The organism is Micromonospora sp. NPDC048169 (assembly GCF_040652815.1).
In the GTDB taxonomy this organism is placed as follows: domain Bacteria; phylum Actinomycetota; class Actinomycetes; order Mycobacteriales; family Micromonosporaceae; genus Micromonospora.
The window spans coordinates 1-100,097 of sequence record NZ_JBEZMS010000023.1 but is presented as its reverse complement, the minus strand read 5'-3'; the positions used below and the strand labels follow the sequence as shown (position 1 = coordinate 100,097).

Genomic DNA, 100,097 nt, shown 5'->3' with positions numbered 1-100,097 from the left:
CGCGCTCGCCGCCGCCGCGCTGCTCGCCGCCGACCTGGCCGCGCTCGCCACCGGCCGGGTGCCCGGCGGCGGGCCCGCGCTCGCGCTCACCACCGTCGCGGTGGCGGCCCTGCTCGGGTACGCGGGCCTGGTCGCCGTCGCGGTCGGGCGCACCGGCGGCCGGGGCTGGCGGACCGCCGCCCGCCGGGTGGCGCGTTCCTGCCCGGAGCGCCCCGGCGTGTGGGCCGCCGCCTCCGGCGTCTGCGCCCTCGCCCTGGTGCTGGCCGTGCTGGTCACGCCGGTCGCGGTGCCGATCCTCGGCGGCTACGCCCTCGCCGCGCTGCACGCGCTGGATGCCCGCCGCCCGGTGGTGCCGTCGTGACCGTCGAACCCCGGCTGGTCGTGGGCGGTGCCGAGGTGGCCCGGTACGTGCTCCGGCCCGACCTGGACCCGCGCCACGGGCCCCGGCCCTACCTGCATCCGGTACGGACCCGGGCCGGCACCCCGGTGACCGACGCGCTCCCGGCCGACCACGTCTGGCACCTCGGCGCGTCGCTGGCCGTGCAGGACGTGGACGGCGTCAACCTGTGGGGCGGCCGGACGTACGTGCGCGGCAGCGGCTACACCTGGCGCGACGACCACGGCGTCATCGCGCACACCGGCTGGCGGGAGCGCGCCGCCGACCGGCTCGACCACGACCTGGAATGGCGGGACCGGCACGGCCGGGTGCTGCTGCGCGAACACCGGCGGATCACCGCCACCCCCGCCGGGGAGGACGCCTGGTGGCTGCACCTGTCCGCCACGCTCACCGCCGCCACCGGCGCCGGCGTGCACCTGGGCAGCCCGGCCACGAACGGCCGGCCGGGCGGTGCCGGGTACGGCGGCTTCTTCTGGCGGGCGGTGGCCGACGGGGAACCGCTGGTGCGGACCGCCGACGCGGCAGGCGAGGAGGCGGTGAACGGCTCGGCCGCGCCCTGGCTGGCGCTGACCGCCACGGCACCGGGTGGCGGCGCGTACACGCTGGTGTTCACCGGTCTGGGGCCGGGCGACAGGTGGTTCGCGCGCAGCGCCATGTACCCGGGAGTCTGCGTCGCGTACGCGTTCGACACCCCGGCCGTGGTCGCCGCCGGGCAGCCCCGGCACAACCGGCACCGGGTGCTGGTCGCCGACGGCCACCTCGACCCGGCCGACGTGGCGGCCCGGCTGGACGCGACGGTCCTCCGGTGAGCGAGCCGCCTGCCCCCGGTGCCGCTGTGGCGGGCCGAGGCGCTACCGCTGCCGAGGGCCGAGGCGGCGCCGGGAGCGGGCCGGAGGTGGTCTGCGTGGGCGAGACGATGGTGGTGCTCGCCCCTGATGACGGCGGGCGGCTGGAGCACGCCGCGCGGCTGGCGGTCGGCGTGGGCGGCGCGGAGTCCAACGTGGCGGCCGGGCTGGCCCGGCTCGGGCACCGCGCGGCGTGGGTCAGCCGGGTCGGTGACGACCCGTTCGGCCGGCGGGTGGTGGCCGAGGTCGCAGCCGCGGGCGTGGACGTCTCACTGGTCACCGTCGATCAGGACGCGCCGACCGGGGTCTACCTGAAGGATCCGGGGCCGGACCGCACCCTCGTGCACTACCACCGGGCCGGGTCGGCCGCGAGCCGCCTCGGCCCGGCCGACCTGGCGCATCCCGGGCTCGCCGGGGCGCGGCTGCTGCACCTGTCCGGGATCACCGCAGCGCTCTCCGGCACCTGCCGTGACCTGCTGACATCGGCGCTGGCCGGGCGCGTGCTGCCGGGAGCCCGGGTCAGCTTCGACGTGAACCACCGGCCGGCGCTCTGGCCCGCCGACCGGGCCGGCCCGGTCCTGCGTGGCCTGGCCGACCGCGCCGACGTGGTGCTGGTCGGGCTGGACGAGGCGGCAGTGCTCTGGTCGGTGGACGATCCGGTGGCGGTCCGCGCGCTGCTGCCCGGCCCGGAGCTGGTGGTGGTCAAGGACGGGCCGGTCGGCGCGACGGCGTTGCCGCGTACCGGGCCGGCGGTGGTCGTGCCGGCGTTGCCGGTGGACGTGGTGGAGCCGGTCGGCGCCGGGGACGCGTTCGCCGCCGGGTTCCTCTCCGGGCTGCTGCGCGGTCTCGACCTGCGAGCCTGCCTGCGGCTGGGTCACCTGACCGCCGCGCCGGTGCTTGCCGTTGCGGGCGACACCGCGCCACCGCCGGACCGGGAGACGATCGCGCGGGCGCTGGCGCTGCCGGACGAGGCGTGGACCGAGCGGTGACGGAAGGGAGCGGAAGATGAGCGGGCACGCCTTCGAGGCCCTGTTCGGCGACGCGCGGGTGATGGTGATCCTGCGTGACCTGCCGCCGGAGGAGACGGTCCGGCTGGCGGAACTGGCCTGGGATCTCGGCATCGCTGTGGTGGAGGTGCCCATCCGTACCCCGGAGGCGGTGCCGGCGCTGCGCGCCGCCGTGACGGCCGGGCGGCGGCGGGACCGGATCGTCGGCGCGGGCACCGTGCGTACCCCGGCGCAGGTCCACGACGCGGTGGCCGCCGGGGCGGCGTTCACGGTGGCGCCGGGCCTGGACCTGGCGGTGGCCGACGCGGCGGCCGGTCTCGGCGTGCCGCACCTGCCCGGCGTGGCCACCCCGACCGAGGCGCAGCGGGCGCTCGACCACGGCCTGGTGTGGCTCAAGGCGTTCCCGGCGGTCAGCCTCGGCCCGGCGTGGTTCCGGGCGGTGGCCGGGCCGCTGCCGGAGGCCCGGTTCGTGGCCACCGGCGGTGTCGACGCCGGCAACGCGGGTGACTTCCTCGCCGCCGGGGCGCGCGTGGTGGCGGTCGGGTCGGCGCTCACCGATCCGGCGCAACTGCCGCGCCTGGCCACGCTCGCCGCAGGCGGGGCGGCCACCTGACCGCCGTGTGGTGGATCCGGTGGCGCGACGACCGTATCTTCGTAGCCGACACGGGGACCCGGCGGCCGAGGAGGATCTGATCCGCGCTCTTGCCAGGCACGCCGACGGCGTGTCGCTGTCCAGTCCTCTGTCCCGGCGGCTGCTGCTGCGTGGCCTGCTGGCCGGCGCGGCCGCAGCGCCGATGACGGGCGCCGCGGCCTGCGGCGACGACGAGGACGCGCCCGTCGACCCGGACGCCCCGGTCGAGCTCTCCGTCTTCTGGTCGGGCACCGAAGCGCGGGCCAGGCTGACCGAGGAGGTGCTGGCCCTCTACACCAGGAAGCACCCGAACGTGACCTTCACGAAGACCTGGCAGACCGACCAGGGCTACTTCGACAGGCTGGCCGAGCTCACCGCCGGCGACAAGGCGCCGGACATCTTCCAGATCGACGACGACCACCTGGCCGAGTACGCGGCGCGGCGGACGCTCGCCGGGCTGCTCTACTACCAGGGGGCGCGCAAGCTGGAGACCCGCCCGATGCACGACAGCCTCTGGCGGTACGGCTACGTGGACGGGGAATTCGTCGGCGTGCCCGCCGGGGAGAACACCCAGGGCCTGGTCTACAACAGGACGCTGCTGACCCGCCACGGGCTGCCCGAGCCGACCACCGGCATGACGTGGGAGCAGCACATCGCCTGGGCCGAGCAGGTGACGAGGAAGGCCGAGGTCCCGGGTACCCAGGATCCGAGCGCCGACGACAAGGCGCTCTGGGTGTGGCTGCGCCAGCAGGGCAAGGATCTGTACCAGGACAAGGGCCTCGGCTTCACCGTCGAGGACGTGACGCGGTGGTTCGAGCTGTGGTCCGGCGCCCGCGACCGGGGGGCGACGCCGACGCCGGACGTCATCCGCCAGGGAAACACCAGCGACGTCACCAGGCAGCTGGTGGTCACCGGCAGGGCGGCCACGTCCTGGGTCTGGGCCGGCCAGATGCCGGACCTGCAGAAGAGCACCACTGACGAGCTGGGCGTGGTGGCGTACCCGGGTGACCCGAGCGCACAGTGGGCCCGCGCCGAGACGTACTGGTCGGTGCACAGGCGCAGCGGGAAGAAGGACGCCGCGGTCGACGTCATCAACTTCATGCTCAACGATCCCGAAGCAGTAGTGCTGCTCGGCACCGACCGTGGCCTGCCGCCCAACATCGACCTGCGCGCCAAGCTCGGCGAGACGGTCACCGACCCGGCCGTGAAGCGGTCCATCCGGTTCGGATCCGAGCTGGCGAAGACGTTCGGCGACGGCCCGCGGCCACCGCTCAAGGGACACCGCGCGGTGAGGTCCGAGCTGGTCAAGGCCGCCGAGAACGCCCAGTCCGGCCGGGCCACCCCGGCTCGGGCGGCGGAACAGTTCGTCGCCGCCGCCTCGGCCGCGATCGCCTGACCGGCCGCGCGGTCACGTGACCGTACGGCCGGACGTGGTGGCGGTGGTCCGGACCGCCTTGACGATCGCCGGGATCGACCCGATCAGCAGCACCAGCGCCCAGATCAGCGCCACCACGGCGAACACCACGGCGCCCAGGTCGTCCAGGATGCTGACCAGGATCACCGGCACCAGGCCGTGCAGGAACTGCAGCACCACTGTGCACAGCAGCGTGGTCAGCGCCAGCGCGACGAGGCCCTTGTTGCGCAGGAACCGGGGCTGGGCGGCGAGCAGCAGCCCGGCCCAGACCAGTTTGAGCAGCAGCGCCAGCCCGAGCAGCGCCGCCGCGTCGTCGACCGGGAAGAACCCCCAGACCGCCAGGTAGGCCAGCGTGCCGAACGGCGGCGCCAGGAACAGCGACACCATCACCGTCAGCTCGACGAACGCGACGACCAGCAGGACCAGCGACACCAGCAGCAGCACGATCGAGAAGACGAGCGTGGCCACGCCCTGCACCCGGCCCTGCACGCGGTCCGGCAGCACCAGGCTCAGGCAGAACAGACCGGTCGTCCAGAGCGCCACCACGTCGATCAGCGCCAGGTAGCCGATGCCGCGCCCGGACGGCTCGGACACCGCGCCGACGTCGCCCAGCTCGACGCCGAGCTGCCCGGCGCTGCCCCGCAGCGCGCCGCTGGCGTCGCCGCCGCCGGTCAGCGCCGCCGCGCCCAGCTCCACGCCCACCACGAGCGCCACCGCGAGCAGGGCCAGCAGCAGGAACGGCTTGCGCAACTCACCCATGCCGCGTCTCCGTACCGGTCAGGACCGGGCCAGCGTGACAGCGCATCCGCCACCTCCCGGACAGCGCAGGAGCACCTCGGTCTCCCGGTCCACAGCCACCTTCGTCACCGCCGGGCCGTCCGCGTCCGGCGCGACCTCGTCGGTGACTGTGACGTCCGCGTCGCCGGGCGCGGGGGCGGTCACCTGGAACGGCGTCGTGCCGCGCAGCACGAGCGTGCGCAGCGCGCCCGGGTCGGCGACCCGCAGCCGGCACACCGTCCCGAAGGTGAGCGCCACCCCGTCGGCGGTGGTGACCGGTTCGGCGGCCGGCGGCAGGCACGTCACCGCCACCGTCGCCGGGTCGACCGTCCCGGATCCGCGCCCGAGCCGGGCCAGCGCGCCCGGCCCGGCCGCCGGGTCGCCCGGGTCGTCGCGGCGACCGGCCACCGCCGTCACGTACAGCGCCACCAGCAGCACAGCAACCGCCACCAGCAGCAGCTTCTGCCGCCCACTCATGGCCGGACGACGGGCGTGAAGCGGATCTCGTCGACCCCGGCGAAGTACCTGTCGGTGCCCTGGGTCTTGCTCACCGCCACCAGCGTCAGCGTGTGCGGGCCGCGGGCCAGCTCCACTGTGCCCACGTCCACCTCGCCGGTGCGGACCACCGTCGGGCTGAACCCGAAGAACGTGTCGCCGACCTGCCGGCCGTCTACCAGCCAGATCGTGTTCGCGTAGTCGAACGAGGTGGTGCGGACGGTGGAGAACCGCCAGGTGCCGTCGGACGGCACGTCCACCCGCACCGTCACCCGGTCACCGACCGCCCGGCCCAGGAAGAACAGTTGCGCGTCGCCGGACCACTCCACGTCGCAGCAGTTCTCCTGCGCCACCACCTCCGCCTTCACGGCACCGGTGGACTGCACCGCAGCGCCGGCGACGAGCGTCTCCGCCTCCACCGCCACCGCATTCGCCTGCGGCGGTGCCGGGGCGTCCGGCCCGCGGGTCACCAGCCAGGCCACCACCCCGGCCACGACCAGCACCAGCGCCGCGGCGGCCGCGATCCACGGCCACGGCGCGCGCTTCGGGGGTACGACGGCCCGCACGTCGTACGTGACCCGGCCGCTGGAGCGGGAACTCTCCTCCGGCGCGGTGTTCGCCGAGTACGCGAACCCGGTCATGTCGTAGCGCCGGGGCGGCGTGCCGGGCGGCACGGCGAGCCGGACCAGGAACGACACCGACCCCTGCCCGGGTACCACCCGCTGCGGTTCGGCGATCGTGAACCAGGCCCGCTGGCTGCCCTCGCCGGGCGCGACGTCGAAGACGACGGTGTCCGGCGCGGTGCCCGGGTTGGACACGGTGAACGTCAGCTCACCGGCGTTGCGGGCATCAAGTGTGAACTGCTCGGCGGCGGCGACGACTGTCCATTCGGTGGTCATGACGGCTCCTCGGGCGGATCGTGGGGCAGGGGTGCGGGCACGTGCGCCCGGCCGACCGCGCGCACCGCAGCCACCCCGGCGGCGGGCTCGGCGTCGTCCGGCCCGGGCGTGGGCGGAGGGCCCGGTTCCGGCGGTCCCGCTGCGGGCGGGCCGGGGTCGGGCGGCGTCGGCTCGGAGGGCGGGCCGTCCGGGCCGGTGACGACCTCGACGGTGACCGCGGCCGGCTTCTCGGCCTCGACGATGCGGGTGACCAGCGCGAGCCGGCCGGCGGCGGCCGGTGGCACCCGCACCACCAGGTGGAACGGCCGATCGGGCGGCTCGTCCAGCACGAACCCGGTCACGCCGGTGGCCAGTTCCAGCGCGGTCCGCATCCCGTACGGGGTGCCGCGCCAGCGGGCCAGCAGCGCGCCGTGCGCCACCAGGTCCCGCAGGCGGCCTGCCGGCAACGGCAGTGGCGCGTCGGCGCGGAGCGCGGCGACCACGTGGTCCATCGCCACCCAGCGGGTCAGGTACGCCACGAACCCGTCCGGCGTCCGGTACGGCGCGAACAACGCGTCGACGTCGGCGAGCACCGCCTCGTCCGGGGCGTGCAGCGCCTCCATCACGTCCAGCAGCGCGCCCAGCACGCTGCCCGGGCCGGCGGCCCGCTGGTACGCGGCCGGAAGCAGCCGCTCAATCGCCGCTCGGCGCATCCTGCCGCACCACCTCGATGTCGTGCTCGCCGGAGCAGAGCAGCCAGGTGCCGGGGACGGTGACCACGTCGGCGGTGGCCTGGTTGGCGCTGGCGGTCCAGTCCGCGCCGTCGCCGCTGCGGAACACGCCGCGCTCGCCGCCGGCCAGCACCAGCCGCCCGGCGCCGGACGTGCCGGTGGGCGCGGTGGCGGCGATGGCGTCGACCGGGACGAACCGGGTCCGGTCCCGCAACGGCAGCCCGCAGTTGACCATCACCGGCGACCACTGAGGCTGCCCGGCCAGGGTGTCGAGCCGGACCACGCCGCCGCTCTGCGTCGCGGCGAGCGCGAGCGGGCCGCTGAAGGCGAGGTCGCGGCAGGTGCCGCCGATCCAGCCGGACGCCATCGACTGCCACTTCACGTCCGACTCGAACAGCCGGGTGCGATGGCAGCCCTGGCCGGGCTTCTTCGGGTCCGGTTCGCCCGCGCCGCACCACAGCAGCGTGGCCGGGCCGTCGTACTGCACGGCGAGCACCCGGTTGTCCACGTTGGCGAGGCCGACGTGGGCGAACGTGCCGGGCCGTCCGGCAGCCGTGGACAGGTAGACGCCGAATCCGGCCTGCGCGGCGACCGCCACGCCGGGTGCGCCGCGCTCGGAGACGAACGCGCGCACCGCGTAGAAGCCCCGGTCCGCGTCGGCCGGGTCGACGAGGATCTGCAACGGCACCGCGTTCGGCAGCAGCGGCACCTCGTACAGGCCGGTGTCGGTGGCCAGCAGCAGCGCGCCGGTGCCGTCCCGGTCGATCCAGGCCAGGTCGCGGACACCGGAGTCGAGGTCGGTCAGCAGGGTCCACGTCTCACCCAGGTCGGTGCTCAGCCGCACCCGGGAGCCACCGGCGTCGCGGCTGGTCACCACCGCCACCGAACCGGCCCGGGGGACCACACCGGGGCGTACCGGGGCGGGCGCGGGCACCACCCGCACCACCGTCTCGCCGTCGAACCGGCCGGCCGGTTCCCAGCCGGCACCGGCGTTCGTGGAGCGGAACAGCACCGGGCCGCCGCCTGCGTACCAGGTGTCGGCCTGGTACTGGTCGACCGCCACGGTGCGCACCCGCGCGTCGGGGGCCTCGTCGACCACGAACCGCACCGACTCGACGTAGCGCACGCCCGGCTCGGCGTGCTCCAGCATCCGGTACACGTTCGAGGCGCGCAGCGGCTCGCCGAAGGCCCACCCGGCCGGGTTGAGCGGCGTGGGCAGCGGGCTGAGCGTCTGGTGCAGCCGGTCGTGGATGCGGCGGCGCACCGCGTCCACCTCCTCCTCGCGGCGCACCACCACCCGCGCCTGGATGGACACCGCCTTGTAGCGGGCCCAGCCCGCGCGCACCGCCGTACCCAGGGCCCGGCGGCGTTCCAGGTCGGCCTCGACCCGGCGGCGGGCCTCCTCCACCTCGTGCTCGCGCAGCACCGCCACCGGCAGCCGCCCGCCGGGGCGGGCCGCGTCCGGCACGTACGGCACCAGCACCACCTCGACCTCGCCGGGCCGGGCGAAGCTGTAGACGGCCGCCCTGGTGAACGCCCGCGCCCGCGCCACCGCCCCGGAGCCGGTGGCCAGGATCTCGAAGTCCCGGGCGGTGACCGCGCGCTGCTGGGCGAAGAACTCGTACGGCCCGCGCGCCAGCACCGACTCCAGCGACTCCAGCTCCCGCCCGCCGGTGGCCGGCTCCGGGTTGTCCACGCTCACCCCGGGCAGCGGGTCGCGCAGGCTTGTGAGCACGCCCGCCGCCACGTTGCCGGCGGGCCCGCCGCCGCAGCGGTACCAGAGCCGCACCTGCCGCCCGGCCGGCGGCACCGCAGCCACCGTGGTCGCCCCGGCCGCCCCCTCGACGGCCGGGGCGCCCACGTCCGGGCGCAGGTCCAGCGCCGGGGCGAACGTGACCACCCCGGAGGCCCGGTCCACCAGGTAGACCTTCGCCTGCGGCCCGACCCCGGCGAAGCTGTCCACCGGCCGCCAGATCTCGTACGTGCGCCCCTCGTGCTCGCGGGCCGCCGCGCCCAGCTCCACCGAACCCGCCGGCACCTCCACCCCGAGCAGCAGGTCAATCGCCTCGGTGGTCCGCGTCAGCGGCGCGCGGGCGGCCCGGAGGACCTGACCGGGCTGTCCGGTGCCGGTGCCCAGCAGTTCCGCCTCGACCGGCTCGCAGTGGTGCACGCGTACCGTCGCCGTGGTCTCCCCGGCGGGCAGCACCGCCGGTTCGGTGGTCACGAAGACGACCGGCCGGGGGTCCGCGCCGCGGGCCGCGGCGATCCGGGTGCCGGCCGGCACCCGCACCGGGCCGCGGTCCGGGCCGGTCCGGGTCAGGCGCACGTCCGCCCAGGCCGCCGCCGGTGGGTGCCGGGTGACGCCGAGCAGGTTCAGGAACGCCACGTACGCCTTCTCCGGCAACTGGTTCAGCCGGTAGATCATCACCTCGGTCAGGTAGGCGAACGCCTCCAGCAGCGCCATGCCGGGATCGTGCGCGGACAGGTCGGTCCAGTCCGGGCAGGACCGGGCGATGCGTTCCCGCGCCTCGGTGACCAGGTCGAGGAAGGCGCGGTCGTCCAGGTGCGGCACCGGCAGCGTCATGGCGTGCCCTCCTCGTCTCCGGTCTCCTCGTCGGCGGGCAGCAGGTCGACGGAGAACACCAGGTGGCCGGGGGAGAGGCTGGCCCGCACCCGGTAGTCCAGCCGGATCACCAGGCGCCACGGGTCGTCCGGGTCTCCACCGGCGTCCACGTCCAGCACCTCGACCCGCGGCTCCCAGCGCCGGATCGCCTGCCGCACGTAGTGGATCGCCAGCCCGGCGGTGGTGTCGTCGTTGGGCGCGAAGACGAGCCGGTGCAGCCGCGACCCGTACCCGGGGCGCATCAGCCGTTCCCCGGGCGTGGTGGACAGCAGCAGGTACAGCGCCTGGCGTACCGTCTCGTCGCCGTCGGTCATGGCGAGCCCGCCGGCGGCGGTGAGCGCGAGACCACCGGCGCGGCCGGCGTCGAAACCGGCGCCGACGAAGCGGAAGGCCCTCATGCGTCCGCCCCCAGGAATCCCTGCCGCACGTCGCGGACCTGGTGGTGCACGGTGCCCGGCGGGGTGCCGTCGGTCAGCCCGTCCAGGTGGGACAGCACCACCGGCTGCCGGTCCACCCGCACCCACGTGCTGTAACCCACTGTCACGGTCAGCGTGTGCAGGCACGGCTTGATCGTCGGGCCGTAGTTGGGGCAGGCGGTGATGTCGCGCCCCTCCGGGTCGGGACGGATCAGCACCGGCACGGCCTGGACGGTGACCCAGTCCTGGGACGGGCGGTTGCGCACCCGCCCGTCGTGCCCGCAGGTGATCAGCGAGTCGCGGTGGATCCAGCGCATCAGCCACCTCCGGCGGAACGGGCGAGCGTACGGGCCTGCGCGGCGGCGGTCTCGGCGTCCTCGGCCGCCGGTGCGTGCAGGAAGTCGACTGTGCGGCCGCGCACCACGACGGCCCGGCCGGGCGCGGAGAGCACCAGGTCACCGGCGGCGTGCACGGTGGTCAGCTCGGGACGCAGCTCGACGAAGCTGCCCGCGTCGGTGGCCAGCCGCAGCGTGCGGCCGTCGTCGTCGATCACGATCGACTGCCCGGTGCCGGTCCGCATCGACCAGCGGCGCGACCGCCCGGAGACGATCCCGGTGTCGTACGGCTCCACCGCGCCGAACAGCGAACCGAGCACCACGCCCGAGGCGGGTTCGCCGCCGGGCAGCGCCACCAGCACGGTGTCGTCCGGGTCGGGCAGCGCGACGATCCCCTTGCCCCGGCCCGCGCCCGGGCAGAGCACCGCGAGCCAGCCGGCGTCCAGATCGCCGTACGCCGGGAGCGTCACCCGGGCCCGGCCCAGCCCCTCCGGGTCGTCGATGTCCGTGACGGTGCCGAGCGTGACTGTCGCCGCCGGGGGCGCGGCCGACGGCGGCTGGCCGGGCGGCGCGGTGGAGAACCGGGTCAGGTGCCCGTCCGCGTCCACCGTGTGCACCACCTCGGTGAGCACGTACACCCCGGCGACCGGCTCCGGGACGCCCGCGAGGACGATCCGCCGGCCGGGCCGCAGCGCCGGGTCGCCCTCCGCGGTGCCCTCGGCGGTGACGAGCGCCGCCACCCGGGCGTCCAGCCCGGCCTGGGCCAGCGCCGCCAGCTCGTCGTCGCTGCGGCCCGGCTGGTCGACAGCGGTGCGGACGCGGCCCGCGCCGACGTCGCCCGGGTCGGGGCGCAGCGGGATGCGCCGCCCGCTGCGTGCCTCGTCCGCGCGCTGGCTCAGCGCCTCGGCGCGTTGCGGATGCCACCCGAGTACGGCGCACTCCGCGCCGGCCCGGTCCAGGTTCTCGGTGACCCGCAGCGCGTGCACCGTCTCGCCGAGCGTCAACGGCAGCGGCTCCCCGTACCCGTCCAGTGTGAACATCCGCAGCCGGTCGCCGTCGGCGCTCAGGTGCAGCCCGGCCCGGCCGGCCACCTCGCACAGCAGGTCGAGGTCGGTGTGCCGGTGCTGGAGCAGCCGGTCCAGGCGCGGCCCGTCGTCCTCCGCCGCCACGCCCAACCCCAGCCCGGCGCACAGCTCGGCGGCCAGCTCGGCGGCGGTCACCGACTCGAACACCCGCAGTTCCTGCCGTTTGCGCAGCCGGTGCAGCGGGTCGTACGCCCGGATCCGCGCCAGTGCGACGCCGTCACCGGCGTACTCCCGCTCGACCGCTGTCACCTCGCCGGTGAACAGCGCCTCCGCCTGGCCGTCGAGGCGTACGCCGACTGTGGCGCCGGGGCGTACCGGCGGGTCGAGCGGGCCCGCGCCGGGAGCGGCGGTGAGCGTCAGCTCGCACTGCGCCGGCCGGTCGAGGCGGGCGGCGACGCGGATGCCGCGCAGCCGGGACGGGTCGGCCAGCGGCCGGCCGTCGACTGTGACCAGGGCGGCTCGGCTCACGGGGCACCCCCGGCGGACGCGGCCACCGTCGCGCACCACACCGGCACCAAGGTCGCTCGCCGCGCGGCGCCGGTGGTGTGGCCCGTCACGGGGTGCCGCCCGTGGTGACCGCGTCGGGCGGGGCCGTGGCGGCGCCGACCGGGGGGACGGCGAGCGCGGTGCCGGCGGGCACGGTGAGCGGGTCGGTGATGCGGTTGTGCTCGGCGAGCAGCCGCCAGCGCAGCGGCGAGCCCAGCGCGTCGTGGGCGAGCAGGTCGAAGCGCACCCCGGACCAGCCCGGCTCGGCCGCCCCGTCGGCGGCGGCGACCACCGCCGACCCGGGCGCGACAGCCGGCGTGCTCGTGGCGGCCAGCTCCTCCTCGAACCCGGAGCGCGCCGCCTCCGCGCCCTCAGCGACGCGGACCAGCTTCAGCCGCAGCCACGACCGCCGGGGCGTGCCGGTGAGCGTGAACGCGTCGAAGCGTTCCGCGATCGCGGTGATCACGCCCGGGACGTTCCAGGTCTTGCCCCAGACCAGGCGGACCAGCGGCGGGCGCAGCCAGCCGTGCTCGACAGCCGAGTTCTCGGCCAGCATCCACAGCGGCCGGGTCAGCGCGCGCACGTCCTCGGGGCGGGCCGGCGACTCCACGAAGTCCACGTCGAAGAGCAGGTCGAGGACCAGTTCGGTACGCCCACCGCCGGTGAAGACCAGCGGGTCGTCGGCCAGCCCGGCGCCGGTGAGCGTCCCGTCGGGCCCGCCACGCGGGCGTACCCCGGCCAGCCGGGTCACCCGGACGGTCTCCGGGTTGAGCAGGCAGTCGACCCGGGTGCCGGACTCGTCCACGAGGAAGGCGACACGCTCCATCAGTCACCCGCCTGTTCCCGGTCCAGCCGGGCCGTGTCGCTCCACGGCGTGGCCCGCTCGGGAAGCCATGCCGGTTCGGCCGGGAGCACCGGCCACGGGTCCGCGTGCGGCGGGCCGCCCTCGGCAGTTTGGTGCGCGGAGACCGCGGTCCGGGTCCGGCCGGAGTCGTCCGGCAGGGCCGGCCACGGGCCGGAAGGCGTGGACTCGGGCCGGTGCCGATATCGCGCCGGACGCTCGCCGTCGGTCGCCGGTCCGGGCCCTTCGGGGTGCGGCTCGGCGGCGCGTCCTCGCTGGTGGGTGGCCGCCTCGGGGAGCCCGAACCGGTCGCCTCCGGCGGGCATGATCGGCCCCGGTCGTGCGTCCAGTGGGGCGGCCGGTCGTGCGGCCTGTCCTGTGGCCTGTCGTGCGGCGGCGAGGAGGAGTGGGAGGACGTCGTCCCGGCTGGGCGACGGGCTCGTCCCGGCGACCACATTCCGGTCCCGTCCGGCCGGCACCGGGTTCCGGAGTACGTCCCCCCGATCCGCGCGCAGGTCGGGTCGCCGCTCGGGCGGTGGCGGCCGGTTCGATTCGCGGGACGTCACGCCGACGGTGTCCCAGCTTTCGGCGAGATGAGCGGGCCCGCCAGTGTCGGTGGGCGGATCCGGCTCGGTGGGCCGACCGGTGCCGCCGTTCTCGCCAGCGCCGCCGCTCGCGCCGATCACGCGCCGCGCGCCGTTCGCGTTGATCGCACCGGTCATGCTGCTCGCGCCGATCACGCGCCGCGCGCCGTTCGCGCCGTTCCCGCCGCGTCCACCCGTGGTGGTGGGCCTGGGGGCGCGGGTCACCGTCGGCCTGCGGGTCGAGGACGCGCCGCTGGCGTCAGTCGTGCGTGTGGTGACGGTCGTGCCGGTGGCGCTCGGTGATCCAGTCCTGTCGGAGATGCTCGCCGTTCCCGTCAGCTCCGGCGCCCCTTCCGGACCGCCCGACTCGGTCACGTCCCGGCCTGCACGCCCGCCCGCGAGCGATCCGGTATCCCACGCCCGCGCCGCACTGTCCGAGCAGGACCCGGTGTCCGCCGCCGCTGCGGAGGTCACCGCCCCGCCCGCTTCCCGCCCCGCACCCGCCCACGTTGACGCCGCTCCACGCCAGGGCGGTTCCGCGCCGCGCCCTCGCTCCGCTCTCCCACTTCCCGAGACCTCTGTCCCACCTTCCAGGACCTCCGGAAGATCTTGGCAGGAAACGGCCCCTATAGGGGCCCTTTCGTACCAAGATCTCGACGGTCCGTTGCGGGAGGCGGTGAGTCGGTTGATCAGCCGTGTCGTCCAAGCCGGCCAACGGCGTGCCTGAACCCGCCCGTCGGCGGGCGGGGGAGGGGCGTCGGGCGGAGGTAGGTCGCGCAGGAGGCCGGGGGCGTGCGCTGCCACGAGGCGCCGCCAGTGCTCGGGCGGCTGGCCGGGAGGACGTGGCGCGTCGTCCGTCGACGACGGCGAGTCGGGACCGGACAGGCGATCGGCGGTGGCCCGCAGCGCGCGGGCCAGCCGGTCACGCGGACGCCGGGGCGGCGGCACCGCCGGCCTCCAGCTCCAGGCCCTCGTACGCCAGGGTCAGCGCCTCGATGGCGATCTCCTGCGACAGCGTGTTCAGGTGCGCACCCCGCCACCGGGTCGGCCACGCGTTGATCATGTTCCAGCGCAGCACCTCGGCGGTGCCGGCCGGGTCCAGCAGCACCACCGACACGTTGCGCCGGTTGACGGTGCCCTTCGCCGCCGCGTTCACCCAGTCCCACAGCTCGCGTGAGCTGGTCAGGCCGAAGTGGAGGGTGACCGGGGCGTACTCGACCTGGCCGGGCACGGCGCGGATGCGCTCGTTGCCCGCCTCCCGGTACGACAGCGCCGGTATCGCCACCTCGAAGCCGCTGACCTCGGTGAAGTGCCCGTTGGTGATGCCGTTGATGAGCAGCTTGAAGTGGTACGCCCGGTACGGGTCGACCGGTGCGCCCGGCTGCGGCGTGGCAGTGGTGGGCATGTCAGCCTCCGATCGTCTCGGTCTCGGTGCCGCCGGCCCACTGGCTCAGCTTGAACACCACGAACTCCGCGGGCTTGACCACGGCGATGCCGATGTGGGCCACCACCATGCCGGCGTCGCGGACGTCGGCCGGGTTGGTCTCCTCGTCGCACTTGACGAAGAACGCCTCCTCGGGAGTACGGCCGAGCAGTGCGCCGTCGCGCCACACCCGGGTGAGGAACGCGCCGATGTCGCGGCGGATCGAGCGCCACAGCGTGAAGTCGTTCGGCTCGAACACCATCCACCGGGTGCCGCCCGCGATGGCCTGCTCGATGGAGATGGACAGCCGCCGCACGTTCAGGTAGCGCCACTCGCTCGCTTCGGCGGCGAGCGTCCGGGCGCCCCACAGCCGGATGCCCTCACCGGCGAAGAACCGGATCACGTTGACGCCCTTGGGGTTGAGGACGTCGTGCTCCGGCCGGGTCACCCGGTACGCGAGGTCGACGGCCCCGCGTACCGGCTCGTTCGCCGGCGCCTTGTGCACGCCGCGCAGCGCGTCGGTGCGGGCCCAGATGCCCGCCACGTGCCCGCTCGGCGGGGTGAGCACCAGGTCGCCGCTGAGCGGGTCGCGGACCCGGATCCACGGGAAGTAGAAGGTGGCGAAGTCCGACTGCCGGGGGCGGTCGCCACCGGTGCCGGGCGGTTCGGCGTCGGTGGCGCCCGGCGTACCCTCGGCGGGTTTGTCGGCCGACGCGGGCGACGCGGGCTTGGGCGGCTTGCCCGGCGTGGCGACCCGGGTGAGCCGGGAGACGTCGGTGACCTCCGGCGGCGGGTCGCAGATCGCCACCATGGTGCGCAGCCGCTCGGCCATGCTGATCAGGGCCTCGTGCGAGACCGCATCGTGGTAGCCGGGCGCAGCCAGTATGGAGATCTCGTCGATGGCCTCCAGCAGTTGCAGGCCGCCGCGCCGCCCGCCGGTGCCGGTGAGCTGCCCGCCCTCGCCGACGTTCACCACCCAGCAGCGGGTGCCGCCGTTGTCCAGGAAGCCGAACACGGCGCGGGCCAGCGGGGTGCTCTCCAGGTGCTCGCCGTCGGCGTAGAGCCGCAGGAACTCGGTCCAGCTGTTCACCGCCAGCGCCTCGCCGACGTGGGCGCCGGGATCGGGCGCGACCCCGACGAACGCGGCGGTGCTCATGCCGACCGGCCCGATCGGGCGGGCCCCGCTGGGCACCTCCTCGACGTAGATGCCGGGGGAGAAGTAGGTGGGCATCGGTCCTCCTCGGACGTCAGTCGGGGGCGCGGACGACGATCAGGCCGTCGCCGGCCGGGTCGAGCTCGGCGGTGTGGACGCGCCCCGCGCCGATGAGCCGGATCCGCACCGGGGCGTCCGGCGCGTCGGGGTCGTGCGGCACGCCGGCCAGCCGGAACCGGCCGGCGGTGTCGGTCTCGGTGGCCTGGGCGGCGCCCACCAGTTCCACCCGGACGGCGGCGAGCGGCTGGTCCCGCGGACCGACCACCCGTCCGTGCAGCGTGCGCATGCCGAGCTGCCGCAGCCGCAGCGGCTGGCGTACCGGCGGCGCGACCGGAACCGGCCGCTCCACCCGGGCCGGCGCGTCCAGCAGCAGCGCGGGCCGGGGTGCCACGCCCAGCGCGCGCCACAGCGCCGGGTCGCCGGCGGCGAGCACCAGCTCCGGCCGGCCCGCCGTGGTGGCGGCGGCGAGCACCCGGTCCAGCGCGGCCAGCGCCGCCGGCCCGCCGCCCGCCACCAGCAGGCGGACCACGAACCGGTACGGCTCGCGCGTCGCGCCGCCGGTCGCGGTCTGCCGGGCCGGCCGCAGCTCCAGCGGCCAGAGGGTGAGGCCGCCGCCGGGGTCGTCACGTGGCGGACCGACGGGTACGGGTTCGCCCACCGCCCCGGCCAGCCACTGCGCGACGTCCGCGACGGCCGCCTCGATCGCGCCGGTCATCGCGGTGGCGTCCCCTGGATCCGGTACGCGATGGCCTCGTTCCACACGTGCGGGTAGACGCCGATCTCGAAGTAGCGGGTGAACCTGTTTATCGGCGCGTTGGTGTGGTCGTGCCAGAGCAGCCACACCGGGGCGATGGTGAACAGCGCGTAGTTGAGCGCCACCAGCGGCAGGTAGAACGGGCCGAGCAGCCGGGCCTGGAACACGTGCACGTCCTCGTGCCGCTGGATGCCGGGGCTGGACCCGGCGCACACGGTGCCGATCGTGGTCGCGTACCGGGGGGAGACGCCCTCGACCACGTTTACCCGGCCGCTGCCGGCCGAGACGATCCGGTCGAGCTGGTGGCCGAAGACCAGGTGCAGCGCCAGGTAGAGCGCCCCGGCGAACGTGTTGAGCAGGCTCCAGGTGTGGTCGACCACGAAGAGGAAGATCCCCTTCGGATCGGCGGCGTACGTGCCGGCGGAGGCCGACGCCCAGCCGAACGGTGCGCCGACGAGCAGGCCGACGACCGCGCCGGCCAGCAGGCCGACGGTACCGGCGGCGAGTTGCCCGAGTACGGCGCCGAAGACGACCTGGACGGCCGCGCTGAGGATGCCGAAGATCATGGGGTCACCTCTCTCAGACCCAGGAGCGGACGAAGCGGGGCTCGCGGCCCTGGGCGAGCTGGGTCGGCGACGCCTGCGTCGCCTGCCGGTTGCCAGGGGGGAGCTGGTTGACGCCGAGCGCGGCCGAGAAGATCACCAGACCGTTGAAGAAGGCGATGATCCACTTCTCCGGGCCGGCGTCGTCGGCGAACGCGGCGGTCAGGTAGGACAGCAGGAGCGCGAAGCCCAGCGCGATCCACTTGCGCGCCTTGTCGCCGCTCGGCCCGATCAGCCCGCCGATGACGTTCGTGGCGAGCAGGGTGGCGGCGCTGGCGCCGGTGAGGCTGCCCAGGGCGGCCCAGGTGAAGAGATCGTTCACGGCGATCCCCCTCTTTCCGATGGTGCGGTGGTGCGGCCGGGGTGGAGTGGTGCGGCGGCGTTCCGGGTCACGTGATCCAGGGTCCGCCCGGTGTGGTGGTGGGCCGCCGGCGCGGGCGCCGTCGGTGGTGGTGCGGGCTCAGGCCGGTGGGCCGGCGGGTCGAGTCGGTGCGTCGGGCGCGGCCGGGGTGCCGGTGGTGGCCGGGGCGGGGCCGACGGGCGCGTCCGGGCCGGTGGAGGCACCCGGGCCGGGAGCGGCGCCGGGGGTGTGGGCCGGGCCGGTGGCGCCCGGGTCGGTGGTGGCCGTCGCGTCCGGCCCGCCGTGGGAGCGCCGTCGCCGCATCAGCAGCACGAGCGCCACGCCGACGACCAGCAGCAGGACGATCACGGCGCCGGCGACCGCCAGCCACGGGAAGGAGCCGTTCCCGGTCACCACGGCGGCCGGGCTGGTGGCGGGCGGCGGGGGCGCCTGGGCGACGGCGCGCAACTCGGCCGGCTTGGGCTGGTTGGCGACCACCTTCCAGGTGACCGAGCGTCCGGTGACCGTGCCGTTCGTGTCGAGCACCCGGCCGGGGAACGTCACCGAGATCTCGAACTCCATCAAGGTCATGAACGCCTGTTGCTGACGCGGATCCTGCTGCCCGACCTTCCCGCCGTATTTCTTCGGGTCCAGGGGGAGCGAGAAGCGATACAGATCGTCGTCCCGAACAAGATTCACGCTTTCGCTCGTGAATTGCGCCAGTGGCGTTTTCCGGTACGCGATCTGAATGCCGTACGAGGTGGCGTCCTCGTACCGGGTCTCCGCTCCGGGCGGAAGTGAGGGAATGTTCGGCCGCAGTTCGGCGAACGCCACCGCCGGATCCGGGTTGCGCTGCTTGAGCACGGACTTCGGCGCGGTGAGCAGGAGCTGGCCGGAGACCGTGTCGTCGTTGTTCACGGTCAGCCCGAGGTTGAGCTGCATGCAACCGCTCAATATCGCCACGAGGGCGAGACACGCCGCGAGACCGAATGTGCGGCGGCGGAGTCTCGTATTCATGCGCTCAGTGTGAGCCGGTGCGGGCCGCCGGGCAGTCCGTGATCGGTCGCCGTTCTGTCGCCGATCTTACCGGCTCCCTCTCCCATTCGGACGACCCCGGAAACGCGAGCGATCGATATTCTGAAAGATTGTGGCGCCGTCGATTCGCCGGGGGTCACCGCGCCGGGGGCTGCTCCGGGACGATCCGGAACACCGGGATGCCGGCGGCGACCCGGGCGAAGTCGGCGAGCGGGGCGTGCCGGTCCACCGGCGCGTGCGCCCGGGCGCCGGGGGCGAGCGCGAGGTGCCGGCGCAGGATCTCCGGCCGCTGCGCCACCGGCACCTCGACCAGCCGGACCGGCTCGCGGCGGCGACGGCGCAGCACCACCCGCCCGTGCGCGGCGCGTGCGTTCGCCACCCAGTTGGCCCGCTCGCCGAGCATCGACACGACGTACCGCTCGCCGTCGTGATCGGCGACCACTATCGGCACCGACACGGTCCGGCCGGTGCGTCGGCCCGGCACCTCCATGGTCACCCAGTGCCGCGGCGCGAGCCCGGCGCCGTACTGCCACGCCGACAGCGCGTTGAGCATCCGGGCCAGCCGGTTCGGCCGGCGACCCCGGTACATCCACGTCATGAGTCCGCCCACCGGAACCCCTCCTTCTCCCGTATCCATTGACCGGCGGCCGCGCGGCGACGGCCAGGGCCGACCGGCCCGAACGCGTCCACCGCAGCGTGAACCACCGCGTGCCCGGCCACCGGCGGGCACCGCCCGGCCGCAGGATGGGTTACGCAGACCGGAGGGAAGGAATGACACCGACCGCGAGCCGGGCCGCGACGGCGCTCCGGCAGGCGGCCGGGCGGCTACGGCACGGCTGGCGGCCCGTACTCCAGGACACGCTGGCGGCGACGGTCGCCTGGATCATCGCCACCCGGCTCGCCGGGCACCCGCTGCCGTTCTTCGCGCCCGCCGCCGCCCGGAACGTGCTGACCCAGGCCCGGGGCCGGCACGCCGACGCCGCCGGGCACTGACCGGCGCTCAGGCGCTCTCCCGGGTGACGAGCGTCGACGGGAACGCGGTGCTCGGCGCGACCGGCGCCCGGGTCAGCACGGCAGTGGCCGCCGCCGCGGCGATCCGGTCGACCGGGTGGGTGGCGGTGGTCAGCGGCGGACTGCTCATCGCCGCGTACGGCAGGTCGTCGAACCCGGCCACCGCCACGTCGTGCGGCACCCGCACACCGCGCCCGCGCAACGCGGCGATCACGCCGAACGCGGTGGCGTCACTGGCCGCGTAGACCGCGTCGGCGTCCGGCCACCGGCGCAGCGCCGCAAGCGCCGCCCAGCCGCCCCGCGCCGCGGTGAAGTCGCCGGTGACCAGCCGCTCCGGAGACCCGGACTCCCGCATCAGCTCCCGGTACGTGGTGACCGAGCGCTCGGCGCAGACCAGCCAGCGCGGCCCGGTGACCATGACGATGCGGCGCCGGCCGGTGGCGTACAGGTGGCGCAGCACCTCGCCCGCGCCACCGGCGTTGTCGACGTCGAACGAGGGCACCGTCGCCGAGCCCTGGCCGATCGAGACGACCCGGCCGCGCAGTCTCGGCGGCACCGCGTCCAGCGCCGCCTGGACGGTGTTGACCAGGATCACGCCGCACACGCCCCGGTCGGCGCCGAGCCGGACCAGCCCGGACGGGTCGGCCAGCGGCAGCCACTCCAACGCCACTCCGACGCCGTGCGGCGCGCACTCCCGCGACGCCGCGCCCACCACCCGGTGCACGTACGGGTCGTCCAGCACCGTCTCGTCGCGGCCCACCACCGCCACCACGAGGCGTACCCCGGCGCCGCGCACCAGCGCCCGGGCCGCGAGGTCCGGCACGTAGCCGAGGCGTTCGGCGGCGGCGTGCACCCGGGCGCGGGCCCGGGCCGAGGTGAACCCGTAGCCACCGAGCACCCGGGAGGCGGTGGCCCGGGACACCCCGGAGTCGCGGGCCACGTCGTCGAGCGTGGCGGGACGTGTGGACGGCGTACCCATGTCCGCATCATGCCTGCTCTGGCATGGATGGGCGAAGCCTTAACGGCGCTTGTGGTGGAAGCGCTCTCAGGTGTGCGATTGTCGGCGGGAACAGACGGGGGAAGGGACCAGCGCACCGTGAGCAGCACCATCGACGCACCGGCCGGAAAGCGACCACCGGCGCCCCGGGCGGTGCTGAGCGCCCGCAACGGCGTGGCGGTCGTCTTCGCCCTCAACGGGCTCGCGGTGGCGAGCTGGTTCTCCCGGGTCCCGGCGGCCCAGGACGCGCTCGACCTCAATCCGGGCCGGCTCGGCCTGCTGCTGCTCTGCGCGTCGGCGGGCTCGCTGCTGGCCATGCCGACCGCCGGCCTGGTCACCCAGCGGCTCGGGCCGGCGCGCACGGTGGCCGTCTCGGTGGTGCTCGTCGCGCTCGGCCTGACCGGGGCCGGTCTCGCCGCCAGCCTGGCCGGATCGGTCGTCGGCGTCGGGTTCGGGCTCGCCGCGTTCGGTTTCGGCTCCGGCCTGTGCGACGTGGCCATGAACGTCGAGGGCGCCGCCGTGGAGAAGCGCCTCGGCTACACCATCCTGCCCCGGTTCCACGCCGCCTGGAGCCTCGGCTCGGTGGCCGGGGCCGGGCTCGGCGCCGGCGCCGCGCACTTCGGCGTGCCCGTCGGGGTGCACCTGCCGGTCCTGTCCGTGCTGATCCTGGGCGGCACGCTGCTCGGTGCCCGGGCCTTCCTCGCGGCCACGGCCGAGGCGGCCGGGGCCGGGGCGCCGGCGGCCCGGCGGCAGGCGCTGCTGGCCGCCTGGCGCGAGCCCCGCACCCTGCTGATCGGGCTGCTCGTGCTGGTCATGGCGTTCACCGAGGGCAGCGCCAACGACTGGCTCGCGGTGGCGTTCGTCGACGGGTACGGGGTCGACGAGGCGGTCGGCGCCGCGGTGTTCGGCGTGTTCGTGGTGGGCATGACGCTCGGCCGCACCGTCGGCACCGTCGCCATCGACAGGTGGGGACGGGTGCCGGTGCTGTTCACCACCATCGCGATGGCGTCCGCCGGAGCGGCGCTCGCCGTGCTGGCCGGGAACGGCCCCCTCGCCGTGGCCGGCGTGGCGCTGTGGGGTCTCGGTGCGTCGCTCGGCTTCCCGGTCGGGATGAGCGCCGTCGCCGACGACGAGGACAGGGCCCCGGCCCGGGTGAGCGTGGTCGCGGTGATCGGCTACACGGCCTTCCTGGCCGGCCCGCCGCTGCTCGGCTTCCTCGGCGACCACTTCGGCGTGCTGTCCGCGCTCGGCGTGGTGCCGCTGCTCCTGCTGCCCACGCTCGCGCTGGTGCCGGTGCTGCGGGAGCGTCCCGCCGCGCCGGACGCGGCGGCCGGCACGCCGGGAGTCGGCACGCCGGGCGTGAAGGCGGGCTGAGCCGGCCCAGCCGACTCCCACCGCGCTCCCAGCCGCCTGCCAGGCGGGCGTGCTGCACTGGAGCGAACGCCGAGGAGAGGAGGCGGGCATGCGCTGGTTCAGCCGCCGAGCCGCCGACCCGACGACGCCCACGAAACTCGACCGCGAGGCGAACAAGGAGGACCTCGCGCAGTTGGAGGCGTTCGTCACCAGCCGCAGCGGGGTCGAGTTCTATCTGGAACCGGAGACCACGGCCACCGACACGACAGTGGTCGCCATCGCGCACGACGGCGAGTGGATCCGCCGCCGTACCGGCTCGCCCCGGGTCGCCGGCAGGATCGCCCAGAAGCACGCGCTGCCGCTCTACGAGGCGGCCCGTACCGGCTATCCGGAGCGCATGCGGGCGTGGAACCGGGCGCACCCGGAGCGCCGGGCCCGCTGACGCGCGGGCTCAACCGCCCAGCGCGGTGACGACCGAGTAGCCGAGGAACGCCGCGCCCAGGCCCGCGGCCACACTGAGCGCCACATTCGCGTACGCGAGACGGCGTTTCCCCGTGCGGGCCAGGCGCAGCGTCTCGTAGCTGAGCGTGGACCAGGTGGTCAGCGCGCCGCAGAAGCCGGTGCCGACGAGCGCCGTCACGCCCGGGTCGACGGGCGCCGCGAGCAGGCCGCCGAGCAGCAGCGACCCGGCGACGTTGACGGTCAGCGTGCCCCACGGGAACGGCGAGCCGTGCCGGGCCTGCACCGCCCGGTCGGTGAGGTAGCGCAGCGGGGCGCCGATCGCCGCGCCGAGCGCGATCAGCAGGACGGTCACCCTGCCCTCCCGTGCCGGGCGGCCAGGAGCCGGGCGGTCACCGCGTCCCCGGCCGCGACCGCCGCCAGCGCGCCGAGCACAGTCGCGGCCAGGTAGGCGCCCGCCGTACCGGCCGCGCCGCCGGTCAGCAGCCGCTGCGCGTCGACCGCGTACGCGGAGAACGTGGTGAACCCGCCGAGCACGCCGACGCCGAGGAACGGCCGGGTCAGCGGATGGGCCGGGCGGGCGGCGAGCACCGCCATCAGCACGCCGATGAGCAGGCAGCCGGTGACGTTGACGGCGAACGTGGCCCACGGGAAGCCGCCGGGCGGGTGCGGCACGGCGGCTTGGGCGCCGGCCCGGGCCAGCGCGCCGAGCACGCCACCGGCGGCGATCACGCCGAGCGCCACCGCCGGGTGCGCGGACAGTTCCGCGCGGTCCGCCGGTACGCGCAGGTCGACGTCCGGATCGACCCGGGGATCCGACACAACACCTCCCACCAGCACCCGAGAGCATAACCCCGCCTCTCGCCCCCGGCCCTCGCCCGGCCCCCGCCCGGCCCTCCGCGATCTTGCACTTTGTGCCCCGGCACATTGCGCGAAAAGGACACCCGAGGGGCGGCAAGTGCAAGATCGCGGGGGAGAGGGACGGGGCAGGGGTGGCGGGCGTACGGTGGGCGCAGCGCCCGGCGCGCGGCGTCCGGGGCCCGTCGTGCCAGGAGGTCACCGTGGAGGAGCGCACGCCCCGTCCGGAGGAGCTGGATCCCGTCGAGCGGATCGGCGTCGACGAGCTGCGCGCGCTGCAACTGGACCGGCTGCGGCACTCGCTGCGCCACGCGTACGACAACGTGCCGCACTACCGGCGCGCGTTCGACGCGCTCGGCGCGCACCCGGACGACCTGCGTGAGCTGGCCGACCTGGCCCGCTTCCCGTTCACCGCGAAGGCGGAGCTGCGGGAGAACTACCCGTACGGCATGTTCGCGGTGCCCCGCGAGCGGATCGCCCGGCTGCACGCCTCCTCCGGCACCACCGGCCGTCCCACAGTGGTCGGCTACACCCGCGCCGACCTGGACACCTGGGCGAAGCTGATGGCCCGCTCGATCCGTGCCGCCGGGGGCCGCCGCGGCGACCGGGTGCACGTCGCGTACGGCTACGGGCTGTTCACCGGCGGGCTCGGCGCGCACTACGGCGCCGAGGAGCTGGGCTGCACCGTCGTCCCGGTCTCCGGCGGCATGACCGAGCGCCAGGTCATGCTGATCCGTGACCTCGAACCGGAGGTCGTCATGGTGACCCCGAGCTACATGCTCGCCATCGTCGACGAGATGGAACGCCAGGGCGTCGACCCGCGCGCCACCTCGCTGCGGGTGGGGATCCTCGGCGCCGAGCCGTGGACCGAGGACATGCGCCGGGAGCTGGAGACCCGCCTGGACATGCACGCGCTGGACATCTACGGCCTGTCCGAGGTGATGGGTCCGGGCGTGGCGGTCGAGTGCGTGGAGACCAAGGACGGTCTGCACCTGTGGGAGGACCACTTCTACCCGGAGATCATCGACCCGGTCACCGGCCGGGTGCTGCCCGACGGGGAACGGGGTGAGCTGGTGCTGACCTCGCTGACGAAGGAGGCGATGCCGGTGGTCCGCTACCGCACCCGCGACCTGACCCGCCTGCTGCCCGGCACCGCCCGCCCGATGCGGCGGATCGAGAGGATCACCGGGCGGACCGACGACATGATGATCGTCCGGGGGGTGAACGTCTTCCCGACCCAGATCGAGGAGCTGATCCTGCGTACCCCTGCGCTGTCGCCGCACTTCCAGTGCGTGCTCGACCGGCGGGGGCGGCTCGACACGCTCACCGTCCACGTGGAGCGGCGCGCGGGCGCCGCCGCCGACGAGGCCGAGCGGGCCGGCGCGATGCTGGTCGAGCAGGTCAAGAACACCATCGGGGTGTCGGTGGCGGTACGGGTGATCGAACCGGACGGGGTGGAACGCTCGATGGGCAAGATGCGCCGCATCGTCGACCAGCGACGGGAGTCCTGAGATGGCCGGCCGTACCGCGGCGCACGACATGTTCGACGCCGACGTGGCGTCCAAGGGGCTCGGCATCGAACTCGTGTCGGCCGGCGACGGCGCGGCGGTGGCCCGGATGCGGGTCACCGCGACGATGCTCAACGGGCACGCGATCGGGCACGGCGGCTTCGTGTTCCTGCTCGCCGACACCGCGTTCGCGCTGGCCTGCAACAGCCACGGCCCGGCGACCGTGGCGGCCGGCGGCGAGATCAGCTTCCTGCGCCCGGTGCGCGAGGGCGACCTGCTGGAGGCGTACGCCACCGAACGCGTCCGGCACGGCCGCAGCGGCATCTACGACGTGACGGTACGGCGCGGCGACGAGGTGGTGGCCGAGTTCCGGGGACGCAGCCGCACCATCGCCCGCGACTGACCCGGACCGGCCGGCCGCCCGGTGACGTCCGGGCCGGAGTGGCCCCGTGCCCGCTCCGAACCGGACGTCACGCTCATGCGGCCAGCCCGAGCGGGCGCCCGCCGGGCTCGTTCCCTCGCCGGTTCCCGCCCGGCCGTCCGGGTGGTCCGGTCCGCTGCTCCGGCCACGCCGTGACCGCCGGGCCGGGCCACCGACCGGGCGTGACCTCGGATCGCGGGACGTCGCGCCACCCCTGCCGCTCCGCGGCACCCGGGACGGTCCCCGTGACGGGCCCGGCGCGCACCGGCTGCGCGGGCACCGCCCGGAGCGCGTCGGCCTGATCCAGCCGGTTCGGCGGGACGGGCGCCGGTCGGGCCCCTCCACCCGACCGGCGCGACCGTCCCGCCCCGAGCGGGCAGACGCCCCGCTCGTCGGCGTCCCGGGACGGGACGCCGGTTACCGCTCCCGGCCCGCGGCCGGCAGCGGAGTCCTCAGTGGCGCGCAGGCGGCGGGCGAAGTCCGCCCGTACCGCACGGGACAGCCGCAGCGCGGCCACCCGCGCCACCAGCGCGTCGACCGCCCAGCCGCCCGCCGGGACCGGGCGGACCAGTCCGGCCGCGGCCAGCGCCCGCAGCACCGGCTCGGCCCGGCCGGCGGGCCAGCCGAGCATCGCCTCCACCGCGTCGGCCCCGACCGGGCCGCCGCGGGCGGTCCCGGCCAGCAGCACCGCCCGGTGTGTGCCGTCGAGCCGGTCCAGCCGGGCGTCCACCAGGCGGCGCGCGGCGGCGGGCACGCCGCCGGGCTCGCCCGCCGGATCCGTGCCCGCGTACGCGGACGCGACCGCCGGGTTGCCGCCGACCAGCGGAATCAGGCGTGCGGCGAGCGCGGCCGGCCGCCCGGCCCGGTCGAGCAGGTGCCGCAGCAGCCGACCGGTGTCCAGCGGCCCGAGCGGCTCCAGCGGGATCCGCCGCGCCGGGGCGGGCAGCGGGTCGGCCGAGCCGGCGCCGCTGGTGGTGACGACCGCCAGTGGCAGCCCGCGTTCACCCGCCGCCACGTGGAGCTGGTGCAGGAACCGGCGCAGCGCCGGTGCGGCCCGGTCCAGGTCGTCCAGCGCGACCAGCACCGGCGCGTCGGCGGCCAGGCCGAGCAGCGTCTCGCGGCAGGCCACCACGGCGCGGGCCGCCACCGCGTCGTCGTCCGGCGCGGCCAGGAACGCGGCGAGCACACCGCCCGGCCCGTCCGCGACAGTGCCGTCCGGCCGGGGACGGACCAGGTCGGCCAGGGGCGCCAGTTCCCCGCACGGGTACGGCGGGCAGGACGTCACCCGCCGGAGCACCGGCACGCCGTCCACGCTCGACACGGCACCGGTCACCTCGTGCAGCAGCCGGCTGCGGCCGCTGCCCGGCGGTCCGACCAGGGAGATCCACCGGGGACGCCGGTCACGTAGCGCCCGGGTGACCTCGTCGACCGCGCTCGCCAGCTCGCGGCGGCGGCCCACGAGCGGGTCGCGGTGCCGGGGCGGCCTGCTACCGGCAGTCCCGGTCACCCGCCACACGTCCAGCGGAAGCGCCTTGCCGGCGAGTGTCAGCGTGGCCAGTGGACGCTGCTCGACCAGGCCGGCCACCGCGTTCCGGGTGACCGGGCAGAGCACGACCCCGCCCGGCGGCGCGTGCTCCTGCAGGCGGGCCGCCGTGGTGATCACCGCGCCGCTCGCCGCACCGTGGCCGCCGTCGCGGACCTCGGCCAGGTCCAGCAGCACCTCGCCGGTCGCCACGCCGACCCGCACGCGCAGCCGGACGCCGGCCGGGCTCCGCCGCGCCAGCGCGGCCTGGATGTCCAGCCCGGCCCGCACCGCCCGGTACGCGTCGAGACCGTCCGAACCGGACGCGCCGAACAACGCCATCACCGCGTCGCCGACGTACTTCTCCACCACGCCCCGCCAGCGGCGCAGCACCGAGGCCACGGTGCCGAAGTAGGCGCGCTGCAACGCCCGTACGTCCTCCGGGTCGAGCCGCTCGACCAGCCGCGTCGAGCCCACGATGTCGACGAAGAGGACGGTCACGACACGTCGTTCCTCGGGCACCGGCCGGCACGCCGCGATGACGGCTTTCCGACTCCACACGGGCGTGGTGATCGACATCGCACCCACCCTTTCCCCGGACTCCGGTACCTGACGACCACCGCAGACTTCCACCACCGGGTTCTCGGGGGATCTGTAGGACGACGTATGTCGGGCACGCGCAACCATTAGTCGTGTAGTCGACGCGAGAGGTACCAGTCCGGGCCCACGGCCGTAGAACCGCGCGGGAGCGGTGACTAGGCTGCGTCCCATGGCCGGCGACCTGGACACCGCACCGCTCGTCGGCCGTACCGGCACCATGGCGACGCTGCGGTCGGCGCTGCACGACGACCTGCGGCCCGGGCAGACCGGCGCGGTGTTCCTCACCGGAGAGAGCGGGGTGGGCAAGACCCGCCTGCTGACCGAGGTCGGCGAGCAGCTCCGGCAGGCCGGGGCGGTGGTGCTCACCGGCGCCTGCCTCGACATCGGAGACGCCTCGCCGCTGCACCCGGTACGCCAGGCGCTGCGCCGGCTCGACGCCGAGCAGGCCGAGGCGCGCACCACCGCGGCGATCCGCGGGGTGTTGCAGGTCTTCGACGAGGAGACCCCCGGCCCGGACGGCGCCGGGGCGCTGCTGGAACGCGTCGCCCAGGGCCTGCACCTGGTGGCCGGCGGACGGCCGCTGGTGCTCGTCCTCGACGATCTGCAGTGGGTCGACCGCAGCACCCGGCAGCTCATCCTCTACTTGCTGGCCGGGCTGGGCGACCTGCAGCTGTCGGTGCTGGCCGCGATCCGGGCCGAGTCGCTGCGCGGCGCGCATCCGCTGCGCCGGGTGCTCACCGAGCTGCGCCGGCTGCGGTCGGTGCGGGTGATCGACCTGCTGCCGCTGGACCGGCCCGCCACCGAGGAGCTGGCCGCCGCAGTCGTCGGCGCGCCGCTGCCGCCGGAGGCCGCCGACCAGCTCTGGCAGCGCAGCGGCGGCAATCCGTTCGTGGCGGAGGAGCTGGCCCGCGACCGGCGCGACGGCCGCGACGGTCTCTCCGACACCCTGCGCGAGGTCTTCCTCGACCGGGTCGACGCGCTGCCCCAGCCCGCGCACGCGGTGGTGCACGCGGTGGCGGTGGGCGTCGAGCCGGTCGAGCACTGGCTGCTGGCCCAGGTGGTGCGGCTGCCCGAGGAGGAGCTGCTCGACGCGGTCCGGGAGGCGGTCGCGCACCGCCTGCTGGTCGGCGCCGACGACGGCTACCGGCTGCGGCACCGGCTGGTCGCCGAGGTCCTGGCCCACGAGCTGCTGCCCGCCGAGCGGGCCGCGCTGCACCGCCGCTACGCCGAGGCCCTCACCGCCGTGCCGGCCGAGCTGCACCAGGCCCGGCTGGCGCACCACTGGCGGCACGCCGGCGAGCCGGCCCGGGCGCTGCCCGCCGCGATGGCCGCGGCCCGCGAGGCGGAACGGCTGCACGGGTACGCCGAGGCGCACCGCCACTGGTCGGCCGCGCTGACCCTGGCCACCGAGCCGCCCGCGGTCACGCCCGACGGGGCCCTGCCGGAGCCGGTCGAGGTGGACCGGGCTGAGCTGCTCAGCCACGCCGCCGAGGCCGCGCACCACAGCGGGGAGCACGCCCGCGCCCTGATGCTGCTGGAGGAGCTGGCCGACGACCCGTCCGGGCCACCGGTCTGCGCGCTGCGCATCCGCCGGGCCCGTTACCTGGCCGCGGCCGGCCGGTCGGCCCCGGCCGAGCAGGAGTACCGGCTGGTGCTGGCCTCGCCCGACTGCACGCCGCAGGAGCGGTGCACCGCCGCCGCCCGGCTGGCCGAGCTGCTGCTGCACCTGGGCCGCTACGCCGAGGCCGGCGACCGGGCCCGGGAGGCGCTGGCGCTCGCCGCCGACGTGCCCGGCACCACCTCCGAGGTGGTGATGGCCAGCGCCGCACTCGGGTTCAGCGAGGCGTTCCTGGAGGATCCGGCGGCCGGGCTGGCGGTGATGCGCCAGGCGCTGGAGACCGCCGAGTCCGCCGGCCGTCCGGAGGACGTGGCCTGCGCGTACCTGCACCTGGCCGAGCTGCTCACCGGGCCGCTGAACATCCTCGAGGAGGGGGTGGTGGTGGCCCGCCGGGGCGCCGACCGGGTCGCCGAGCTGGGGCTCGGCCGCACCTGGGAGACCCGGCTGCTGGCGGTGGCGACGAACGGGCTGTTCCGGGTGGGGCAGTGGGCGGAGGCGGAGAAGGTGGTCGCCGCCGCGCTGCGGCACCGTCCCTCCGGGGCGGACGCGGTCGAGCTGCTGCTGGCCCGGTGCCGGCTCTCCGTCGGGTACGGCGACGTCGAGGCGTCCGACCGCGACCTGGAGGCGGTCGCCACGGTGCTGGCCGGTGGCGGCGCCCGGCACGTGCTGCCGATGCTCATCCTGCGTGCCGGCCTGGCCATGTGGCAGGGCCGGCACGACCTGGCCCGGCAGGCGGTGCAGCGGGGCCTGACCGAGAGCCGGTCCGACGACGTGATCGTGCTGGCCACGCTGGCCTGGCACGGGCTGCGCGCGGAGGCCGAGGCGGCGGCCGGCCGCACGATCGAGGTGGACCCGAACGCGGTACGCCGGCTACGCGCCGCGGTCGACCGGGTGACAGGCAAGAGCGCCGAGGCGGGTGCGCCGGTGCGGTACGTGGCCGAGGGGTTCCTGGCGCTCTGCCACGCCGAGCTGAGCCGGCTCGACGACGGGCGCGGCGATCCCGCGCTGTGGGAGCGCTCCGCCGCCGAGTGGGACCGGCGCAACCACCCATATCCGGCCGCGTACTCCCGGTTGCGGCAGGCCGAGGCGCTGCTGGCCCGACGCAGCCGCCTGGCCACCGCCGGCAACCTGCTGCGTGAGGCGTACGCGACGGCCCAGTCGCTCGGCGCGGTGCCGCTGACCGCGGAGATCCGTACCATCGCCTCGCGGGCCCGGGTGGCGGTGGACGCCGCGCCGGAGGCGGCGCCGGTGCCCCGGCAGCGGGCGGCGGCGCCCGCCGGGCCGGCGGTGGACGAGCTGGCGACGCTCACCCCGCGGGAGCGGGAGGTGCTCGCCGCGGTGGCCGAGGGGCTGACCAACCGGGAGATCGGCCAGCGGCTGTTCATCAGCGAGCGGACCATCGGCGTCCACGTCTCGCACATCTTCGACAAGCTCCAGGTACGCACGCGGGTGCAGGCCAGCGCCATCTTCCTGCGCAACGGCGCGGAATAGGCGTACGCCGGCAATACGTCGTTCGACGGATCCCCCTGTGGACGGTGGCTGGCAGGCTGTCCGGCGGAACAGGGGTGGTGGCGTCGTGGGGGCGTCGGCCGTTGTGGAGGAGAGATGACCGAACCGGTCTGGGGTCCTGTGCACCAGGACATCGTCGGCCTGCTCGCCGACCATCCCGCCGACGTGCCCGCGGTCGTGGACCATCTGACCAAGTTGCAGGATCTGCTGGTCCGGCTGCCGCCGTTGCAGGAGAGCTGCCCGCTCGCCGACTTCAACAAGCTCTACCTGGTGATCACCAGTACGGTGCTCGACGGCCTGTACGACGACCGGTTCCGCGACCCGGCCTTCCTGGCGCGGCTGGACGTGGAGTTCGCGGCCCGCTACTTCGAGGCGCTGCGGTTCTGGACCGACTCCAGCCCGAGCACCCCGAAGGCGTGGTCCTGCCTGTTCCGGCGGATGCGGGGCCCGGACGCCCGGCCGTTGCCGTCGGCCGCCGCGGGCGTCAACGCGCACATCAACTACGACCTGCCGTTCGCGCTGGTGACCACGTTCGACAGCCTGGAGTCCGAGCCGATCGACGCCAGCGACCAGCACCGCGACTACCTGGAGATCAACAAGATCTTCGCCGAGCGGATCCCGGAGCTGCGCCGCGGTTATCTGGACAACTGGCAGCTCATGATCGACATGGTGAACGGCGACATCGACGACTGGTACCAGGGTGAACTGGTGGAGTACACCCGGAACGTGGCCTGGCGCAACGCGCAGAAGATCTGGCGCTGCCGGCACGACCCGGAGGCCCGCGAGTGTGAGCGGACGCGGCTGGACGACAACGCCGCGCTGCTCGGCCGGCTGCTGCTGTCGCCCCTCGGGGCGTTCCTGCAGTAGCCGGGACGGGGGGTTCCCGCGTCCCGCCGTCCGGGCGCGGGGCGCGGGAACGCCGTCCGCGGGTGTCGGGGCCGCCGCACCGGGTACGTCGCCGCCGTGCCACCAGACGAACAGGCCGGCCCCGCTGCGGTCCCGCCGGGCCCGGCCCGCCGCTTCCCGTTCCGCTTCGACCCGGCGTTCCGGCTGCCGCTGGCGCTGCTCGGTGTCCGGCCCGCCACGGCCTGGCTCGACTGGGGCCCGGACGCGCTCGTCGTCCGGTTCGGCCCGTGGCTGCTGCGCACCACACCGGGCAACGTGACCGGGGCCGAGCTGACCGGGCCGTACCGCTGGTGGCGGGCGATCGGCCCGCACCTGTCGCTGGCCGACGGCGGGGTGACCTTCGGCGCCAGCCTGGCCGGCGGGCTCTGCCTGCGCTTCGCCGAGCCGGTGCCGGCGTTGGCCCCCGGCCCCTGGCCGCGGCACCCGGCGGTCACCGTGACGGTGGCCGACCCGGCGGCGGTGCGCGACGCCCTGGCCGGCGGACCGGATCTTTGACCGGTTCGGCCGGGCCGCGCCCGGGACACCCCCTACCGTCTTCATAGGGACGAAGGGGAGCAGATGGGGCAGGCGGGGGAGCCGGAACAGCCCCGGCGTACGCGGAACCGGCGCCGGGAGGCGCACGCGGCCGCGGCGGCCCGGGCCGGGCGACACGGCGACCACGCCGGCCGCACCGTGCCGGAACTGCCGGAACGGGTGGCGGCCCCGGCGCGGCCAGCGGCCCCGGCGGGACGGCTGCACAGGTGGTTGTTCGCGCACCGCGTCGAGCCGGTCGGCCCGGAGGTCGGCGAGCACCAGACCCGGTCCCACCCGTGGTGGCAGGTGATGTGCCTGACCGGCGTCGACTACTTCTCCACGCTGTCCTACCTGCCCGGCATCGCCGCCGTGGCGGCCGGCGCGCTCAGCCCGCTGGCCACGCTGCTGATCGTGGCGCTGACCCTGCTCGGGATGCTGCCGATGTACCGCCGGGTGGCCCGGGAGAGCCCGCACGGGCAGGGCTCGGTGGCCATGCTGGAGCGGCTGCTGCCGTTCTGGCGCGGCAAGGTCTTCGTGCTGGTGCTGCTCGGCTTCGTCGCCACCTCGTGGATCATCACGATCACCCTCTCCGCCGCCGACGCCAGCGTGCACCTGCTGGAGAACCCGGTCCTGCCCGCGTCGTTCCCGCACGGCGGCGCGGCGGCGGTGCTGGTCACGGTGGTGCTGCTGCTCGTGCTCGGCGGCGTGTTCCTGCTCGGGTTCAGCGAGGCCGTGCAGGTCGCCATCCCGCTCGTGGTGGCGTTCCTGACGCTGAACGCGGTGGTGGTGGTCGCCGGGGTGGCCGAGGTGGTCGCCGACCCGGGCCTGCTCGGCGACTGGACCGGCCGGCTGGCGCACACCGGCGGGCCCGGCGACGTCCTGGTCACGAGCGTGCTCGCGTTCCCGCTGCTGGTGCTCGGCCTGTCCGGCTTCGAGACCGGGGTGAGCATGATGCCGCTGGTGCGCGGCGAGGGCGACGACCCGCGGCGGCGGCTGGACGCCCGGATCCGCAACACCCGAAGGCTGCTCACCGCCGCCGCGCTGATCATGTCGGTCTACCTGATCGCCACCACGTTCGTCACCACGGTGCTGATCCCGCCCGGGGCGTTCGCCCCCGGCGGGCCGGCGAACGGGCGGGCGCTGGCGTTCCTCGCCCACGAGCACCTCGGCGAGGCGTTCGGCACCGTGTACGACATCAGCAGCGTGCTCATCCTCTGGTTCGCCGGGGCGTCGGCGATGGCCGGGCTGATCAACATCGTGCCCCGCTACCTGCCGTCGTACGGCATGGCGCCGGAGTGGGGACGGGCGGTGCGCCCGGTGGTGCTGGTCTACACCGCGATCAGCGTCGCCATCACGATCGCCTTCTCCGCCGACGTGAACGCCCAGGCCGGCGCGTACGCCACCGGCATCCTCGCGATGATGGTCTCCGGCGCGATAGCGGTCACCATCGCGGCGTGGCGGGCTCGCGGCCGCGCGGCCGCTGCCGGGTTCGCGCTGCTCACCGCCGTGCTGCTGTACGCGCTTGTGGAGAACGTGGTGGAGAAGCCGGACGGGATCACCATCTCCGGTTTCTTCATCGCCGGGATCATCGCGGTGTCGCTCATCTCCCGGGTCACCCGTACCACCGAGCTGCGCGCCGAGCGGATCGAGTTCGACGAGGCGGCCCGCCGCTTCGTCGACGAGTCGGTCGCCCGGGACGGGCGGCTGCACCTGATCGCCCACAAGCGGCAGAGCGGGTCGGTCAAGGAGTACCGGGTCAAGGAACGGGCGCAGCGGTCGATGAACCCGGTGCCCGGCGCCGCCGACGTGCTGTTCCTGGAGATCGACGTGAGCGACCCGTCCCAGTTCAGCCAGGTGCTGCGGGTGCGCGGGGTGGAATCCGGCGGCTACCGGATCCTGCGCGCCAGCAGCCCGGCCGCGCCGAACGCGATAGCCGCGATCCTGCTGGCCCTGCGCGACGCCACCGGCGTACGCCCGCACTGTCACTTCGAGTGGTCGGAGGGCAATCCGATCGCGCATCTGCTGCGTTATCTCATCCTCGGCCGGGGCGACACCCCGCCGGTGGTGCGGGAGATCATCCGCAAGTCCGAGCCGGACCCGACCCGCCGCCCCGGCATCCACGTCGGCGGCTGAGGCGCGGGGGACCGGCCCGGCGGCGGGACTAGCCGAGCGCGCGGACCCGGGCGAGCAGGTCGCCGGCGCAGAAGTCCAGGAAGCCGTCCGGGTCCGGCCCGGCGTTCTGCAGCACGATGTGGTCGAAGCCGGCCTCGACGTACGTCCGTGCCTTCGCCACGTGCGGCTCGGCGTCCGGGCCGACGGAGAACTGCTGCCGGATGTGGTGGTCCTCGACCCAGGTGGTGGCGGCGTCGAAGTTCACCGGGTTGGGCAGCTCGCTCATCACCTTCCAGCCGGTGACCGCCCAGCGGCTGGTCTCCCGGGCCGCGCGCACCGCCGACTCCTCGTCGGCGGCCCAGGCCATCGGCACCTCGGCGTAGCGCGGACCCTGGCCGCCCGCGTTGCGGTACTGGTCGACGATCGACGACTTCGGCTCGGTGGCGAACAGGCCGGTGCCCAGTTCGGCCGCGAGACCGGCGGATTCCCGGCCGCTGGCCGCCACCGCGATCACCGGCGGCTGCTCGGGCAGGTCCCAGATCCGGGCGTCCTCCAGGTGCAGGTGCCGGCCGTCGTACGAGCGGTAGCCACCCTGCCAGAGCAGCCGGATGATCTCCAACGCCTCGCGCAGCCGCTCGTGCCGCCCCCGGACGCTGGGGAACCCCTGCCCGACGACGTGCTCGTTGAGCCGCTCCCCGGCGCCCACCCCGAGCGTGAACCGCCCGTCGGAGATCAGCGCCATGGTGGCGGCGGCCTGCGCGACGATCGCCGGGTGGTAGCGCACCGACGGGCAGGTGACGCCGGTCGCCAAGCCGAGGGTGGTGGTGCGGGCGGCGATCGCGCCGAGCGCGCTCCAGGTGAAACAGGAGTGCCCCTGCGCCTCCAGCCAGGGGTGGTAGTGGTCGCTCATCTCGACGAAGTCGAAGCCGGCCTCCTCGGCCCGGACCGCCTGCCGGATGAGTTCCCGCGGCCCGAACGCCTCCGAGGCGAGCTTGTAGCCGATCCGCATGCCCGGTCTCCGTTCCGTCGTCGGCGAACCGCTGCCGTTCCTACCGAACCGCTGCCGTTCCCACCCGACCGGCGGGCAAACCAGGCGAGACCCAGCCTCCTAGGACGGTCTAGGGGTGGTGACCGACCGCGCGGCGGGCACGGAACGGCCCGCGCTCGCCGGGCGGGCGCGGGCCGAGGGGAAGTACGGGGCGACGGCCTACTTCGACGGCTCCGGCAGCTTGCAGTCCACCTTCGGGTTGGCGCCGATGTAGTTCAGCGGGCCGGCCACGATGGTGACCAGGATCGTGCCCGCCTCCGCACAGTTGGTTTCGTCGTTGCCGTAGTAGCCGCGCTGACCGGCGGCGATGGCGCCGATGATGAGCCAGATGACGACCAGGACGCCGACTATCGAGGTGCCGCGCATCAGTTGCCTCCACTGGGGTCGTGGTGGATTTCGAGGTGGAGGCCATGTACCCCGTGCGGGTGATCCGCCAAACGGCGCACCGGTGCCGGCGCGGCCGATTCCGATTACCTCAGTGTGGCGGCATCGGCTCCTCGGGCGGTCGGCCCCGGCTGCGGAGGTAGTCGGCGAACGCCACCCCGGCCAGCACCAGCATCGCCCCGGCCGAGGCGTAGACCGGCGCCAGGTACAACCCGGCCGGGGCGATCGTCAGCAACGCCAGCACGCCGCCCGGCCGGGACGACGACACCCGGCTGAACACCTCGTACTCGAAGGCGGCCCGCCCGGCCAGGAACATCGCCGGCCCGCCGAGGATCACCGCCAGCCAGGCCGGCGGCGTGTGGCCGGTCGGCTCCAGCAGGACCAGGTCGAAGCCCGCCGCGGTGGTCACCACCCCGGCCACCATCAGCAGATGCGTGTACGGCGCGGTGTTGAGGAACCGGTTCGGCCGGTCGGCCCGGGCGATGGCGTGCGGCAGCAGCTCGCCGGACTTGTGCACGTAGATGCGCCAGAGCAGCAGCGTGGTGGTGAACGCGACGGTGAAGGCGACCAGGTTCTCCACCTCGGAGTGGTGCGTGCTGAACACCGTGCCGGCGACCAGCACGGCGTCGCCGAGCGCGATGATGAAGAACTGCTGGTACCGCTCGGACAGGTGCTCGGCCGTCACGTTGCGCTGGGCGTCCGGCACCGCACCCAGGACCGGCACCGGATACGCCAGCCGGAATCCCAGGTAGTCGATGGCCAGCGCGCCGAACCAGAGCAGGAGCCGGGCGGTGCCGTGCGCGGCCAGCGCGCCGATCAACCAGGGCACCGCCGACACGGCGAACCAGACGAAGATGCGCACGGCCCGTTTGTTGCTCTGCGCGTCCCACCGCACGGCGGGCATGAGGAAGAGCCCGCGTCCGAGATGGATCGCCACGTACGTCCCGGCGAACACCAGCCCGCGGGAGCTGAACGCCTCCGGGATGGCGGTGGTCATCAGCAGCGCGCCGAACATCACCGCCACGATCAGCAGCTTGATCTCGGTGCGCTGCGGATCGTAGATGTCGGTGACCAGCGTGGTGATCGCCCAGGTCCACCAGATCGCCATCAGCATGACCAGGGACTCGGCGGCCCGTTCCCAGGTCACCGACCCGATCAGGTGACGTGAGATCAACGCGAGCGCGGCCACGTAGACCAGGTCGAAGAAGAGTTCGAGCAGGGTCACCCGGCGCGGCGCCTCCGGGTCGCGGACCGGCGGTCGCCGGCCGGCGGGCTCCGGCGCTGCGGTGGGCACGACATGCTCCTGCGGAAGGCGGTACGCGCGGCGGGCCGTCCGGGCCCCTCACCGACGGTAGCGACGCCCGTACCCCCGTGGTCGGCTTTCCGGCATACCGGTCCGGTGCCCGCCGGCCGGGAGGTGGCGGGGCCGGAAACGCGCCGGGCCGGTGGCGACAACTCGTCACCACCGGCCCGGAACGCGGACGGCTGTCTACTCCGCGGCGGCCGGGAGCACCCGGTCGGCGTCGGCGGGGGCACCCGCCAGCACCTTCGCCTGCTGCGGCCAGGTGGCCAGGCCGGGCGCGGTGCGCAGCCCGGCGGCCTTCACGGTCTGCCGCAGCGTGACCTCGTCCAGTTCGGCGAGCTGCCGGTAGGTACGGATCCCGGCGTCCTGGAGCGCGGTGGCCAGCTTCGGCCCGATGCCCTGGATCCGCCGGAAGTCGTCCGGCGCGGTGTCGGCCGCGTCGGCCGGAGCATCGTTCTCGGCAGACGCGCGCGGCGCGGGCACGACGGCCGGCTCGGCAGCGACCGGCTCGGCAGCGACCGGCTCGGCAGCGACCGGCTCGATCGGCTCGACGGGCTCCGTGGTCTCGGCGGGCTCCGTGGCCGCGACGGGTGACGGCGCGGCATCAGCGGTGGGCTCCGTGGCCGGGCCGGCCGGCGACGCCGTGGCGTCCGGCTCGTCGGCCAGTGTCGACTGTGCCGGCACGGCGACGGGGGCGCGCTCCGGCTCCGCCGCGAAGGGCTCCGACTCGGCGACGAGCGCCGGGGACCCGGCCGGCTCGTCCACATCGGTGCCGGTCGCGGACTGGTCCGCACCGGCCACCGTGGCGGCCGGCTCCTCGACCGGACGATCGGTGGCGACGGCGACCGGCCCGGCCTCGGCGACCGGCTCGGGCTCGGCGGCGGCCTCGGCGGCGGTCGCCACGGCCGGCTCGGCGGTCGCGGTCTCGGTGGGCGCGGGCTGCTCGGCCACCGTGGCGGTCGCCGGGGGCTCGTCGACCACCGCGACCGGGCGCGGCTCGTCGACGGTGGCGGTGACCTCGGGGGCGGTCTCCGCCGAGGGCGTCGCCGGGGCGCCGGACCGGCGGCCGACGACGAACCAGCCGGCGCCGAATCCGATGAGCAGGGCCAGTATCACGAACAGCCACTGCCCGAAGCTCGACGGCATGGCCAACCTCCTTCTCTGTACGTGCACGACGGGGGCGAAAGACTCGGGGCAGCTTCGCACACGCGCGTGACGTACGACAGGCAGGCCAGGGCCGGGCCGCGGCGGTGGGACCGAAGGTGTCGGCCGGTGGCCGGCGGGTGACCGAGTGTGCGCCGCGGGCGGCCGGGCGGCGGCGGGGAGACGCCCCGGAACCCGGGTGCCGTGCGTGGTTCCGGGGCGCCCCGTCCGTCGCCCGTGGCCGGTCAGTGGATCCGGCCCGGCGCGGGCGCGTCGGCGGCGTCCCAGCTGTAGAAGCAGCCGGCCACGGCGTCGCGGGGGGAGTGCCAGGTCGGCAGGTACGGCGAGGTGTGCGCGGAGAGCCGCTTGTTCACCTGCTCGTACAGCGGGTTGTCGCGCAGTTCCCCGGCCAGGCCGGGGGCGACGTCGACGGTCTCCATCAGATGGACGCACAGGTCGTGTAGGTAATACAGGGAACGGTGCCGGACGCCGGTGAGGTGGGGGAGTTCGGTGGCGTCGGCCTCGGCGAAGATCTGCGCCACCCGTCCCTGTGCGCCCGGCACGATCCGGCTGACCACCAACAGTCGACTCATCGTGACCCCTCTCGCCGCCGTGGTGCTGCGCTCACCGTGCCGGTCGCGCTGTCACCTCGACGTCACCGCGTACCCCGGGGCATTGATGGTGGGGCCGCCTTGGCGGGCCGGTCCGTGCGGCGCGGCGCCGGCGGTTCCGGACGGCTGGCCCGGCGGATCGGCGCGAGGGTGTCGTCGAGCAGCGCTGTCATCGCCGGAGACGGTTCCAGGCGCAGTTCGCGCAGGAGCAGGTCCCGGTAGACGTAGAAGGAGTGGACCGCCTCGAACGCGTTGCCCTCGGCCAGGTGGATGCGCACCACCAGGCGGTGCGGGGTCTCCCGCAGCGGCTCGGCGGCCATCGCCTCCAGCGCGGCCTCCAGCGCCTCGCCGTGCCGGCCGGCGGTGAGGTGGTTGCCGGCCAGCTCCTCCAGCATGTGCAGGCGCAACTGGCGCAGCCGTTCGCGTTCCAGCAGCACCCAGTCGTCGTACCAGCCGGGGAGCAGGTCGTGGCGTCCGGCGCCGGTCGCGCCGCGCGGGACGGCGCCCTCGCGGACCAGCGTCGCGGCCTCCACCAGGTCGTCCACGTCGAGGCGGACGGTGGGCCCGAGGCGGACGGTGTCGCCGTCGGTGCGCAGCGGGCAGCACGGGTCCTGCCGCAACCGCCACAGCGCGGTACGCAGCGACGACAGCGCCCGATCCTCCGGCGTCTCCGGCCACAGCAGCCCGGCGAGGTGGCTGCGGGTCGCGGCCGGACGCAGGCCGATCAGGGCGATGACGCGCTGCAACCCCCGGGGTACGACGACCGGCGCGTCGTCGTGCAGGAGCTGGAAACCGCCGAGCAGGTGCAGTGACACCCGGGGCGCGGGTACGCCGGCCGTCGGCATTCTCGACCCACCCGACACGGCGCACCCCCCAGCACCGGAACCCTCGTTCCGACCGTCTCCCGTTGCCCGGACGCCGCCCGCGACGCCGGTGTCGGAACGCCTCCGCCGCGGCCGGGAATCTCCACCGTGGCCGGGCTGACCGAGACGGAGAATATCAACGCCTGTTACTCTCAGTCAACGCTAGGTCGGTCACCCGACTGTCCATAGCGGGCTCGGTAATACGGCCGTGATCTGCGAAGAAGTGTCGTCACCCGGAGAGCGGAAGGCGATCTTCGCATAGCTCACGCACAGCTTGCGTCAACGCAGCGTCACCACGTTTGTGCCGCGATGGGTCCCGGTTGACGCCCGGTAGACGCCCCTGGCGCGACCGTGTGGCGATCCGTGCGGCGCGACTGGTTCGCCGCGCACCGGGACGTGCAGGAGGCGCGAATGGACCGTTCGCTCATCGTCGCCAAGGTGGTGCCGACGGCCGAGGACCGGGTGGCCGAGATCTTCGCCGAGTCCGACGCGACAGAGCTGCCCGGCCTGGTCGGCGTCCGGCACCGTTCGCTGTACCGGCTGCACGACCTCTACGTCCACCTGCTGGAGACGGAGACGCCGGCGCGGGGCGCGGTCGAGGACAACCGGGGGCATCCGGAGTTCGTCCGGATCAGCGAGCGGCTGCGGCCGTACATCTCGCCGTACCTGCCGACCTGGCGCTCACCCCGCGACGCGATGGCGCACTGCTTCTACCGGTACGACGCGCCGGCTCACCTGCGCGACGCCGCCGGGCGGCCGCAGTGACCACGACCGCCCCGCGCGACGAGCAGCTCTGGTCGAGGTGTGACGGATGCGCGTCGCTGCTCTACCGCAAGCGGCTGCGCCGCAACCTGGACGTCTGCCCGGAGTGCGGCGCGCACGCCCGGCTGGACGCGCCCGACCGGGTGGCGCAACTGGCCGACCCGGACTCGTTCGTGCCGCTGCCCGACCCGGCGGTACGCGTCGACCCGATCGAGTTCGTCGACGAGCTGCCGTACCCGCACCGGCTCGGGGCCGCCCGCGCGGCGACCGGCCTGGACGAGGCGGTGCTGTGCGGCACCGCCCGGCTGGGCGGGCACCCGGTCGCGCTGGCGGTGATGGACTTCCGCTTCCTCGGCGGCAGCCTCGGCTGCGCGGTCGGTGAGCTGATCACCCGCACCGCCGAGCGGGCGCTCGCCGACGGCATCCCGCTGGTGCTGGTGACCGCGTCCGGCGGCGCGCGGATGCAGGAGGGCGCGCTGTCGCTGATGCAGATGGCCACCGTCAGCCAGGCCCTCGCGGGGATGCGGGAGGCCGGCCTGCTCACGGTCAGCGTGGTCACCGATCCCACGTACGGCGGGGTGGCCGCCTCCTTCGCCACGAACACCGACCTGGTGCTGGCCGAGAGCGGCGCCCGGCTGGGTTTCGCCGGCCCCCGGGTGATCCGCCAGGTCACCGGCGCGAAGCTGCCGGAGGGCTTCCAGACCGCGGAGTACCTGCTGCGGCACGGCCAGGTGGACATGGTGGTGCCCCGGCACGCGCTGCGGGGCCGGCTCGCCGCGCTGCTCGCCGCCGCCGACTCCGGCCGCCGTGCGCCGGAGGCCCCGACCGCGCCGCGCCCGGCGCCCGCCGTCTCCGCCACGCCGGCCGGCCCGGACCGCGACCCCTGGGAGACGGTACGCACGGCGCGGCACCCCGGTCGCCCGACCACGCTGGACTACCTGGAGACGGCGTTCGACGGGTTCGTGGAGCTGCACGGCGACCGGCTCGGCGCGGACTGCCAGGCAGTCGTCGGCGGCATCGCCCGCCTCGACGGCCGGCCGGTGATGGTGCTCGGCCACCAGAAGGGGCACACCACAGCCGAGCTGGTGACCCGCAACTTCGGCATGGCCAGCCCGGCCGGGCACCGCAAGGCGCTGCGGCTGATGCGGCTCGCGGCGCGGCTGCGGCTTCCGGTGGTGACGCTTGTGGACACGCCCGGCGCGGACCCGGGGGTGAGCGCCGAGCAGCAGGGTCAGGCGGCGGCGATCGCGGAGAACATCCTGGCGCTCACCGTGCTGCCCACGCCGGTGGTGGCGGTGGTCACCGGGGAGGGCGGCAGCGGCGGCGCGCTCGCGCTCGCGGTCGCCGACCGGGTGCTCATGCTGGAACACGCGGTCTACTCGGTGATCAGCCCGGAGGGCTGCGCGGCGATCCTCTGGCCGGACAGCTCGGCCGCCCCGCAGGCGGCCCGCGCGCTGCGGCTCACCGGCGCCGACCTGTGCCGCCTCGGCGTGGTCGACCAGCTGGTGCCGGAGCCACGCCCGGCCGCGCACGCCGACCCGGGGGGCGCGGCCGAGCTGCTGCGCCGGGCGGTCGCGGCGAACCTCGCCCCGCTGCTCACCGTCCCGCCGGCCACCCTGGTGCGCCGCCGGAGGCAGCGCTTCCGCCGCTTCGGCGCGGCCCGGTCGGCCGGACCGTCCCCTGCCGCCTCCCCGGCCGGTGGCCGGGCGGAGGTGGCGTGATGGCCGACGCCGAGGCCGAGCAGGTGCTCGACGGGCTGCGCCGGCAGGCCCGCAAGCTCGTCGCCGACCTGGCCGGGCCGGTACGCCGGGTGCGGCTGCGTAGCGGCGAGTCGGTGCTGGAGGTCGAGTGGCACGACCCGGCGGCACCGGCGCAGCGCGCCGCCGAACCGGTCGAGGCGACACCCGCGCGAGCCGCCGAACCGGCCGCGCGCGCCGCGCCCGTGATCGACCGGCCGGCCGTGCGCTCACCGGTGGTCGGCACGTTCTACCGGGCCCCCGAGCCGGGGGCGATGCCGTTCGTGGCGGTCGGCGACATGGTCCGCCCGGGCCAGGTGGTCGGCATCGTCGAGGCCATGAAGCTGATGAACGAGGTGACCGCCGGCCAGGCCGGACGGGTGGTCGAGGTGCTCGTCGACGACGGCAAGCCCGTCGAGTACGACCAGCCGCTGATCGCCCTGGAACCGGTCACCGGACAGGACTGGTGATGTTCGACAAGGTGCTGATCGCCAACCGGGGCGAGATCGCGCTGCGGGTGCTGCGCGCCTGCCGGGAACTCGGCGTACGCACCGTGGTGGTGCACTCCAGCGCCGACGCCGACTCGCTGCCGGTGCGGCTCGCCGACGAGGCGGTACGGATCGGACCGGCGGCCAGCCGCCGCAGCTACCTCAACGCGGCGGCGATCGTGGAGGCCGCCCGGCAGACCGGCGCGCAGGCGGTGCACCCCGGCTACGGCTTCCTGTCCGAGGACGCCGACTTCGCCGAGATCTGCGCCGAGAACGGGCTGGTCTTCGTCGGCCCGCCGCCGCAGGTGATGTCCGCGCTCGCGGACAAGTCGACGGCGCGGGCGCTGATGAGCCGGGCCGGGCTGCCGCTGCCGCCGGGCAGCGTTCGGACGCTGCCCACCGTCGGCGAGGCGCAGGAGGTGGCCGCCGATGTGGGCTACCCGGTCATCGTGAAGGCCGCGGCGGGCGGGGGCGGGCGCGGCATGACAGTGGTGCGTTCCGCCGCCGAGCTGCCCCGCGCGTACGCCAGGACCCGCGCCGCCGCGCAGGTCGCCTTCGGTGACGACCGGGTGTACGTCGAGCGGTTCCTCGCCGACGCCCGCCACGTCGAGGTGCAGGTGCTCTGCGACGGCCACGGCAACGGTGTACACCTGGGCACCCGGGACTGCTCGGTGCAGCGGCGGCACCAGAAGCTGATCGAGGAGGCGCCCGCCCCCGCGCTGCGGCAGGCCACGGTGGACACCGTCGCCGAGGTGGCGCTGCGCGGCGCGCTGTCGGTCGGCTTCACCGGCGCCGGAACCGTGGAGTTCCTGGTCGACGAAGCCGAACGTTGCCACTTCCTGGAGATCAACTGCCGGATCCAGGTCGAACACCCGGTCACCGAGATGGTTACCGGCATCGACCTCGTGCAGGAACAGCTGCACGTCGCGTACGGCACCCCGCTGCGGCTGCGCCAGTCCGACGTCCGCCTGCACGGCGTGGCGATCGAGTGCCGGGTCAACGTGGAGGACCCGGACCGCGACTTCGCGCCCGCCCCCGGCCGGCTGGACCGGTTCCGGCCGCCGGGCGGCCCGTTCACCCGGGTCGACACCCACGGCCACGCCGGCTACCTGGTCAGCCCGCACTACGACTCGCTGCTGGCGAAGGTGGCGGTGTGGGCGCCGGACCGGGACGCCGCGCTGGACCGGCTCGACCGGGCGCTGGCCGAGTTCGACGTGGCCGGCCCCGGCGTGCGTACCACCATCCCGTTCGCCCGGCGGGTGCTGCGCGACCCGGCGTTCCGTGCCGCCCGGCACACCACCGCGCTTGTGGAACGCCTGCTCACCCCGCCCACCGACGGCGCCCCACCGAACGGCGACGCCCCGCCCGGCGACGGCGTCCCCGGGGCGTCCCCGGCGCGGGGCGTCGTACCCGACCCGCGCGGCGCGACCGGACCGGACGGCCGTACCCCCGTCAGCGCCGTGCCCGCCGCCGGCCCGACCACCTGGAGGAACCGATGACAGTCGCACCCGACCGCCCGCTCGCCCGCGAGATCACCGACATCCTGGTCACGCACTGCGGCCTGGACCCGGACGCCGCCGCCGGCGCGCCCGCGGCGAGCCTGGAGGAGCTGGGCATGGACTCGCTGGCGCTGCTCGAACTGTCGGCGGTCGTGGCCGACAGGTGGCGGGTGAAGATCCCCGAACAGGCCGGGCAGCTCAGCATCGCCGGCGTCGCCGACCTGGTGGCCCGCAAGTCGGACCCACCCGGGCACACCGAGAACGCCGTGGAGATCGACGCGCCGCTGCCGCTGGTCTGGGAGATCACCAACGACGTGGCCGGGTGGCCGGACCTGTTCACCGAGTACGCGGTGGCGGAGATCCTGCACCGCGACGGCGACACCGTGCGGTTCCGGCTCACCATGCACCCGGATGAGAACGGCGTGGCGTGGAGCTGGGTCAGCGAGCGCACCGCCGACCCGGCCACCCGCGAGGTGCAGGCGCGGCGCGTCGAGACCGGCCCGTTCGAGTACATGCGCATCCACTGGCGCTACGACGAGACGCCCGGCGGCACCCGGATGACCTGGACGCAGGACTTCGCGATGAAGCCGGACGCGCCCGTCGACAACGCCGGCATGACCGACCGGATCAACACCAACAGCGCGATCCAGCTCGCCGTGATCAAGGAGAAGATCGAGCGGGCGTACGCGGGAGGCGCGCGATGACCGACATCACCACCGCCCGGGTCTCCGTCCACGACGTACCCGCCGACCGCCGTCGCGGCGGCGAGCTGCGGGTGCTGCTCGGCCCGAAGACGGTCGGCAGCACCTCCGGTTTCATGGGCGTCGCCACGCTCGCGCCGGGGGAGCGGATCGCCGAGCACTACCACCCGTACAGCGAGGAGTTCCTCTACGTCGCCCGGGGCGCGATCACCGTCGACCTGGACGACGCGCCGGTGCCGCTCGCCGCCGGGGAGGCGCTCTATGTGCCGAAGGACGTCCGGCACCGGCTGCGCAACACCGGCGACGAGCCCGCCGAGGTGGTGTTCCACCTCGGACCGCTCGCCCCCCGCCCGGAACTGGGCCACGTCGACACCGAGAGCGCGGCACCGCCGCCACGGGAGCCGTCGTGACCGGCCGGCGCACCGTGGTCACCGGCATCGGTGTGGTCGCACCCGGTGGCGCCACCCGGGACCGCTTCTGGAAGACGATCACCGAGGGCCGTACCGCGACGCGGCGGATCAGTTTCTTCGACCCGTCGCCGTTCCGGTCCCAGATCGCCGCCGAGTGCGACTTCGACCCGGACGCCGCCGGGATCACGCTCGCCGAGCGGCAGCGCGCCGACAGGTACACGCAGTTCGCGCTCGCCTGCTCCGCCGAGGCGCTCGCGGACAGCGGCCTGGCCCTCACCGACGCGCAGCGCGAACGCGCCGGGGTGGTGCTCGGCACCGCCGTCGGCGGCACCATGGCGCTGGAACAGGAGTACGTGCGGGTCAGCGACTCCGGCCGGCACTGGCTGGTCGACCACGCGCTCGGCGGGCCGTACCTCTACCAGGCGCTGGTGCCCAGCAGCCTGGCCGCCGACGTGGCCTGCCGGCACGGCCTGCACGGCCCCGCGCAGGTCATCTCCACCGGCTGCACCTCCGGCATCGACGCCATCGGGTACGCCCACCAGCTCGTCGCCGACGGCGAGGCCGACGTGGTGCTGGCCGGCGCCGCCGACTCGCCGATCTCCCCGGTCACCGTCGCCTCGTTCGACGCGATCGGCGCGACCAGCCCGGACAACGACGACCCGGCGCACGCCTCCCGGCCGTTCGACGCCGACCGGCACGGTTTCGTCCTCGCCGAGGGCGCGGCGGTGCTGGTGCTGGAGGAGGCCGAGCACGCCCGCCGCCGGGGCGCGCACGTCTACTGCGAGGTCGCCGGGTACGCCGGCCGCAGCAACGGCTTCCACATGACCGGGCTGCGCCCGGACGGCGCGGAGATGGCGGTGGCGATCAGCGACGCGCTGCGGCAGGCGCGGCTCGCCCCGTCGGCCGTGTCGTACGTCAGCGCGCACGGCTCCGGCACCCGGCAGAACGACAGGCACGAGACGGCGGCGTTCAAGCGGGCGCTGGGGGAGACGGCGTACCGGGTGCCGATCAGCTCGATCAAGTCGATGGTCGGCCACTCGCTCGGCGCCATCGGCTCGATCGAGATGGCCGCCTGCGCGCTCGCCATCGAGTACGGCGTGGTCCCGCCCACCGCGAACTGGACCACCCGCGACCCGGAGTGCGACCTGGACTACGTGCCGAACGAGGCCCGGGAGGTGCCGGTGGACGTGGCGTTGTCGGTGGGCAGCGGCTTCGGCGGCTTCCAGTCGGCCATGGTGTTCCGCCGGCTGGCGGTGACGGCACCATGACCGCGCGCGCGGTGGTGACAGGCATCGGCGTGGTCGCACCCAGCGGCATCGGGGCCGAGGCGCACTGGAACACGGTGGTCGCCGGCACCCGGCGCACCGGGCCGATCACGCTGTTCGACCCGGAGCGGTATCCAACGCGCGTGGCCGGGGAGGTGACCGGCTTCGACCCGGCCGGATTCAGCGACACCCGGCAGCGGGTGCAGACCGACAGGTGGACCCACCTCGGCTTCGCCGCCACCAGACTGGCGCTGGCCGACGCCGGGCTGCCCGAGGTGTCGCCCGACCCGTACAAGTGGGCGGTCACGCTCGCCAGTTCCTCCGGCGGCAACCTGTTCGGGCAGCGGGAACTGCAACGGCTGTGGGGCGGGCCGAGCCGCACCGTCGGGGCGTACCAGTCGATCGCGTGGTTCTACGCCGCGAGCGTCGGCCAGCTGTCGATCCGCCACCAGTTCAAGGGACCGTCCGGGGTGACAGTGTCCGAGTCGGCCGGCGGGCTGGACAGCCTGGCGCACGCGGTGCGCACCGTCCGCCGGGGCACCCCGGTGGTGATCGCCGGGGCGACCGAGTGCCCGCTGAGCCCGTACGCGCTGGCCTGCCAACTGCGTTCCGGCCTGCTCAGCGACGTGGCCGACCCGCAGCGCGCGTACCGGCCGTTCGACGTCGCGGCCAGCGGGTACGTGCCGGCCGAGGGCGGCGCGGTGTTCGTGGTCGAGGACCTGGGGCACGCGCTGGCCCGGGGCGCCCGCGTCTACGGGGAGATCACCGGCTGGGCGGCCACCCACGACGCCGCGCCCACCGACCCGGCCACCGGCCCCGACCCGGCCCACTACGCCCGCGCGATGCGGCTCGCGCTGGAGCGCGCCGGGGTACGCCCGCACGACGTGGACGTGATCTGGCCGGACGCGCTCGGCGTGCCCACGTACGACCGGGCCGAGGCAACGGCGCTGCGTACCGTGTTCGGCGTCCGGACCCCGCCGGTGACCACGCAGAAACCGCTGACCGGCCGGGCGCACCAGGGCGGGTCCGCGCTGGACGCGGCCACCGCGCTGCTGGCGTTCCGCCGTGGCATGCTGCCCGCCTCGGCCGGCCCGGACGAGCCCGCGCCCGGCTGCGAGCTGACGTTCCTGCGTGAGCCCCGCCCGCCGCGCAGCCGGATCGCGCTGGTCGGGGCGCGCGGTTTCGACGGGTTCAACAGCGCGCTGGTGCTGCGCGGCGCCGCGCCCCCACCGGCGGGCGAGCGCTGACCGTCACGACGGCCGGGCCAGGTACGCCGTCTTGGCGTCCCCGGAGCACCCGCAGGCACCGTCCACCCCCAGCACGAACAGGTGCGGCCCCTCGGTGGCCAGGATCCGCGCGAAGGCCCGTTCGTCTGAGCCGTCGGTCAGGTGCGGGTCGTCCGGGTTGAGCTGCCGGTAGAGGCGGACGACCTGCGGGAAGTCGTCGGGCCGGGCCGCGCGGAACATGCCGTGAGCCTCGCCGCCCGCTGCCCGGGCAGGATTTTCGAGTGCGCACAGCATCGGCCGGCGGGCTACCTTGCCGGCGTGTGCCCGATCCTGCCTGTCCGATCGAGCCTGGGCAATCCACCCAGCCGCCGTTTTTGATCTAGCCATTTGCATCTGGCGATGCAAAATGGGCCGCCGTAGGGTTCCGTCCGTACCCGAACGACGTACCGCTGGGCGGATCCGCCCAGTTCCTCAGTGGAACGGTGGCCGGTCGTGACTGCACATCCCGTGGCGGAGGATCCCGCCCCGACGACGGTGGACTGGGTGGACGACATCCTGTTCACCGGACACGACAGCGACGTCTGCCTGCGCCTGCCCGAACCGGTCGACAAGGGCACCCTGCGCCGGCTCGTCGGCGAGGCGCAGACGGCGCTCGCCGAGGCCGGGCTGCGCGCCGGAGGCGCCGCCGCGCTGCGCCTGCCGCCCTCGCTGACGTACGTGGCGTACCTGCTCGCCACCTGGCGCACCGGCGCCCAGGCCGTGCTGCTCGACCACCGGCTCACCGGCCACGAGGTCGACCAGGCGCTGCGCCGGCTCAGCCCGCAGGTGGTGGTCGCCCCGGTCCGCTCCGGCGGCGGCGCGCTGAAGATCTTCGTCGACGTCACCGCCGGGGTCAGCGCGTACTCCGACCACCCGGCGGGCAGCCCGCACGCGGTCATCCAGCTCAGCTCCGGCTCCACCGGACCGTCCAAGGTGATCGGCCGCACCGCCGCCGACCTGGTCGCCGAGGTGCACCGCTACACCCGCATCGACGGCGTCGCGCTGCCCGGCGAGCGGATCATCCTGCTGCCCAGCATGGTGCACGTGCTCGGCCTGGTCGGCGGCCTGCTCTACGGTCTGCACGCCGGTGTCGAGCTGTGCCCGCCGGAACGGCTCAGCGGCGACGCGATCCTCGCCGCCGTCGCCGCGCAGGACACCCCGGCCACAGTGCTCGGCGTGCCGTTCCACATCGGGCTGCTCGCCTCCACCACGACCGCCGGGCCGCTGCCGCAGCTCAAGCGCATGACCACCGGCGGTGAGCTGGTGTCCGCCGCCGTGGCGAACGCGTTCACCGACCGGTACGGCGTACCGCTGGGCAACATGTACGGGATGACCGAGGTCGGCGTCATCGGCACCGACCTGTACGGGCGGCACCGCCCCGCCATCGCGCCCGCCCCCGGCATCGAGGTACGCGAGCGCGACGGCGAGCTCTGGGTGTCCTGCCCGGACAACCCGTACGTCGGGCCGGCCGACCCGACCCGCTGGGCCGACGGCTGGCTGCACACCCGCGACGCCGGCGTGGTCGATCCGGACACCGGCCTGGTCACCATCAAGGGCCGGCTGGACTCGCAGGTGTCGGTGGGCGGCCTGAAGGTCGACCTGACCGAGGTGGAGGCGACAGTCGCCGGGCTGCCCGGTGTCATCGCCGCGGTGGTGGTCTGGGACGACGGCATCACCGCGTACGCGCAGACCGACGGCTCGCTGACCGAGGAGACGCTGGACAAGCTGATCGCCGAACGGCTGGCCGGCTTCAAGCGTCCCCGCACCCTGCGCCTGCTCGACCAGATGCCCCGCACCACCACCGGAAAGCTGGTCCGGTCCGTCCCGGCGCTGCGGGACGCGGCGTCGTGACCGGCCCCCTGTACGAACCGCACGCCCGCCGTACGCCCGCCGGTCGTCCGGTCCACCCCGATTCCCGACCCGGACCGGCCGAGGAACGCGCCACCCGCGCGTCCGATGCGGCCGGTTCCCACGCACACGGTGTCCCGACCGGGCACCGTCAGCCGGTACACGGAGAAGAGGTCTGAACCCATGCGAGACGAGGTCCGCACCTTCGTCATCGAACAGCTCGCCGACATGAACTACGACGTGGAGGAACTCGACGACGACACCACCCTCGGCCCCTCCGGCGTCGACCTGGAGTCGCTGGCCCTGGCCGACCTCGCGGTCCGCGTCGAGGACCGGTACGGCCTGAAGTTCGCCGACGACGAGTCGGAGAAGCTGGCGCTGATGACCGTCGGCGAGTTCATCACGATGGTCGCCGACCGGGTGGCCGCGAACAGCGACGAGTCCTGATGTCCGGTCAGCCCGACCTGGGGCGAGCTGACCTGGTGAGCATGCTCGCCGAACTGACCGCGAGCCCCGCCGACCAGGTGCCGGACCGGCTCGGCTCGATGGAGCTGGCCTGGCTGGTGCACATGGTCGAGCAGCGCTACGACCGGCGGCTGGACGTGACTGACGACCAGCTCGCCGGCATCCGCACCGTCGACGACGCGCTCGCGGTGTTCCGTGGCTCCCTGACCGCTCCCGCAGATGGCTGAGCGGGAGACCGTACGGATCACCGGCACGTACGCGCTCAGCGCCCTCGGCAGGGGCGCGGACGCGCTGCTGGCCGGGGTGCTCACCGGCACCCCGGCGTTCGCGCCGGTGCGCCGTTTCGACACCACCGGCCGCCGGGTGACGGTGGCGGCCACAGTGCCGGACGCCGGCACGCTCGCCGACGAGCTGGCGGACGGAATCGACGCCGCCGCCCGGGCCGCCGGGCTGGACCGGGCCGGGCGCGCGGAGTCGGCGCTGTTCCTGGCCACCCACGGTGGGCCGCACTCGCTGCCCGTACCGCAGGGGCGGGACGAACCGGCGGTGCCGGCGCTCGCCGGTCACCTGGCCGCGCGGTGCGGCCTGGGCGGGCGTACCCGGATCTACACCACCGCGTGCGTGTCGGCGAGCAGCGCGGTCGCCGACGCGGCGGCGCTGATCCGCCGGGGCGACCTGGAGCGGGTCGTGGTCGCGGCCGGCTACCTGGTCGAACCGGACCAGTTCGCGTTGTTCGACGCCGGGCGGGCGCTCGCCGCCGACGGGGCGGTGCGCCCGTTCAGCGCCGGCCGCAAGGGCCTGCTGCTCGGTGACGGGGTGGCCGCCGTGGTGCTGGAGTCGGCGGGCGCCGCCGCCCGGCGGGGCGCCGAGACGATGGCGAGCGTGGCCGGGTGGGGCCGGGCGGGGGACGCGTACCACCCGTGCCAGCCGCACCCGGACGGGCTCGGGCTGGCCCGGGCGGCCGAGGCGGCGCTGCGCCGCGGCGGGCTGCCCCCGGACGCGGTCGGATACGTCAACGCCAACGCCACCGGCACCCCGTTCAGCGACGCCTCCGAGGCGGCGGCGCTGACCCGGGTGTTCGGCAAGGACACCGGGCGGTTGCCGGTCAGCTCCACCAAGTCGGTGCACGGGCACGCGCTGGAGGCGTCCGGCCTGCTGGAGCTGGTGGTGACGGTGCTGGCCCTGCGGCACGGCAAGCTGCCGGTAACCGCCGGCTGGCTCGGTCCGGACCCGCAGTGCCCGCTGGACGTCATCCGCGACGCCCCCCGCCCCGCGCGAACCGAGCACGCCCTGACCCTCAACGCCGCCTTCGGCGGCGCCGACACGGCCCTCCTGGTGAGCACCTCATGACCGGCTCCACCCACCCCGACCTCCCGCGATCTTGCACTTCCGGCCCCGGAGAAACGGGCACAACGCCCGCCGAGGGGGCACCAACCGCAAGATCGCGCAACGGGGTCGTGGTGCTCGCGGAGGCGCGGTGGCCCGAGCCCGGGGATGAGGGGGCGGGAGTGCCGGGGGTGCCGGGGTTCGTGCACTCGCCGTTCCACCCGCTGGTGGCGGCGGTGGCGGAACGGTGCCTCGCTCGGCGGTACGGCACCGGGCCGCTGCCGCCCGGCAACCGCACCGCTGTGGTGCTGGTCAGCGCCGGTGGGGACACCGCCGGGGCGGCGCACGTGCGCGCCACTGTGGCCGAGGGCGGGCGGATCGGGCCGCTGTTCTTCTTCCAGTCGGTGCCGAACAGCGTGGCCGGGCACGTCGCGGCGCGCTGGGGACTGGACGGGCCGGTGGTGTGCCTGAGCCCGACCGGCGACGCGCGGGCCGAGGGGGAGGCCGAGGCGGACCTGCTGCTGTACGACGGCGACGCCGCACAGGCGTTGCTGATCCTGATCGAACTGGCACCGGACGGTACGCCGGGCGAGGCGACGGCGGTGCTGCTGGGGGAGGGGACACGTCAATGAGGACGAAGGGACTGCGCGGCGCGCTGGCGGCCGACGCGGAACTGGGCGCGGGCAACATGCTCGCCCGGGTGCTGGCCCACGGCGCCGACCCGGAGGGGCCCGGGCTCACGTTCGACACCGAGGTCGACGGCCACCCGGCCGAGACACCGCTGGCCCTGGGCCGGCTCGACCGGATGGTCGCCGCGCGGGCGGCCTGGCTGCACGAGCGCGGGGTGAAGCCACGCGACCCGGTCGCGGTCTGGGCCGGCACCGCCGCCGACATGGTGCTGTCGTTCCTCGCGCTGACCCGCCTCGGCGCCATCCCGGCGCTGATGAACGGCAGGCTGCGCCCCGAGATCGCCGCCGAGTACATCCGCCGGCTGCGCGCCGCCGGGGTGCTCGCCGACGCCGCGCACGCCGAGGCGCTGGCCGGACACGACCTGGGCGCCCCGATGCTCGGCGAGCCCGCGCAGGCCGGCACCGGTGACCCGGACGCCGCACCGGCGCACTACCGGCACCACCCGGACGACCCGATCGTGATCACCCACACCTCCGGCACCACAGGTGTGCCGAAGGCGGTGCTGCACTCGCACGCCAGCCTGTTCGCCGCCACCCGCCACCTGCTGTCCATGCCGCAGGCGCAGGGCACCACGCGCATCCTCAACGCGCTGCCCGCCCCGCACACCGCCACCGTGCTCATGGTCAACCAGGCGCTGGGCAACCGGGCGGAGATGTTCCTGCTCTCCGAGCAGGGCGGCGAGCGGGTGCTCGACGCGATCCAGCGGTGGCGTCCGGACGGCGTGTTCGGCTTCTCCGTCACCTGGGCCGAACTGGCCCGCTTCGACCTGTCCGGCTACGACCTGGACTCGGTGCGGCTGTGGTTCAACACCGGTGACTGCTCGCACGAGCCGCACGTACGGCGGCTGGTCGCGGTCGGCTCCCGGGACGTGGTGACGCGCGGCGGCGTGACCCGGGTACCCGGGTCGGTGTTCATCGACGGCCTGGGTTCCAGCGAGATGGGCCACTCGATGTTCCACATCACGCACACCAGCGACACCGACAGGTACGGCCGCTGCGTCGGCCGCCCGTACCGGTTCGCCGGGGTCGCCGTGCTCGACGCCGACGGCAACGAGCTGCCGCCCGGGCAGGTGGGCTGGCTCGGCATCGACTCGCCGTCGCTGTTCCGCGGCTACTGGAACGACTCGGTCACCACGTACCGGTTCCGGCTGCGCGGCTGGTACCTCACCGGCGACCTGGTGTACGCCGACGAGGACGGCCGCTACTACCACCTGGACCGGGCGGTCGACTCGGTCGAGGCCGGCGACGGGAAACGGTTCTTCACCGCGCTGTCCGAGGAGCGCATCCTCGCCGCCTGCCCCGACGTCACCGACTGCACAGTCGTGATCGTCAAGGCGGACGACGGCACCGTCACCACCGACGTGCTGCTGGAGCTGGCCGCCGGGGCCGACCCGGAGGCGGACCGCACCGAGCGGATCCGTACCGCGCTCGGCCCGGACGTGGCAGCCACACTGCGCCGGATCGTCCCGGTGCGCGCCGACGACATCCCGGTCACCGTCACCGGCAAGGTGCGCAAGGTGGCGCTGCGCGAGCGCTACCTGACCGAGGCGCCGTCGTGACCGCCGTCATCACCGGCATGGGCCTGTTCACCCCGGCCGGACGCGGCGTCGCTGACACGTTCGACGCGCTGCTGACCGGCCGCTCCGGGCTGCGCCGCCCGCCCGAGGGGCACCCGGCGGCGGGCTGCCTGGAGGTGGCCGGGCTGCTGCCGGACATCGACCCGCGCAGCGTCGCCTCCGGCCCGGAGACGAAGGTGCTCGACCGCGTGGTGCTGCTCGCCCTGATCACCGCCGCCGAGGCGCTCGCCGACGCCGGCATCGAGGTGGGCCGCGACGTCGACCCGGAGCGGATCGCGGTGATCGTCGGCGGTGTCGGCGGCATGGCCACGCTGGAGGGCCAGGTGCTGGCGAGGGCCGCCCGGGGCCGGGCGGCGGTCAGCCCGTACCTGCTCACCGGCATCCTGCCGAACATGCCCTCGGCGCGGATCGCCATCGCGCACGGCATCCGCGGCTACAGCTCGTCGGTCGGCACGGCCTGCGCCTCCGGCGCGCAGGCCGTCGCCGACGGGGTACGCCTCATCCGCGCCGGCGAGGCCGACGTGGTGGTGTGCGGGGCGAGCGAGGCGCCGCTGTTCCCGACGTTCGCCGACACGTTCGGCAACGCCCGGGCGCTGGCCCGCGGCTGGGACGAGCCCACCGAGGCGAGCCGCCCGTTCGACAAGCGGCGCAACGGTTTCGTGCTCGCCGAGGGCGCGGCGCTGCTGGTGCTGGAGCGCGCCGGTCACGCCGGCGGACGGGGTGTGCGCGGCTACGCCGAGGTCGCCGGGTTCGGGGCGAACACCGACGCGTACCACCCGACCGCGCCACGGCCGGACGGGGCGGGCGCGGCGGCGTGCATGCGCCGGGCGCTGGCGGCCGGCGGGGTCGAGCCCGCCGACGTCGGGTACGTCAACGCGCACGGCACCGGCACCAAGCTCGGTGACGTCGCCGAGACGACCGCGCTGGCCGAGGTCTTCGGTGCCGGCGCCGTGCCGGTCAGCTCCACCAAGGCGCTCACCGGGCACCTGCTCGGCGCGTCAGGGGCGCTGGAGGCCGCCGCCACCGCGCTGGCGCTCGACGGTGGCCTGCTGCCACCCACCTACCACCTGGACGACCCGGACCCGGAGTGCGAGGCGGACCACGTTCGCGCCGTGCCCCGGCCGACCCGGGCCGGCCACGCGCTGACGAACTCGTTCGGGTTCGGCGGCCAGAACGTCAGCCTGCTCCTGCGCCGGCTCTCCGGGCCGGCCCGCCGGGCCGCCACCCCGGCCGCGGGCTGACCGGACTCCAGTCCCGGGCGTCCGTCCGGGTCGCGATCACGGGGGGAACAGGGGAAGCCCATGACCATCAACGGGATAGATCATCTTGAGCTCTACGTGGGGGACGCCCGGCAGGCGGCCTTCTACTTCGACAACGCCGTCGGTTTCCGGCTGTGCGGGCAGGGCGGTCCGGAGACCGGGCTGGACGGGCAGCGGTCGCTGCTGCTGGCCCAGGCCGGCATCCGGCTGCTGCTGACCACCGGACTGTCCGCCGAACACCCGGCGGCCACGTACGTGCACCGGCACGGCGACGGCATCGCGGTGGTGGCGCTCGCCGTCGACGACGCCGCCGGGGCGTACGCGGAACTGGTGGACCGGGGCGCGACGGCGCTGAGCCCGCCGCGCACCTTCACCGGCGCGGACGCCGAGGTGGTGGTCGCCGAGGTCGGCGGCTTCGGCGACGTGGTGCACCGCCTGGTGCAGCGGCGCGGCGACCCGGGTGTGTTCCTGCCCGGCGCGATCGAGCCGGTGACCGCGCCGGACGGGACGGACACCCTGCTCGCCGAGGTCGACCACCTGGCCATCTGCGTGCCGCCGGGGCAGCTCGACGAGACCGTCGCGCACTACGAGAAGGTGTTCGGCTTCGCCGACATCTTCACCGAGCACATCGAGGTCGCCGGCCAGGCGATGAACTCCAAGGTGGTGCAGAGCCCCTCCGGGCAGGTCACGTTCGTGCTGCTGGAGCCGGACACCGGGGCCCGGCCGGGGCAGATCGAGGACTTCCTGCGCTGGCACGCCGGCGCCGGGGTGCAGCACCTGGGCCTGCGCACCGACGACATCGTCACCGCCGTCGGCGCGCTCGCCCGGCGCGGGGTGCGCTTCGCCAGCACGCCCGGCGCCTACTACGACGGCCTGGAGCAGCGGGTCGGCCGGCTGGACGCGCCGGTGGACCGGCTGCGCGAGCTGAGCATCCTGGTCGACTCCGACCACGACGGGCAACTGCTGCAGATCTTCACCGAGTCGATGCACGTGCGCCGCACCCTCTTCCTCGAACTCATCGAGCGGCGCGGGGCGCGCACCTTCGGCAGCGGCAACATCAAGGCGCTCTACGAAGCGAAGGAACGCGAGCTGGCCGCGGCGGGGGCGACCTCCGCTGTCGCGGCCGGAGGGGCTGGTACGGCATGAGTGAACGCACCGAGCGAAGCGAGGGCCGTGAGGCCATGCCCGGTCGGCTCGGCATGACCACCATCGATCCCGGACTGACCGCCGAGGAGGAGGCGCTGCTGCCCTCCGACGAGGACGTCCGGCACTACGCCGAGCACGGCTGGTACCTGTCGAAGAAGCTGCTCACCGACGACGAGGTGGACGAGCTGGTCGCCGCCACCGACAGCTACTACGCGGGGGAACGCGACAGGTTGCTGCCGGTACGGCCGCCGAAGCTGGCCTACTGGGAGCCGTCCCGGGGTGACGTGCAGCGGCACAACGACTACGTCCACCACGAGCACGACGGCATCGCCCGCATCCTGCGCAAGCCGCTGATCGGCGCGGTCGCCGCCCGGCTGGCCCGGGCCGCCGAGATCCGGATCTTCCAGTCCACGCTGATCTGGAAGCCGCCGATCGCCGGCGAGCCGTCGAACATCGTGCCGTGGCACTTCGACAAGCACTACTGGGCGTCCTCGTCGTCGGAGAACATGCTCACCGCGTTCATCCCGTTCCACGACTGCGGCGAGGAGATGGGCACCATCACCATGGTCGACGGCTCCCACCGCTGGCGGGAGATCGGCGCCGACGACACGGTGGTGCGGCACTTCGCCGACCGGGACCGCGACCAGCTCGAAGCGATGCTGGCCGAGAACGCCGCGTACAACGGCGCCCAGATCCGCAAGATCCCCATGGTGATCCCGAAGGGACACATGAGCTTCCACCACTGCCGCATCTACCACGGCAGCGGTGCGAACGTCAGCGGGCGGCCCCGCCGGGCCGTCTCGCTGCACCTGCAGGACGGCGACAACGCCTGGCGGGAGTATCCGCTCTCCGACGGCACGCTCGCCGCGTACAACCACGACGTGCTGGTCCGCCGCAACCACGAGGGCCGGCCGGACTACGCGGACCCCGATTACTGCCCGGTCATCTGGCGCGACCGCGCCCAGCAGGGAGGCTGACAATGTCACGGTACGACTGGGGTAAGACGCACCCGGGCATCGAGCGGCTGGAGCGGGCGGTGACCGAGCGCCGCGACGTGGTGGTCAAGCACCCCCTCTACGCCAACCTGGACACCCACGACGCGCTCGTCACGTTCATGGAGCACCACGTCTTCGCGGTGTGGGACTTCATGTCGTTGCTGAAGTCGTTGCAGCGGCAGCTCACCTGCGTGACGGTGCCGTGGATCCCGACCGGGCCGACCGGCAGCCGCCGCCTGATCAACGACATCGTCATGGTCGAGGAGAGCGACGAGCTGGGCGACGGCTACATCAGCCACTTCGAGCTGTACGTGCAGGGCATGGCCGAGGCCGGCGCCGACACCGCGGCCGTGAACAAGCTCGTCGACCTGCTGCGCAACGGCACGCCGGTCACCGAGGCGCTCGGCGCGGCGGGCGTCCCCGCGGCCTCGGCGGCGTTCGCCGGCACCACCTGGCGGATCATCGAGACCACCCCGGTGCACTGCCAGGCGGCGGCGTTCGCGTTCGGCCGCGAGGACCTGATCCCGGAGATGTTCACCCAGGTCGTCGCCGTCAACGAGCGCAGCAACAGGCTCAACAAGTTCGTCGACTACCTGGAGCGCCACATCGAGGTCGACGGCGAGCAGCACACCCCGATGGCCATGCAGATGCTCGCCGACCTGTGCGGCGACGACGACACCAAGTGGCAGGAGTGCGCCGACACGGTGAACGCCGCGCTGGCCGCCCGCGCCCGCCTCTGGGACGACATCCTCGCCGCCGTCAAGGAGGGCCGTCCGGCGTGACCGGCTCCGACCCGCTCCGGCTCTACCGGACGGTCCGGCTGATCCGCCGCTTCGAGGAGCGCGCGATCGAGCTGGTCCGCGCCGGGGAGATCGTCGGCGGCATCCACCCGTACCTCGGTCAGGAGGGGATCGCCGCCGGCGTCTGCGCGGCACTCGCCGCGCAGGACCTGGTCACCGGCACCCACCGCGGGCACGGGCACGTGCTCGCGAAGGGCGCCGACCCGGCCCGGATGCTGGCCGAGCTGTGCGGCCGGGTCACCGGGCTCAACCGGGGCCGGGGCGGGTCGATGCACGCCGCCGACTTCGGCGTCGGCGTCCTGGGCGCCAATGCCATCGTCGGAGCCGCCGGCGCGATCCTCACCGGAGCGGTGTGGGAGCGCCGGCGGCGCGGCGCCGACATCGTCGGCGCCACCTTCTTCGGTGACGGCGCCGTCAACGAGGGCATGCTCCTGGAGGCGTTCAACCTGGCCGCGCTCTGGCGTGTGCCGGTGCTGTTCGTCTGCGAGAACAACGGCTACGCCACCACGATGCCGGTCGAGGGGGCGGTCGCCGGCACCATCGCCGGGCGGGCCGCCGCGTTCGGCATGCCGGCGGCCGCCGTCGACGGGCAGGACCCGGAGGCGGTACGCGAGGTCACCGCCGCCGCCGTCGCGCGGATGCGCGCCGGCGGCGGCCCCGAGCTGGTCGAGGCCCGCACATACCGCTTCGACGCCCACCACACCTTCGAACATCAGGTACGCCTCGACTACCGGCCGCCGGAGGAGGTGGCCGAGGGCCGGTCCCGCGATCCGGTGGACATCGCCGGAGCGCGGCTGGACCCGGCGGTACGGGCCGAGGTGGACGCCGCGGTCGAGGCGGAGCTGGACGCCGCAGTCGACTACGCGCTCGCCGGGCCGCACCCCGACCCGGCGACCGCACTGGACCATCTGTACGCCAGCGGGCTCACCGCCCGGACCGGAGGTGGCTGATGCCCCGGCTCTCCTACCGCAGGGCGCTCACCCGGGCGCTCGCCGACGAGATGACCCGCGACGACTCGGTGGTGGTGCTCGGTGAGGACATCCGGGTGGCCGCCGCGAACGTCACCACCGGCCTGCTGAAGAAGTTCGGCCCGGAACGCGTCCGCGACACACCGCTGTCCGAGCAGGCGTTCACCAGCTTCGCCACCGGCGCGGCGCTGGCCGGGGCCCGCCCGGTGGTGGAGTTCCAGATCCCGTCGCTGCTGTTCCTGGTCTTCGAGCAGATCGTCAACCACGCGCACAAGTTCCCGCTGATGACCGGCGGCCAGTGCGCGGTGCCGGTCACCTACGTGGTGCCCGGCTCCGGTTCCCGCACCGGCTGGGCCGGGCAGCACTCCGACCACCCGTACGCGCTGTTCGCCCACGTCGGCGTGACAACAGTCGTACCGGCCACCCCGGCCGACGCGTACGGCCTGCTGGTGTCCGCGATCCGCTGCGACGACCCGGTGGTGGTCTTCGCCCCGGCGGGCGCCCTCGACCTGCGCGCCGACGTCACCGACCCGGCGCCGGTGCCGCTGGGCCGGGGGATCGTCCGCCGCGCCGGCACCGACGTGACAGTGGTGGCGGTCGGGCACCTGGTGCACGACGCGCTCGCCGTCGCCGAGGACCTGGCCGACGAGGCGTCGGTGGAGGTCTTCGACCCCCGCACGATCTACCCGTTCGACTGGGACGGGCTGGTCGAGTCGGTGAGCCGCACCGGGCGGCTGGTGGTCGTCGACGACGGCAACCGCTCCTGCGGCATCGCCGGGGAGATCATCGCCACGGTGGTCGAGCGGGTCCGGCTGGCCGCGCCACCCCGGCGGGTCACCCGCCCCGACGGCGCGGTGCTGCCGTTCGCGCCAGCCCTGGACCGGGCCGTGCAACCCGGCCGCGACCAGCTCACCGCCGCCATCCAACTGACCCTCAAGGACGGATGAACGATGGACCCGAACTACACGTGGCCGCCGCTCGGCCAGGCGTGGACCGACCTGCCCGAGTCCACCCGTACCGCGATGGTGGCCACCGGCGCCGCGGCGTGGGAGAAGGTCTTCCACGGCCGGGCCACATACAACAAGCAGTGGCGGCTGGCCCGCCCGCCCGTGTTCACCGCCGACGCGTTCCGCGAGCTGAACGAGGTCTGCGACCGCATCGCGCAGCTCATCCTGGAAGCCTGCCGGCGCCGCGCCCGTACCGCTGGTGAGCTGCGCCTGCTGCTCGACGTGCCGGACGGGGAGACCCGGCTGCTCGACCCGGACGAGGAGCTGCACGAGGGGCTGCTCGCCGCGTACCGGCCGGACGTGCTGTTCTCCGGCGGCGTGCCGTGCATCGTGGAGTACAACATCGACAGCAGCCTCGGCGGCGGCTTCGACGCCGACACAGTGATCCAGCGGTACGCCGAGCTCTACCGTACCCATGACCTGCTCGACGGCGCGCGGCCCGCGCCGTCCCTGCTGGATCAGCGGTTCGTGGCCATCCGGGACACGCTCGGCCTGCCCGACGGCGCCCGGGTGGCGCTGCTGATGGACTTCGACGCCGACTACCCGGGGCTGGACGACCCGGAGACGTTCATCCGGATCCTGTCCCCGCTGATCGACCAGGCCCGGCCGTTCGGCATCGACCTGGTCATCGCCCCGGTCGCCACCGCCACGCTGGACGCGCGGAACCGGCTGGTCGTCGGCGGTGCCCCGGTGGACGCCCTGTTCCGGCTGTTCGTGCCCAACCGGGTCACCCCCAGCGCCGGCCTGGACGCGGTGTCCGGGGCGCTCGCCGCCGGCACGCTGCCGATGTTCGTCAGCAGCGCCGCCTGGCTGCTCAGCAACAAGCTGAACTACGCCTGGCTCTGGGAAGACCTGGACCTGTTGCCGGAGGACGACCGGACGCTGATCCGCCGGTACGTGCCGCACACCGTGGCGCTCACCGCCGACCAGCTCGACCGGGCGCTCGCCGAGCAGGCCGACCTGGTCGCCAAGCCGGCCGGCGGATCGGCCGGGCACGGGGTGCTGATCGGCCGGGAGATGAACCCGGTGGCATGGGCGGACGGGGTGCGCGCCGCGATCGCCGAGGGCGGCAACATCCTGCAGCGCTACCACGAGGCGGACCGGGTGGCGATGGACTTCGTGCAGATCGAGACCGGTGAGACGGTCACCGCCGACGTCCCGTACAGCCTCGCGCCGTACCTGTTCGACCGCACCGGATCCGGCGCGCTGGCCCGGGTCGGCTACCCGGGTTGCGACGAGGTCCTCAACCTGGCCCGAGGCGTCCTCCTGACCGGCATCCTGCTCACCGACTGACCCCCGCCCCTTGGGCGCGTTGATCAAGGAGTTTGTGTCCTCACCAGGGCCTGCCGTTGACACAAACTCCTTGATCGACGGGCGGATCGTCGGGCAGGGCAGGCCCGGGGGAGGAAAGGGCGGGGCAGGGGTGCGGGGTGCGTGGCTAGTCGGCCGTGATGCGCAGGCCGCGCACCGGTGAGGTGATGACCAGGGCGAGGCTGAGCACGACGGGCACGGCCAGCATCAGGTACGCCACCCGGACCCCGACGGTGTCTGCGGCCAGCCCTCCGATCAGGGCGCCGAACGGAGTGCCGCCCCAGGCCAGCATGCGCCCGGTGGTGTTGACGCGGCCCTGCAGCGCATCTGGTGTGAGGAGTTGGCGCACGGTGATGCCGTTCGCGTTCACGGTCAGGCGCGCCACGGCCCAGATCGTCCACCACGCCAACGCCAGGGCGAACACCGACGTGCCGGCCAGGCCGATGAGGGCCGCGACGAAGATGACGAGCCCCGTGATGGACACCGTCCCCTGGCCGGCCCACCGGCTGGCCCTGGGCAGGACGACGGCGGCCACCAGTGAGCCGACCGCGGCGGCAGTGAAGAGCAGACCCAGGCGCTGGTCCTCCGGGCTCAGATCGAGCACCTCGTCGGCGTGGACGACGAGCAGGCCCAGCACGCCGCCGGCGGCGACGTTGAGCCCGAAACCGGCAGCGGTCAACGTCCGCAGGACCCGCGTCCGCCAGAGGTGGCGCAGTCCTTCGGCGATCTCGGCCCGCACCCGGCGGGCTCCCGTCGGCCCCGGGTCCAACCCGGCGCGGATCTGGGCGAGCAGCGCGGCGGACACCAGATAGGTGACGGCGTCGACGGCCAGCACCAGGGTGGGGTCGGCGACAGCGGCAAGTAGTCCCGCGGCGGCGGGCGCGGCGATCTCCAGCACGATCTCGGTGGACCAGATGAGGCTGTTCGCCCGGGTGATCCCCGCCTTGCCGACGATGCGCACGAAGGCGCCCCACGCCGCCGCGTCGAACCAGCAGAAACCGCAACCCACGCCGAACGCCACGACGAGCAGGTACCAGGGGGCGAGCACATCGAACAACGCGGCGACCGGCACGGTGGCGATCAGCAGTGCGCAGCACACGTCTGCGATGATCATCATGCGCTTACGTCGCAGGCGGTCGGCGGCGGCCCCGGCGAAGAGCCCGAACAGCAGGTACGGCAGGGCTTCGAGCCCGACCACCGCCGCGGTCAGCGTCGGGGACGCGCTCGTCCGGTAGACGAGTAGCGGCAGCGCGACGGCGCTGGCGGCGGTCCCGGCGACGGAGATCGACCGGGCGAGGTACCAGAGGGAGAAGTCACGGTGAAACAGCCGGCTCCCGTCGACGCCGGCTGTCTCTACGAGCCGCGTCACGACCTCCTTCAGGCCAGCACGGCGAGGTGGCGGTCGTCGATGCTGGTCAGCGCGAGGTGCAGGTCCGCTGCCAGATCGTCGGCGAGGCGAAGCGTCGACGCGCCTTCCTCGTCGCCGGGGTGGAAGCAGAGGGTGCCGCCACCGGGGCCGATGCCGAGATCCTGAGCCATCGGCTCTTCGACGTCGTCACCCGGGTGGAAGCAGAGGCTGCCACCACCGGGGGCGAAGCCGTTCTCCTCAGTAGACATGTGTCCTCATATCGTTTGGACTGGATGTGGTCAGGTGATGATCGCCCGGTCCGGTGACGGCCACAAGTGCCATCCCCGTCCGGTCGGGACGACGGGCACCCCGTGTCGCACCAGGCTGAAGCGTTCCAGCCCCGGGGCGATCGTGGTGGCCACCACGATCGGTGAGCCGGCCGCCGTGACCTCGCACACGTGGTGGTCGACGCCTCGACGGGCCAGAGCCCGCCGGACGTGCTCCAGCCCCCAACCCGGGCTGCCGTCGTCGGCTACGTCCGCGCGTAGCGGCACCGCGCGCACCGGCCCGGAGAGCAGCCCGTCGAGTGGCATCAGGGCACATCGTCGCAGTGCGGGCCAGGCCGCCAGACGCTGGACCGCGGGCGAGCCGGGGGCCGGTGAGGAGAGCGCACAGACTTGGATCAGCTCGCCGAGGGCACGCGACGCGGCGTCGGTGGCCCAGAGCGATGCGCCGGCCCCGAGCCGGGTCGGCTCGCCGCCGGCCGCCGGGCTGACTGCCAGGTACACCGGCACGTCCAGGTCGGTCGTGACGTCGAGCAGATGTACGGGTGCGCCGGCCGCCCGTACGGCCTGCGCGTGCAGTGCGCGCAGCTGGTCCGGCAGGTCCCCGGCCGGCACGAGGTCGACGTCCGGCACTCCGGCGACGTACCACCGGAGCAGCGCCTGCCCGAGCCCGTCGTGTTCGATCAGCTCGCAGAGGCCGTGATAGACGGCCTCCGCCACGTCGACGCCGGCCGCTGTGCCCAGGCTGGACGAGTATCGCAGGAGGCTGCGGTACGGCCGGACGTCGTCACCCGCCACCGGCCACCGGTAGTAGCGCGGGTCCGTGAGGAAGGTGGGATAACGGACCCCGCCGTACGAGGCACATGCCGCGACGGAGTCCGGAAACTCCGTCGCCCACCGCTGTACGACCAGATCCGAATCCAGGGCGGACTGTCCGGCCACGATGCTCGCCGGCAGCAGCCTCGTGGCGTCCGCCGTCCATCGGCGGTTGTCCCGGGCAGACATGAGGTGGCGTTCCAGGGCCTCGAAGTGCGCGCTCGCCGCGCCCTGGGGACCCGCTCCCTTTCCCGCACCCACGGCGACCCGTGCCCCGCCCTGGAACAGCGTGACGCGCATGGTGGGCGACTCGGCCGGGCCGAGCACCTCCGTCCGCGCCGTGAGGCCGAGCCGTTTGATCTCAGTTGACGCTGTAGCGAGAGCGCGCTCCGCGGGCACGGACCGGAACGGCACCGCGGCCTCCCGGGGACTGTTCACCGGCCCGGACCGTGTCATCGAACTGCCGTGATCTCAACGGCGGTGGCGGGATCAGACGCCACGCGCCGCGCCCCGCCCCGGCGTCTGCGCGGGGTTCCTCTCCGGGGAGCCGGACGTGCCGCGGCAGGCCAGGACACGCAGCGTCTCGGCGGTGGCGACGGCGTCGCTGCGGGCGCTGCCGTGCCGGCCGTCGCTGCTGTACAGCGACGGGTCGGCCACCAGCGGATGGTCGGTGAGGTGGACGTGCAGCGTGCCCAGCCGCTCGCCCACCGCCCTCGTGTGCCGGGCCAGCCGGCGCATCCGCTCGCCCAGGCCCGCGCGTAGCGCGTCCGGCACCGCCGGGCTGTGCGACACGTCGAACATGCCCACCGTGATCACGTCCGCCCCCGCCTCCCGTAGGGCGGTGATCATGGCGGTGAGCTCGGCGTCGACCGCGTCCGGGTCGTAGGCGGACCGGAACGCGTCGTTGCCGCCGCACACCACGAGGGCCAGGTCCGGCTCGAAGGCCAGCGCGTCGGCGAGCTGGGTCGCCCGGACCTCGTGCGCGCGCAGTCCGCGCCGGCCCAGGTTCAGGTAGGCCAGCTCCGGCCGGATCGCGCGCAGCTCGACGGCGACCCGGTCGGCCCACTGGAGATCCGGATAGCCGTCGGCCGGCTCGCACAGCCCTTCCGCGACACTGTCACCCAGCACCACGAACCGCCGCCACCGGTGCCCGCGCAGCAGCTCGGCGGCCTCTCCCGGTCGCAGGCACCACGGGTCGGTCGCCTCGGTCAACGTCGATGGCATGCCCGGCAGGCTAGCTGAGCCGGGTGAGCGGGGAAAGGGGATCAGGGCAGCAGGGCCAGCAGCTCCCCGGGCCGGCTCAGGCTGAGGTCGGCCGGCTCGGCGCTGTCGTACTGGTGGCCCCAGGCGGCGGCGACCGCGATCGCGCCACTGTGCCGGGCGGCGCGGACGTCCAGCGGTGAGTCGCCCACGTACGCGGCGCGGCCGGGTGGCACGCCGAGCCGGCGGCAGGCCACCTCCACGCCGTCGGGCGCCGGTTTGGGGCGGTCGACCTGGTCGCCGCCGAGTACGACCCCGAAGTGGCCGCGCAGGCCCGCCCGGTCGAGCAGGATCTCGGCGGCCCGGTGGCTCGCGCCGGTGAACACGCCCACCGGCACCCGGGCGGCGATCTCGGCGAGCGTGTCGGCGATGCCGGGGTAGACGCGCACCCGCCCGGCCAGCGCGGCCAGTTCGGTGTGGTAGCGGTCCAGGTCCTCGCCGGAGGCCGGCCGCCGCAGCAGGTGGGTCAGCAGGTCCGCCGGCGAGCCGAGCGAGTAGCCGGCGATGACCTCCGCGTCGGTGTACGACGGGCCGCCGCCGGCCCGCACGGCCGCCCGGTAGGCCGCGGGCACCACCGCGTGCGACTCGACGAGCGTGCCGTCCATGTCGAACACGATCGCGTCCACCGTGCGGCTCATGCGGCGCCGGCCCGGTGTGCCGTGGCGAGCCGCTTCGGGGCGCGGTCGTGCACCCGCCAGGCGGGCAGGTCGTCGTGCGAGCCGCGCTCGGTGGTCTCCGGCAGGGCCAGCGCGATGCGCCGCACGTCGTCCCAGGTCGCCATGGCCCAGACCCTACCGCCGCCCCCCGACGCCGCGACCCGCGACCGGCAGGCCCCGACCGGCGGGCTCAGACCGGCGTGGGAGTGGCCGGTTCCACTGCCGGGCGCCGGGACGCGCGGGTCAGCAGCAGCGGTCCCACCGTGAGCACCAGGCAGACCACCGACATCACCAGCAGCGCCGGGGTCAGGTCGAGCAGCGCCACCGACCAGCCGCCGAGCAGCGCGCCCACCGGCAGGCCGAGGAACGCCACCGATCCGGAGATGCCCAGCACCCGGGTCTGCAACTCGCCCGGCACCCGCTGGTAGAGCGCCGCGCCGAGCAGCGGGTTCACCGCCGCGATGCCTATGCCGGACAGGAACGTCACCACGAGCACCACGACCAGGTCGTCGCTGAGCGCCAGCGCGAGCAGCCGGGGCGCGCCGCTGAGCGTCAGCCCCAGCGCGAACGTCGTCCCGGCGGGCAGCCGCGTGCCGAGCATGGTGAACAGCAGGTTGCCCAGCAGCGCGCCGGCCGAGAAGACGCCCAGCAGCAGGCCGAACCCGGCCGGGTCGCCGAGCACCTGGCTGACCCAGAGCGGGATCCAGACCGCGACGCTGGCGTTGGCGAACATGTTCGACACCGACACCACAAGCAGCATCGTCATCAACGTCCGGTCGGTGCGCAGGTACGCGAAGCCGCCGCGCAGCGCCCGCAGGTACGGCTCCCGGGGCGCGGGCTCGGCCGGTGCGGGCGGCCGGACCAGCACGCCGATCAGCAGCGCGCAGACCGCGAACGTGGCCGCGTCGATCCAGATGGCCCGGGTCAGCCCGACCCAGTCGATGAGCAGCCCGCCGAGCACCGCGCCGAACAGCGTCATGCCCCGGGCCAGGCCGTCGTAGGCGCTGGTGAGCCGGATCAGTGGCACCCCGGCCCGCTCGGCGGCCGGTTTGAACAGCACGTGCTTGACCCGGTCGCCGATGCCGCGCAGCCCGCCGGCGACCGCCACCAGCACCAGCAACGCGCCGAACCCGAGCCAGGGCGCCAGCGCCACCACTGCCATCGCGGCGGCGCTCGCGGCGTCCACGAACACCGAGGTACGGCGTATCCCGAACCGGTCCGCCCACGGTGTCGCCAGCGCGCTGGACAGCATGTACGGCAGCGTCTCCGCCGCCGCCACCAGGCCCATCTTGGTGGGGCTGCCGGTCGTCTCCAGCACCAGCCACGGGATGGCGACCACCGAGATCCGGGTGCCGAGGTTGGACAGCAGGTCGGCGCCGACCAGGGTGTACAACTCCCGGCGCGGGTTCACGCCGGACTGCCGATCGGGTCGGCGCCGGCCGGGTGTGCGGCCGCGTACCGGGCTCGCAACGCCCGCTTGTCCACCTTCGCCGACCGGTTGAGCGGCAGCGCGTCGACGAACTCCACGGCGCCGGGCGCCCAGGTCTCGCTGAGTTCCCGGACCACGAGCGCGATCAGCTCCTCGCCGGTCACCGACGCGCCCGGCGCGGGCACCACGTACGCGTGCGGCAGCTCCCCGGCCACCGGGTCCGGTACGCCGATGACGGCGGCGGCGCGTACCTCGGGGTGGCCGGCGAGCACGTCCTCGATCGGGCGGGAGTAGATCGGCCAGCTGCGCTGCCGGGTGAGGATCCGGTCCTGTAACCGGTCGACCAGGTAGAGGTAGCCGTCGGCGTCGAGGTGCCCGATGTCGCGGGTGCGGACCCAGCCGTCGACGAGCGTGTCGGCGGTCAGCTCGGATTGTCCGTGGTAGCCGGCGAAGCTCAGCTTGGTGCGCGCCCACACCTCGCCGTCCTCGCCGGCCGGCAGCACCCGCCCGTCGGCGTCGCGGATCTGCACCGTCACGTCGCCGTACGGGCGGCCGCAGGACCGCAGCCGTTCCGGGTGCTCCGGGTCCTCGGTGAGCCCCGGTAGCGCGCAGATGACCACTGCCTCGCTGAGCCCGTACACGATGCGCAGGCACGGGCCGAAGCGGGCGATGGCCTGGCGCAGCCGGGCCGGCGCGGCGGGCCCGGCCCCCACGTTGAACATGAACATCGCCGAGAAGTCGGCGCCCGGCAGGTCGGGGTGGTCGAGCACCTCGTACAGCATCGGCGGGGTGACGAACGTGGAGGTCAGCCGCTCGGCGTCCACGGTGGCGATGAACGCGGCCGGGTCCCACTGCTCGCGCAGGAACAGCACGCCGCCGGTGAACAGGTTGAACAGCGTCGTGATCTGGCCGCTGGCGAGCCACATCGGGGAGTGCGACAGGTGCCGCAGCAGCGGGAACCCGGCGCCCCGGAAGTCGGCGGCCAGGGCGAGTACCTGCCGGTAGAAGCTCTCCCGGTGGTGTACCAGCTTCGGCGTGCCGGTGGTGCCGCTGGTCTGCAGGAACGACTCCGGCGCGGGCACGCCGGCGGGCAGCTCCGCCGCCGGCTCGCCGGTTTCGGCCCTCAGGTCCGGTCCGGCACCGCCGGGACCGAGGCAGAGCAGCGGTACGCCGGACAGCCCCGCCGCGACCTGCGCCGCCTGCGGATCGCGCGCGTCGTACACGAACGCCTCCGGCGCGGACAGCGCGACGAACTCGTCCACCTCCCGCCGCGAGGTCACCGGCGCGACCCACATGCTCCGGCAGCCGAGCAGGTGCAGGGCCAGTTGGAGTAGCGGGCCCTCAACCGTGTTGCCGAGCATCACCAGCACCGCCGCGCCGGGGCGTACCCCGTGGTGGCGCAGCGCGGCGGCCAGGCCGCGCACCTCGGCGGCGACCTGGGGGTAGCTCAGGCGGCGTCCGCCGCCGACGAGCGCCTCCCGGTCGCCGAACCCGGCGAACAGCTCCAGCGCCTCGTGCACGTAGTTCGGCCGGTCGGTCATCGGGCAGCCCCCATCATGGTCCGCGAGCGGCGTCCGGCCAGGTCAGGGCCGGGACATGACGGCAGGTGCCGGAGTCGGCGACCGCACCGCCGCCAGCCCCGAGCCTAGGCAGCGGCGGTCCACGGCGGACAGAGCCGATCGTCGTCGCGTCCCGTCCCGCGGGCATTTGATCATGTCGATCAGGTTGATTGACGCTCGTCACGGCCGGAAGCTAGTTTCCGGTCCATCGCCCGGGCCGTGTCGCCGACCGCGTCACGCCCGGGGCTGCCGACCATGGAGGATCGATGCCGACCCCGAAGAGATGGCACGTCATAGCTTCCGCCGTCACGCTCCTGATCGCCGCCACCCCGGCGGTCACCGCGAGCGCCGGCCCGACCGGGAACGAGGGCGCCGGGCACGGGCGCGCCGAGTGGGCCGGAACCTGGGCCGCGGCGGTGACCCGCGGGAACAACGTGGGCCTGACCGAGACCGGGCTGAACAACCAGAGCATCCGGATGACAGTGCAGACCTCGGTCGGCGGGCCGCGCCTGCGGGTGCGGCTGACCAACCTGTACGGCCAGCAGGCCGTCCAGGTCGGCCGCGCCACGATCGCCCGGCCGAACACCGCCACCCCCGACGACCTGTCCGACATCGTCCCGGCGAGCGTCCGCCAGCTGACGTTCTCCGGTGGCGGCTCGGCGACCATCAACAAGGGCGCGGAACTGCTCAGCGATCCGGTGGACTTCCGGGTGGCCGAGCAGGAGGACCTGGTCGTCACGCTGTACTTCCCGGTGCTCACCGGGCCGGTCACGTTCCACGGCCAGTCCAAGGTCACCAACTTCATCGGCGCCACCGACCTCACGTCGGCTGCCGACGGCGCCGGCTTCACCATCCGGCCCAACTGCTGCTGGATGTTCCTGTCCGGCATCGACGTGGAGCGCAAGGTGACGCCCGGCTCCGTGGTGGTGCTGGGTGACTCCATCGGCGACGGCAACGGCAGCACCGTCAACGCCGACCGCCGCTGGCCGGACTTCCTGGCCAAGCGGCTGATCGACGCCCGGCCCGATCCGCGTACGCCGGGCGTGCTCAACCTCAGCCTGGCCGGCAACCGGCTCAACCACGAGGGCACCGAGCCCGGCGCGGGCGGTTTCCCCGGCTACTACGAGCTGGGCCCGAACGCGCTGGCCCGGCTCAACGAGGACGTGTTCCCGCAGACCGGGGTGCGGACCGTCATCACCCACCTGGGCATCAACGACATCTGGATGAACGGCGACAGCCCCGAGGCGATCATCGCCTCGCTGCGCCAGATCAACCGGCAGGTCCAGGCGCGCGGCCTGACCAGCATCGCCGGCACGCTCATGCCGTACGAGGGCAACGGCGGGCCGGGCGTGTGGACGCCGGAGAAGGACGCCACCCGTCAGGCCGTCAACACCTGGCTGCGCGGGCCCGGCCGGGCCGAGTTCGACGGCGTCGTCGACTTCGACGCGGTGATGCGGGATCCGGCCCAGCCGACCCGGCTGCTGCCGGCGTACGACTCGGGTGACCACATCCACCCGAACGACACGGGTGCCGCGGCGATGGCGAACGCCGTGCCACTGAAGTTGCTCGGACTGTGACACCGGGCGGGGGCGGCGGTCGACACGACGCCGCCCCCGCCGCCGTTTCCTGGGGAGGAAAAGACAGTGGACGTCAGCGAGATCCTGACCGGGCTCTACAGTGAACAGGGCCGGCAGAACCCCTATCCCTTCTATACGGCCCTGCACGAGCACGGGCCGATAAGCGCCGTTCCGGCCCGGGCCGAGCACAGCACTGTCAGCGCGGTCGCGGGCGGGTACGACGTGGTCGACCAGATCCTGCGCGATCCCGGCTGGTACAAGGGTTTCCCGCCCGGCTGGGAGGAGCAGGAGATCCTGCGTACGTTCCTCACCTCGATGATGTTCGTCAACCCGCCGGACCACACCCGGATGCGCGCGGTGTTCGCCAAGACGTTCACCCCGCGCCGCCTCGGCGCGCTGGAGCCGGTGATCGAGCGGATCGTCGCCGAACGCCTGGACCACATGGCCGAGGCGGGCGCGGGCGGGCACGAGGTGGACTTCGTGGCCGACTTCGCGTACCCGGTCCCGGCCCTAGTGATGGCCGAGTTCATCGGCCTGCCCGCGGCCGACCTGGCGTGGTACCGGCAGCGGGTCGACTGGATCGACGAGTACATGGACGTCGCCGGCAAGACGCCGGAGCGGCTGGCCCGGGCCAACCAGGCCGCCGAGGAGCTGCGCGTCTACTACCGGGACCTGATCGCCCACCGGCGCCGTACGCCCGGGCACGACCTGATCAGCGGGCTGGTCGAGGTGCTCGACGCGGGTGGCGTCGACCTCACCGAGGACGAGTTGATCAGCAACCTGATCGTGCTGTTCAACGCCAGTTTCGTCACCACCGTCTACATGTTCAGCAACGGCCTGCCGCTGCTGCTTGACCACCCGGACGTGACCGCCGCCCTGCCCGGCGACGACGCGCTGGCCAGCGGCTGCGTCGAGGAGGTGCTGCGGATGGAGAGCCCGGTGCACTTCCTGGCCCGCTCCGCGCCGGCCGGCGTCGACCTCGGCGGCGTGCCGATCAGCCGCGACGACAACGTGCTGCTGCTCATCGCCGCCGCCAACCGCGACCCGGCCCGGTTCCCCGACCCGGACCGCTTCGACCCGCACCGCGACGGGCCGTCGTCGCTGGCCTTCGGCGTCGGGCTGCACTTCTGCCTCGGCTCGGCGGTGTCCCGGCTGGAGGGCCGGCTGGCGCTGCCGCGCCTGTTCGCGCGCTTCCCCCGGCTCGCCGTCACCCAGCCCTACACGTACAGCGGGAGCCTGTTCCTGCGCGGTATCGACAAACTCTTCGTCACCACCGGGGAGGCTTGATGACACTCGATCCACAGGTGGTCGCGTGGCGGGCCGCGCGGGCCGCCGCCGGCACCGTGCCGCTCTACACCCAGACCCTCGAGCAGGCCCGCGCCGCCGACCTCGCCGCGATCCGTGCCGGCTCCGGCGCGGTCGAACCGGTCGCCGAGGTACGCGACACGACGGTGCCCGGCCCGGCCGAGCCGCTGCCGGTGCGGATCCACCGGCCGGACGGTGACGGCCCGCTGCCCACGCTCGTCTACTTCTTCGGTGGTGGATGGACCCTCGGCAGCGTCGACACCGCCGACGGGATCTGCCGCCGGCTGGTCAACCTCACCGGCGCCCAGACCGTGACTGTCGGCTACCGGCTCGCCCCGGAGCACCCGTTCCCGGCGGCGGTGGAGGACTGCCACGCCGCGCTGCGGCACCTCTCGGCGCACGCGGCCGAGTTCCGGGTCGACCCGGACCGGCTGGCGGTGGGCGGCGACAGCGCGGGCGGGAACCTGGCCGCCGTGGTCACGCTGCTGGCCCGGGCCGACGGCGGCCCCCGGCTGGCCGCCCAGTTGCTCGTCTACCCGAACACCGACCAGCGGCCCGGGCGCCGGCCGGCCGGCGACGAGGACCCGCTGCTGTTCAACAAGCACTCGGTCGGCTGGTACCGCGGCCACTACCTCGCCGACCCCGGCGACGCCGCCCACCCGCTGGCGTCGCCGCTGCTCGCCGAGGACCTGTCCGGCCTGCCCCCGGCGCTCGTGATCACCGCCGGGCACGATCCGCTGCGCGACGAGGGCCTGCGGTACGCGGCTCGGCTGCGCGAGGACGGCGTGCCCACCGAGACGGTCGACTACCCGGGCATGGTGCACGGGTTCTTCGCCATGCCCGGCGTGTTCGACGCGGGCCGGGAGGCCCAGGAACGCGCCGCCGCCTTCCTGCGCCGCTCGTTCGGGCTCGACACGGCGTCCGGCCCGGACGGCGCGGTGCCCGAGCCGGCCGGACCGGTGGCGGCCGGGAGCGCTGTGGGCTCGGACGGCCATGGCTGACCCGGCCCGCGACACGCGGCCGGCCGGCGACCCGGCGGACGGGTTCGTGCCGCCGGCCAGCCTGGCCGAGTTCGCCGGGCTGGCCCGGGCCGTGCTGCCGGCCGACGTGTGGGACTTCGTCGACGGCGGCAGCGGCACCGAGACCGCCCTGGCCGCGAACCGGGCCGCGCTGGACCGGGTGGCGGTGCTGCCCCGGATGCTCGCCGGGGTCGAGGACCCGTCCACCGAGGCGACGCTGCCCGGTGGCCGGGCCGCGTTGCCGGTGGCTGTCGCGCCGATGGCGTACCAGCGGCTGCTGCACCCCGGCGGCGAGCCGGCGCTTGCGGCGGCGGCGCGCACGGCGGGCGTGCCGTACGTGATCAGCACGCTGTCCAGCACGCCGATCGAGGAGATCACGGCGACCGGCGCGACTGCCTGGTTCCAGCTGTACTGGCTGCGCGACCGGGCACTGGTGGCCGACCTGCTGGACCGGGCGGAGGCGGCCGGCTGCGCGGCGGTGATGGTGACGGTGGACGTGCCGGTGCTGGGGCGGCGGCTGCGCGACGCGCGCAACGGCTTCGCGCTGCCGCCGCACGTCACCGCCGCGAACCTGCCCGGCGGGCGGGACGACCTGGCCCACCAGGGCACCCCGGGTGTCTCGGCGGTGGCGGTGCACACGGGCGCGGTGTTCGCCCCGGCGCTGAGCTGGGCGGACCTGGAGTGGCTGCGCGCGCGTACCCGGGTGCCGTTGCTCGTGAAGGGCATCCTGGACCCGCGCGACGCGGTCCGCACGGCGGACGCCGGCGTGGACGCCGTGGTGGTCTCCAACCACGGCGGACGGCAGCTCGACGCCGCCCCGGCCAGCGTGAGCGTGCTGCCCGAGGTGGTCGGCGCGGTGGACGGGCGCTGCGCGGTGCTGCTGGACAGCGGCGTCCGCGGCGGCGTCGACGTGCTGCGGGCGCTGGCGCTCGGCGCGGACGGCGTGCTGCTCGGCCGGCCGCTGCTCTGGGCGCTCGCGGCGGGCGGCCGGGCCGGCGCCGAGGCGGCGCTCGCGCTGCTCGCGGCGGAACTGCGCGACGCGCTCATCCTCAGCGGCTGCCCCGACCCGGCCTCGGCCCGGCGGCTGCGTACCCGGATCGGAGGCTGACGTGGAACCCGTCGACCTGGCCGTCACGGCGCTGCACGGCAGCGTCGGCGACCCGGCGCTGAACTCGATGAACTTCCTCAACGAGGTGGCGCAGCACTACCCGGACGCGGTGTCGCTGGCGGCCGGGCGGCCGTACGAGGAGTTCTTCGACTCCACGCTGCTGCACGCGCACCTGGACCGTTTCCGCCGCCACCTGACCGAGGACGTCGGGCTGGACCGGGCCGGTGTGGACCGGACGCTGTTGCAGTACGGCCGCACCAAGGGCATCGTGCACCACCTGATCGCCCGGCACCTCGCCGTGGACGAGGGCCTCACCGTCGACCCGGAGTCGATGGTGGTGACGGTCGGCTGCCAGGAGGCGATGTTCCTGGTGCTGCGCGCGCTGCGGGCCGGACCGGACGACGTGCTGTTCGCGGTGGCGCCCACGTACGTCGGGCTCACCGGCGCGGCCCGCCTGGTCGACCTGCCGGTGCGCCCGGTGGCCGGCGGGCCGGACGGCGTCGACCTGGCCGACCTGCGCGCCGGGGTGCGCCGGGCCCGCGCGGAGGGGCTGCGGCCCCGGGGCTGCTACGTGATGCCCGACTTCGCCAACCCGTCCGGCGTCAGCATGGACACCGCGCAGCGGCGGCGGCTGCTGGACCTGGCCGCCGAGGAGGACCTGCTGCTGATCGAGGACAACCCGTACGGCCTGTTCCCGGCCGGCGGCACCGCGCGGCGGCCCACGCTCAAGGCGCTGGACACCGCGCGCCGGGTGGTCTACCTCGGCTCGTTCGCCAAGACGGTGCTGCCCGGCGCGCGGGTCGGCTACGTGGTGGCCGACCAGCGCGTCAGCGAGACCGACGGCACCGTGGTGCCGCTCGCCGACCACCTCGCCAAGATCAAGAGCATGGTCACCGTGAACACGTCACCGATCAGCCAGGCGGTGATCGGCGGCGCGCTGCTGGCGCACGACTGCTCGCTGGTCGCCGCGAACGTGCGGGAGCGGGCCGCGTACGCCCGGAACCTGCGGCATCTGGTCGACGGCCTGGCCCGGCGCTTCCCGGAAGGCGGTCCGGTCACCTGGACCGTCCCGGCGGGCGGGTTCTTCGTGGTGGTGAACGTGCCGTTCGCCGTCGACGACGCGCTGCTGCACCGCTCGGCGAGCGAGTACGGCGTGCTCTGGACCCCGATGGCGCACTTCTATGACGCGGGCACACCGGTGAACGCGTTGCGGCTGTCGGTGAGCGCTGTCACACCGGAGTCGATCGATCTCGGGCTGGACCGGCTCGCCGCGCTGGTCACCGACACCATCGCAGCGCAGGTGGCACCGCAGTGTCAGCCTTCCGGCACCGTCCGTGTTTCCTGAGCCCGTTCGACTGTTGATAATGGACGAATGGTTGCCTGGGAGTACGCGTTGCTCGTTCGTCGGTATCAGGGGCAGGGTCGCAATTTCCACGTCTCGTTCGTGTGGTACGGCCCGGACGGGTCACGCACCGACGTGACCGCGTACGGCGACACCGCCATCGCCCACCTCAACCGGGTCGGCCGGGAGGGCTGGGAACTGGTCTCCGCCGCCGAGGACGTGAACAACGTGCAGGGCAGCACCGAGGTCCACCGCTACCACCTCAAGCGCCCGCTGCGCTGACCACCCGTGACCCGCCGGCGCCCCGGGAGACTCGTTCTCCCGGGGCGCCGCTTCGTGTCGGTGGGGGCGCTCAGCCCAGGTCGACCGCCGGGTAGAGCGGGAACGGCGTGAGCAGGTCGGCGGCCTGCTTGCCGACGGACTCGGCGACGGCCGGGTCCAGCACGTACTTCGCCTTCGACGCCGCGCCGTCCGGCCCGGTGCCCGGCGTGGTCTGGCTGAGCACGGTGTGGATCAGCTCGGCGGTGGCGTCCATCTCGGCGGCGCCGAGCCCTCGGGTGGTCAGCGCCGGGGTGCCGATGCGGATGCCGGAGGTGTACCAGGCGCCGTTCGGGTCCTGCGGCACCGAGTTGCGGTTGGTCACGATGCCCGAGTCCAGCAGCGCCTGCTCGGCCTGCCGGCCGGTCAGGCCGTACCCGGACACGTCGATGAGCACCAGGTGGTTGTCGGTGCCGCCGGTGACCAGCGTGGCGCCGCGCCGCAGCAACCCGTCGGCGAGCGCCTGCGCGTTGTCCACGATCCGCTGGGCGTAGTCGGCGAAGTCGGGGCGGCGTGCCTCGGCCAGCGCCACGGCCTTGGCGGCCATCACGTGCGGCAGCGGCCCGCCGAGCACCATCGGGCAGCCCCGGTCGACCTGGTCGGCGAGCTCCGGGCCGCAGAGCACCATGCCGCCGCGCGGGCCGCGCAGCGACTTGTGGGTGGTGGTGGTGACGATGTGCGCGTGCGGCACCGGGTCGAAGTCGCCGGTGAAGACCTTGCCGGCGACCAGCCCGGCGAAGTGGGCCATGTCGACCATGAAGGTGGCGCCGACCGAGTCGGCGATCTCCCGCATGATCCGGAAGTTGACCTTCCGCGGGTACGCGGAGTAACCGGCGACCAGGATCAGCGGCTTGAACTCGCGGGCCGCCTCGGCCACCCGGTCGTAGTCGATCAGGCCGGTGGCCGGGTCGGTGCCGTAGCTGCGCTGGTCGAACATCTTGCCGGAGATGTTCGGCCGGAAGCCGTGGGTGAGGTGCCCGCCGGCATCAAGCGACATGCCGAGCATCCGCTGGTTGCCCAGCTCGCGGCGCAGCGCGAACCAGTCCGCCTCGGTGAGGTCGTTCACCTGCCGGGCCTGCGCCTTGCGCAGCGCGGGGGACTCGACCCGGTCGGCCAGGATCGCCCAGAAGGCGACCAGGTTGGCGTCGATGCCCGAGTGCGGCTGCACGTACGCGTGGGACGCGCCGAACAGCTCCCGGGCGTGCTCCGCGGCGAGCGCCTCGACGGTGTCGACGTTCTGGCAGCCGGCGTAGAACCGGCGCCCGACGGTGCCCTCGGCGTACTTGTCGCTGAACCAGTTGCCCATGGCCAGCAGCGTCGCGGGGGAGGCGTAGTTCTCGCTGGCGATGAGCTTGAGCGACTCGCGCTGGTCGGCCAGTTCCGCGGCGATGGCGTCGGCCACACGCGGCTCGACGCCGCGGACGACCTCGAGCGCGCTGCGGAAGGCGGTGGACTCGGCGTTGCGCGACATGCGACCTCCAGATGACGTGCGGAAGGCCCAGGCGCTCGGCATGCGTCCTCATGACGAGGCCGCTCCCCGATGGTGCTCCATCTCCACGCGCCAGTCACGGCCCGTGCCGATCCTACCGGCCCGGCCGGGAGCTGCGGGGTTGGGCCGCCCGTCGGCCCCGGCCCGGCCCGGGGAGAGGAGACACGACCATGACCACACCGAGCACCGGACGGCCGCTCGCCGTGGTGACCGGCGCGTCCGGCGGCATCGGGTACGAGCTGGCGGTCCCGCTAGCCTCGCGGTGCCGGTGTCAGGCGACCACGGCGTCCAGCGACTTCTTCAGCGCCTTGGGGGCGGTCGGCGTCTTCGGGGCCTTCGGGCGCAGGTCCAGCATCCGCTGGCCGATCTCCTGGAGCTGGTTACGGCCGAGCGCCTCGCGGACCTTCGGGAACCACTCCTGCTCCTCCTCCTCGATGTGGTGCAGGACGTTCTCGATCAGCACCGTCGTCTTGGCGTTGTACCGCTCGTCGTCGGCGTCCATGGTGAACAGCTCGAAGCAGAGCACGTCGGCGACGTGGTGCTCCTCGTACGACTCCAGGACGTCGTCCTCGACCTCGGGCACCAGCTTGCGGACCTCCGGGTACATCACCTCGTTCTCCAGGTAGGTGTGCACCGTCAGGGCTTCGAGGATCTGCTTGACGATCTTCCCGCGCTTGCTCGCCGGTCCCTCCTCGGCCTCCTGGAAAGCCTTGAACAGACGGCGGATCTCCTTGTGGTCCTCCTTGAGCAGGACGATCGCGTCGGTGGACACCGGTTACCTCCTAAGTCGGCTGACGGTGCCCCCCTACCCGGCACCCGACCAGGACAAACGGACCGGGCCCGGCGTGCTCGCCGGGCCCGGTCCACGCGGGTTCGGGTTACTTGACCGCGTTGTACGCGTCGACGACGCCGGCGCCGTAGAAACCGTTGCGGTTCCCGCCGGAGCAGGTCGCGTCGTACGCGTTCGGGCCCGCCGGGATCAGCGGCACCGGGTTGTAGACGCCCGACGGGCAGGGCTTCGCCACCGCCGTGCGCTCCAGGAAGGAGGAGAGCTGACCCGGGGTCATGCCCGGGTGCGCGGACAGCGCCAGCGCCGCGACGCCGGTGGCGTGCGGGCCGGACATCGAGGTGCCCTGCTTGTAGCCCCACCCGTTGGTGCGGGTGACGGTGTTGAAGGTGGTGGACAGGATGCCGTCGGTGGACGTCGAGCGGGCGCCCTGGGTCCGGAACCGGGTGTCGCCACCCGGCGCGGTCACGTCGATCACGCCCTGGCCGTACGAGGAGTAGTAGCTCTTCTCACCGGTCGGGCCGACGGCGGCGACGGTCACCACGCCCGGGGCCTCGGCCGGCAGGTCGAGGCAGGCGTTCGTCAGGTTCTCCCGCTCCTCCGGCGTGCCGTTGTTCGGGCTGCCGGTGTCGGTGATCTTGTGGGCCAGGTCGTAGTTCGAGTTGCCGGCCGACGCGACGTGCAGCACACCCTGGGACTGCGAGTAGCGCAGGGCCCGCTGCACGGCCTTCCACACCGGGCGCTGACGCGCGTCGTTGCGGCAGTTCAGCTCCCACGGGTCGATGTAGTAGCTGTTGTTGGTGAGCCGCATGCCGTGCTCGGCGGCCCACATGAACCCGCAGACCGCCGCCTCCGGGAAGATGTAGCCGTCGTCGTTGACCACCTTGACGGCGGCCACCTTGACGCCCGGGGCGACACCGGTGACCCCGACGCCGTTCACGGCGGCGGCGATGGTGCCGGCGACGTGGGTGCCGTGGTCGCTGGTGGTGGGGTTCCACGCGGCCTCGGCGGTGTTCGGGACGCCGCCCACGCAGGAGGCGCTCTTGTCCCTGGCGATCTGGGTCGCCAGGTCCGGGTGGCTGCTGGAGATGCCGCTGTCCAGCACACCCACGACCACCGACGGGCTGCCGCCGGTGACCGAGTGCGCCTGCGGGACGCGGATCATGTCCATGTCCCACTGCTGGCCGTAGAGCGGCTCGGCGGTCGGGTCGCCGGTGGCCGCGGCGACGGCGGCGGCCGGCACCTCGACCGTCTCGCCCTCGTTCAGGGCGGTGCCCAGGCCGGCGGTGGAGGCGACCGACTCGACGCCGGCGCCCGCCACGCGGGTGGCGAAGTCCGGGGCGGACGAGCGCACGACCAGCACGCCGATCTTGTCGTACGCGGCCACCACGGTGCCGTCGGCGGCCGCCACGCGGGCGGCGGCCTTGGCGGTGCTGTTGCCCTGCGGGGCGAGCACCAGATAAGAGGTTTCCGGGCCGACGGCCGCGGCCGGTGCCGTGCCGCCCACGAGGGCGAGCCCGGCGCCGAGCGTCACTGCCGACGCCGCGGCGAGTGTCTTGCGACGGAGGTTGTTCACACAGACTCCCAGGGGTTCGTGCGGGTGGACCGCATCCCTCGGCGGGCTGCGGTCCGGGCGGAGGCACGGCGAAGTACCGGCCTCGCCCGGACCAGCGCCGCCACCCTCCGGGGTGTTACACGCCGCGCGAGCGGGGTGAAGTGGATCGTCAGACGGTGGCGATCGTGTAGGGGATCTCGTCCAGCAGCTCCCGGGCCAGGAAGCCGATCCGCCCGTACCGGGGAACCAGCCGCTGACCGCTCACCGCGTGCGCGAACGCCGCCCAGCAGGCCGCCTGCGCCGGGTCGGCGCCCCGGGAGAGCAGGCCCGCGAGCAGGCCGGACCGCACGTCGCCGCTGCCCGAGGTGCCCAGGCCGGCGTCCCCGCTCTCCTCCCGCCAGGCCCGGCCGTCCGGGGTCGCGATGTGGCCGTACAGCGAGACGACCGCGTCGTACCGGCCGGCCAGTTCCACCGCCTCGGCGTCGAGGTCGTCGCCCGGGTCGCGGCCCAGCAGGTGCCGGGCCTCGGTGAGGTTGGGGGTGAGCACCACCTTGCGGCCGGAGCCGGCCAGCAGGTCCGGCGCGTGGCTGAGCGCGCCGAGCGCGTACGCGTCGAGCACCAGCGCGGTCTCCCGGCCGGCCGCGTCCAGGACCAGGTGCAGCAGCTCTCCGGTGGCGTCGATGTCCCTCAGCCCGGGGCCGACAGCCACCACGTCCGCCTCGGCGACCAGGCCGCCGAGGCGGTCCCCCGGGTCACCGCGCACCGCGCCGTCGTCGGTCTCCGGCAGGCCGACCACCAGTGCCTCGGGCACCTGGATGCTCAGCGACGCCGCAGTGGACTCGGCCGCGGCGAGCTGGAGCACCCCGGCCCCGGCGCGCAGCGCGGCCACCCCGGCGAGCAGCACCGCGCCGGGGGTGAACCGGGAGCCGCCGACCACCAGCACGGTGCCGCGCGCCTCCTTGCCGCCGGTGGGCACCGGCAGCGCCCAGTCCCGCAGCAGCGCGGGGGTGATCACGTCAGACCGGCTCGGCATTTACCTCGTCCTCCCTGGTGGGCTTCGCCCCCTGCCGGTGCAGGTGGTCGATGTCGTTGAACACGTCCGGCACGAGCCGTCCCGCGTCGTCGGCGTGCCAGCCGGTGACCGAGCAGTTGGCGATCACGTGCTCGCGGGTCAGCGCCATCAGCTCCGCCTCGGTGAGCCCTTCCACCAGATAGCGCAGCAGGAAGACCAGCGCGTCGTGGCCGAACAGCAGCACCCGGCCCCCGTCGTGGTCGCGGCGCAGGTCGCCGAGCAGCGCCCGCAGCCGCAGCGCCACGTCGGTCCACGACTCGCCGCCGGGCGGTCGGTAGTAGAACTTGCCCAGCCGGGTACGCCGCTGCGCCTCCTCCGGGTGGCGCCGGGTCACGCCGTGGGCGGTGAGCCCGTCGAGGATGCCCAATTCCCGGTCGCGCAGCCGCTCGTCGACGCGGGCCGGGATCCCGGTGCCGTCGAGCGCCAGCTCGGCCGTGCGCACCGCCCGCAGGTACGGCGACACCACCGCCACTTCCGGCCGCCTCGATTCCGGCAGCCCGGCCAGCCAGCGGCCGGTCGCCCGCGCCTGCTCCTCGCCGGTCGTCGACAGCGGCACGTCCGCGTCCCGGTGGGTGAGGTCGATCAGCTCGGCGCCGGACGTCTCGGCCGCCGTGGCCGCCACGTTCGCCGTGCTCTCGCCGTGCCGGATGATCCAGAGCGATGCCAACTCCGCCATGCGGCACCCGGTACCCGGGCTCGACCGGGGATAACCGTGCCGGACGGGTGGCGCCGCCCGGCCGTTCAGTCCTCCGGCGAACCGGGACTCACGAGGCCCGCGGGCCGCTGACGGCAGTGCTGGGAGCACTGCTGCCGGCCGGGTGGGCGGCCCGGACCCGGACCGCGACGCCCAGCGCGGCGAGTAGCGCGCCCGGCGGCGTCACGGGTGTCGGTGGGGCCGGTTATGGTCCCCGCACACTGCGGGCGATCAAGGAGACGGTGTGCGCAGATTCGAGTTCGTGGGCGGCGGTTCGGCCAAGTTCTGGGCGGTCGGGCAGCGCGACGCGACGGTGACGGTCCGCTATGGATCCCTCGACGCGCAGGGCCGCACACAGGTCAAGGAGCTGGGTTCGCCGGCCGAGGCCGCCGCGCACGCCGACCGGCTGATCGCGGAGAAACTGCGCAAGGGGTACGCCGAGACGAGCGCCGCGCCCGCCGCCGGGCAGACCGGAGTGCCCGCCGCCGAACCGACCGAGCCGAGCCACGACCCGGAAGCGGCCGGTGTGGGTTCGACCGGTGGCGGCCCGGCCGGGGCGTCGCCGGCCACGTCGCCCGCAGGCGGGCTGCCGGACGAGGACGTGTTCGAGGTTCCGGCCGCCTGGCGGCGGATGCTGATCCCGCGCCGGGGCGGCACGCCCGGCCCGGCCCTCCCGTCCGCCGCGAAGGGTCGCGCCGCCGGCCGGAAGGTGCTGGACTCGGTGGCCGACCCGGTCGCCGTCACCGCGCGGGACACCGACGACCCGGAGCTGGGCCCGGCGCTGCGCCGCTACCTCGACGGCGAGCCCGGTCCGCTGGGCGGGGCCGCGCTGGTGGTGGCAGTGGTCGCGCGGCTCGGCTACCACGGCCGCAGCCAGCAGGGAGTGGCCCTCGCCGACCTGCTCGTCGCCGATCTCGGCCCGGCCGGCGCGGCGGTCGCCGCGACCGAGCAGATCACCGTGAGCATGGTGACAGGCGGGTCGACGCCCTCGCTTCCGCTGCGCCGCGCGGAGAAGAAGGATCCGGAACACTTCGGCCACTGGCACCTGCGCCAGGCCGTGCTGCGCCGGGTCCGCGCGCACCTCGCGGCGGCCGGCGACGCCGACTACGCCGCGGCCCGCGCCGCGCTCGCCCCGTACCGGTCCGGCTCGTTGCCGCAACGGGTGGTCACGTCCTTCCTGCTGCCCACCGAACGGGAGTGGGTGGCCGACGACGTCGCCGCCGTGTCCCGGGCTGGCGGGCAGACGCTGGCCGGGCTGCTGGTGTGCGCCGTCGACGACGCGGACGCGATCCACGCCCTCGCCGACTCGCTGTCGGTGTACCGGTTGACGCAGGACCACGCGTTCGCGGTCACCGCCACGGAAGCGGTCGGACCGCCGATAGCGCCTGTGCTGGGCGGGTGGTTCGACCACGAGCACACCCGCTCGGACGGGCACAGGATGCTCGTGTCGCTGCTCGCCGCCCTGCCCGGCGACGAGCCGATGACGGTGCTGCTCGACCGGCTGGACCGCAGATACGTCCCGCCCGCCGTACTGGAGATGGTGCGCCGCTTCCCGGTGCGCGGCGTACGCCTGCTGGCCGCCGCCGCCGAGGGGCGCAGCCCGGCCTCGCGGGAGGCCGCCACCCTGCTGCGTGCCCACGTGCTGGCCAATCCGGCCGCCGTCGAGGCGGCGCTGCCAGCGCTGGATCCGGCGCGGCGGGAACTCCTCAAAAGGGTCCGTGACGAGGCGTCCGCGCTGCCCGTGGCCGGGCCGGACCGGCTGCCGCCGGTGCTCGTGTCCCCGCCCTGGACGGTGCGGCGTTCACGAACCACCCCGCCGGTGGTGGACGGGCTGGGCCGGCCCGCCGGGTCCGCCACGGCCTGGCTGCCGGGCGAGCGGGAGCGGTGGGCCGCTGTCGTGCCCCGCTGGTCCGGCTGGTGGCGGGGCGACGACCTGAGCGTGCTGGCCGCCGAGGTCGCCGCCGGGCGAGCCGGAGGGCACGCGATGATCCACTTCTTCGTCCGGGCCACCGAGGAGCTGGCCCGGCCGCTGCTGCCGGCCTGGCGGCCCACCGAGTCCTGGGGCGCCGACGAGTGGATGTCCCGCCTCGCCGGGCGCTACGAGCTGGACGCGCTGCCCACCGCGCTGCACCTGGCCCGTACCGCGCCGAAGAGCGTCGGCGAGGTGCTGCTGCCGTACGCCGACGGTGAGGTGGCCGACCTGATGGCCGACTGGCTCGACCGGCTCAAGACGGCCCGCCCGGTCGCCCGGGCCTGGCTGCGGCGGCACCCGGAGTACGCCACGCGGGCGCTGCTGCCGGCCGCCCTGGGCACGCCCGGGCCGCGCCGTCGGGCCGCCGAGCGGGCGTTGCGCCTGGTCGCCGCGGAGCACCGCGACATGCTCCTCGGCGTGGCCCGGGAACACGGCGAGGAGGCGCTCGCCGCCGCCACCGCGATGCTCGACGCCGACCCGCTGGTCCAGCTCCCGGCCCGGATGCCGAGCCTGCCGGCGTGGCTGGACCCGGCGGTGCTGCCGCAGGTGCTGCTGCGGGACCGCTCGGCGGCGCTGCCCGCCGAGGCGGTACGCCATCTCTGCACCATGCTCGCCATCTCCGCGCCCGGCGAGCCGTACCCGGGAGTGGAGGTCGTCCGCGCGGTGTGCGACGCCGACTCCCTGGCGGAGCTCGTCTGGGGGCTGTTCGAGAGCTGGCAGGGCGCCGGTGCGCCGTCGAAGGACGGCTGGGTGTTCACCGCGCTGGGGCTGCTCGGCGACGACTCGACAGCCCGGCGGCTCGCGCCGCTGGTGCGGGCCTGGCCGGGCGAGAGCCAGCACGCGCGGGCGGTCACCGGCCTGGAGGTGCTGGCGCAGATCGGCACCGACGTGGCGCTGATGCACCTCTACGGCATCTCGCAGAAGGTGAAGTTCCGTGGCCTGCGGGAGCAGGCGGCGCGCAAGGTCGGCGAGGTCGCCGACGGGCTGGGCCTGACGCCCGAGCAGCTCGGCGACCGGCTGGTGCCCGACCTCGGGCTGGACGCCGACGGCAGCCTGGTCCTCGACTACGGGCCGCGCCGGTTCACCGTCGGCTTCGACGAGCAGCTCAAGCCGTACGTGGTGGACGGGGCGGGCGCCCGCCGCAAGGACCTGCCCAAGCCCGGCGCCCGGGACGACGCCGAGCTGGCGCCCGCCGCGCACAAGCGTTTCGCCGGCCTGAAGAAGGACGTGCGCACGCTCGCCGCCGACCAGATCCGCCGCTTCGAGTCGGCCATGGTGACCGGGCGGCGCTGGCCCGCCGCGGACTTCCGCCGTTACTTCCTGTCCCACCCGCTGCTCTGGCACGTCGTGCGCCGGCTGGTCTGGGCCGCTGTGGACGAAACCGGTCAGGTGGTCACCGCGTTCCGGGTCGCTGAGGACCGCACGCTCGCCGACGTCGACGACGAGACGTACGCGCTGCCTGATGACGCCACCGTCACCATCGCGCACCCGCTGCGCCTCGGCGCGGCGGTGCCGGCCTGGGCGGAGGTGTTCGCCGACTACGAGATCCTCCAGCCGTTCCCGCAGCTCGGCCGCGACGTGCACCGGCTGGACGAGGCCGAGCGCGCGGAGAAGCTGCTGCGGCGGCACGCGGGCGTCACGGTCCCGGCCGGGCGGCTGCTCAGCCTGGAGCGGCGGGGCTGGCGGCGCGGCGACCCGCAGGACGCCGGCATCCAGAGCTGGCTGGAGCGCGAGGTCCCCGGCGGCGGGGCCGTGGTGATCGACCTCGACCCCGGCATCGCGGTCGGCCTGGTGGACATGTTCCCCGACCAGAAGATCGAGGCGATCTGGGTCAACGACGTGCCACGCGGCGGCTGGTTCCAGCGCGACGGCAAGGTCCGCCTCGGCGACCTGGACGACGTCACCGTCTCCGAGGTGCTGCGCGACCTGGCGGAGGTGACCCGGTGACCGCGCTCGACCCGGCCGCCGAGCGGGCCCAGCGCCCCCCGGCCGAGGTGCGGTACGCCGACGAGCTGGCCGCGCTGGCCGCCGCCGACGGCGATCCGCGCCCGCCGGGCTGGCGGCTGAGCCTGCGCGCCGCGCGCCGCTTCATCCTCGGCGACCCGGCGGCCGGGATCCGGCGCAAGTTCGTCGGCGACCCGTCGCTGATCGACCGGGCGCTGGTGGCGCTGGCGACCAGCCGCGGGCTGATGCTCGTCGGCGAGCCGGGCACCGCGAAGTCGCTGCTGTCGGAGCTGCTCGCGGCAGCGGTGAGCGGCGACTCCACGCTGACCATCCAGGGCGGCGCGGCGACCACCGAGGACCAGATCCGCTACTCGTGGAACTACGCGCTGCTGGTGGCGGACGGCCCGTCGCCGCGCGCGCTGGTGCCGGCGCCGCTGCTGCGCGGCATGGCCGAGGGGCGGGTGGTCCGCTTCGAGGAGATCACCCGCTGTCCGCTGGAGGTGCAGGACTGCCTCCTCTCCCCGTTGTCCGACCGGGTGCTCGCCATCCCGGAGCTGCCGGGCGCCGACGCCATGGTCTTCGCCCGCGAGGGGTTCAACGTGATCGCCACCGCTAACACCAGGGACCGGGGCGTCAACGAGATGAGCGCCGCGCTGAAGCGGCGGTTCAACTTCGAGACCGTCTTCCCGATCCCCGACCTCGGCACCGAGCTGGAGCTGGTCGAGGCCGAGGCGGGCGAGCTGCTGCGCCGCTCCGGCGTGACGGTGCCGCCCCGGCGGGACCTGCTGGACGTGCTGGTCACCACGTTCCGGGAGCTGCGGACCGGGGTCACCGAGCGCGGCGACGCGATGGAACGGCTGTCCGCGGTGATGAGCACCGCCGAGGCGGTGTCGGTGGCGCATGCGGTCGGGCTGCGCGGCTGGTTCCTGCGCGGCGAGCCCGGTGACGCCGCCGACCTGGTCGCCTGCCTGGCCGGCACCGCCGCGAAGGACGACGCGGAGGACCTGGCCCGGCTGCGCCGCTACCTGGAGCAGCAGGTGTCCCGCCGCTCCGGGGCGCAGTGGCGGGCGGTGCACGACGCCCGGCACCTGCTGCCCGGGTGAGCGCCGTCGAGGCGCCCGGCGGCGTCACGTTCCTCGGCGTCCGGCACCACAGTCCGGCCTGCGCCCGGCTGGTCGCCGAGACCGTGGCCCGGCTGCGGCCGGCGTACGTGCTGGTGGAGGGGCCGGCGGACCTGAACGGGCGGATGGACGAGCTGCTGGGAGACCACGAGCTGCCGATCGCCGTGTTCACCGCGTACCGCGACGGCACCCGGCGGCACGCGTCCTGGAGCCCGTTCTGCGCGTACTCGCCGGAGTGGGTGGCGCTGACCGCCGGTCGGGAGGTGGGCGCGCGGGTGCGCTTCATCGACCTGCCCGCGTGGCATCCCGCGCTGAGCGACCGCGCCAACCGGTACGCCGACGCCGACCAGCGGTACGCCGAGGCGGTGCGCCGGCTCTGCGCCACCCTGGCCGTGGACAACGTGGACGCGCTCTGGGACCACCTGTTCGAGATCGGCCCCGACGACGGGCTGGCCGAGCGGCTGGACACGTACTTCGACGTGCTGCGCGGCGAGTCGGCGGCGGGGGAGGACGACACCGCCCGCGAGGCGTACATGGCCCGCTGGGTACGCGCCGCCCGCCGCCGGGCCGCCGGCCGTCCGGTGCTGGTGGTGACCGGCGGCTTCCACCGTCCCGCCCTGGTCCGGCTGACCGCCGGCCCGGACAGCGCCGGCCCGGACAGCGCCGGCCCGAACAGCGCTGGGCCGGAGGAGGACGACTGGCCGGAGGTGCCCGCCCCGGCGCCTGACGCGGTGGCGGGCAGCTACCTCGTGCCGTACTCGTTCCGGCGGCTCGACGCGTTCGTCGGATACCAGTCCGGGATGCCGTCCCCGGCGTACTACCAGCGGGTCTGGGAGGACGGCCCGCGCCGGGCCGCCGAGGCGCTCACCGAGGTGGTGGCGGCCCGGCTGCGCGCCCGGCGGCAGCCCGTCTCCACCGCCGACCTGATCGCCGCCCGGACGATGGCCGGTGGTCTCGCCCGGCTGCGCGGCCACGCCCACCCGGGCCGCGTCGACGTGCTCGACGGGCTGGTCTCCGCGCTGGTCACCGACGCGCTCGACCAGCCGCTGCCGTGGGCGACCCGGGGCACCCTGACGCCCGGCGCGCACCCGGTGGTCGTGGAGATGGTGGCCGCGCTCAGCGGCGACCGGGTGGGCCGCCTGCATCCGGACACGCCGCTGCCGCCGCTCGTGCACGACGTCGACGCGGAACTGGAACGGCACCGTATCGATCCGCACGAGGCGGTCGAACTGGACCTGACAGTCGCCGACGACCTGGCCCGCAGCCGCCTGCTGCACCGGCTGCGGCTGCTGGACGTACCCGGCCACACGCGCGAGCACGGCCCACGCGTGGGCGCGGACGCGCTGCTCACCGAACGCTGGTCGCCCGCGCCGTCGGCGGACCGGCTGGCCCGGGTGATCGAGGCCGGCGGGTACGGGCCGACCGTCCTGGACGCCGTCACCGCCCGGATCGAGGAGCGGGTGACGCTGCTCGGCGCCGACGTCGACGCGCTCGCCACGACGCTGTTCGACACCGCGCTGGCCGGGTTGCCCGAGCACTCCACCCGGACGCTCACCGCGATCGCCCGCGCCACCGGCTCGGTCACCGACCTGCGGGCGCTGGGCCGGGCGCTGGCCGTGGCGCTGGCCCTGTGGCGGCACGACGGGCTGCTCGGCAGCGCCGGGACCGCCCCGCTGGGCGCGCTGATCACCGCCGCCGTACGCCGCGCGCTCTGGCTCGTCGAGGGCGTGCGGGCGGCTGCCGCACCGGCCGACCCGGGACGGCTGACCGCGCTCGTCGCGGTCCGCGACGCGGTCCGCCACGCCGGACCGGCGCTCGGGCTCGACCGGGACGGCGCGCTCGCAGTGGCGGGGCGGGTGGCGGCCGACGCGGCGGCCCCGCCGGACCTGCGCGGCGCGGCGCTGGGCCTGGCCTGGTCGTTGGGGGACGTGCCGGACGCGGCCCGCGCGGTCCGGGCCGTGGCCGCGCCGGACACGCTCGGGGACTGGCTGTCCGGGCTGTTCGCGCTGGCCCGGGAGGAGGTCGTGTCCGGTGACGCGGCGCTGCTGGCAGTGGTGGACGAGCTGCTCGCCGCGATGGGCGCGCACGACTTCCTGGTGGCGCTGCCCGCGTTGCGGCAGGCGTTCGGCTGGTTCCCGCCCCGGGAGCGGGCGGAGGTGGCCCGGCACGTGCAGGCGCTGCACGGCGGAGACGCGCCCTCCGGTGACCTGCTGCGGCTGGACGCCGACCCGCTGCTGGTGGCCGCCGCCCGCGCGGTGGAGGAGCGGGTCGACGCGGTGCTGACCCGGGAGGGGCTGTGGGAGGGGGACCGGACGTGACCGACCCGATGCGGGAACGCTGGCGGCTGGTGCTCGGCGACGCCGCGCAGGACAGCCTGGGCGGCCTGTCGGCCGAGGCGGCCGGCCGGGACGCCGCGCTGGACTGGCTCTACGGCCGGGACGCCGAACTCGGCCGCCGCGACGTGCGGCGCGGCGGGTCCGGCCCGTCCAGCCTGACCACAGTGGACTGGCTGGACGGCATCACCCGGCTGTTCCCGAAGGAGACGGTGCAGCGGCTGGAACGCGACGCGGTCGAGCGGTACGGCATCCACGAGGTCGTCACCGACCCGGCGGTGCTGGCCCGGGTCGAGCCGAACCCGACGCTGCTGCGCGCGGTGCTGCGCACCAAGCACCTGATGGACCCGCAGGTGCTGCGGCTGGCCCGCAAGCTGGTCGAGACGGTGGTGCGGCAACTGGTGGAGCGGCTGGCCGCCGAGGTGCGGCAGTCGTTCGCCGGGCCGCGGGCGCGACGTCCCAGCCGGTTCCGCCAGGCCCGCAACTTCGACGTACGGCGCACCATCCGGGCGAACCTGGCGCACTGGCGGCCGGACGAGCGCCGGCTGCACGTACGGCAGCCGCACTTCTTCTCCCGCACCCGCCGCCACCTGGACCGCTGGCAGGTGATCCTGCTGGTGGACCAGTCCGGTTCGATGCTCGGCTCGGTGATCCACGCCGCGGTGACCGCCGCCTGCCTGTGGGGGCTGCCGGGCGTGCGGACCCACCTGGTCGCGTTCGACACCGACGTGGTCGACCTGACCTCCGACGTGGACGACCCGGTAAAGCTGCTGATGAAGGTGCAGCTCGGAGGCGGCACCGACATCGCCCGCGCGGTCGCGTACGGGGCGCAACTGGTGGAGAACCCGCGCCGGGCCATCGTCGCGCTGGTGTCCGACTTCTACGAGGGCGGCGACGCCGGGCGTCTGGTCCGGTCGGTGCGGCAGCTCGTGGAGCAGGGCACACACGTGCTGGCCCTCGCCGCGCTGGACGAGGAGGCCGACCCGGCGTACGACAGGGCCACCGCGCAACGGCTGGCCGACGTGGGTGCGGCGGTAGGCGCCATGACGCCGGGTGAGCTGGCCGCGTTCGTGGCCGAACACGTGGGCCGGTAGGGGGACCGGATGACCCGTGACGACCTGATCGCGCTCACCCCGGACGTGCTTGCCGCGCTGAGCAATCGTGGCCTGGTGAAACGCGCCATCCGGGAGGTCGACGCCGGTGAGCGGCCGGCGCTCACCGAGGACGCCGACGGCGCGGTGCGCGCCGCGTACCCGGACGGGGTGACGCTGACGCTGCCCGTGGGCGGTGGCCTGGCGGCCGGGACCTGCTCCTGCCCCGCGCCGGGCGTGTGCCGGCACCTGCTCGCCGTCGTGCTGACCTACCAGCGCACGCACGCCGACGCCCCGGGTCGCGGGGCCGCGCCCGACCGGGACGCCGCACCGGGCCACGACGCCGCCCCGGATCGGGAGGCCCCACCGGGCCGGGAGGACGCCGGGGCCGGGGGCGAGCCGTGGCGGTGGTCGCCGGGCGACGTCACCGACGAGGAACTGGCCGCCGCGATCGGCGCCCCGGCTCTCACCGCCGCGAGACGACGGCTGCGGCGCGGCTACACCGCCGTGGTCCACCGGCCGGACGCCGCCGACCCGGTCCCGCGCGTGGAGCTGCCCGCCGGCACCGTCCGGTTCCTGGTGCCCGGCCAGATCGGGTACGCGCGCGGCGACGCGGCCGACGACGGCGGCGAGTCGATCGCGCTCGCGGTGTGGGCGTGCCGGGCGGCCGACCGGGAACACCCGGACCGTCAGGAGGCCCAGGTACGTGTCGGCGGCACCGTCACCGTGACGGAGCATCCGGCGCTGGACGCGGCTGTGGCGCTCGCCTCGGATGTGCTGCTGACCGGGGCCGCGCACCTGGGCTCCGGCGTGGACGCCCGGCTCGCTGCGGTCCGGCGTGACCTCGACGCGGCCGGTCTGCGCTGGCCGCTGCTGGCGGTGGAGGACCTCGCGGGGCAGCTGGAGGCGTACGCGGCACGCGGCGCCCGGTACCGGCCGGAGACGTTCGCCGACCTGCTTGCCGAGCTGCCCGCCCGGCGGCGCGCGGTGGTGAACGCCGGCGCCACCCCGGCGGAGCGGGTGCTGGGCACCCACGAGCCGGCGGAGACGCCGCTGCGGCGGGTACGGCTGACCGGCCTCGGCGCCCGGGTCCGGTGCGGCGGCGGCGAGGTGGGCGTGGACGTGGTGCTCGCCCACCCGGCGGCCGTCTCGGTGCTGGTGCTGCGCCGCGCCTACCCGGTCACCGAGGACGGCCCGCCCACCGGGCACGAGCTGGCCGGGCGGCGGGTCACCGGCGCCACGCTCGGCGCGCTCGCCACCGGCAACGTGGTCTCCGAGTCGGCGGTGCGCAGCGCCGCGCACCGGCTCCGGTTCGCCGCCGGCCGGCTGTCCCGCACCACAGTCACGCCCGGCGCGGGGGAGTGGTCCGGCCTGCCGCCCGGCCTGGTCGCCCGCGACCCGGACGCGCTCGCCGCCGAGCTGGCCGGGCGGCCACCCCGGCTGCTGCGCCCCCGCACCGCCGCCGAGGCGGTGCGGGTGCTCGCGCTCGGTGAGGTGCGTGCCATCGGGTACGCGGCAGGTGAGCAGCGCCTCGACGCCACGGTGACCGGGGCCGACGGTGGCACGGCGACTGTCACCGCCACCCATCACGCCGCCGCCCCTGGCGCACTCGACGCGCTCGCGGCCGCGCTGGACGGCACACACGGACCGCCGCGCTATGTCAGCGGAACTGTGCGCCGGGGCGCGGACGGCCTCGTCGTCGAGCCACTGGCGGTGGTCGCCGACGCGGTGGTCGTACCCGATCTGGCACCCGGGGTGGGCGACGGGCGGCTGGCCGGCGCGGTCGACGCCCGGCCCGACCCGGTCGCCGCCGCGCTGGGTGCGGCGTCGGCGCTGCTCGCGCAGGCCGCGCACACCGGTCTGCGGCACCTGCCGGTGGCCTTCCCGGACCGGCTGCGCGCGACGGCGGCCGGGCTCGCCGGGGTCGGTCTGGACCGCTGCGGCTCGACGCTGGCCGGGCTGGCCGGAATGCTCGGCGCCGACCCCGGCGAATCGGCGGTACGGGCCTGGGTGGACGCCTGGATCCGGCTGTCGGTGACGGCGGAGTCCCGGTGAGCCGGCCCCCATCGTCCCGCCCGGTCGCTACGGTGTGACGGTGGCGACCACGGCGGCGCAGGAGATCCAGGTGGGGGAGCGGCTGGTCCGCGTCTCCAGCCCCGACAAGCCCTACTTCCCGGAGCGCGGGCTGACCAAGCTGGACGTGGTCAACTACTTCCTGTCCGTCGGCGACGGCATCCTGCGCGCGTTGCGGGACCGGCCGACCATGCTGGAACGCTGGCCGCGCGGCGTCTTCGAGGGTGCCAAGGTGGCCACCCGGCAGACAAACAAGGGCGACGCGTTCTACCAGAAGCGGCTCCCGGCCGGTGCGCCCGACTGGGTGCGCACCGCGCACATCACGTTCCCCAGTGGCCGTACCGCCGACGAGGTGGCACCGAGCGAGCTTGCGGTGGTGATCTGGGCGGTCAACCTGGGCACGCTGCGCTTCCACCCCTGGCCGGTGTCCAGGGACGACGTGGAACACCCCGACCAGCTGCGCATCGACCTCGACCCGATGCCGGGTGTCGACTTCGCGCAGGTGGTGCCGGTGGCCCACGAGGTGCGCGCGTTCCTGACCGAGCTGGGCCTGGAGGGCTTCCCGAAGACCACCGGCGGGCGCGGCATCCACGTCTACGTCTCCATCGAGCCGCGCTGGAGCTTCGGCGAGTGCCGGCGCGCGGTGCTGGCGCTGGGCCTGGAGATGCGGCGCCGCCTGCCCGACCTGGTCACCACCACCTGGTGGCGCGACCAGCGGGACCGGCCGGTCTTCGTCGACTACAACCAGATGGCACGCGACCACACCATGACGTCGGCGTACTCGATCCGGCCCACACCTGCGGCGCTGGTCTCGGCGCCGCTGGACTGGTCCGAGCTGGACGAGGCCCGCCCGGAGGACTTCGACGTGGTCAGCATGCCCGCGCGGTTCGCTGGGCGCGGCGACCCGCACGCCGGGCTGGACGGGCGGCGGTACTCGCTGGCACCCCTGCTGGAGCGGGCCGACGCCGAAGGGCTGGAGCCGCCGCCGGAACGCTGAGGCGGTCAGTCCCAGGGGCTCTGCGTGCCGTCGAACTCCTCGAACACGAGCCAGGTGCGGGTGGACAGCACCCCGGCGATGCTCTGCACCCGGTCCAGCACCACGTCCCGCAGCGTCGCGTTGTCCGGCGCGCGGACCAGCGCGAGGACGTCGTGTTCGCCGCTGAGCAGCGCCGCGTGCTCGATGTAGCGCACCCGGGCCAGCTCGGCGGAGACCTCCCGCCAGGTGTTCTGCTCGATGGTCAGCGCGATGTACGCCGAGGTGCCCAGCCCGGCCGGCTCCGGCGCGACCCGCGCGGTGAACCCGGTCAGCACCCCGTCGCGCAGCAGCCGCTCCACCCGGGCGTACGCGTTTGTGCGCGAGACGTGCACCCGTTCGGCGAGCGTACGGATGGAGGTGCGGGCGTCGCGGACCAGCTCGCGCAGGATCCGCCGATCCACCTCGTCCAGCGGCCCGGCCGAACGTCCCGTTCCGCCCGCCGCGCCCGGTGTGGCGCCGGTCTCCTGGCTCACCTCGGCCACCCTCCCATGCCATTCGTCCCGCGTTCATCCCGCTTGTTGAGTCAATCATCCACGACCGGGAGCATAGGGCCACCACACGTCCAGGAGGTCCCCGCCGTGACGACCACACCCCAGGCGGTCCGCAGGGCATCCCCGCGCACCCGCCGGAAGTCCACCCCGGCCGCACCCGACCCGTCGGCGGGCTTCATGCCGCAGCGGGAGCCGGTCCGGCTGCTCGAACCCGACGGGACCCCGCTGCCGGCCCGCGACGACTACCCGGAGCCGCCGGTCGAGACGCTGCGCGAGATGTACCGGCGGATGGTCGTCGGCCGCCGCTTCGACGTGCAGGCCACCGCGCTCACCAAGCAGGGCCGCCTCGCCGTCTACCCGTCCGCGCGTGGCCAGGAGGCGTGCCAGATCGGCGGCGTCCTCGCGCTGCGCGACAGCGACTGGGTGTTCCCCACCTACCGCGAGTCGATGGCGCTCACCGCGCGCGGCCTCGACCCGGTCGAGGTGCTCACGCTGCTGCGCGGCGACTGGCACTGCGGGTACGACCCGGCTGCCACCCGTACCGCGCCGCAGTGCACGCCGCTTGCCACCCAGTGCGTGCACGCCGCCGGGCTGGCCTACGGCGAGTCGTACCAGGGCCGCGACACAGTGGCGCTGGCGTTCATCGGCGACGGCGCCACCAGCGAGGGCGACTTCCACGAGGGCATCAACTTCGCCGCCGTGTTCAAGGCGCCGGTGGTCTACCTGGTGCAGAACAACAAGTACGCGATCAGCGTGCCGCTGTCGCGGCAGACCGCCGCGCCGAGCCTCGCCTACAAGGGCGTCGGCTACGGCGTACCCAGCGAGCAGGTCGACGGCAACGACCCGGTGGCCGTCCTGGCCGTGCTGGAACGCGCCGTCGCGCACGCCCGCGCCGGCAAGGGCCCCTACCTGGTCGAGGCGCACACGTACCGGATGGAGCCGCACACAAACGCCGACGACCAGACCCGCTACCGCGACGCCGACGAGGTCGAGGCGTGGCGCGACCGCGACCCGATCGCCCGGCTCGAGGCGTACCTGCGGGCCAAGGGCGCGCTCGACGACGCCGCCGTCGCGGCCGTCGCGGCGGAGGCCGAGGAGTACGCCGCCGCGCTGCGCCGCCGGATGGACGACCAGCCCACAGTCGACCCGCTGAGCCTGTTCGACCACGTGTACGCCGAGCCGACGCCGCAACTCGTCGAGCAGCGCGAGATGGTCCGGGCCGAGCTGGCCGCCGACGCGGAGGGGGACGCCTGATGGCCACCATGACCATGGCGAAGGCGCTCAACGCGGCGCTCGCCGACGCGATGCTCGACGACGAGCGGGTCGTCGTGTTCGGCGAGGACGTCGGCCAGCTCGGCGGCGTCTTCCGGATCACCGACGGGCTGCAGGCCCGCTTCGGCGACAAGCGCTGCTTCGACACCCCGCTCGCCGAGGCCGGCATCGTCGGGTTCGCCGTCGGCCTGGCCATGTCCGGGCTGCGGCCGGTGGTGGAGATGCAGTTCGACGCGTTCGCGTACCCGGCGTTCGAGCAGATCGCCTCACACGTGGCGAAGCTGCGCAACCGCACCCGTGGCGCGCTCAGCGTGCCGATCGTCATCCGGGTGCCGTACGCCGGTGGCATCGGCGGCGTGGAGCACCACTGCGACTCGTCCGAGGCGTACTACGCGCACACCCCCGGCCTGAAGGTGGTCACGCCGGCCACCGTGGACGACGCGTACTCGCTGCTGCGCGCCGCCATCGACGACCCCGACCCGGTGGTGTTCCTGGAGCCCAAGAAGCTCTACTTCACCAGCGCCGAGGCGGAGCTGCCGGCCCGTACCGCGCCGCTCGGCACCGCCGTGGTGCGCCGCCCCGGAACCGACGCCACGCTCGTCGCGTACGGGCCGGCGGTGCCTGTCGCGCTCGCTGCCGCCGAGGCCGCCCGCGAGGAGGGCTGGGACCTGGAGGTCGTCGACGTCCGCAGCATCGTGCCGTTCGACGACGCGACAGTCACCGCCTCGGTACGCCGTACCGGCCGGTGCGTGGTGATCCAGGAGGCGCAGGGCTTCGCCGGGGTCGGCGCGGAGATCGCCGCCCGGGTGCAGGAACGCTGCTTCCACGCGCTGCACGCCCCGGTGCTGCGGGTGTCCGGGCTGGACATCCCGTACCCGGCGCCGATGCTGGAGCACACCCACCTGCCCTCGGTCGACCGGGTGCTGGACACCGTGGCCCGGCTCCAGTGGGACGACCAGCCCGACACGCGGTGGGTGGCGGCATGACCGAACGCACCGAGCGGAGCGAGGGCCGTGAGGGCATGCCCGGCCGGCTCAGCATGACCGAACGCACCGAGCGGAGCGAGGGCCGTGAGGGCATGCCCGGTCAGCACGGCATGACCACGGCTGTGGGGAACCGGGACTTCCTCCTGCCCGACCTCGGGGAAGGGCTGAGTGAGGCGGAGATCGTCGAGTGGCGGGTCGCCGTCGGCGACGTGGTGACGGTGGACCAGAGCGTGGTCGAGGTGGAGACCGCCAAGGCCGTCGTCGACGTGCCGTGCCCGTACGCCGGCCGGGTCGTGGCCCTGCACGGCGCGGCCGGTGAGGTGCGCCCGGTGGGCCAGCCGCTGATCACCATCGCCCCGCTCGACGACGCGCCCGACCCGCACGCCACCTACCGCGAGGAGGAGCGGGCCGGCTCCGGCAACGTCCTGATCGGCTACGGCACCGGCCACGGCGGCACGGGTCGGCGGCGGCGCCGTCCGCGCCTGGCGCTGGCCCCCGAGGCCGGCACGGTCGCCTCGGCGGACCGCGCGGCTGAGTCGCCGCAGACCGGCGGACCGGCGGTGGCGCCGCTCGTCATCTCGCCGATCGTGCGGCGGCTGGCCAAGGAGCACGGCATCGACCTGGCGTCGCTGCGCGGCACCGGGCCGGGCGGTGTGATCCGCCGGGCCGACCTGGACGCCGCCGTGGCCGCCCCCGCTCCGGCTGCCCGGCTGGCCGCGGTGCCGGACGCCCCGGCCGCCCACGTCGGGCTCGCCCCGGCCGGTGACGGCGACACGGTCATCCCGCTCACCGGCATCCGCAAGGTGATCGCTGACAAGCTCTCCCGCAGCCGGCGGGAGATCCCCGAGGTGACCATCTGGGTCGACGTGGACGCCACCGGCCTGTTGGAGACGCGCGCCGCGATCAACGCGGCCACGCCTGACACGCCGGTGAGCATCCTGGCGCTGCTGGCCCGGATCTGCCTCAGCGGCCTGCGGAAGTACCCGCAGCTCAACGCGCACGTCGACACCGAGGGCCAGCGGATCATCCAGTCCGCCGGTGTGCACCTGGGCATCGCCGCGCAGACCGACAGGGGCCTGGTCGTGCCGGTGCTGCGTGACGCGCAGCGGCTCACCACCCGGGAGCTGGCCGCCGCGCTCGCCGAGACCACCGCGGCGGCCCGGGCCGGCACGCTGCCGCCGGCCCGGCTGACCGGGGGGACGTTCACGCTCAACAACTACGGCGTGTTCGGCGTGGACGGCTCGACGCCGATCATCAACCACCCGGAGGCGGCGCTGCTCGGCGTCGGCCGGATCGTGGACAAGCCGTGGGTGGTGGACGGGCAGCTCGCCGTCCGCAAGGTGACCCAGATCAGCCTCACCTTCGACCACCGCGTCTGCGACGGCGGTGTGGCCGGCGGCTTCCTGCGCCACGTAGCCGACTGCGTCGAGCAGCCCGCCCTCCTGGTAGCCAACGTCTGACCGTCCGCCCCCCGGCCCCGGCCCCCTGAGGGCCGGGGCCGCGCGCGTCCCCCGCCCCGCCCTCGGCCCGCGATCGTGCACTTGCTGCCCACGATGTGCCCGACTCGCACCCTTCTCGAGGGCCGCAACTGCGAGATCGCAGTGGGGCGGGTCGGATCTTGGTAGGAAAGTGCCCCTATGGGGACCGTCTCGTACCAAGATCTCTCCGGCCCTCCCGCCCTCGCTCCGTCGATCATGAGGTTGACGGGGAGGAACCGGACACCGTGCGCCGGTAACTTCATGATCGACCGTCGGCGGCCGGACCGGGGCGGAGAGCGCGTGGGGCGCAACCGGGGACGGGTATCGCCTGTCCGGCATGATTCGCGCAGCCGTTTCCGAGCAATTCCGCCGAAGGTGCCACGGCGCGATCCCGGGCCTACAGAATGTGGGCGAGAGGGTTCGGAAATGGGGGGCGAAATATGTTTGCGAGGCGCCGACTGACGCTTTTCGCGATGACCGTCGCAGCCGCACCGCTGGCGGTCGGCGCGTGCACCGCCGGCCCGAAGTCGATGGCGAAGCGGGCCGAGGCGGCCCCGCCGCCGTCGGTCGCCGTGACGCCGGCCGATCGCACCCGGGACGTGCCGATCAGCGCGGAGGTGGGTGCCAGGGTGAGCAACGGCAAGGTGACAGCCGTCAAGCTGACCGACGACAAGGGCAACGCCGTGCCGGCTCAGCCCCGCGAGGACGGCTCCGGCTGGGTGCCGGACCGGCCGCTCGCCAATTCCCGGACGTACACGGCCGAGGTGACCGCGACCGGCGATTCCGGCAGGACCGCCACGCAGAAGACGACGTTCACGACGATGGCCAAATCCACCAAACCGGCAGTCACCAGTGAATTGTATTTCCGGCCGAATCAGACGTACGGGACGGCGATGCCCGTGGTGCTCGGATTCGACCCGCCGATTCCCAAGGAGGCCCGCGCGGATGTGCAGCGCCGGCTGTTCGTGAAGACCGACCCGCCGCAGCCCGGCACCTGGTCCTGGGTGGCCGACGGCAAGCAGGCCGAGTACCGGGCGCCGGACCGCTGGAAACCGGGCACCAAGATCAGTGTGCGCAGCGCACTGGAGGGGCTGCCCATCGGCAAGGAGACGGTCGGCGACGCCGACCGGGTCGCGAGCGCCAAGGTCGGCCGGCAGGTGACGCTCGACATCGACAACGGGACCAAGCAGATGACCGTCTACGAGGACGGCAAGGCGGTCAAGAAGATCCCGGTCAGTCTCGGCAAGGAGAGCACGCCGACGTCCAGCGGCACCATGGTGATCATGGAGAAGCACGAGCACACCACGTTCGACACGCGGGGCGAACCAAACGGCGGCTACGTGGTCGACGTGGACGACGCCCAGCGGCTGACCTGGGGTGGCGAGTTCATCCACTCGGCGCCGTGGTCGGAGGGGGAGCAGGGCTCCACGAACACCTCACACGGCTGCACGAACGTCTCGGCCACCGCCGCGGACTGGCTGATGGGTTTCACGCAGGTCGGTGACCTGGTGACGGTCAAGGGCACCGAGGTGAAGCTCGACCAGGGCAACGGCTTCACCGCCTGGAACGTCGGCTGGGACGAGTTCGCCAAGGGCAGCGCGCTGCCCGTACCGGCGGGGCTGAAGCCCACGCAGAGCCCGACGCCGCACCCGGGCGCGGTGGCCGGCGGGTCGTCACCGGCCCCGTCCCCCTCGCGGAGCAACAGCGGCGGCTGAACCTGGGGAGGAACGGCCCCGGGGCCGGCCCGCGTCCGCGCGGGCCGGTCCCGCGCCGCGCTCAGTCCAGGTCGACGCGGGCCACGCCGGTCGCGGTCAGGCTGCCCAGCCAGAGGTGGCGGCCGTGTTGCCGCACGCCGGTGACCATCGGGTACGCCCCGCTCGGGCCGTGCAGCGTACGCAGCACCCGGCCGGTGCCGTCGACAAGCGCGACCAGCCCGTAGCGGCGCGGCTGCGGCTGGACCGCGCCGGGCAGCAGGGCCACGATCTGCCGGACCCGGGGATGCGGCAGCAGCCGCTCCATGGCCCGCAGCCGAGGGCTGGGCAACGCGACCCAGTAGGTGCCGTCGCCGACGCCGGAGACGTTGTCCGGATACGCGGGCAGGTCGGTGAGCACTGTGGCCCGCCCGCCGGGCAGGTCCACCCGCAGCAGCCGGTGGGTGGCGGTCTCGGCGAGCATCAGCGCCGACTCGTCGGGGGTGAGCGCGAGCCCGTTGGGGAAGTAGAGCCCGTCCGCGACCACGTCGGTGCGGCCGGTGCGCCTGTCGTACGCGAGCACCCGCCCGTTGGGCCGGTGTTCCAGCAGGTCGCGCTTCCAGTGCGAGAGCGGGAACCGGTCGGAGGAGTCGGTGAAGTAAACGGTGCCGTCGCGGGCCACCGCCGCGTTGTCGGCCAGGTGCACCGGCGGCGCGGCCCCGGTCAGCTCGTGCACCCGGCCGGCCGGGTCGACCCGCAGCAGCCCCCGGTACGCGTCGCAGACCAGCAACCCGCCGTCGACCGGATCCCGTTCGATGCCCAGCGGTCGTCCGCCGGTCTCGGCCAGCAGGGTGGGCGGCGTGCCGGGCGGGGAGTCGGCCGGCCACCACCAGAGCCGGCCGTCCTCGTCGCCGCTGACCACCCGGCCCTCGCCGTCGACCACGACGTCCTCCGGGCCGTGCCCGCCGGCCGGCAGCGGCAGCAGGTCGGCCCGGTCGAGCCGGGTGTCGGCGGGTGCCCAGGGGCCGGTGAGCGGTGGCGGCACGGTCGCCGGCTCGCGGACCGGCCGGATCAGCAGTGGGGCACGCGGGCGGGGGACGGCCATCGGCTCATTGTGGCCCGGCGGCGCCGCGTGCGGCAGCCCTCGACGGCGTTTCGCCCCGGCCAGGGGGGCGTGGCGGGGGACTGCGGGATGACCCTGAGACGGCTCGGGGTCGGGTCCCGGACAGTACCCGGAACCACCGGCCGTGAGGTCGGGAAATGTCGGTGGGGGCGGGTAGGTTTGGCCGCATGGTACACAGCGTTGAGCGCCTCCACGTGGTGACTGACGTGCACGATCACATGGTCGAGCTGCGTCCGGTCGGCGAGATCGACATCGCCTCCGTGACGGCGTTCCGGGCCGCGCTCTGGGCGGCGCCCGCCCGGCCGGTGCTGCGGGTCGACCTGTCCGGTGTGCGGCTGCTCTCCGCCGCCGGGGTGCGCGCGCTGGTCGCCACCCACCTGCGGGTGCGGGCCCGCGGTGGCGAGCTGGTGCTCACCGACCCCGACCCGGTGGTGGCCCGGGTGCTGCGGGTGACCGGCCTGCACCGGGTGGTCCCGGTGCGCTGTTCCGACCGCACGCCGGATCTGCCCGGCCGCACCCGCGAGCTGGTGGCCTGCGCGGCCTGAACAGCCGGCGGCCGGGGCGCGCGCAGCCGGCCTGAGCACGACGTCGGGCCGCTCGGCCTGAGCACGGCGTCGGGCCGCCGGCGGGGGCCCGCGGGGGGGGGCGGGGGGCGCGGGGGCGGGGGGCCGGCGGCCGGGCGGGGGGGGGGCCGCCGCGC

General features: G+C 74.7%; 95 protein-coding genes, 1 pseudogene and 1 riboswitch. Of the genes and pseudogenes, 53 read left to right on the top strand and 43 right to left on the bottom strand.

Annotated elements, in window-relative coordinates; genetic code table 11:
• The 5 genes and pseudogenes from AB0D28_RS20265 to AB0D28_RS20245 form a co-directional block, all read left to right on the top strand.
• Positions 1–361 (top strand): annotated as a pseudogene (locus tag AB0D28_RS20265) (hypothetical protein); the annotation flags it as partial.
• Positions 358–1,206, top strand: a complete 849-nt coding sequence (locus AB0D28_RS20260) for a PmoA family protein (protein ID WP_357387834.1) — start codon at positions 358–360, stop codon at positions 1,204–1,206. The pseudogene AB0D28_RS20265 and the gene AB0D28_RS20260, both read left to right, overlap by 4 nt.
• A gap of 95 nt (positions 1,207–1,301) precedes the next feature.
• The gene (locus AB0D28_RS20255) at positions 1,302–2,231 is read left to right on the top strand and encodes a sugar kinase (RefSeq protein ID WP_357387832.1); all 930 of its coding nucleotides are present in this window, start codon (positions 1,302–1,304) and stop codon (positions 2,229–2,231) included.
• Positions 2,232–2,247: 16 nt separating this feature from the next.
• A complete protein-coding gene (locus tag AB0D28_RS20250) occupies positions 2,248–2,862 on the top strand; it encodes a bifunctional 4-hydroxy-2-oxoglutarate aldolase/2-dehydro-3-deoxy-phosphogluconate aldolase (RefSeq protein ID WP_357387830.1) in 615 nt (204 codons plus the stop codon).
• A gap of 181 nt (positions 2,863–3,043) precedes the next feature.
• A complete protein-coding gene (locus AB0D28_RS20245; RefSeq protein ID WP_357387843.1) occupies positions 3,044–4,276 on the top strand; it encodes an extracellular solute-binding protein in 1,233 nt (410 codons plus the stop codon).
• Positions 4,277–4,288: 12 nt separating this feature from the next.
• Here the strand turns inward: AB0D28_RS20245 and AB0D28_RS20240 are convergent, their stop codons facing one another.
• The 10 genes from AB0D28_RS20240 to AB0D28_RS20195 all read right to left on the bottom strand — a co-directional run bounded on the left by AB0D28_RS20240 (position 4,289) and on the right by AB0D28_RS20195 (position 13,287).
• Positions 4,289–5,053 carry a hypothetical protein gene (locus AB0D28_RS20240; protein ID WP_357387828.1) on the bottom strand — a complete coding sequence of 255 codons (765 nt, stop codon included), beginning with the start codon at positions 5,051–5,053 and terminating at the stop codon, positions 4,289–4,291.
• An 18-nt stretch (positions 5,054–5,071) separates the two neighbouring features.
• Positions 5,072–5,548 (bottom strand): hypothetical protein, encoded by a 477-nt coding sequence (locus tag AB0D28_RS20235; RefSeq protein ID WP_357387826.1) that lies wholly within the window; start codon positions 5,546–5,548, stop codon positions 5,072–5,074.
• Entirely contained in the window at positions 5,545–6,465 is a 921-nt protein-coding gene (locus AB0D28_RS20230; RefSeq protein ID WP_357387824.1) for a hypothetical protein, read from the bottom strand. The genes AB0D28_RS20235 and AB0D28_RS20230 overlap by 4 nt, the downstream gene beginning before the upstream one ends.
• Complete coding sequence (locus AB0D28_RS20225) at positions 6,462–7,157, bottom strand: phage tail protein (protein WP_357387822.1); 696 nt, start codon at positions 7,155–7,157, stop codon at positions 6,462–6,464. Before AB0D28_RS20225 ends, AB0D28_RS20230 begins: the two co-directional genes overlap by 4 nt.
• Positions 7,138–9,759, bottom strand: coding sequence for a putative baseplate assembly protein (locus tag AB0D28_RS20220; protein ID WP_357387820.1), 2,622 nt, complete (start codon positions 9,757–9,759; stop codon positions 7,138–7,140). Before AB0D28_RS20220 ends, AB0D28_RS20225 begins: the two co-directional genes overlap by 20 nt.
• Positions 9,756–10,196, bottom strand: coding sequence for a GPW/gp25 family protein (locus AB0D28_RS20215; protein WP_262011777.1), 441 nt, complete (start codon positions 10,194–10,196; stop codon positions 9,756–9,758). The genes AB0D28_RS20220 and AB0D28_RS20215 overlap by 4 nt, the downstream gene beginning before the upstream one ends.
• Positions 10,193–10,531, bottom strand: coding sequence for a hypothetical protein (locus AB0D28_RS20210; RefSeq protein ID WP_357387817.1), 339 nt, complete (start codon positions 10,529–10,531; stop codon positions 10,193–10,195). The genes AB0D28_RS20215 and AB0D28_RS20210 overlap by 4 nt, the downstream gene beginning before the upstream one ends.
• Positions 10,531–12,102 (bottom strand): phage baseplate assembly protein V, encoded by a 1,572-nt coding sequence (locus AB0D28_RS20205; protein WP_357387816.1) that lies wholly within the window; start codon positions 12,100–12,102, stop codon positions 10,531–10,533. The genes AB0D28_RS20210 and AB0D28_RS20205 overlap by 1 nt, the downstream gene beginning before the upstream one ends.
• An 85-nt stretch (positions 12,103–12,187) precedes the next feature.
• On the bottom strand, positions 12,188–12,946 hold the full coding sequence (locus AB0D28_RS20200; protein ID WP_357387814.1) for a hypothetical protein: 759 nt from the start codon (positions 12,944–12,946) through the stop codon (positions 12,188–12,190).
• Entirely contained in the window at positions 12,946–13,287 is a 342-nt protein-coding gene (locus AB0D28_RS20195) for a hypothetical protein (RefSeq protein WP_357387812.1), read from the bottom strand. The genes AB0D28_RS20200 and AB0D28_RS20195 overlap by 1 nt, the downstream gene beginning before the upstream one ends.
• A 307-nt stretch (positions 13,288–13,594) precedes the next feature.
• On the opposite strand from AB0D28_RS20195, the gene AB0D28_RS20190 reads away from it, so the two are divergent.
• A complete protein-coding gene (locus AB0D28_RS20190; RefSeq protein ID WP_357387810.1) occupies positions 13,595–14,272 on the top strand; it encodes a hypothetical protein in 678 nt (225 codons plus the stop codon).
• Between the two features lie 195 nt (positions 14,273–14,467).
• On the opposite strand, the gene AB0D28_RS20185 is transcribed toward AB0D28_RS20190, so the two are convergent.
• From AB0D28_RS20185 to AB0D28_RS20155, 7 genes are all read right to left on the bottom strand, one after another.
• Positions 14,468–14,950, bottom strand: a complete 483-nt coding sequence (locus AB0D28_RS20185) for a phage tail protein (RefSeq protein ID WP_260028717.1) — start codon at positions 14,948–14,950, stop codon at positions 14,468–14,470.
• Between the two features lies 1 nt (position 14,951).
• Complete coding sequence (locus AB0D28_RS20180; RefSeq protein ID WP_357387808.1) at positions 14,952–16,199, bottom strand: phage tail sheath subtilisin-like domain-containing protein; 1,248 nt, start codon at positions 16,197–16,199, stop codon at positions 14,952–14,954.
• A 16-nt stretch (positions 16,200–16,215) separates the two neighbouring features.
• Complete coding sequence (locus AB0D28_RS20175; RefSeq protein WP_357387806.1) at positions 16,216–16,896, bottom strand: carboxypeptidase-like regulatory domain-containing protein; 681 nt, start codon at positions 16,894–16,896, stop codon at positions 16,216–16,218.
• Positions 16,893–17,501 carry a glycine zipper family protein gene (locus tag AB0D28_RS20170; protein ID WP_357387804.1) on the bottom strand — a complete coding sequence of 203 codons (609 nt, stop codon included), beginning with the start codon at positions 17,499–17,501 and terminating at the stop codon, positions 16,893–16,895. Before AB0D28_RS20170 ends, AB0D28_RS20175 begins: the two co-directional genes overlap by 4 nt.
• A 13-nt stretch (positions 17,502–17,514) precedes the next feature.
• On the bottom strand, positions 17,515–17,859 hold the full coding sequence (locus tag AB0D28_RS20165) for a hypothetical protein (protein ID WP_357387802.1): 345 nt from the start codon (positions 17,857–17,859) through the stop codon (positions 17,515–17,517).
• A 138-nt stretch (positions 17,860–17,997) separates the two neighbouring features.
• Positions 17,998–18,819, bottom strand: a complete 822-nt coding sequence (locus tag AB0D28_RS20160; protein WP_357387800.1) for a DUF3153 domain-containing protein — start codon at positions 18,817–18,819, stop codon at positions 17,998–18,000.
• 229 nt (positions 18,820–19,048) lie between these two features.
• Positions 19,049–19,522 (bottom strand): nitroreductase/quinone reductase family protein, encoded by a 474-nt coding sequence (locus AB0D28_RS20155; protein WP_357387798.1) that lies wholly within the window; start codon positions 19,520–19,522, stop codon positions 19,049–19,051.
• 161 nt (positions 19,523–19,683) lie between these two features.
• Between AB0D28_RS20155 and AB0D28_RS20150 the strand changes: the two genes are divergently transcribed.
• The gene (locus AB0D28_RS20150) at positions 19,684–19,905 is read left to right on the top strand and encodes a hypothetical protein (RefSeq protein ID WP_357387796.1); all 222 of its coding nucleotides are present in this window, start codon (positions 19,684–19,686) and stop codon (positions 19,903–19,905) included.
• A 7-nt stretch (positions 19,906–19,912) separates the two neighbouring features.
• Here AB0D28_RS20150 and AB0D28_RS20145 read toward each other — a convergent pair whose 3' ends face one another.
• On the bottom strand, positions 19,913–20,902 hold the full coding sequence (locus tag AB0D28_RS20145; protein WP_357387794.1) for a LacI family DNA-binding transcriptional regulator: 990 nt from the start codon (positions 20,900–20,902) through the stop codon (positions 19,913–19,915).
• A gap of 117 nt (positions 20,903–21,019) precedes the next feature.
• Between AB0D28_RS20145 and AB0D28_RS20140 the strand changes: the two genes are divergently transcribed.
• Both AB0D28_RS20140 and AB0D28_RS20135 read left to right on the top strand, forming a co-directional pair.
• The gene (locus AB0D28_RS20140) at positions 21,020–22,294 is read left to right on the top strand and encodes an MFS transporter (protein WP_357387792.1); all 1,275 of its coding nucleotides are present in this window, start codon (positions 21,020–21,022) and stop codon (positions 22,292–22,294) included.
• 88 nt (positions 22,295–22,382) lie between these two features.
• On the top strand, positions 22,383–22,715 hold the full coding sequence (locus AB0D28_RS20135; protein WP_357387790.1) for a hypothetical protein: 333 nt from the start codon (positions 22,383–22,385) through the stop codon (positions 22,713–22,715).
• A gap of 9 nt (positions 22,716–22,724) precedes the next feature.
• Here AB0D28_RS20135 and AB0D28_RS20130 read toward each other — a convergent pair whose 3' ends face one another.
• Positions 22,725–23,087 carry a CrcB family protein gene (locus tag AB0D28_RS20130; RefSeq protein WP_357387788.1) on the bottom strand — a complete coding sequence of 121 codons (363 nt, stop codon included), beginning with the start codon at positions 23,085–23,087 and terminating at the stop codon, positions 22,725–22,727.
• Positions 23,084–23,566: a CrcB family protein gene (locus AB0D28_RS20125; RefSeq protein ID WP_357387786.1), complete on the bottom strand. Its 483-nt coding sequence runs from the start codon at positions 23,564–23,566 to the stop codon at positions 23,084–23,086. Before AB0D28_RS20125 ends, AB0D28_RS20130 begins: the two co-directional genes overlap by 4 nt.
• Positions 23,567–23,793: 227 nt before the next feature.
• Here AB0D28_RS20125 and paaK point away from each other — a divergent pair, with 227 nt between their 5' ends.
• Entirely contained in the window at positions 23,794–25,101 is a 1,308-nt protein-coding gene (gene paaK, locus AB0D28_RS20120; RefSeq protein ID WP_357387784.1) for a phenylacetate--CoA ligase PaaK, read from the top strand.
• Between the two features lies 1 nt (position 25,102).
• Complete coding sequence (gene paaI, locus AB0D28_RS20115; protein WP_357387782.1) at positions 25,103–25,501, top strand: hydroxyphenylacetyl-CoA thioesterase PaaI; 399 nt, start codon at positions 25,103–25,105, stop codon at positions 25,499–25,501.
• A 73-nt stretch (positions 25,502–25,574) separates the two neighbouring features.
• Here paaI and AB0D28_RS20110 read toward each other — a convergent pair whose 3' ends face one another.
• Positions 25,575–27,542, bottom strand: coding sequence for an adenylate/guanylate cyclase domain-containing protein (locus AB0D28_RS20110; protein ID WP_357387780.1), 1,968 nt, complete (start codon positions 27,540–27,542; stop codon positions 25,575–25,577).
• A gap of 268 nt (positions 27,543–27,810) precedes the next feature.
• Here AB0D28_RS20110 and AB0D28_RS20105 point away from each other — a divergent pair, with 268 nt between their 5' ends.
• The 4 genes from AB0D28_RS20105 (at position 27,811) to AB0D28_RS20090 (ending at position 34,320) form a co-directional block, all read left to right on the top strand.
• Positions 27,811–30,750, top strand: coding sequence for an AAA family ATPase (locus AB0D28_RS20105; protein ID WP_357387778.1), 2,940 nt, complete (start codon positions 27,811–27,813; stop codon positions 30,748–30,750).
• Between the two features lie 114 nt (positions 30,751–30,864).
• The gene (locus AB0D28_RS20100; protein WP_357387776.1) at positions 30,865–31,635 is read left to right on the top strand and encodes a DUF5995 family protein; all 771 of its coding nucleotides are present in this window, start codon (positions 30,865–30,867) and stop codon (positions 31,633–31,635) included.
• Positions 31,636–31,731: 96 nt separating this feature from the next.
• A complete protein-coding gene (locus AB0D28_RS20095) occupies positions 31,732–32,169 on the top strand; it encodes a hypothetical protein (protein ID WP_357387774.1) in 438 nt (145 codons plus the stop codon).
• 63 nt (positions 32,170–32,232) lie between these two features.
• Positions 32,233–34,320 (top strand): amino acid transporter, encoded by a 2,088-nt coding sequence (locus AB0D28_RS20090; RefSeq protein ID WP_357387772.1) that lies wholly within the window; start codon positions 32,233–32,235, stop codon positions 34,318–34,320.
• Positions 34,321–34,348: 28 nt separating this feature from the next.
• Here AB0D28_RS20090 and AB0D28_RS20085 read toward each other — a convergent pair whose 3' ends face one another.
• From AB0D28_RS20085 to AB0D28_RS20060, 6 genes are all read right to left on the bottom strand, one after another.
• Positions 34,349–35,308 carry a TIGR03557 family F420-dependent LLM class oxidoreductase gene (locus AB0D28_RS20085; protein WP_357387770.1) on the bottom strand — a complete coding sequence of 320 codons (960 nt, stop codon included), beginning with the start codon at positions 35,306–35,308 and terminating at the stop codon, positions 34,349–34,351.
• 198 nt (positions 35,309–35,506) lie between these two features.
• Positions 35,507–35,713 carry a hypothetical protein gene (locus AB0D28_RS20080; RefSeq protein WP_013286658.1) on the bottom strand — a complete coding sequence of 69 codons (207 nt, stop codon included), beginning with the start codon at positions 35,711–35,713 and terminating at the stop codon, positions 35,507–35,509.
• Positions 35,714–35,822: 109 nt separating this feature from the next.
• Positions 35,823–37,025, bottom strand: a complete 1,203-nt coding sequence (locus tag AB0D28_RS20075; RefSeq protein ID WP_357387768.1) for a low temperature requirement protein A — start codon at positions 37,023–37,025, stop codon at positions 35,823–35,825.
• Between the two features lie 195 nt (positions 37,026–37,220).
• Positions 37,221–38,180, bottom strand: a complete 960-nt coding sequence (locus AB0D28_RS20070; protein WP_357387766.1) for a helix-hairpin-helix domain-containing protein — start codon at positions 38,178–38,180, stop codon at positions 37,221–37,223.
• Between the two features lie 242 nt (positions 38,181–38,422).
• Positions 38,423–38,770 carry a TcmI family type II polyketide cyclase gene (locus AB0D28_RS20065; protein ID WP_357387764.1) on the bottom strand — a complete coding sequence of 116 codons (348 nt, stop codon included), beginning with the start codon at positions 38,768–38,770 and terminating at the stop codon, positions 38,423–38,425.
• Between the two features lie 62 nt (positions 38,771–38,832).
• Complete coding sequence (locus AB0D28_RS20060; RefSeq protein WP_357387762.1) at positions 38,833–39,651, bottom strand: BTAD domain-containing putative transcriptional regulator; 819 nt, start codon at positions 39,649–39,651, stop codon at positions 38,833–38,835.
• A gap of 411 nt (positions 39,652–40,062) precedes the next feature.
• On the opposite strand from AB0D28_RS20060, the gene AB0D28_RS20055 reads away from it, so the two are divergent.
• From AB0D28_RS20055 to AB0D28_RS20020, 8 genes are read left to right on the top strand one after another with little or no spacing between them, the layout of a single operon-like run.
• On the top strand, positions 40,063–40,416 hold the full coding sequence (locus AB0D28_RS20055) for a TcmI family type II polyketide cyclase (RefSeq protein WP_357387760.1): 354 nt from the start codon (positions 40,063–40,065) through the stop codon (positions 40,414–40,416).
• Complete coding sequence (locus AB0D28_RS20050) at positions 40,413–42,134, top strand: acetyl-CoA carboxylase carboxyltransferase subunit alpha (protein ID WP_357387758.1); 1,722 nt, start codon at positions 40,413–40,415, stop codon at positions 42,132–42,134. The genes AB0D28_RS20055 and AB0D28_RS20050 overlap by 4 nt, the downstream gene beginning before the upstream one ends.
• On the top strand, positions 42,134–42,619 hold the full coding sequence (accB, locus tag AB0D28_RS20045; RefSeq protein WP_357387756.1) for an acetyl-CoA carboxylase biotin carboxyl carrier protein: 486 nt from the start codon (positions 42,134–42,136) through the stop codon (positions 42,617–42,619). The genes AB0D28_RS20050 and accB overlap by 1 nt, the downstream gene beginning before the upstream one ends.
• Positions 42,619–44,136 carry an acetyl-CoA carboxylase biotin carboxylase subunit gene (locus AB0D28_RS20040; protein WP_357387754.1) on the top strand — a complete coding sequence of 506 codons (1,518 nt, stop codon included), beginning with the start codon at positions 42,619–42,621 and terminating at the stop codon, positions 44,134–44,136. Before accB ends, AB0D28_RS20040 begins: the two co-directional genes overlap by 1 nt.
• Positions 44,133–44,840: an SRPBCC family protein gene (locus AB0D28_RS20035; protein ID WP_357387752.1), complete on the top strand. Its 708-nt coding sequence runs from the start codon at positions 44,133–44,135 to the stop codon at positions 44,838–44,840. The genes AB0D28_RS20040 and AB0D28_RS20035 overlap by 4 nt, the downstream gene beginning before the upstream one ends.
• Positions 44,837–45,247: a cupin domain-containing protein gene (locus AB0D28_RS20030; RefSeq protein ID WP_357387750.1), complete on the top strand. Its 411-nt coding sequence runs from the start codon at positions 44,837–44,839 to the stop codon at positions 45,245–45,247. Before AB0D28_RS20035 ends, AB0D28_RS20030 begins: the two co-directional genes overlap by 4 nt.
• Positions 45,244–46,515, top strand: a complete 1,272-nt coding sequence (locus AB0D28_RS20025; protein ID WP_357387748.1) for a beta-ketoacyl-[acyl-carrier-protein] synthase family protein — start codon at positions 45,244–45,246, stop codon at positions 46,513–46,515. Before AB0D28_RS20030 ends, AB0D28_RS20025 begins: the two co-directional genes overlap by 4 nt.
• The gene (locus AB0D28_RS20020; protein ID WP_357387746.1) at positions 46,512–47,759 is read left to right on the top strand and encodes a beta-ketoacyl synthase N-terminal-like domain-containing protein; all 1,248 of its coding nucleotides are present in this window, start codon (positions 46,512–46,514) and stop codon (positions 47,757–47,759) included. Before AB0D28_RS20025 ends, AB0D28_RS20020 begins: the two co-directional genes overlap by 4 nt.
• Before the next feature lie 3 nt (positions 47,760–47,762).
• Here AB0D28_RS20020 and AB0D28_RS20015 read toward each other — a convergent pair whose 3' ends face one another.
• Positions 47,763–47,978 carry a hypothetical protein gene (locus tag AB0D28_RS20015; RefSeq protein WP_357387744.1) on the bottom strand — a complete coding sequence of 72 codons (216 nt, stop codon included), beginning with the start codon at positions 47,976–47,978 and terminating at the stop codon, positions 47,763–47,765.
• Positions 47,979–48,230: 252 nt separating this feature from the next.
• Between AB0D28_RS20015 and AB0D28_RS20010 the strand changes: the two genes are divergently transcribed.
• The 13 genes from AB0D28_RS20010 to AB0D28_RS19950 all read left to right on the top strand — a co-directional run bounded on the left by AB0D28_RS20010 (position 48,231) and on the right by AB0D28_RS19950 (position 61,150).
• The gene (locus AB0D28_RS20010) at positions 48,231–49,628 is read left to right on the top strand and encodes a fatty acid--CoA ligase family protein (RefSeq protein WP_357387742.1); all 1,398 of its coding nucleotides are present in this window, start codon (positions 48,231–48,233) and stop codon (positions 49,626–49,628) included.
• Positions 49,629–49,808: 180 nt separating this feature from the next.
• On the top strand, positions 49,809–50,072 hold the full coding sequence (locus AB0D28_RS20005) for an acyl carrier protein (protein ID WP_357387740.1): 264 nt from the start codon (positions 49,809–49,811) through the stop codon (positions 50,070–50,072).
• Complete coding sequence (locus AB0D28_RS20000) at positions 50,072–50,317, top strand: acyl carrier protein (RefSeq protein ID WP_357387738.1); 246 nt, start codon at positions 50,072–50,074, stop codon at positions 50,315–50,317. The genes AB0D28_RS20005 and AB0D28_RS20000 overlap by 1 nt, the downstream gene beginning before the upstream one ends.
• A complete protein-coding gene (locus AB0D28_RS19995) occupies positions 50,310–51,440 on the top strand; it encodes a beta-ketoacyl synthase N-terminal-like domain-containing protein (protein WP_357387736.1) in 1,131 nt (376 codons plus the stop codon). The genes AB0D28_RS20000 and AB0D28_RS19995 overlap by 8 nt, the downstream gene beginning before the upstream one ends.
• Before the next feature lie 107 nt (positions 51,441–51,547).
• Entirely contained in the window at positions 51,548–52,048 is a 501-nt protein-coding gene (locus AB0D28_RS19990) for a beta-ketoacyl synthase chain length factor (protein WP_357387734.1), read from the top strand.
• Complete coding sequence (locus AB0D28_RS19985; RefSeq protein ID WP_357387732.1) at positions 52,045–53,664, top strand: class I adenylate-forming enzyme family protein; 1,620 nt, start codon at positions 52,045–52,047, stop codon at positions 53,662–53,664. The genes AB0D28_RS19990 and AB0D28_RS19985 overlap by 4 nt, the downstream gene beginning before the upstream one ends.
• Positions 53,661–54,923: a beta-ketoacyl-[acyl-carrier-protein] synthase family protein gene (locus AB0D28_RS19980; protein WP_357387731.1), complete on the top strand. Its 1,263-nt coding sequence runs from the start codon at positions 53,661–53,663 to the stop codon at positions 54,921–54,923. Before AB0D28_RS19985 ends, AB0D28_RS19980 begins: the two co-directional genes overlap by 4 nt.
• Before the next feature lie 60 nt (positions 54,924–54,983).
• Positions 54,984–56,087, top strand: a complete 1,104-nt coding sequence (gene hppD / locus AB0D28_RS19975; RefSeq protein WP_357387729.1) for a 4-hydroxyphenylpyruvate dioxygenase — start codon at positions 54,984–54,986, stop codon at positions 56,085–56,087.
• A gap of 53 nt (positions 56,088–56,140) precedes the next feature.
• Positions 56,141–57,064 carry a phytanoyl-CoA dioxygenase family protein gene (locus AB0D28_RS19970; protein ID WP_357387841.1) on the top strand — a complete coding sequence of 308 codons (924 nt, stop codon included), beginning with the start codon at positions 56,141–56,143 and terminating at the stop codon, positions 57,062–57,064.
• 2 nt (positions 57,065–57,066) lie between these two features.
• Positions 57,067–57,864: a DUF3050 domain-containing protein gene (locus AB0D28_RS19965; protein ID WP_357387727.1), complete on the top strand. Its 798-nt coding sequence runs from the start codon at positions 57,067–57,069 to the stop codon at positions 57,862–57,864.
• Positions 57,861–58,832, top strand: coding sequence for a thiamine pyrophosphate-dependent dehydrogenase E1 component subunit alpha (locus AB0D28_RS19960; RefSeq protein ID WP_357387725.1), 972 nt, complete (start codon positions 57,861–57,863; stop codon positions 58,830–58,832). Before AB0D28_RS19965 ends, AB0D28_RS19960 begins: the two co-directional genes overlap by 4 nt.
• Positions 58,832–59,797 carry a transketolase C-terminal domain-containing protein gene (locus AB0D28_RS19955; RefSeq protein WP_357387723.1) on the top strand — a complete coding sequence of 322 codons (966 nt, stop codon included), beginning with the start codon at positions 58,832–58,834 and terminating at the stop codon, positions 59,795–59,797. The genes AB0D28_RS19960 and AB0D28_RS19955 overlap by 1 nt, the downstream gene beginning before the upstream one ends.
• A gap of 3 nt (positions 59,798–59,800) precedes the next feature.
• Positions 59,801–61,150, top strand: a complete 1,350-nt coding sequence (locus tag AB0D28_RS19950; protein WP_357387721.1) for a hypothetical protein — start codon at positions 59,801–59,803, stop codon at positions 61,148–61,150.
• A 145-nt stretch (positions 61,151–61,295) separates the two neighbouring features.
• On the opposite strand, the gene AB0D28_RS19945 is transcribed toward AB0D28_RS19950, so the two are convergent.
• From AB0D28_RS19945 to AB0D28_RS19910, 8 genes are all read right to left on the bottom strand, one after another.
• Positions 61,296–62,537, bottom strand: a complete 1,242-nt coding sequence (locus AB0D28_RS19945) for an MFS transporter (protein ID WP_357387719.1) — start codon at positions 62,535–62,537, stop codon at positions 61,296–61,298.
• Between the two features lie 8 nt (positions 62,538–62,545).
• Entirely contained in the window at positions 62,546–62,785 is a 240-nt protein-coding gene (locus tag AB0D28_RS19940) for a hypothetical protein (RefSeq protein ID WP_357387717.1), read from the bottom strand.
• 30 nt (positions 62,786–62,815) lie between these two features.
• Positions 62,816–64,054: a YcaO-like family protein gene (locus AB0D28_RS19935; protein ID WP_357387715.1), complete on the bottom strand. Its 1,239-nt coding sequence runs from the start codon at positions 64,052–64,054 to the stop codon at positions 62,816–62,818.
• Between the two features lie 51 nt (positions 64,055–64,105).
• Complete coding sequence (locus AB0D28_RS19930) at positions 64,106–64,840, bottom strand: SGNH/GDSL hydrolase family protein (protein WP_357387713.1); 735 nt, start codon at positions 64,838–64,840, stop codon at positions 64,106–64,108.
• 41 nt (positions 64,841–64,881) lie between these two features.
• Positions 64,882–65,514 (bottom strand): HAD family hydrolase, encoded by a 633-nt coding sequence (locus AB0D28_RS19925; RefSeq protein WP_357387711.1) that lies wholly within the window; start codon positions 65,512–65,514, stop codon positions 64,882–64,884.
• A complete protein-coding gene (locus AB0D28_RS19920) occupies positions 65,511–65,657 on the bottom strand; it encodes a hypothetical protein (protein WP_357387709.1) in 147 nt (48 codons plus the stop codon). Before AB0D28_RS19920 ends, AB0D28_RS19925 begins: the two co-directional genes overlap by 4 nt.
• Positions 65,658–65,722: 65 nt before the next feature.
• Entirely contained in the window at positions 65,723–66,943 is a 1,221-nt protein-coding gene (locus AB0D28_RS19915) for an MFS transporter (protein ID WP_357387707.1), read from the bottom strand.
• Entirely contained in the window at positions 66,940–68,502 is a 1,563-nt protein-coding gene (locus tag AB0D28_RS19910; RefSeq protein WP_357387705.1) for an AMP-binding protein, read from the bottom strand. The genes AB0D28_RS19915 and AB0D28_RS19910 overlap by 4 nt, the downstream gene beginning before the upstream one ends.
• Before the next feature lie 311 nt (positions 68,503–68,813).
• Here AB0D28_RS19910 and AB0D28_RS19905 point away from each other — a divergent pair, with 311 nt between their 5' ends.
• The 6 genes from AB0D28_RS19905 (at position 68,814) to AB0D28_RS19880 (ending at position 75,153) form a co-directional block, all read left to right on the top strand.
• A complete protein-coding gene (locus AB0D28_RS19905) occupies positions 68,814–70,097 on the top strand; it encodes an SGNH/GDSL hydrolase family protein (protein WP_357387839.1) in 1,284 nt (427 codons plus the stop codon).
• A 66-nt stretch (positions 70,098–70,163) separates the two neighbouring features.
• Positions 70,164–71,384, top strand: a complete 1,221-nt coding sequence (locus AB0D28_RS19900; protein ID WP_357387703.1) for a cytochrome P450 — start codon at positions 70,164–70,166, stop codon at positions 71,382–71,384.
• On the top strand, positions 71,384–72,403 hold the full coding sequence (locus tag AB0D28_RS19895; RefSeq protein ID WP_357387701.1) for an alpha/beta hydrolase: 1,020 nt from the start codon (positions 71,384–71,386) through the stop codon (positions 72,401–72,403). Before AB0D28_RS19900 ends, AB0D28_RS19895 begins: the two co-directional genes overlap by 1 nt.
• Entirely contained in the window at positions 72,396–73,529 is a 1,134-nt protein-coding gene (locus AB0D28_RS19890) for an alpha-hydroxy acid oxidase (RefSeq protein ID WP_357387699.1), read from the top strand. Before AB0D28_RS19895 ends, AB0D28_RS19890 begins: the two co-directional genes overlap by 8 nt.
• Before the next feature lies 1 nt (position 73,530).
• On the top strand, positions 73,531–74,874 hold the full coding sequence (locus AB0D28_RS19885; RefSeq protein ID WP_357387697.1) for a PLP-dependent aminotransferase family protein: 1,344 nt from the start codon (positions 73,531–73,533) through the stop codon (positions 74,872–74,874).
• 27 nt (positions 74,875–74,901) lie between these two features.
• Positions 74,902–75,153, top strand: a complete 252-nt coding sequence (locus AB0D28_RS19880; protein WP_013286617.1) for a hypothetical protein — start codon at positions 74,902–74,904, stop codon at positions 75,151–75,153.
• Positions 75,154–75,223: 70 nt separating this feature from the next.
• Here AB0D28_RS19880 and AB0D28_RS19875 read toward each other — a convergent pair whose 3' ends face one another.
• The 5 genes from AB0D28_RS19875 to AB0D28_RS19855 form a co-directional block, all read right to left on the bottom strand.
• Positions 75,224–76,660 carry a glycine hydroxymethyltransferase gene (locus tag AB0D28_RS19875; protein WP_357387695.1) on the bottom strand — a complete coding sequence of 479 codons (1,437 nt, stop codon included), beginning with the start codon at positions 76,658–76,660 and terminating at the stop codon, positions 75,224–75,226.
• A gap of 18 nt (positions 76,661–76,678) precedes the next feature.
• A riboswitch (ZMP/ZTP riboswitch) is annotated at positions 76,679–76,768 on the bottom strand.
• A gap of 181 nt (positions 76,769–76,949) precedes the next feature.
• Positions 76,950–77,450, bottom strand: a complete 501-nt coding sequence (locus AB0D28_RS19870; RefSeq protein ID WP_357387693.1) for a hemerythrin domain-containing protein — start codon at positions 77,448–77,450, stop codon at positions 76,950–76,952.
• A 106-nt stretch (positions 77,451–77,556) separates the two neighbouring features.
• Complete coding sequence (locus AB0D28_RS19865; protein ID WP_357387691.1) at positions 77,557–79,041, bottom strand: S8 family serine peptidase; 1,485 nt, start codon at positions 79,039–79,041, stop codon at positions 77,557–77,559.
• A 148-nt stretch (positions 79,042–79,189) separates the two neighbouring features.
• On the bottom strand, positions 79,190–80,053 hold the full coding sequence (locus tag AB0D28_RS19860) for an NAD(P)H-hydrate dehydratase (protein WP_357387689.1): 864 nt from the start codon (positions 80,051–80,053) through the stop codon (positions 79,190–79,192).
• Positions 80,037–80,768 carry a histidine phosphatase family protein gene (locus AB0D28_RS19855; protein WP_357387687.1) on the bottom strand — a complete coding sequence of 244 codons (732 nt, stop codon included), beginning with the start codon at positions 80,766–80,768 and terminating at the stop codon, positions 80,037–80,039. The genes AB0D28_RS19860 and AB0D28_RS19855 overlap by 17 nt, the downstream gene beginning before the upstream one ends.
• A 262-nt stretch (positions 80,769–81,030) precedes the next feature.
• Between AB0D28_RS19855 and AB0D28_RS19850 the strand changes: the two genes are divergently transcribed.
• From AB0D28_RS19850 to AB0D28_RS19825, 6 genes are read left to right on the top strand one after another with little or no spacing between them, the layout of a single operon-like run.
• Entirely contained in the window at positions 81,031–84,705 is a 3,675-nt protein-coding gene (locus AB0D28_RS19850; protein ID WP_357387685.1) for a DUF4132 domain-containing protein, read from the top strand.
• Positions 84,702–85,805 (top strand): AAA family ATPase, encoded by a 1,104-nt coding sequence (locus tag AB0D28_RS19845; protein WP_357387683.1) that lies wholly within the window; start codon positions 84,702–84,704, stop codon positions 85,803–85,805. The genes AB0D28_RS19850 and AB0D28_RS19845 overlap by 4 nt, the downstream gene beginning before the upstream one ends.
• Positions 85,802–88,141, top strand: a complete 2,340-nt coding sequence (locus tag AB0D28_RS19840; RefSeq protein ID WP_357387681.1) for a DUF5682 family protein — start codon at positions 85,802–85,804, stop codon at positions 88,139–88,141. Before AB0D28_RS19845 ends, AB0D28_RS19840 begins: the two co-directional genes overlap by 4 nt.
• Positions 88,138–89,250 (top strand): VWA domain-containing protein, encoded by a 1,113-nt coding sequence (locus AB0D28_RS19835; RefSeq protein WP_357387679.1) that lies wholly within the window; start codon positions 88,138–88,140, stop codon positions 89,248–89,250. The genes AB0D28_RS19840 and AB0D28_RS19835 overlap by 4 nt, the downstream gene beginning before the upstream one ends.
• A 9-nt stretch (positions 89,251–89,259) precedes the next feature.
• Positions 89,260–91,302, top strand: coding sequence for an SWIM zinc finger family protein (locus AB0D28_RS19830; protein ID WP_357387677.1), 2,043 nt, complete (start codon positions 89,260–89,262; stop codon positions 91,300–91,302).
• Between the two features lie 34 nt (positions 91,303–91,336).
• Complete coding sequence (locus AB0D28_RS19825) at positions 91,337–92,317, top strand: DNA primase small subunit domain-containing protein (protein ID WP_357387675.1); 981 nt, start codon at positions 91,337–91,339, stop codon at positions 92,315–92,317.
• 5 nt (positions 92,318–92,322) lie between these two features.
• Here the strand turns inward: AB0D28_RS19825 and AB0D28_RS19820 are convergent, their stop codons facing one another.
• Positions 92,323–92,829, bottom strand: coding sequence for an Lrp/AsnC family transcriptional regulator (locus AB0D28_RS19820; RefSeq protein WP_013286599.1), 507 nt, complete (start codon positions 92,827–92,829; stop codon positions 92,323–92,325).
• Between the two features lie 72 nt (positions 92,830–92,901).
• Between AB0D28_RS19820 and pdhA the strand changes: the two genes are divergently transcribed.
• The 4 genes from pdhA (at position 92,902) to AB0D28_RS19800 (ending at position 98,298) form a co-directional block, all read left to right on the top strand.
• On the top strand, positions 92,902–94,101 hold the full coding sequence (gene pdhA / locus AB0D28_RS19815; protein WP_357387838.1) for a pyruvate dehydrogenase (acetyl-transferring) E1 component subunit alpha: 1,200 nt from the start codon (positions 92,902–92,904) through the stop codon (positions 94,099–94,101).
• Positions 94,101–95,105: an alpha-ketoacid dehydrogenase subunit beta gene (locus AB0D28_RS19810; protein WP_357387673.1), complete on the top strand. Its 1,005-nt coding sequence runs from the start codon at positions 94,101–94,103 to the stop codon at positions 95,103–95,105. Before pdhA ends, AB0D28_RS19810 begins: the two co-directional genes overlap by 1 nt.
• Positions 95,106–95,215: 110 nt before the next feature.
• The gene (locus AB0D28_RS19805; protein WP_357387836.1) at positions 95,216–96,565 is read left to right on the top strand and encodes a dihydrolipoamide acetyltransferase family protein; all 1,350 of its coding nucleotides are present in this window, start codon (positions 95,216–95,218) and stop codon (positions 96,563–96,565) included.
• A 458-nt stretch (positions 96,566–97,023) separates the two neighbouring features.
• Positions 97,024–98,298, top strand: a complete 1,275-nt coding sequence (locus tag AB0D28_RS19800) for an Ig-like domain-containing protein (protein ID WP_357387671.1) — start codon at positions 97,024–97,026, stop codon at positions 98,296–98,298.
• 61 nt (positions 98,299–98,359) lie between these two features.
• On the opposite strand, the gene AB0D28_RS19795 is transcribed toward AB0D28_RS19800, so the two are convergent.
• Positions 98,360–99,379 (bottom strand): SMP-30/gluconolactonase/LRE family protein, encoded by a 1,020-nt coding sequence (locus tag AB0D28_RS19795; RefSeq protein ID WP_357387669.1) that lies wholly within the window; start codon positions 99,377–99,379, stop codon positions 98,360–98,362.
• A 185-nt stretch (positions 99,380–99,564) separates the two neighbouring features.
• Between AB0D28_RS19795 and AB0D28_RS19790 the strand changes: the two genes are divergently transcribed.
• Entirely contained in the window at positions 99,565–99,942 is a 378-nt protein-coding gene (locus AB0D28_RS19790) for an STAS domain-containing protein (RefSeq protein ID WP_357387667.1), read from the top strand.
• The last annotated feature ends 155 nt before the right edge of the window (positions 99,943–100,097 follow it).

Bases quoted from the DNA above. Each gene is read 5' to 3' on its own strand.
- AB0D28_RS19925 (WP_357387711.1), bottom strand. From the start codon at position 65,514: ATGAGCCGCACGGTGGACGCGATCGTGTTCGACATGGACGGCACGCTC.
- AB0D28_RS20160 (WP_357387800.1), bottom strand. From the start codon at position 18,819: ATGCAGCTCAACCTCGGGCTGACCGTGAACAACGACGACACGGTCTCC.
- AB0D28_RS20105 (WP_357387778.1), top strand. From the start codon at position 27,811: ATGGCCGGCGACCTGGACACCGCACCGCTCGTCGGCCGTACCGGCACC.
- AB0D28_RS19880 (WP_013286617.1), top strand. From the start codon at position 74,902: ATGGTTGCCTGGGAGTACGCGTTGCTCGTTCGTCGGTATCAGGGGCAG.
- AB0D28_RS19855 (WP_357387687.1), bottom strand. From the start codon at position 80,768: ATGGCGGAGTTGGCATCGCTCTGGATCATCCGGCACGGCGAGAGCACG.
- AB0D28_RS20040 (WP_357387754.1), top strand. From the start codon at position 42,619: ATGTTCGACAAGGTGCTGATCGCCAACCGGGGCGAGATCGCGCTGCGG.
- AB0D28_RS20220 (WP_357387820.1), bottom strand. From the start codon at position 9,759: ATGACGCTGCCGGTGCCGCACCTGGACGACCGCGCCTTCCTCGACCTG.
- AB0D28_RS19995 (WP_357387736.1), top strand. From the start codon at position 50,310: ATGGCTGAGCGGGAGACCGTACGGATCACCGGCACGTACGCGCTCAGC.
- AB0D28_RS19930 (WP_357387713.1), bottom strand. From the start codon at position 64,840: ATGCCATCGACGTTGACCGAGGCGACCGACCCGTGGTGCCTGCGACCG.
- AB0D28_RS20230 (WP_357387824.1), bottom strand. From the start codon at position 6,465: ATGACCACCGAATGGACAGTCGTCGCCGCCGCCGAGCAGTTCACACTT.
- AB0D28_RS19970 (WP_357387841.1), top strand. From the start codon at position 56,141: ATGACCACCATCGATCCCGGACTGACCGCCGAGGAGGAGGCGCTGCTG.
- AB0D28_RS20195 (WP_357387812.1), bottom strand. From the start codon at position 13,287: ATGCCCGCCGGAGGCGACCGGTTCGGGCTCCCCGAGGCGGCCACCCAC.
- AB0D28_RS19985 (WP_357387732.1), top strand. From the start codon at position 52,045: ATGAGGACGAAGGGACTGCGCGGCGCGCTGGCGGCCGACGCGGAACTG.
- AB0D28_RS20175 (WP_357387806.1), bottom strand. From the start codon at position 16,896: ATGACCGGCGCGATCGAGGCGGCCGTCGCGGACGTCGCGCAGTGGCTG.
- AB0D28_RS20000 (WP_357387738.1), top strand. From the start codon at position 50,072: ATGTCCGGTCAGCCCGACCTGGGGCGAGCTGACCTGGTGAGCATGCTC.
- AB0D28_RS19805 (WP_357387836.1), top strand. From the start codon at position 95,216: ATGACCACGGCTGTGGGGAACCGGGACTTCCTCCTGCCCGACCTCGGG.
- AB0D28_RS20055 (WP_357387760.1), top strand. From the start codon at position 40,063: ATGGACCGTTCGCTCATCGTCGCCAAGGTGGTGCCGACGGCCGAGGAC.
- AB0D28_RS20235 (WP_357387826.1), bottom strand. From the start codon at position 5,548: ATGAGTGGGCGGCAGAAGCTGCTGCTGGTGGCGGTTGCTGTGCTGCTG.
- AB0D28_RS19860 (WP_357387689.1), bottom strand. From the start codon at position 80,053: ATGCCGAGCCGGTCTGACGTGATCACCCCCGCGCTGCTGCGGGACTGG.
- AB0D28_RS20225 (WP_357387822.1), bottom strand. From the start codon at position 7,157: ATGCGCCGAGCGGCGATTGAGCGGCTGCTTCCGGCCGCGTACCAGCGG.
- AB0D28_RS19950 (WP_357387721.1), top strand. From the start codon at position 59,801: ATGGACCCGAACTACACGTGGCCGCCGCTCGGCCAGGCGTGGACCGAC.
- AB0D28_RS20250 (WP_357387830.1), top strand. From the start codon at position 2,248: ATGAGCGGGCACGCCTTCGAGGCCCTGTTCGGCGACGCGCGGGTGATG.
- AB0D28_RS20185 (WP_260028717.1), bottom strand. From the start codon at position 14,950: ATGCCCACCACTGCCACGCCGCAGCCGGGCGCACCGGTCGACCCGTAC.
- AB0D28_RS20065 (WP_357387764.1), bottom strand. From the start codon at position 38,770: ATGAGTCGACTGTTGGTGGTCAGCCGGATCGTGCCGGGCGCACAGGGA.
- AB0D28_RS20245 (WP_357387843.1), top strand. From the start codon at position 3,044: ATGACGGGCGCCGCGGCCTGCGGCGACGACGAGGACGCGCCCGTCGAC.
- AB0D28_RS20240 (WP_357387828.1), bottom strand. From the start codon at position 5,053: ATGGGTGAGTTGCGCAAGCCGTTCCTGCTGCTGGCCCTGCTCGCGGTG.
- AB0D28_RS19955 (WP_357387723.1), top strand. From the start codon at position 58,832: ATGCCCCGGCTCTCCTACCGCAGGGCGCTCACCCGGGCGCTCGCCGAC.
- AB0D28_RS20210 (WP_357387817.1), bottom strand. From the start codon at position 10,531: ATGCGCTGGATCCACCGCGACTCGCTGATCACCTGCGGGCACGACGGG.
- AB0D28_RS20035 (WP_357387752.1), top strand. From the start codon at position 44,133: ATGACAGTCGCACCCGACCGCCCGCTCGCCCGCGAGATCACCGACATC.
- AB0D28_RS19920 (WP_357387709.1), bottom strand. From the start codon at position 65,657: ATGGCGACCTGGGACGACGTGCGGCGCATCGCGCTGGCCCTGCCGGAG.
- AB0D28_RS20135 (WP_357387790.1), top strand. From the start codon at position 22,383: ATGCGCTGGTTCAGCCGCCGAGCCGCCGACCCGACGACGCCCACGAAA.
- AB0D28_RS20180 (WP_357387808.1), bottom strand. From the start codon at position 16,199: ATGCCCACCTACTTCTCCCCCGGCATCTACGTCGAGGAGGTGCCCAGC.
- AB0D28_RS19875 (WP_357387695.1), bottom strand. From the start codon at position 76,660: ATGTCGCGCAACGCCGAGTCCACCGCCTTCCGCAGCGCGCTCGAGGTC.
- hppD (WP_357387729.1), top strand. From the start codon at position 54,984: ATGACCATCAACGGGATAGATCATCTTGAGCTCTACGTGGGGGACGCC.
- AB0D28_RS20005 (WP_357387740.1), top strand. From the start codon at position 49,809: ATGCGAGACGAGGTCCGCACCTTCGTCATCGAACAGCTCGCCGACATG.
- AB0D28_RS19810 (WP_357387673.1), top strand. From the start codon at position 94,101: ATGGCCACCATGACCATGGCGAAGGCGCTCAACGCGGCGCTCGCCGAC.
- accB (WP_357387756.1), top strand. From the start codon at position 42,134: ATGGCCGACGCCGAGGCCGAGCAGGTGCTCGACGGGCTGCGCCGGCAG.
- AB0D28_RS20215 (WP_262011777.1), bottom strand. From the start codon at position 10,196: ATGAGGGCCTTCCGCTTCGTCGGCGCCGGTTTCGACGCCGGCCGCGCC.
- AB0D28_RS19910 (WP_357387705.1), bottom strand. From the start codon at position 68,502: ATGACCGACCGGCCGAACTACGTGCACGAGGCGCTGGAGCTGTTCGCC.
- AB0D28_RS20145 (WP_357387794.1), bottom strand. From the start codon at position 20,902: ATGGGTACGCCGTCCACACGTCCCGCCACGCTCGACGACGTGGCCCGC.
- AB0D28_RS20020 (WP_357387746.1), top strand. From the start codon at position 46,512: ATGACCGCGCGCGCGGTGGTGACAGGCATCGGCGTGGTCGCACCCAGC.
- AB0D28_RS19830 (WP_357387677.1), top strand. From the start codon at position 89,260: ATGACCCGTGACGACCTGATCGCGCTCACCCCGGACGTGCTTGCCGCG.
- AB0D28_RS19800 (WP_357387671.1), top strand. From the start codon at position 97,024: ATGTTTGCGAGGCGCCGACTGACGCTTTTCGCGATGACCGTCGCAGCC.
- AB0D28_RS20170 (WP_357387804.1), bottom strand. From the start codon at position 17,501: ATGATCTTCGGCATCCTCAGCGCGGCCGTCCAGGTCGTCTTCGGCGCC.
- AB0D28_RS20030 (WP_357387750.1), top strand. From the start codon at position 44,837: ATGACCGACATCACCACCGCCCGGGTCTCCGTCCACGACGTACCCGCC.
- AB0D28_RS19890 (WP_357387699.1), top strand. From the start codon at position 72,396: ATGGCTGACCCGGCCCGCGACACGCGGCCGGCCGGCGACCCGGCGGAC.
- AB0D28_RS20070 (WP_357387766.1), bottom strand. From the start codon at position 38,180: ATGCCGTCGAGCTTCGGGCAGTGGCTGTTCGTGATACTGGCCCTGCTC.
- AB0D28_RS20200 (WP_357387814.1), bottom strand. From the start codon at position 12,946: ATGGAGCGTGTCGCCTTCCTCGTGGACGAGTCCGGCACCCGGGTCGAC.
- paaI (WP_357387782.1), top strand. From the start codon at position 25,103: ATGGCCGGCCGTACCGCGGCGCACGACATGTTCGACGCCGACGTGGCG.
- AB0D28_RS19795 (WP_357387669.1), bottom strand. From the start codon at position 99,379: ATGGCCGTCCCCCGCCCGCGTGCCCCACTGCTGATCCGGCCGGTCCGC.
- AB0D28_RS20100 (WP_357387776.1), top strand. From the start codon at position 30,865: ATGACCGAACCGGTCTGGGGTCCTGTGCACCAGGACATCGTCGGCCTG.
- AB0D28_RS19790 (WP_357387667.1), top strand. From the start codon at position 99,565: ATGGTACACAGCGTTGAGCGCCTCCACGTGGTGACTGACGTGCACGAT.
- AB0D28_RS20150 (WP_357387796.1), top strand. From the start codon at position 19,684: ATGACACCGACCGCGAGCCGGGCCGCGACGGCGCTCCGGCAGGCGGCC.
- AB0D28_RS20090 (WP_357387772.1), top strand. From the start codon at position 32,233: ATGGGGCAGGCGGGGGAGCCGGAACAGCCCCGGCGTACGCGGAACCGG.
- AB0D28_RS20080 (WP_013286658.1), bottom strand. From the start codon at position 35,713: ATGCGCGGCACCTCGATAGTCGGCGTCCTGGTCGTCATCTGGCTCATC.
- AB0D28_RS19965 (WP_357387727.1), top strand. From the start codon at position 57,067: ATGTCACGGTACGACTGGGGTAAGACGCACCCGGGCATCGAGCGGCTG.
- AB0D28_RS19940 (WP_357387717.1), bottom strand. From the start codon at position 62,785: ATGTCTACTGAGGAGAACGGCTTCGCCCCCGGTGGTGGCAGCCTCTGC.
- AB0D28_RS20085 (WP_357387770.1), bottom strand. From the start codon at position 35,308: ATGCGGATCGGCTACAAGCTCGCCTCGGAGGCGTTCGGGCCGCGGGAA.
- AB0D28_RS19895 (WP_357387701.1), top strand. From the start codon at position 71,384: ATGACACTCGATCCACAGGTGGTCGCGTGGCGGGCCGCGCGGGCCGCC.
- AB0D28_RS20015 (WP_357387744.1), bottom strand. From the start codon at position 47,978: ATGTTCCGCGCGGCCCGGCCCGACGACTTCCCGCAGGTCGTCCGCCTC.